Raw genomic sequence first — 114,838 nt, forward strand, 5'->3', positions numbered from 1 at the left:
GTATCTGGTTTTGTTGGAGAGATCAATATTATTGATGGGAAGACTGCGACCATGCTTACAGGAATGAACATCGACACGGACACGGGAATAAGATATGAGGATATAGTGCCTGATCTGGCAGGTCCGTTCACAGGTAAGGTCGTTGAAAACCAGTTCATGGGATCGAGAAGAATGATAACCTTCCTTTATAACGACGTGCGAATGAGATGTTTTACGGAACGGGATCATCTCAGCAAGCTTCAGGGTGAAATCAAATTCAGGGTTGCCAGTGAGCACCTGATTATCTTTAAGGATCTTGAAGAGGAAGAAGAAAATTAATTTTTTACAAAATTTTCTATGAATGGTATAGCATCTTCCAATTGTTTGACAGTGAGATCAGCTTTTGAATCTCGCTGGTAATTCTGGATAAACACAGTTTTGAATCCCATTTCCATTGATGGTATGATATCATTTTTGTAATTATCTCCTATGCTCAATATGTCTTCTGATCTTATGTTTTCTGTAGTTAACAAATCATTCATAACATTTTTGAATGAATCTGGTTTTTTAGCAGAGCAAACTATTCGGTAAAAAAGATTCTTTATCCCAAAGTTTTCAAGTAATGGAATTACGTATTTCTCTGGAGTGTTTGTAAGTAATATGTGCCTTATTTCTTGCTTTTTTAGTATCTTTACTGCTGTACTCTGCAGGTTAATTTTAATCTTACCTTCATTCATTTTTTCTCTGGTTCTGGCAAAACACATGTCCATCTCTTCCCTGGATACAGAACCATTGGCTAGATTTGCAATAATGGCCCAGCCATCATCGCCTACTTTATTTTCTTTATCCTTGATTACCTGCATTGATTTATTTGCAAAGGAATCACTGTTCTTCATTACGCTTTCAATACATTTTGCATATTCCCTGTAGGAGTCTTCAGAGTGATATATAGTTCCATCGAAGTCCCATAGTATTACTTTAATTGGTTTTTTAAACATAATTTATCATCAACTTTTCAAGCTTTTCTCTCAGTTCCGTCTGTATCTCCTTTTTTCGTAAACTACTGTCGACCCATACGACAACGGTCTTTCCCTCTGAAAATATTTTTTTATAGTCTTCAGATATAATTTTATGGCTAAATACACAGCTAGTTCTGCCGAGACCTGATATCCATGTGAGTACAACAGGTTCATCTTCAAAATGAATGGGTGCTTTAAAATCTATCTCAGCATGATTCACTACGAAACTAACATCCCGTGAAATAAATCCTCCCAAATACTCTCTGAAGAAGTTTGTTCGTCCCAGTTCATAGTATGTTAAAAACACTGCATTGTTCACGTGCCCAAGTGCGTCCAAATCGCCGTATCTCATCTGTATTTTGGTGGATTGAATATTCTCCATGACCCTGAATTTTCTTAAGCAATATAAGGTAAATGATAGGATTTATCTTGCAAAAGTGTATCTTACTATATTTGTTACAGATGGTATTCCTTAAATACCTAACATTTTACTAATAAACATTTTATACAGTCATGTAATCAATTAATAAAATAGATGGAATTTATAAATATTAAGAAATGGTCTCAGAGAGAAATTCGTAGTATGATGCTAAATTAATGTAATGGTGAAAAAGATGGATCGTGAAAATAATCAGGTTGATGATTATACAAGAATTTGGAGAAGCCTTGGAACTATATACAAGCTTATGTACAACGGAATGGAAAAGAAATTTGATGAAGTTGGGAGTAATGTTCTCGAATATAGAATATTAAGAATTCTTGCCGAATCTGGGAAGAAAACCATGGCTAATCTCGCGGACCTGAACTTTGTAACACAGGCCTGGATAACAGGAATGACTGACAAGATGGAAGAGAAGGGATATGTAAAAAGGGTTAGATCTTCAGATGATAGAAGGGTTATATATGTTGAACTAACTGAAAAGGGGAAGGAATTCATTGAGAAAATGAGAAAAGTACACGATGAATTTTTAAAGAGCTTCCTTTCATTTATACCTCCCGACGATACCTCAAAAATGGCAGATATTGTGGAGAACTTTTCCGAGGAACTGGAAAAAAGAGTTGTTACCTCTTTATAAGAAATTTTATATATCCAAGGAGAAGGAGAATTACAACGAAAATATTGATGGTGAATTTCTTCTTACTTTTCTTCTCTGGGCTTCCTGCAAAGGATTCCAGGCCACAACCAATCACCGGCATATTATTGTGATCGAATCATAGTTTAATAAAGAAAAGCCTTAAATGTTAGGTTGTAACACAAATCAAAAGTAATAAATCTCAATTTACAATAGCCAGTTAAGCTCCAGTAGTGTAGCCAGGCCAAGCATTAGAGGCTCTCAATCTCTCGACTCGGGTTCAAATCCCGACTGGAGCATATTTGAATGATTATGAATTTTTAAGGTAAGTTATCTGAAACGAATTTCTACTATCTCAAATTTTTTCCAGTTCCTTCAAATCAGATTGTTTATAAATTTCACCAAGTTCCATTGCTGATGTCATAATATTTTTATGAGTTGATCTCTTTGGAAGGTCCCAGTGCTTCTTTAAGCCTGCCATGAATAGTGACGAAATGTTTTTGTCAACGATGTAAAAATTTGTAAGGATACTTTCCTTTATCTCAGCTTCATAAAAAAGGGTTCCATAGTATTTACTAACTATCTCATTATTAAAGTCAGAAAAAAAGTTTGTTTTAACATCTATTTCAAACACTCCTGATGGTATACTTACATCTACCATATTTGACCTAACAGTACTTTCAACGTTATCTAATTTGAAAATTAGTTTATCATGGGAACCGTTTGTGAAATAGTTTGGAATGAATTTTCCCTCATTTTGGAAAACGCCACTATTCTCATTCTGAATGTTCTGTAAAGTCATATGCCATTCAGTTTTTATTAAGAATAGATCATTAATATTACCTCCAAATTCAAGAAAAAGTTTTATTATATACGGCATCTTTGGACTCTGCCTTCCAAAATAAATTATATCAACCTCCTGAACGTGAGTGTCAACGAATTCCAGAAGAATTTTTGACACATTTTCCCTAGAATCATCAATAAACTCAAGCTGAATATATGCATCCTGAGAATGGGAGAGTATACATGGATTAACCCTTGACCATTTCGTTTCATTCAGTTTGTTCAAGAGTGAAAATAGCTCGTCTTCAACTTTTATCTGTAAGAACATATCGCTTACGATCTTCATCCTTGTTCCTTCAAATTCAGAATCTTTTTCAAGATTAACCCTGTCAAGATCTGATAACTTTCTTTCCAGGTTTCTGTAGAAATAGAGTTCTTTATTTTCCCGGCTAAGAAAAAAGAAGGAGTTTTCTAACATCATTTTTCTGTTAAATAGACGCAATTCGCGTGGGAATCTTTGCCTAATTCTTATTATAGCACACATATCAAGGACTTCAGAACTCCACATGTAAGGGGCATTTGTCGTGAGGTATAAAAATTTATCATATTTTATATAGAATGGCATATCATAAAATGAGATAACTGGAAAGTTTATTCTTAAATATCTAAAAATTTATACTTGATCAAATGGGTCTCGTATTCATGAAATTGCTGGAAATTTTCTCCCCATTGTTTCTTCCTTTTTTATAACAGAAGGCCTGCAGATTTAACTAAAATTAGGCTTCTTCTCGTTTGGTACCTGATTTAACAGCTATCAAAGTAATTTTAGATAATGAGAATAATTTTTTAAAATATCTGTTAAACTACGCTAATTCTTTCCCAATATCTTTGGTTTGAACCTCTATCATATATTGAATTGGATTCCATCTCTGGACAAAGGAAAGACAAATTCCATTAAATGGGGTTAATTCTGAAAAATTGGTTTTTACTTTCCACTCTTTGTGTTTTTACCTTTTGTGCCACTAGGAGCCTTCTTCCTTGATGTACTGCTCTTTACGACCCTCTTTCCCGATGATTTACTAATACCAAGCTGCTTCATCAATTCCTCAACAGTCTTTGCCTCAGAGATTTGCTTTGCTGCGTCTGGTTCCCCAATATAAAGAAGCCAGCTCTGAATATGCCCTTCCTTCAGATGATACTCTACGCACAGTGGATCTTCTTTAGACAGTCTAGCTATTTCGCTATTAAGTTCTTTTAAATTTGAAGCCGAACCAACTTCAATTCCATAACTCTTAAAGTAAAACTTATCCATATATAATAAAGGATGAAAGGCATTTAAACATTACTACCAGCCTCAATTGTATCCAGTTGGAGATATTATAAATATTGAGATTGACTATTTGTGTTTGTGTACACGGATGATCTTCATATGGGTTGTTCAGGATGGAGTTACAGCAGGTGGATTGGTAAATTTTATCCTGAAGGTTCTCATCTAAACAAACTCCTCTCCATGTATTCGAATACGTTCGACTCTGTTGAAGTTGATTCAACTTATTATTCTACTCCTTCAGTAAAAACAGTTTCATCATGGTACGAATCTACCACAACGAACTTTAAATTCTGCCCAAAACTTGACAGAACCATAACGCATGTTAATCTTCTCCGTGATGTAGAGGATAAACTTCAACTTTTCATTAGCAAAATGAGGTTGCTCCATAATAAATTAGGACCGATTCTCATACAGCTACCACCATACCTTAATTTTGATCCTCGTCTCCTTGAGAATTTCATAAAAATATTGCCGAAGGATTTAGAATTTGCAGTTGAATTCAGGAATAATTCATGGCTGAATGATAAAACTAAGTCACTGCTTGAAAGTTATAATATTATAACAGTCTGGTCTGATTCCCCATTCACAAAGAAAGTATTATGGCACACAGGCAATTCTATCTATCTAAGACTGCTTGGAGATAGAAGTATTGATGAAACAGAATTTGGAACCGTTCAAAGGGAGAGGGATGATGATATAACAAGGTGGGCTGAGATTATAAGAAATGATGAAGGCAGAGTTGCATACATATTTGCAAATAATCATTATGAAGGATTCTCTCCGCACACAGTGGATCTGCTTAAGGAAAAACTTGGACTCGACAGGTCAACATGGCCAATAAATCATCCGGATGACAAGGATGATAGACAGACAACTCTTTTTTAGTCCTATCTAAAGATGATAGTTATGCATTAAAATATTAGATATTAAGTTTGATAGAATGGGTATTAATTATATTAGGTAATTTCCTTTTAAAAGCAAGTAATATTTTATTTTAAGACTCTAAAATTATATAGTGATTTGTCCTTATAGACATATGTCAGGTTCTAATATGGAAGGAATCACCTTAAGGGTTGCAGAGGCTAATTCTACTGACCCTGGGATGTCCAGAGTAAGACTGGATGAGGATTCAAGGTTCCAGTTAAATGTGGAAATTGGAGATGTAGTAGAAATAGAAAAGTCCAAGAGAACTGTGGGAAGAGTTTTTAGAGCACGACCTGAAGATGAGAACAAGATGATTGTGAGGATTGACAGTGTAATGAGGAATAACTGTGGTGCCTCAATCGGTGATAAAGTAAAGGTCAAAAAAGTGAAGACCGATATAGCTACAAGAGTTGTTCTCGCACCAATTATTAGAAAGGAGCAAAGATTAAAGTTTGGTGAAGGTATAGATGATTTTGTTCAGAGGGCTCTCATTAGGAGGCCAATGATAGAACAGGATAATATAAGTGTTCCAGGACTTACTTTGGCAGGACACTCAGGTCTACTGTTCAAGGTTGTAAAGACTGTACCACCAAAGGTACCCATTGAAATTGGGGAAACTACAAAGATTGAAATAAGAGAAGAACCAGCTTCTGAGGTACTTGAGGACGTTTCAAGAATAAGTTATGAAGATATTGGCGGGTTATCAGATCAGCTTGGAAAAGTCAGAGAAATAATAGAACTTCCACTCAAGCACCCTGAGCTATTTGAAAGACTGGGGATAAGACCGCCAAAAGGTGTACTGCTGTTTGGTCCGCCAGGAACTGGAAAGACATTAATTGCAAGAGCGGTTGCAAATGAATCAGGGGCTAATTTCTTTTCAATAAACGGACCAGAGATAATGAGCAAATACTATGGACAGAGTGAGCAGAAACTGCGTGAAATATTCACGAATGCAGAAGAAAAAGAACCGTCTATAATTTTCATAGATGAAATAGACTCCATAGCCCCAAAGAGGGAAGAGGTGCAGGGAGAGGTAGAAAGGAGGGTTGTCGCCCAGTTGCTGACACTTATGGATGGTCTAAAGGAAAGAGGTCACGTGATTGTGATTGGAGCCACCAACAGGATAGATGCAGTTGATCCTGCACTGAGAAGACCCGGAAGATTTGATCGGGAGATAAATATCGGTGTTCCCGATAAGAAAGGAAGGAAAGAGATTCTAACTATTCATTCAAGGGCAATGCCACTCAACATGGATGAGGATTCGAAATCAAAATTCCTGGATGAAATTGCAGATATGACCTATGGATTTGTTGGTGCTGATCTTGCCGCACTTGCAAGGGAATCTGCAATGAATGCCCTCAGGAGATATCTTCCAGATATAGATCTGGATAAGCCAATACCAACCGATATACTGGAAAGAATGGCTGTGGTTGAGGATGATTTCAGGGAAGCGCTGAAGCTAATAGAGCCCAGCAGTCTTAGGGAAGTTATGGCAGAAATCCCCGATATACACTGGGATGATATCGGGGGAATGGAAGATGTTAAAAGGGAATTAAGAGAAAGTGTTGAGCTACCGTTACTTAAGCCTGAAGTTTTCAAGAAACTCGGCATAAGGGCACCAAAGGGATTCCTTCTCTACGGACCCCCAGGGGTAGGAAAAACACTACTTGCCAAGGCTGTGGCCAATGAGAGTAATGCAAACTTTATTTCGGTTAAAGGACCAGAAGTTCTGAGCAAATGGGTAGGAGAGAGTGAAAAAGCTGTCAGGGAAATATTCAAAAAGGCAAAACAGGTAGCACCCTCAATTGTTTTTCTTGATGAAATAGATTCCATTGCTCCGAGAAGAGGTGGAGGCGGAGATTCTGGAGTTACAGAAAGAATAGTTAATCAGTTGCTTACCTCAATGGATGGTGTTGAAGTACTGCAGGGCGTCGTTGTGATCGGAGCCACAAACAGACCTGATATTCTGGATAGTGCACTTATAAGAGCGGGCAGGTTTGATAAGATGATCTATATACCTCCACCTGACAAGGAGGCAAGATTGAAGATCCTTCTTGTGCATACCAGAAATATGCCTCTTGACAAGGATATAAACCTGCAAAAGATCGCAGAGGCAACAGATGGATATGTTGGTGCTGATCTGGAAAATCTGTGCCGTGAAGCTGGAATGATGGCATACAGGAATGATCCTGAAGCATCTCTGGTCTCAAACAGTGACTTTACAAAGGCAATGAAGGTCATAAAACCCTCGGTGGATCAGGAAGTAATTAATTTCTATGAGAATCTTGCAAAGAATATTGGAAAGAGTGTTAAGGAAAGAAGAAAACAGGTAGAGGAGTCCGGACTCTACAATTAAATTTTTAAGGGTTAATGAATTATATTGCTATGACACTGAAAAGATTAAAAAAAGTTTCTGGAAAATCCATAGCCACCAGTGATGGCAGAATAGTGGGGAGAATAGTTGATTTTATAACAGATGAGGGAACTGGAAGTATAATGGAAATTCTGGCTGTTCCCGCTCCTGGAAAGATAGAAAACCTGAAGAAGGATATGGAGGGTAGATATATAATCCCCTATTCTATAGTGAGACCAGGGCAGGATTTTCTTGTTGTTGATGCTGAGAAACTAAGAAGATTAAAGTGAGGATGCGGTAGGGGCGTATCTAAGTATACCGGCAACTCCACCGAATGCCTTCTTAAGAGTACTGCCCTCGTCACTCTCGTCTCCGATTATTTCCACCGTGGCTCCAGACTCTTCAGCCATTTTATAAAGTTTTGTTATGTAATCTTCTTCATGATCCATTTCCATAGCGCCACCGCATTTTGGGCAGGTATTATCATCCGGTCGTTGCATAAATTCTTGCTCATATCCACAGTTTGGACACTTATAGAAATACTTGGTCTTCCTGACACCATCAGATAAAAGAAGGAGATCAAGAGCCTTTCTCTCCAGTGCACTCTGGATCTGTGCTTCACCATATACTGCAAGTCCTTCATCCCCTTTTCTCAGTTCCTTCATAAATCGGTTTACCAGATCTTTTTCTCTTGTTATCTGAAGATCTTTCATTGATTCCGATGCTTTTTCCACAAGCTCCCTCAACCCTGATTCATCGGTGTATCCCACGTCGAAAAGGTCAACTACCTTTCTTGTTATATCCTTGAACATGTAATCATTTTCAAAGAAAAAGTTCTTTGTTGATCCTGGCCCACCAATGAAAATACCCTTCATATCCCTTATTATGGGCATGAAGGTATTATTGACAATGTCTCCGATCTTCTTGAAATATTCATTTGCTGCAATCTCTATTAATCTCTCATAACGTCGTGATGATTGTCCACCCTGATGATGCTTACTTGGAACAAGAGATTGCTCATTAGTTACAACCTGTATATTGGTTCCATTAAGGAATCCAATGGTTGCCTCCTTTCTATCGATCACAATCAAACCGTATACCTCCTTAGCCTTCAGCTGTGCCATTAATGGCTCAGTGTAAAATTGAGAATCGCACTTGTAAATGAATGTCTGTATTGGCTCCGGCGGTTCCACTATCTGACTGTACATTTCAGTCTGATCACCTCGCTTCTGAACGTGACCCACAAAGAAAACAAGTCCCGTGTCAGGTGGCTGCTTGAAATACTTTAATTTTGACATTATTGATTCTATAGCGCCAAGAACATTCTTCCTCGTTGATTTTGATTTAATATTGCTTGAAGTTGAGTATTCCTCCCTCAGGTACTGTACTACATCGTATATCATCTTGTCAGGTGGAATGTATAACGATATGAGTTCTGTACCTCGTCCCTTTAGACCATCGAGTTCCTCTAATGCTTTCTTAAATTCATATCTTCTTAACTGCTTCTCGTCCGATGGCATGTATGAGAAAATTTATAATACTATATAACTTTGATGAATGAATTTCATGGAATCGTTTGTTGTTTCTGTTGGAGGGTCGATGATTAACCCTTCATCAGTTGATGTTGAATACATCAAAGAATTTTCAAAAATAATAAAAAGTGTGGATGCGCCCAAGATTGGTATTGTTGTTGGTGGAGGTCAGACAGCAAGGACCTACGTTAATTCTATGAAGAATTTTACTGATAATGATTTCTTTCTTGATGAGATAGGTATAATGGCCACACGGCTTAACGCAAAGATCGTTAAATCATCCATAGGAAAGTTAGAACTCAATATTCCAGAGGATGTGAATGAGGCAGTGAAACAACTGCTCATTGAGGATCGAATAGTTATGGGTGGCACTGTACCTGGACATACCACTGATACTGTATCTGTGCTTTTAGCTGAGGCTGTGGGGATTAAAAAAGTATACAATCTGACTTCGGTTGACATGGTTTATGAAGATGACCCGAAGAAAAATCCAAAGGCTAAGGCAATTGAGACAATGAATTATAAAGAGGCATTCTCCATCTCTCTCAAAAGTTACACAGGGGCTGGTAGTAACCAGTTCATGGATTCCGTGGCACTTCTAATTGCAATGAGATCTGGGATAGAAATAAATCTAATGCACGGAAAGGATCTAAATAATTTCAAAAATGCATTAAAGGGTGAAAAATTTATAGGAACAAAAATAAGGGCTGATTAACCTATCAGCCTGTCAGCAAATGTTTTTTCTGCGTCTACTACTGTGTAGCCATCTGCAGTTGATATTCTCTGTTCTGCTGGAACAATTTGGAGATAGTTTGGAACATTTTTGCTGATCCTTACAGGGAATGATTCTATGGCAGTGTTCTGGTAGAATATACCTGTGGGAATTCTGTCCCCCCATTCCTGGGCTCGTGCCATTGATCTTGCAAAAATCTGATCTGCATCCTTTATATTCTCTTTTGTTACAACAGGGTTCCAGTCCTTTTCATCTTCCATTTTGTAAACTCTCTCCTTGTACCATTCCATGGAATTTACGTTATTGTATGTTGGGCATGGTTGAAGAATATCAATCACTGCAGAACCTGGATGGCTCATGGCCTTCTTTATGATTTCCTTCAGCTGTTTCATGTCAAATGAGAATCCTCTAGCAACAAAACTGTAACCAGCACTCAGTGCAAGTGAGATTGGGTTCAATCTTGTGAATATGTTGGGTCTTGCTAGACTCTTTGTCTTTTCTCCAAGTGGCATTGTTGGGGCTGCCTGTCCCTTTGTCAGTCCGTACACCTCATTGTCATATATCATGATTGTGAGTCCAGTATTTCTTCTTCCTTCTGCAACCAAATGACCTGCTCCAATACCCATTAGATCACCGTCACCACCTGTGACAAGTACCTTCAGGTTAGGATTGGACAGTTTAACTCCCGTGGCAAATGGAATTGCTCTTCCATGAAGTGTATGGACTCCACCAACATTGATGTAATGTGGAGTCTTTCCAGAACATCCAATTCCCGATACCATAACTACCCCTAAGGGGTCCAAGTTCAATTCTGCCATTGACTGCTGTATGGATGTGAGTATTCCGAAGTCACCACATCCAGGGCACCAGTCCACGGTGACATCTGTTTTAAAATTATGCGCCATGTTTCAACACCTTCTCAACTTTTGTCTCTTTATTATTAATTATCTCTCTCGAAGCAGACAGTATTTCATCTTCTGTCATATGCCTCCCATTATATTTCAAAATCCTGTTTTCGATCTTTATTCCTGTCTTAGCCATCACTACCTCTGCCAGCTGACCGAGGAAATTGCTTTCGACATCTATGACAATCTTGGCCTTTGAAAGTATGTCCTTCACGAAATTTGCTGGGAATGGAATGAACATTTTTACGTAAAGCAGGTTTGCCTTAATTCCTTCTTCAGCAAGTAGATCTATAACATCCAGTATGGGTCCTTTCTGACTTCCCCATGTAACAAATGTCACGTCTGCATTCTTATCTCCATACAGTACTGCCTTATCTTCCATTGGAATTTCTGAATCAGCTGTTTGAAGTTTTGTGAAACGCTTAACCATCATCTTGTCTCTCACTTCAGAATCTTCAGTTACATGGCCAAGCTCATCATGCTCATCTCCTGTCATCCAGAATATATCCTTTCCGAATGCACCCAGATTTGAGATTCCATTCTTTGTATCCAGATTGTATCTCTTGAAGTCCAACCCGTGTACGTCGAATTTCATTGCATTTACAGGAACCTTCTTTCCGTCTATATGTGTGATGAAGTCTGATGTGTTTGCCAGATTCTTGTCTATGAGATGGATTACTGGCATCTGATATCTCTGTGCATAATTCAATGCATTCATTGAATCGTATATGCATTCTTCAACGTCACCTGATGCAAGGACTATTCTCGGGAATTCACCATGACCTGTGTTCATGGCAAAAAGAAGATCCGACTGACCATTTCTGGTAGGAAGACCGGTACTTGGACCGCCTCTCTGATATAAAGTCACTACAAGAGGGACTTCATCTGTCCCTGCGAATGAGAACCCCTCAGCCATAAGTGAAAAACCTGGTCCACTGGTTGCTGTTGATGTTCTGGTTCCAGTAAGGGCAGCTCCTATGGCCATGGTTATTGCCGCAATCTCATCTTCTGTTTGAACTACTACAATTCCGCCTTCCTTTAGTTTAGCTGCTTCTGTATCTATCCACTTTATGTAGTTGTGCTCTTCCATTATGGTGCTTTCATCACTGGCCGGGGTTATTGGGTAATAGGTTTGCAATCTGAGGCCTCCCATCATCTTTCCTATGGCTGCCCCATCATTACCGGTTAGCATGAATCTCTTTGGGTGTTCCAGATCTGGCAGAGTTTCGCCTGCAAGCTTGTTTTCACTGCAATAGTCATATGCTGCCTTTACTACAGCTATGTTTTCCTCTATTATGCTGTCCTTTCCTGCGAAGACAATTTTAATGCTATCGTTCATGTGTTTTATATTAACTCCAGAAATAGCAAGTGTCAGGGCAGCTCCAAGTGTGTTGAAGTATCTGGATGGAACCCCACCTGATATGGCTTTCTGAACAACTGAATTAAACGGCACTGGAATTGGAATTGCTCCTCTTGACTTCATCCATGATATCGCACCTGCAATTGTGTTGGGGAAATTGTCATCTGTTAGTGTTTCCTGGATTTTCTTTGCTGTATCTCTCATTATCATCCTTGCCTGAGAGAGTTCTGCTTTTTCTATTGCATTGTCATAGATAATTTTCGTTCCCTGTCCTACGTCTTCAAGATGCTCAAAAATGCTATCTGGATCAAGAGCAACCAGAAAATCTACAGGATATTTCAGTGATCGTGGCCTTTCGGCCTTTATTCTGACGTGGGTATAACTGTGCCTTCCCTTGATGTTTGAGTGGTATTCTCTCACACCAAAAACATAATAACCTGACTGTGCGAAGGCCCTGCTTATCATATTGGAGGATGTATCTATACCGCCACCCTGAGGGCCACCAACTGTTATGTTGATGTCAACTTTTGTCATCTGTATAGGTATTGATTCTTAATTAAAATAGTTAATTAGAGTAGTTATGAAATATGGTTTTCAGGATTTTTTTTATTGTTAAGGATATAATTGTATCATTCATAAATTAATTATTCATTGATATGATAGGGGTTTTCATGCTTATTGTTACAGGCATGCCCGGATCAGGGAAGGATGAATTTATAAAAGTTGCCAAAAGTATGGGATGGAAAGATTATCATATGGGTGATGTGGTAAGAAAATATGCAAAGATGAATAACATAGGCAACACAGATAAGGAAATTGGAACCTTTGCAAACTCTGAACGAGAACTTCATGGGAAAGATATCTGGGCTGTCCGTCTTTCGGAAGACATTAAAGATGATAGGAAGGTCATTGTTGATGGACTAAGAAACATGGAGGAATTTGATTATTTCAAAACAAGATTTCCAGATCTTGTTTTAATTGGAATTCATACTGATAGAGAGGAAAGACTTAAAAGAATACAGAAAAGAGGAAGACCCGATGATGCCAAGGTTCTTGATCAACTCGTAAGCAGAGATGATAGAGAGTTGTCTTGGGGTATTGGAAATGCAATTTCTCTTGCAGAGTACATGATTGTGAACGATTCAACACTTGAGGAATTTAAAGAGAATGCCAGAAAGCTTCTGCTTAGGATTGAAAATGAAAGATTTAAGTGATTAAAGTCTTCTTGCATAATCAGAGATTGCACCAAAAAATATTTTTCCCACTGGGACGCTGTTCTCTCTTTTTCCCTTAGTTGAAAGCTGGTAACTGTAAAACATTCTTTCTGGATGTGGCATCAGACCAAGCACGTTATCATAATGTCCCGATATTCCGGCAATATTATCGGGCGAACCATTCGGATTCCATGGATAGCCTGAAATTTTCCCTTCAGGATCTACGTAGGTGAATATTGCCCTGCCATTTACAACGTATTCCTTTTCAACGGATTCTGATGTGAATCTTATCCTTCCTTCCTTATGAGCGACTGGAATTTCAAATACCTGATCCCTTGGGATTTTCCCATCAAAAATCTTATTTCGTCCCGAATACTTCACCAGTACTGTTCTGCATTCAAACTTCCCACTTTCGTTAACGTCCAGGGCAAGTTCTCTCTTATCCATATCTGAAGAGGTTAGACCCATTTCTGATAACACCTGGAATCCATTACATGTGCCCAGTACGGGCTTACCCTGTTCTATCATTCCTTCTATTTTTTTACCAGCGGCTGTCTTCAATCTGATTGCAAAAATAATACCAGCCCTTACATAGTCTCCTGCTGAAAAACCACCTGGTATGAACAAAATCTGAAAATCTTCCAGATCAACTTTATTTTTTTCTATTTCGTGAATATGCACGTAACTGGGGTCAAGATTTGATTCCCTCAGCGACCGGAGGGCTTCTGTGTCATTGTTTGTCCCCTCCATCCTCAAAACTGCTGCTTTGGGGAGATTACTGTCCAAGTGCCTACTGGCCTCCCCTTCTTTCTTTTGCCTTCATTCTTAAACCGGTGTATCCACACTTTCTGCATTTTATTGCTTTAACTGAGTTTCTTGCGTCACATCTCATGCAAATTTTCTTATTTAGTCTTCTTTCTATTGATTCTGCAAACGGCATTTTTATAACCTGATGTTACCCCTATTGAATTCAAGTTATAAACTCTTTGTGAACAGTGTGTTAGTTTTATTTGTTCCTTGAACTATGAATGGAAAGGGTAATTTGGTCCACTTAATTCAGTGAACCAAATTCCAGATATTTTTTAAAATCTATATGATTCTGGGAACAATTATTTCTATCATCAGCATTAGCAAGATCAGTGTTGTAGTGAGTGAAAGAACGGCAGCTATATTCTTTTCGTCGCGGAAGTATTTAAAACGTTCATGTTTGGATGCTATCATCAGGGTATCCCTGAGGAATTGCGCTCCATCAAATATTGCAAGTGGCAGGGCATTTGTGATAGCGAGAAGTATATTCACCCAGAAAAGCCAGTATATTGTATTTGTTGAAAACCAAAATACTTCATACCCCAGTGGAACAGAATACAGGTGGGCAAAACTTGATGGCACGGGGGAAAGCCCGTCAAAGGGTAATGCTATTGATTCTATAGCTCCTTCGGGTCCTGAGGTGTATACAGAGGAGCCAAACACTAGAGATTTGTAATAGCTCATAGAAACGAGTCCAAGTCCACCATAGGTTATTCCAACACCTATGAAACTTTCATTTTTCATGGCCGCTGTTAATAAGGACGGATCCTCCGTTTTATAGAATGAATAAGTTGATCTTGTTTTAAAGGACACTGTACTTTTTATTCCTTCATGGGATGCAGCAGTAAAATTTTCTAGTCCTACAGTTATTTCAGTTCCAGGACTTATTTTGTTCAGTATGTTACCAAGTACAGTTTCATTATAAACGGTCCTGTTATTTACAGAAATTATATAATCACCTAGACTTATATTTTTATAGGCAGGGTATCCTTTATAAGTTGATACTACCTGAATTCCAGCAGGTATGGAGTAATTGAAGATTTTATGACCATTATAAAATGAAGCATTCAGAAGAGTACCAGGTGTTACTGAGCAGGAAGTTGTAAGATTAACCAGGCTATTGCCTTTCATATTTCCAACTGAAAGGAGCTCGCTTCCCGTGATATTGTGTGGTGTTACAGTGTTTCCAGGATATGCAGCATCAACATATGCCCCCGGGTATGTTTGAACTGCTGCATGGGACATAGCCAGAGAAAGAAAAAGGAAGCAGATTATAGCAATGACAAAGTTTACCGCTATTCCCGCACCAACTATTCTTCTTCTGATGACTGGAGTTGTTTCCGTTATCTCTTTTTCATCAGGTTCAACAAAAGCACCGATTGGAACCACAAAAAGCATAAGTCCAACTGAATTTACCTTAATTCCATGCTTTCTTGCAACAATTCCGTGAAACATTTCATGAATTACTAGAGATATTGCAAAAGCTATCAGCCCATAAACAATGGGGATTTCCGGATCTATCCCCGGAAGCGCAAGATATTCACTAACAGGTATATTTTCCTTCACCCTTGTTGTTAGTGATAGTACTGTACCAAGGACAAGCAGGACTATGCCCATTGCAAATAATATATAAACGAGTGGAATTGAAAGCCGTGAAAATAGTTTTGATTTTGAGCTTCCGGCTATCCTGTCCAGTATTCCTCTATTTTTTTTGACCTTAATCAGTAATAATATCCCTCCCATTGTTTGAAAATGTTTACTCTTGTTTATTGTTGGGCGAAGGGCGATCATTGCTATGATCCATATCAACACTATAAGCAACCCTATCTCTAGATACGACATTTTTAGACTTCCGTACCCATGATGACAATCATTTCTAAATTACTTTTCCAAAAAGCATAGTAAAGTTTTGGAAAAACTCTGAACTAAAATTATAACTAAACACATAGTCTTCATTAATGAATATCCGAATTATTTTAATATGTCGTTGCCATGAATCATTATGAAGGTTACGTTGACCCATATTAAGGCAGATATAGGTAGTCTGCCAGGGCATACAACAGTCCACGAAGATGTATTGAACGAAGTTAAGAGATTTTTAAAGGAGCAGTCTAAGGGAATTATATGGGATCATTTTGTGGGTTATGTTGGGGATGACATACAGATAACCATGGTTCATGATAATGGAGTTAATGCCTCAGAAGTTCACAAACTTGCATGGGACGCATTCAAGTCAGGAACTGAGGTTGCCAAAAAGCTTGGTCTTTACGGTGCAGGACAGGATCTCCTAAAAGATTCTTTTTCTGGAAATATCAAAGGAATGGGTCCCGGAATCGCCGAAATGGATATAACTCCGAGGCGAAGTGAACCATTTATAGTATATATGATGGATAAAACGGAACCTGGAGCATTCAATTACCCAATATTCAAGATGTTTGCTGACCCATTCAATACTCCTGGTCTCGTAATAGATCAAAGTATGCATGATGGTTTTAAATTTGAGGTTTGGGATATTCAGGAAGCAAAAGCTATAATGCTTAATGCACCAGAAGAGATGTATGATATAATATCCCTTATTGGAACTAAGGGCAGATACGTTATAAAAAGAGTTTACACTAAGAAAGAACACGGGAAATTGCCAGATGAAAATGTTGCAGTTATTACCACTGACAAATTGTCCTTTATAGCAGGAGAATATGTTGGAAAAGATGATCCCGCGGCAATTGTAAGAATTCAATCAGGATTACCGGCATCTGGTGAGGCGATGGAAGCATTTTCACACCCATATCTTGTTTCAGGCTGGATGAGAGGATCATTTAACGGTCCCTTAATGCCAGTAGCAATGAAAAACTCCAAAATGACCAGATTTGATGGCCCACCAAGAGTAGTTGCCCTCGGTTTTGTTTATAAGGATAAGAAATTAACTGGTCCAGTTGACATGTTTGACGACCCAGCCTACGATAATGCCAGGAAACTTGCCAATGATATTACTGATTATATCAGGAGAATGGGACCATTTGAACCACACAGGCTCCCAGAAGAAGACATGGAGTACACTACGCTACCAAAGGTAATGGAAAAACTCAAAGGAAGATTTGTACATGTTGATGCAGTTGAAAAGGGTGTGAGTAAGAATTCAACTGGCAGGGATTCGGATTAGTTAAGATGGAAACAGAAAAACACCCTTCCTGGGATCAGTATTTCATGAAAATGGCTTATATGGCTGCCTCAAGGGCAAATTGCGTTAGGAGGCAGGTAGGGGCTATTATTGTACGGGATAAATCAATCCTTGCTACCGGATATAATGGACCTCCAAGTGGTGCACAGCATTGCGATGTGGTTGGTTGCATAAGAATAGATATGGATATTCCATCGGGTGAAAGGCACGAATTATGCCGTGGTTTGCATGCAGAGCAGAATGCAATAATTCAAGCTGCTGTTAATGGTGTCAGCATCAGGGGTGGGGTTATATATACCACAACTTTTCCCTGCGTGGTGTGTGCCAAAATGATAGTAAATGCGAAACTTAAGGAAATAATATATACAGAGGGTTATCCAGATGAGCTTTCAGAACTTATGCTACTTGAAAGCGATGTTAAGAAAAGAAAACTTGTGATAGAATAGTTTTTTAATCTGGAGTGTATGGGTGGGTAAATAAATGAGTTCTATAATTTCCGGTCTAATTGAATACGTTATTAATTTAGTTATATATGTAATTCAGGTATCAAATTATCCAGGTATATTCTTCCTTATGTTTCTGGAAGGTCTGTTACTACCAGTGCCATCAGAGGTTGTAATGGCCTTTTCTGGTTATTTAGCCCTGAGCAATCAACTACCTGTATATCTTAGCATCCCTTCATATCTGCTGGTGCTTATAGCTGGGACACTGGGAAATGCCGTTGGAGCCAGTGCCGCTTACGCCATCGGACTTTATGGAGGAAGACCTGCCATAATGCGCTTTGGCAAATATATCAGACTGGACGAAAAATCCCTTGATAGAACAGAAAAATGGTTCAATAAATATGGAGAAATATCGGTTTTTATAACAAGACTTATTCCTATTTTCAGGACATTTATATCAATACCAGCTGGTCTGGCGGAAATGAAGTTTACGAAATTTCTTTCGTTTACCCTCTTAGGAACGGTGATATGGGACTCCGTTCTAATATATGTTGGATATCTGCTTGGCAATAGCTGGAAAAATATACTGGGACTATTTAATGATTATACTTATATTGCTATTGTTCTTGCCTTTGTAGTTTTATTCTATGTTTACAGAGTTCTATCAAGGGGAAGTCAGAAAACACCCGTGAAAACTAACGAATGAAGTTTTATTCTTCATTTTTTAATTACTACCTATAAGGCAAATGATATTATTCGATTCAAAAAACTTAAATATAAGTAAGTAATACATAGTTGTCAACTAATGGTTGACAAGAGGTAATTAAGATGGTAGTAAGAAGAAGAAAAGATGATGACTGGGATGACGACTTCTTCGGAGATTTCTTCGAAGACTTTGGATTTGACTTTGATAAGGTAAATGATAGGATGAGAAGAATAATGGAAAGGATGATTAAGAATTCTGATGAACACATGATTGGACCCTATGTATATGGATTCAGCTATAAGGTTGGTCCAGATGGAAAACCATCCTTCCAGGAGTTTGGAAACATTCCTAACAGACCTTCTCTGAGCGACAAAGTCGGTGAGACTGAGGTCAGAGAACCACTCACGGATATCAACTATGACAAGGACAAGGTTTACCTGACATTTGAGCTTCCTGGCATATCCAAAGAAAATATAGATCTTAAAGTATCCGAGAATGAGGTAACAATAAATGTTGCTGAAGGTTCAAGGAAGTACTTCAAGAATGTCGCCCTGGAAGAGCCAGTAAAACCTGAGAGCGCTGTGGCAAAATTCACCAGCGGAATACTGGATCTGACTCTGGAGCTTGTGAGAAAGGGAAACGAGAAAGGAAAATCAGTGAAGATAGAGTAAGATGAATGACATTGATACCCTCCTGTCCATAATGGAAAATTCAACCAGGAGGGCCATTTTAAAAAAACTCCTTATGGAAGAGTCATACGGCTTGGAAATAAGTAAGAGTTTGGGAATTTCACAACAGGCGATCAATAAACAACTGGAGATACTTGAACACGCAAATCTGATCCTTTCCATGGGAGTAACTCCCAGCTCCATTGGTCCACCTCGAAAAGTCTACAGGCCAACAGGATTTTCTACACTCGTCATAGACTATACACCAACTTTCATTCAGGTATCAAAATTTGACCTGGCAGAAAAGAATGAGCCAAGTATTCAGAATGAAGTTTCCATAGAAAGAATAAAAGAAATAAATGAAAAAATGGATGCCCTCATGAAAGAGAGGCAGAGTCTTGTTGAAGAAAAAAATAATATAATTCAAATATTGCGTAAGAATGTTGTAGAAAGAGTAAAGGAAGGATTTATCAGACAAATATTGGTAGAATATCTGGAAACGCTGAATGAAGACGAGGTTTCTAGAACCACCGGCATCCCGGTTGAGATTGTCGGGAAAATTGTTGATGACTTTCTCGGATAATTATTTATTTTTTTATCATTCTAGTGAAGTATCTTGTTAAGGATTTATGCACTTTCTGTGGTAAGATGATATCAATATCAAAGAAATTTTTGAAGTATTCTAAATTTTCCATATTATCTGTTACGATACATGCTCTGGACCCCGTTTCAAGGAATTCTGACATCTTTTGAGCAGCCCTGAAATAAAATTCTGATCTCTCCTTTGATATGTGAGAATTTCTTCCATATGGGAAATCCGTTACTATTCCACCATATTTTTTATCAGATTGAAACTCCAGAAAATCCGTTTTAATTATACTGAATTCTCTGATTCCAAAATACTTGAGGTTCATCCTGGCTCCGATTACCATTTCGTTGAGAATGTCAATGCCCTCTACCCTATATCCCTTTAGACCTGCCTCCATAAGAATTCCGCCTCCTCCACAGAAAGGGTCCAGAAGTGTTGAACCATGTGGAAAATAACCCATGTTAATCAGGAAAGATGCGAAGGCTGGATCCATGGAAACGGGTGAGAAAAATGGTCTAAGAGGAGCCTTTCTTTTTGCCTTTTCGAGATTATTTCTTGAGTATTTCTGCGTGCATATGTACCATTTATCCAGATGGTAGGCCAGAACTACAAAATCGGGATTTGAAAAGGATACACGTCCTATTCCTCCCAGCAGTTGCCCTATTTCCTTTTCCTCTGATGTGCCGTGGCACTTATGTGGGTCTATGACTCTTACATAGAACCTCCCTTCGGGTAGTAAAACTTTGGAAATATCTGAAAACTGTTCTGCTATACCTAATACTTGACCAGCTCTCTTTACAAATGCAAGTCCATTCAGATCATGAATACCCTCTGCAATGAATATTCCCTGACCCATTTCTCTTACTGGGATAGAAGATGCTCTTTCAAACGTACATAAAAGCTCTTCCCTGGCGAAATTATACCGTCCTATCTCTGTTTCTATAATTAAAAAATTTTTTGATTCCAAACTGGAACAACTGACTTAATTATCACTTGGTTTGTTCTTATTCAGTTCTGGTACCCCAATTTGCGAATCATCGTTTTTCTTTAGTTCTTTGTTCAATTCATTTGAAAGGTTTTCAAAAACCTTGCTTAATCGCTTAATCGATCTTTTAACCGCGGCCTGCGGCTTTCCAGATTTCACCTTAACATACACTCTAGGATTATCTATTACAGGGTGCTTTATGTAATATCTTGATTCTGTAACCTGTTCATCTTTTTGAATTTCCTCAACAAGAGGTCTTAGTAGTGTATTGTCATAGTTCATTATCTCAAATGTTATTGAATCTTTCTGCTTCTCAACAATACTTATTTTGCTTTCCATCGACATGATATTAAAAACGCCGTATTAAAAATTAGCATTTGCTTATTACTATAAGTAGATTAATTTTTTGGTTTATTCTTTATTTCCCAGTATGAATCCTCAACAGCAGTATTTATTTTGTCTATGTAACCATTAAGTTTCATAATTTCCTCAAACTGGATGATAAAGGTTATTGTGTTTGTTGTTCCATTTTTCTGTGTGAAATAGGTGTTTATTTCATCAATATTTAGATCATTCACAATTTTATCCTTTTGTTCCATGAATTTAGTTATAACTTCCCTTGCATTTACGTCGGCAGGAATTGTTGTGTTGAATTCATATTTTACCTTCCTTCCTTCATTTAGCTTCGTGAATATTGAACTGCCAAAAAGAATGGTGTTCGGAATAAGTATACTTCTGGAATTAGTCAATTTTACTCTGGTATAGAGGGTCTTTACATCCTCTACTCTTCCAGTTAATGTTTCTGGAAACATCCATGAAAATATTGAAATGGATTCATCTGGTTTTAGGAATCCCCCCGCTGTAACCAGCAATCCAGAAAGTAAACTTGAAACGACAGATTGTACTGCGAAACCAATAACAACACCTCCGATTGCTCCTCCGACAAGTGCCCCTTCGAGGTTTACTCCGGCGTATACTAGGAATGCAGTTATGGCCAATGCATAAATCACTATACGCAGGATGATATATATTCCGTTGAGATTCCTCTCCCCGTTACTTCTTAATGTCAGTTGATTAAGTAATCTCTTTGTTATTCTAAGCAAAACGAAAGATACTATGATTATTATCAGTGCTACGAAGGCATCTTTTACATATACGTCATCTTTGGCTGGTATGTTGAAAATGCTAGCTATTTGGAGATAATAATATTCAAATGCGTAAACTACAATCACTGCAATAACTATTGAAACAATAGATTTTGATAGTGATCTTCTTTCCTGTGTATTCACGTAACATTGAATTGGACTTTATACAAAGTCTTTTTTGATCTTTTTCAATTTCTAACCATTTTTCACATTTCCCTATTGTCCCAGGAATTTCATAGCAAATCTAAGCAAAAATGGTATCTTTCTCTTCATAACTACTGGGTCAGATTTTTCCCCCAATTCATTTTTTATAGATTCTATTATCTTCCCATAACTGTCAACTTGATCAATTAGGCTCAGTTTTTCTGCCTCCTTTGCAGCGTAAATTCCGCTGTTACCAACCTCAGAAGCCTGTTCATCACTTAGATGCCTCCTTTCCTTTACAATTGTCATGAAGAAGTCATAGATTTCAGACAGGATCACATTCTGTCTTAGAAGATCTTCTTCGGTAGATTTTTGAAATGGGTTCATAGATGCTTTTTCTCTTCCCTTGCTTAGCACATTTACCTTCACACCTATTTTATCAAGTAGTTCACTCACATCAGGAGACATGGAAATCACTCCAACCGAACCAATGAGTCCTGTGTGAATGGAGTATATTTTTCTTGTTGCACATGCAATCATATATGCCCCTGAAGCTGCAGTACCCGTAACCACGGAAAAAACGGGTTTATTTTCATTGAGGTGGCTCACTGCTTCATAAATAAGCTCTGATGCGCTTGCGCTTCCACCTCCTGAGTTGATGTCGAGAATCACCCCTTTTACATTTTTATTTCTAAGTGAAGCATCCAGCTGCGATTTTATACCAGCAAAGGTATTTTCTCCAATTGTTCCACGTAAATTAATGGTTATTATCATCCACCAATGATCGGTATTTCACTATTAATATTCTCTTGATCAAAAATTTAATAAAATATTCATAATGGACAGAAAATAATAATTTCGCCTTTCCTCAAAGAAAATCCGAAATTTTCTTAAACAATTGATGTAAGTAATTCTAAAAATTATAATACAAAGAAATTATTTCTAACCGTAGAACAGATTAATATAATAGGTGATTAAATGAAAATTCCTGATAGAGTGGTAATTCTTGGAGACAAGGAATCAGCTGTAATGGCTGCAAATAAGCTTGCAAATCGTACAAACAAGAAAGAAATCGAAATGATAGTGATTGGAAAACGTGTCAATGTTGAATTCAGTGATTCCAATATATTCGTTCCCTTCTCTCTGGTGGATCACCATTTATTGAAGAGAAGCATGAATTCAATGCTGCATACTAATATTGAGTATATTGAAGATGAGATTGTTTCATTAAATATTAAGGATAAAAGTTTGAATACCAGGGGAGGAAAGGTTGTCAGATATGATTATCTCCTCATAACAAACCCTGTAGAAGGAGATCACACCACAATTACCGGATTCTCAGAAGATGCAAGAACTCTTGACACCATTCAGGATTCACTAAGATTGAAAGAAGATCTCCAGAACATTAAAAGCGGAGAGATTGTAGTATATCAGGATGGGACGCATTCCCGAAGCCCTCTTGTTGGGGCTAATCTCTGTGTATTGCTCGAGAATCACTTTAAAAGGAATGGAACTGATAAGAACATGAAGATAACTTATCTCAATTCATCCAAAACAATAATAGAAAACAAAAATTTTCATGAAAAAATAGATCAGGTCCTGCAGGAAAATGGAATTAAAACTGTGTACGGATTTAAACTGGATCAGTTGAATGTGAAGAATAAGGAACTTCAAACAAGTGATGGCACTGCAGTAAAATATGATATTCCAGTTATATTTGCACCCTCCAGAATGAAAAATTATCTGGTTGGTGCTGGTTTTCCCAAGTCAGATAGTTCCCCAATAGAGATTAACTTCAAAAATCTTAATGTTAAAAACTTCCCTGAAGTCTACATTTCATCCATAGAACCCAAGTACATATCAAACTACTGGAATATAGTCCATGTTGAGCTTGATTATATCACGGCTAAAATTGCACACTTGATCAGTGGGTATCCTGACCCTGAAGACTATAAGGGTGCAACTTACATTGACTACCTAATAACCGATGAAGAGAGGGCTACAAACATAGTAATTGATAACAACGGAGAATATAGTGAAGGAAAACAGAGCAAAACAGATTACTTGCTGAAGTTATACTCGTACAATTCATTCTTTGGTAGTTATTCACAGGGATTTTTGTGAGGTGTTAAACATGGAAAATGAAAAAAATGAAAAAGATCAGGTTGAAATTGCACTGTCAGAATTAATGGGTGATGACCAAACATTGCTTGGGGTTCTTAATCTTGTTAAGATGTTCAAAGACTCTGGCAATCTGGAAGTCCTGGAGAAGTTGCTCACAGAAAATATGCCGGGTAATACAAAGGCATACACATCTCTCATAGATAAGAGAGAGCTTCATATGGGTGGAATTTCTCTTGCAAACGCCCTCGTTGCACTAATGGCATCTGTTTCAGGTAAGACTTCACAGTCAGTGCTTAATGTCTTATTATATAACAGTGAAGATATATGGGATTCCATGATAGATGGGGCAAAGCAACCTGAGAACTTCTCTCTGTTAAGATTGATGGGCATGCTTAAGGATCCAGAGGTCGCAGCAGGACTGAGTGCAGTAATGAATGCTTTGAAGACTCTTGGTTCACTTTTGAAAAAGGTAGACACTGAATGACCCTGTCCATATCTTTTCACTATGATAGGGAGGTTGGATTCAAAAGTGATTCCGCCGAGATGGAAACAGTCTATCTCAGGGACCCTATAATAAATAACCCCATGATCTATTCACCAACCGAAACAATGCTATTCGCAATGTCTGGTTGCTCTTCGTATGATGTGGTTTTGATAATTTCTAGAATGAGGAAGGAGATTAAAAAATACGGAATGCAGGTAGAGGCAGAGAGGGAGGAAGAGGAACCTAAGGTCCTTAAGAGTGCCAATTTCACATATACCATAGATGCAGAGGTAACAGAAGAGCAGGCTCTAAGGGCCATAAACTTGTCACTGGAAAAGTACTGCAGCGTTACCATATTGGCAAGGAGAGGCGGTGTCCATGTTACCTACTCCCTGATCCTGAACGGAAAGAAAGTATGTGAAAAACAGGAACCTAAACTGGACTAAAGATTTTTAATTCCGTGTCCAGTAAGTATTAGGAGAGAACCTTTTCCTAAATTGAATTTCTTTAACGCAGCATAGGTTATGGCTGAACTGTATTCACAGTCTATTCCAATAGTAAGGAGGTATTGTTTCGCATCGATAATTTCATTTTCAGAAATCACCTCGCACCTTCCGTAAGTTTTTATTATAGAACTCAGGTGTGAATACCTGAGAGGTACAACCCCTGTTAAAGCATCAGCAATTGAGGGTTCTGGTTCTCTGTCGATATTGTTCAACTTATTATACATCCCACTGGCTTTTTCTGGCTGAATAGCCCAAAGTGTTGGGATGGAATCAATCAGTCCATTCTGAAGCAAGTGTGAAAAACCCTCAAATATACCAAGGTATAATGTTCCGGTTGAGAAAGGGATCAGAATATTATCAGGCATATGTTCCATTTGTTCATATATTTCGTAGGCAATAACTCTGAACCCGTCGTAAAATTCTGGCCAGTACTGATGACCAAGGTATTTGAGACCACTATTTTTTGCACTATTTTCTACGTCTTTTCTCGTTCCGTTTATTCTCTCAGTCTTGGATCCATATCGTTCAATCTGTTTCATCTTATTTTGGTTAGCGGAAGCCGAAGCGAATACTGTTGCTTTAAGCCCTAACATTTTAGAAAACATTGCGAAAGATGCGCCTGCATTTCCAGAGGAATCCTCACTTACTTCATCTCCCTCGTTAAGGAACTTTTTGAAGTTCAAGAATGAAAAGAGAGTGTTCATACCTCTGTCCTTATAAGAAAGTGTTGGATTATAAAATTCTAACTTAGCCTTAAAATTATTGGTTTCAAGTATTGGCGTTTTTAAATTTAGCGGAATAAGTGGAGTCTCAAAATAATCATAGTTTGAAACCGTATTCTTTTCATATGGACCGGATACTTTTATGATGAAAGGTGATCCACAGGTAGTACATACTAGTTCAAAATTTTCTCTTGTAGCACCACACTTACTGCAAAAAACTTTTGTTAAAACCATAGGTCTATATGGTGAGTAATTTTAAAAATTTATATAAAAATTAGAGGGAAGAGTAATAGTCTTCGTTATATGGTTCTGGCTTCAGGCCCTTCCTTGTTCTGATCTTTGAAACAACTTCCTTCTGTATCTCTGGAGGTACTTTTTGATAACCTGAGTTCTCTGAACTCCATAGAACCTTACCACCAGTAGCACTTCTAATAGCAGATGCAAACCCAAACATGCCCGAAACTGGTACTCTAGCAACGATTACAATATCATCGCCCTCGATATTCATTTCGTCAACTACTCCCCTTCTCTGCTGAATTTCGTTAGTAACTGACCCCATGATATCCTGTGGTACATTTATGTAGACTTTCTGAATAGGCTCCATCAATACTCTCCTGGCCTGACAGATTGCCCCATAAAGTGAGTTTCTACCAGCAGGAATTACCTGTGCAGGACCTCTGTGAATACTATCCTCGTGTAACTTTGCATCGACTAGAGATGCTTTTATATGAGTCATTCCTTCATTCGCCAGTGGCCCTCTTTCCACAACCTCTTTAAACGATTCCAGAAGCAGTTCCATGGTTTCATCTAGATACTGAATTCCCTTTGTCACATCAAACATTACATTTTCTCCCATTACTGCGGTTATTCCTCTTGCAGTATCCCTATCAATTCCTGCATTCTGTAACTGTTCAATTGTGGCCCTCTTATCCTTGAACTTTGAACCCTGTGGTAAAACACCATCTTTGATTAACTGAACCACACTTTCCTCCAGTGGCTCTACCTTGAAGTAGAATTTATTATGCTTATTTGGTGATTTTCCCTCGAATGGCCCCCCTGTTCTTTCTACAGTTTCCCTATACACAACTATTGGGTCAGAGGTTGTAACTTCAATCTTGTAATCGTTCTTGATTCTATAAAGCGTTACTTCAAGATGAAGTTCACCCATTCCTGAAATAAGATGTTCACCTGTTTCCTGGTTTATGTTTACCTGAATAGAAGGATCAGCTTTGGAGACAGTTTTTAGTACATCAATTAATTTCGGCAGATCTGAGGTGTGTTTCGCTTCAATTGCGAGTGTGACCACCGGATCTGTGTAATGAGTCATGGGTTCAAAAGGTTCCATATCTGCAACGGCTGATACTGTTGAACCGGCAATTGCACTCTTGAGCCCTATAACGGCTGCGATGTTTCCTGCTGGAATTGAGTCAACCTGAATTCTATCTGGACCAACCATCATTGCAATGGTTTGAATTTTGAACTTGCCTGAAGCACTGCTTATGTATAGTTCCTGCCCTTTAGTCAAAGTACCACTGAATACTCTCCCAACTGCAATTTCACCAGCATGTGGATCGACAATAATTTTTGTAATCATCATTGCAAGTGGACCCTTTGTATCGCAAACCATCATTGATTTGCCTACCTGCGACTCGAGATCTCCGTGCCATACGTTGGGTATCCTGTATTCAGAAGCCTGTTTAGGATCTGGCAAATGATGAACCACCATATTTAAAATGATTTTATGCAATGGTGCTTTTTTGGCCAGTTCTTTCTGCTTGCCCTCCCTCACCATTGATACAATATCATTAAAATTGACATTAAAGACCTTCATTGCAGGCACTGAAATAGCCCAGTTATTATATGCTGATCCAAATGATACCTTTCCGTTTTGAACGCTTAATTCCCATTCCTTTTTGAACTTATCTGGTGCATATTTAGCAATTAGTTTATTAACATCATTAATTATTTTAATAAATTTCTTCTGCATTTCCTCAGAATTTAGCTTTAATTCGTTGATTAACCTATCGACTTTGTTGATGAACATGGTTGGTTTAACATATTCCCTTAGTGCTTGCCTTATTACAGTTTCAGTCTGTGGCATTACACCCTCCACAGAATCAACAACTATAATGCAACCATCTACAGCTCTCATTGCCCTTGTTACATCTCCACCAAAGTCTACATGTCCAGGAGTATCAATCAGATTAATCAAATAATCCTTACCGTCTACCTGATGAACCATTGAAGCGTTAGCTGCGTTAATTGTTATTCCTCTGGCCTGTTCCTGTTCATCATAATCCAGCATTAACTGCTTTCCGGCAAGATCCTCACTCATCATCCCTGCTCCAGCAATTAAATTATCACTGAGCGTTGTTTTACCATGATCAATGTGTGCAGCAATATCTATATTTCTTATACTTTCAGCCTTATTAACTAATGTTGCAGCCTTTGCAATATTATCTTCCTTTCGACCCATAAAAACACCTTTAAAATATTAGAAAAAATTAATTTTTCATTTGAATTTCTATCTGGACCCCGTCTGGTATTGAGATTTTCATCACCTGCTTAAGTGTCCTTTCGTCTCCATCAATATCGATGAGTCTCTTATGTACCCTCATTTCCCATCTGTCCCAGGTCGGTGAACCTTCTCCATCTGGGCTCTTTCTTACTGGAACGGTTAATCTTTTGGTAGGTAATGGAACAGGACCGTGAATATCAACCCCTGTTCTTTGCGCAATACCTTTGATCTCCCTGCAGACTTCGTCCACTATCCTATGATCAGTTCCACTCAGTGAAATCCTAGCTCTATATGATACCATGATGTTCACTTTACTTAGTTTCTACTTCCTGGCAGAGACCTGCGGCAACAGTTTGCCCCATATCCCTAATAGCAAACCTACCGAGTTGTGGGAATTCTGCAACCTTCTCTATTACCAATGGTTTATCTGGAACCACTTTAACAACCGCTATATCTCCAGTTTTGATGAACTGAGGATTGTTTTCTTTTGTTGTACCGTCCTTAGGGTTGATTGTCTTTACGAGCTCTTCAAACCTGCACGCAACCTGAGTTGTATGAACGTGAAATACTGGCTTGTAACCAACTGCAATAACGCTTGGATGGTTCAGAACTACTATCTGAGCCGTGAATGATTTGGCTACGGTTGGTGGTGCATTAACTGGTCCACAAACATCTCCTCTCTTGACATCATTTTTGGCTATTCCCCTTACATTGAACCCTACATTGTCTCCTGGTTCTGCCTGGGGCAATGACTCATGATGCATTTCCACAGATTTTACTTCCCCCTGCTTATTGGCCGGCATGAATATAACCTTGTCTCCAGGTTTTATAATTCCTGTTTCAACTCTTCCAACAGGAACTGTTCCTATTCCAGTTATGGAATAAACGTCCTGAACTGGTAGCCTGAGAGGCTTGTTTGTTGGTTTCTCGGGTACCTTTAATGATTCTAATGCTTCCAGTAATGTTGGTCCACTGTACCATTTCATGTTTTCTGATTTTTTCGTTATGTTATCTCCCTTATAACCACTAATTGGGATTATTGGAAAATTCCTGTAACCAACAGACGCCATGAACTTCTCTATTTCTCCCTTTACTTCTGTGAATCTCTTTTCACTGTAAGGTGGTTGTACTGAGTCCATCTTATTTGCAAGTACTATGATCTGTTGTACTCCAAGTGTCTTTGCAAGGAATGCGTGCTCTCTTGTCTGTGCCATGATCCCTTCTCCTTCCCTTGCAGATATTACAAGCATAGCTGCATCTGCCTGGCTTGTTCCAGTAATCATATTTTTTACAAAGTCCCTATGCCCTGGTGCATCAATGATAGTGAAGTAGTACTTATCTGTCTCAAACTTCCTGTGAGATAGATCAATTGTAACTCCTCTTTCCCTTTCTTCTTTGTACCTATCCATTACCCAAGCAAACTCGAACGTAGCTTTTCCTTTTTCATCGGCCTGTTTCTTGTAATCATCGATTATGTGCTGTGGAATTTCACCGTGCTCGAACAGCAGTCTCCCTACTAAAGTCGACTTTCCATGATCAACATGCCCTATCGTTACCAAATTTATGTGTGGTTTTTGTCCTGCCATTTATTCACCTTTTACTTATTTGAGTTATCCCGTTAGAGGATTTTATTTATTAAACTCTTCGTACGGTAATTTATAATAGTTATAATAGGTTTTCCAATTGCTTTCACTTTTAGTAAAACTAGCACGTTTACATATAGTATGGGCGGAGAGGATGTTCAATACCAATTGCACTTTAGGATAGATAGTTTTCAAAATGCTCCTTAAATGGTTTCTTTCTAATAATCGAAACATTTAATTTCACTGTTATTATTTCGTAAAGTTTAAAGTGCACCTTTAGAGGGATTGAATGGCTGGAGAAAGATCAAATAAAAGAACGAAGGATAAGTGGAAAGAAAAGAAATGGTACAGAATTATGGCTCCGAGTCAGCTTGGAGGAAAAGAAATAGCTATGACAGTGGGTACTGGACCCGATAGTATAAAAGGAAGAGTGGTGGAAATTCCTATATCAGACTTTTCTGGGAATTTCAAAAAGTCAAACGCAAAGCTCGAATTTAAGGTCTTAGATTGTGTTGGTACTAAGTGCAGTACAATTTTTGTTGGTCATTCTGTTAACGACGATTATATAAGAAGAATGGTAAGGAGAAGAAAAGAGAGAATTGATATTGTAAAGGATGTAAAAACTACCGATGGTTACGAATTTGTTCTTAAGGTGGTCGCTGTAACAGAAAATAAGTTGACATCAGCTAAAAGTGTTGAGCTGAGAAATGCTATTACTCAAATTGTTTCTGAAAAAGTTAAGAATATGGATTACTTTGAATTTGCTAGATTTATAATAGAAGATGAATCAGTATCAGAAATATTAAACGGAGTCAAAGATATATACCCGCTCAAAAAGCTGGAATTTAGAAAGTCAGAGCTCACAAGCACTGGAGAGAAATATAACTTTTCAGTTCCTGAAGATGCCCCGGCAGAGGAAGTCCCAGCTCAATAATCTAAAAACTATTTTAAGCGCCGGGGTGGCTTAGTAGGTGGAGCGCCGGACTCATAAGAATTTTTCTGAGAAATCCGGAGGTCTCGGGTTCGATCCCCGATCCCGGCATACATTTAAATGTGGAATGCTTAGTTCAAAAATCTCAAATGATTCTGCTAAAAGGTTGAACTAATAACTTGGATCTGAAAATTAAGGTTTGTTTCATATTGAGCGGCATAAAAGACTCATATATGCTATCATAATTTTGTCCTGGTTAATCTTGAAAGGTTAGATTCCAATATTTCATGAGCGGTTTCTTTGGCATCAGAATGAGGTATTTTGTTAAGATTATCTAACACTTTTGTGATATCTTCAACTGGTCTGTTCTGGCTCATTTTCCATTTTGCAAATATTTCTGTAACTTTTATTCTAAAACCGACAATTTCCTCTATCATTTTTTGATAATAATCTTCTTTTTCTTTTTGTAATGCCGCCCACTCTGGATCTAATTCAAGACTCAGTTCTTTTAACAAGAGTTCTGTTTGACTTCTCTCCAGTAATTCTAGTATCCCATTAATTTTCACAGTAGCGTAATCCCAGGTTGGAACAGAAGACTCTATTGTATACCATCTGGGTGATATATAATGATGAGTTCCCAGAAATAGTACGGTCACCTTCTTATTTTCTGAAGTTTTCCACTGATCATTATTTCTGGAAAGATGGCCATAAAGAATAAAAGAATCTCCCTCTGGTTTTATGATAAACGGTATTTGTGAGTTAAATATCTCGTCATTGACTGATGTAAGAAGTAACCCAAAACTGTTCTTCCTGATAAATTGATAGACCTTTTCTTGATCTGTCACCTTAAATTCGTTTGGTATATACACAGTAGATCATGGTAATTGGATATATTATCTTATAAAGATTGTTTTTGGATTAAATATGCTTTTCAAGAAATAGATTTGCTGAACCGTTCTCTGTAATTTTTAATGGTTCTGTAAAAAAATATTAGGAGGACTGTGGCAATAAAGCCAGGAAATGTGACATATATCCAGAAAAGTATATGACTTGAAATAACTGGTAAGAATGCCCCACCAAGAAGTGGACCGAAAGCACGCCCTGCTGAACAGAATGCATTGTATATTCCTATATTGGTTCCAATTTTCTCCTTTCTGGAAATACTTGCGACTATGGAGTAGCCATTAGGGAATGATAGATTCTCTCCCATTGTGAATACTGCTGTTGATACTAGCATCTGAATAAGGTTAGAGTCTAGTCCATAGGATGCAAAACCCAATGTATAAATCAATCCCCCCAGAATTAATGCTTGAAATTCCCCCATTTTTCTGGAAATTTTGTAGAAAAATGGCTGTGTAAAGGCTACTAGTAAACCATTAAGCATATAGACTAACCCTATTTCGTAATACTGCCCAGAGAATATTCCATCGGAGTAGAGTGAGAGAGATATTGTTTCCTGAGCCTGGACCATAAATATCAGTAGTGCTGAAACAGAAATGACAATGAGTGCCAGATTACTGGTGTTGAACTTTAGGTGTTTTTCCTCTATATTTAAGGGAATATTTCTTACCTTTAAGGAGATTAAAAACGAGATCAAGGCAGTTACAGTAAAAAAATAGAAGATACCGGGAAATCCGAAATATGACAGTATAAATCCGCCCATGGCAGGACCAAACCCCCAGCCCAGATTGTTACCCACTCTCATTATGGAAAATCCCTTCAGCTGAACATTGCTCGATCTGGAAACAAGAGCGTTTGAGGATGGAGATTGAAATCCGTTAAGTACCATTATGGCCCCAAAACTGAGTGGAAAAAGAATGGTTGAACCATTAATGAATTTGCTTACTGCGAGAATAAGACTCATTAAAAAGACTGCTGATAGGAATATGGTGAAAACCTTCTTATGACCAATTCGATCTCCAAGCCTTCCTCCACCATACTGGGCAAAGGAAGAAACAATTCCTCCTGACATGAATACAAGTGCAGCAAAAAACGTTGAAAGCCCAAGAAATTTAGTCATATAAATGGAACTGTAAATCCAAATGGATGAATATCCAAGACCCCTTATTGCTGAGGAAACTGTCACAATTTTTACATTGTCCATTGAGAGGGAGTCATCGAATGTATCTATTTAGAAATATTCTCTAATTTTTAAGACATTGCTTTCTTAAATTATAATTGTAGTTGATATGAATAATTGATTTGAAAGATAAATTTATTTTATTGATGAGAAAACTGTGATTGTTTCAGTCCTTTCTACTCCGGCTACGGACCTGAGTTTGTCCAGAACGAATTCACCGATTTCCTCGATACTTTTTCCTCTTACTTTTATGATTAGGTCCCACTGACCGGCCACTATACTAACTTCATAGACCTGTGGGAAATGCCCAATGATGCGTGCCATTTCTCTCTGTTTTACATTTGCCTTGGGATCAAAGGATACAAACACATAAGCCATTGCACCAAGTCCCAGCTGAGAATAATCAGGAATTGCTGTAAATCCTTTTATTACGCCATTTGAGATCATATTCTGCATTCTTTCATAGATAGTGATTCTAGGAATGTCCAGATTCCTTGAAATGTCAGCAATTTTGTCCCTGCCTTTCTCCATAAGATACTCAAGTATTCTACTATCCTTGTCATCCATTAGCACTGTATTGTTATTTACTATTTAAGATTTTTAAAACGTCTGATAAAGTTATGAATTATTTTCAAATGGATACAAAATGTCTAAATTATACAACAAAATGTTATATGATGATAGATAATTACTATATCATGCAAGAAATTGTAACTACTGAATTGAGAGAACATCTCAAAGGTGAGAGATTAAAAATAGCCCTTGAAGTAAACACGTTAATAAGGAGAAAAATGTCAGATATTTTGGTTAAACATGGATTCCTTGAGATTCCACCTGTGATATTTTCCTCTGTAACGGACCCACTGAACCACCCAGTATATGATCCTACCTTTGAGTACGAGGGATCACGGTATTCACTTACAAAAAGTATGATCTTCCATAAACAGATGATTGTGCAGGAAATACCAAAAATATATACGTTTTCACCAAATGTAAGGCTTGAAACAGCAGATAAGGCAAAAAGCGGCAGGCATCTTCTGGAATTTACTCAACTTGATCTGGAAATGCTAAACGCATCAAGGGAAGATGCAATGAAACTTGGAGAGGAGCTCATAAAGGGGGCCATTGAAGAGGTCGTCAAGAAGCTTCCTGATAAGCTTGCTATTCTAAACAGAAAGCTGCGTGTTCCAGAGACTCCTTTCAAGACTTACAGGTATACCGAAGCAAAGGAAAAATACGGTGATGACTTTGAACAGAAACTATCAGAACTGGAAGTTGATCCATTCTGGATAATAGATATTCCACTTAAGGAAAGAGAGTTTTATGACAGGGAGAAGGATGATGAAAAAGGGATTCTGAGAGATATGGACCTTATGTATCCTGAGGGGTTCAACGAAGCTATTTCAGGAGGAGAAAGGGAATATGAGATTGAGAGAATAAAGGAAAGGGTTCTGGCCAAGGGACAGACATTTGAGCAGTTCAAGTGGTTCCTTGATTATGCTGAGGAAGGTTTGCAACTTTCATCGGGTTTTGGCATAGGTATTGAGAGACTTGTCAGGTACATATGTGGATTTAAACGAATTGAGGATGTGCACCCATTCCCTAAAACACCGGGTAAATTCTCAATTTAAAATCACCTGAATTTAGGCCTTATCATTTATTTTAAAGATGAAAAATTACGACTGGAGCGAATAGGTTATTGTTTTTCCTGATTTCATTGCCTTTTCCAGATTGATTCCTGCTTCGCTATCAACCTTTATTCGAATTATTCCCTTGCTGGAAGTTCTTCCCTGTATTGCCATTACATCATCAACATATATGTTTACGAGGCTGTTTTTCTCATTGCAATGCAGGTAGATTATCCTGTTCTTCACCTCCACAGCAACAGATCTTCTTGCCCTATCTTCCTCTGAAACCACATCTATTGATACCCCAAGACTTTTTTCAAGCTCGCTTATATTTGCGCCTTTTCTACCGAGCAGTTTGGGGCGCAGAGACTCAGGAATGGTAACCTTATATTTTCTCTTTCCTTTCGGAGATACAACAACCTGATCATATCCCAGATATTCCGAAATCGTTGACCTGACCAGTTCAGTTTTAGCCTCATTGATCTGTGATGTACCTTCATTTTCTTCAATTGGAACCACAACTATTTGCTCTCCAAAGGAATAGATTTCATAAAGTTCCTCTCTGGTCAGGGTGTCCTTTACCTGAATCACAGGTCTAGAGAGATCTTCCTGTACCATTCCGTAGGGCACCTTTACTGTGTGCGAAATGGACAGGTATTTTGATATCTTCCCATTCTTCACGAACAGTATTGTATCTATCACCTGAGGTATAAGCCCAAGTTCTATACGACCAATGAATCTATGCAGTGCATCTACTGGCTTTGTTGCATGAACAACGCCTATCATTCCCACTCCAGCCATTCGAAGATCTGAAAATACCTTGAAATCTGATGTGACCCTCATCTCATCGAAAACAGTATAATCGTTTCTGACAAGAAGTAAAATATTTCCCGTCTGCTCCATAGAACCTTCAAGGGACGTGTACTGGGTGATCTCCTTATTCACCTGAAGATCTCTTGGTTTTTCCATAGTTTTTACTATCATTCCCTGATCGTTAAGATGATCCGCCAGTGCCTGTACAAATGTACTTTTACCTGCCCCAGGGCTACCGGCAACCAGAATTCCGGCTGAACCAGAGGTTATATGATTCATAATTTCCTCTGGAATTTCATAGTAGGCAAGTTCTTTCTTGATGACTGGTCTTACAGCAGTTATTTCAGCGGTACTGGAAAATGGAGGTCTTGCTATTACGATTCTGTAGACGTTGAGCTGAAGTACTGTGGCTCCAGCCATATCCATCTCCACGAATGAGTCTTTTTCGTTTCCAGCTCTCTTTATCAGATTATTTATAAGTGCATCTACCTCAGAACTTTTTAGGAAATGATCGGTTCGTACAGTTTCAACACTACCCGGAACTCCTTTCTTTACCTTAACATAGGTATCTGCTTTAATATGAACTGAAATGGTTTCATTATCAAAAAATTCCTCGAGTTTAACAGATATCTTATCATCCGGTTCCAGATACTGGCACTGTATACCCTTGAGAACTGCTATGTTCTTCTGTACGATGTCGCCAGTTACAAGAATTCCGTTGAGATCCATGGCCTCACTTCTTATTATTTCATCAATTTCCCCGTTATGTCCGTTTATTTTCTGCCACTGTGTTGGGCGCTTACCAAAAAATTCGATAATTATGCCTTTCTTTGCGCATATTTCCTTGACCTTTTTCAATTCGTCAAGGGCTGCAAATCCTATGGATCTACTCTGATTGGCCTGGTGCTCAACTTCCGCAATAAGTGCTTCGCTGATAATGACCCTTGAATCACTCTTTATCTTTGCTATGTATTTTGTAAATCTTCCATCTACTATGACAGATGTGTCTGGGATATAATCCACATATGGTTAATCCTTAAGATTATTTATTGATTATGATATCGGATTTCATGGGGTCAGAAAATTTTTCTGCTCGTCTAATCGGGATGCTGAAGGACCAGGATGAATTAATAGGAGACTCCGCTTTTGCCCTGTCTGGCGGGATAGACAGCTCACTTCTTTTTTCAGTTCTTGGTAAGGGAAAACATGCCTATTGTGTAGGTGTAAAGGGATCGCAGGACTTTGTATACGCTGAAGGACTGTGTATAACATTAAAAGCAAACCTTACAAAAATATATGTTGAAAACAGTGATGTAATAGAATGCTACAGAATAGTGAAGGGCATTGATCCCAATATTTCATTCCTGGATCTTGGTTTTGAGACCGTCCTGGCTATCATTCTTTCAAGAATAAGTGAGGAGACACTTGTTACAGGACAGGGGGCCGATGAAATTTTTTATGGATACAAAAAATTTTCAGATGGAAGGGAAGAAAATAATAAAAGTAGCCTTGATAAATTATATAAGATAACACTTCCCAGAGAAAACAAAATTGCTGAATATTTCGGTAAGAAACTAATAACTCCCTATCTGGAAAATGGGATTCCAGAATATTTCAGTACCATGGACAGAAAGGTTCATCTTGGTGACGGGAATAATAAACTGATAATAAGAGAAGCAGGAAGGATATCAGGACTCCCGGAATCCATATACACCAGGGGAAAGAAAGCTGCTCAGTATGGAACAGGCATAAGGAAAGTTCAGGAAAGACTTGGACTTAGATGAAGGTGATAGGAACTGTATAAGTTAAGTGGAAGAAACAGTATTATCCTTCTTCTAGGCCTCAGGGCTCTGTACTCCATGAACTGGTACAATGTATCACCAATGTTATTCAATATAACCTCCACATATGGTGTAAGTTCAGCACTTTCCGGTCTCATTCTTTCTGCGTTTCTTATAGGTACCGGACTTTTTCAAATTCCATCAGGACTTGTAGCGTCTAAAATTGGGTCAAAAAACACCGCATTGACAGGTATGGCAATTATGTCTGTAGCCGCCACTACATCACTTATTTCTCCAGACTTCACCGTTTTCCTTGTAACGAGATTTGTTGTTGGTCTTGGATCTGCATTCTTTTTTTCATCAGGAATTGCAGTTCTCAATGATATAGATGAAAGAAATGTAAGCAGAAATATTGCCGCATTTAACACCGCTTTTTCTGTGGGAGGTGGGTTCGGTGTTGTGGGATTTGCGTACTTTCTCCAGTATACCTCCTGGCAGAACCTACTGGCAGCCGGAGGTGTGGTAACACTAATTCTCACAGTTGTCTCATTCATCCTTATTCCGGACCTGAGTACAAAGAGTGGTAAAAGGAATGAATTTGGAAAGAATGTGTATAGAAGGCTCACATCACGCCCATTACTGCTTCTCTCTATGTCTCTGGCTGGCTACTGGGGTTTGAATTTTACTTTCGAAGAATACCTGCAACCCTTCGCTCAGAATCTTGGTTTCAGCGGGCCTGTATCCGGTTTCATAGGATCACTGTCTCTATTTGCAGGTCTCCTGGGAATGGTTTTATTTGCCTACTTTTCAAGCAAGAGGGCATCAGTTATACTTCCATCACTTGTCATATTCATTTCTGCAGTTCTGGCGCTCCAGTTCTTTGGACTTTCATACTACCTGTTCCTGACGGCAGTACTTGGTGGAAGCATAAGCGTCATAATTTTTTCACTTGAATATTCATACGTTGTGAAATTAGAAACCGAAAAACAGTTTGTAGCCCTTGGCATATCAATAATGAATGCACTTCAAATTGCAACCGGATCTGTTATTACATTCCTGTTCGGTTATCTGTTCTCTGTGAACGCAGATCTTTCCTGGATAATCCTCGGTATAATCGCGCTAATATTCCTTCCACTGGGAGTTTCTGTCATGAAGCAGAGAAGCTAATTATTGTGCTCCCTCATGTTAACTTTCTTCCACAGTGGGATAAATGAAAGGAAGAATATGGTGCCTATTATGGTAAAGGGATACCATATCAATCCCAGATCAGCTGAGAATACTGTAAGAAAGAATGTTCCGAGTACAGGTGCAATTGGTGTAACCATTCCGGTAAGCACCTGAAATGATGTGAAATACTGTCCCCTTTTATTAACCGGTGCGATCCTGCTTATGACAGTGTTGATTGACGGGGAAACAATATTTTCACCCATAGTTATTAATATGGTATCCAAAACAAGGAAAATGAATCCCCTGAAGAATGGCAAAAGTGAAAATGAAAAGAGATACACAATATAACCAAGGTTGATCCTGGTGATATCCTCCATCTTACTCAGAAGCCTGTTTACTGGAAGCTGTCCGAGAGTTACAACAACCCCATTAACAGAATAGAGTAATCCTATATCAAAATCAGACATGTTGTCAAATCCCTTCCAGAAGAACGTGAGCGTTGTTCCCCACTGACCAAGAATCAGGTAAAATAATGAAATAAGAATTGCAACAATGAAAAATGGCCTATCCTTGAAAGCCTTGAAGATGTCTGGCTTCATGTTAACCGTATCATCCTTTTCACTCTCCCCTTTTTTCTGCTGCTTTTTCAGGAATTTTGCATAAATAAACAGTTCTGAGAATGAGAAAACTGTGGTGAGGAGAAATATATAGCCATAACCTATGCCTGCAATAAATCCTCCAATGGCTGGACCCAGTGAAAACCCCAGGTTCTGAAGGATTCTAACAATGCTGAATGCAGAGTTTCTTTCAGCCACTGATGAATTATCCGAAACTATCACATTGTCTGCAGCCCCTATTATGTTCATAAGTGGCTCACTAAGGATCAGCACCATGTAAATGAGATAGAGGTTGCTATTTTCGAAAATCAGTAAGGTTAGAGAAAGAAGGAGTAGACCAAGGAAAATATTTGATACGATAATTACAGATCTGGCACCTCTCTTATCTATGAGACCACCAGCGACCAGTGTTAATGGCAGTGAGGATATAGCCATAAGAAATACTACAAGACCGATTATGATATATGGTACATGCCTGATCTCAAGAAGATAGAGGGGTAGAAAAATCCACATTTGAGATCTGGCAAATACTCTTATAAACTGATTTGAGGCTACAACGGCAATACCGTTCCTCCGGAAAATGCTTATAGTATCGTTACCTGATTGTTTCAATGAATTCTATGCCCCATATCAGTGAGGCATATAAGCCTGATTTCAAAGGTAAAAGAATATAATTACTGAACTCAATTTTATTTACTTATCTGATCTCTCTTATGGTGTTTGGAGGTAAATATGCACATGATGGATCTGATTCGAGAAAATTTCCTGTTTCTATATATGCCCTGGCCCTTGATCCTCCACACACACCATTGAACTCACAGGATGAGCACTTTCCCAAGAGACGACCAGAATCGCTGATATCCTTTAGAACATGGCTTGTTCTTATGATGTCTATTAGGTTCTGCTCCCTCACATTGCCAATGGACAGGTTAAATAAACCTGAAACTGAAACATCACCGGTAGAAGAAATAAAGAGTGTCCTGATTCTTCGTCTGGGATTATACTGTTCAGGTATTTCAAGATCAAATATATCAAGGCCGGTGAGCTTTCTTGTTTCTACTGCCAGTGCATTCAGTAGTGTACCACCTTCCATATACCCCTTTCTAATGGTCTCTATTTCTATCCTGCTAATTTGTGGAGCCTCAACAGTTCTTATGGAGAACCCCGCCACCTTTAGCATGTACAGATATTTGAGCACATCTTCCATTTCCTGTGCAGAGATAGGTTCCTCCCCTATTCCTCGCCCAGTCTTAATGAGAAAGAACAGTTCCCATATGTTTATACCAAGTTCTCTTAATGTGTGAAATATAAAGGGAAGGTCCATTATATTTCTCTCCATTATAGTGGTATTTATCTGCGTCCTGATCCCTTCTGATTTAATTAAGTTGGCCAGTTCTACAGTTTTCCTGAATGAACCTTTCCTGTTTCTTATGTGATCGTGCGTTGATGGAGTCCCATCCAGAGAAAGAGATATGGAACCTACCCCATACTCTTCCATCTTGAATATCTGATCTACAGTCAAGAAGTCTCCAGCAGCTGGACTCACGGAAAAACCCAATCTCAACCTTGCAGCGTCCATAAGTATACTTGAGAAATCTGGATGAAGCAATGGATTACCGCCTGTAAAGATAACGTGTGGTATTCGCTCCATTGATGATGTAAGGTTTTCAAGTAACTTCCTGATTTCATAACCTTTCATCTCATCCGGACTGACTTCGCTAATGGAGGAGGCCCTGCAGTGTATGCAGGAATAATCGCACGCTTTGGTTAACTCAATAAATAATAGATCCGGTGAATATTCTCGTTCCATAATCTCTCTATGAGCCGTATAAATAAATAGTAATACCCCAACATGTTAAGTTAGATTATTTCCAATAGAGAATATAGAATAGACACAACTCTTTGCATACAGCCATCACATTGTTTACTGAGTCTGTTTAATAGATAATAATTTAAATGTCATACACATGTCTTACCATGGATTTGCTGGTGGTTTTCATCACTGGATTTGGTTCAGGTTCCATTATTTCATTTATTCTCTTCTACTTATATTTAAAAAGAAAGTCTGGCGTTTCAGTGGATCGTGACTTAATTAAATCAATTTCTGTAGATGTACTGAAAGAGGCCAGTGAACAGAATATGAAATTAACTGAAAATTTGCTGAAGAGTGTTTCATATAATACTGCGACCATATTTGATGAGAAGAGATCCGAAATAGACTCACTGGTAGTTCCACTAAGAGATGAGCTTGCAAACTACAGAGAACAGATAGAAAAGATAGAGAATATCAGGAGAGAAGATTACGGAAATATTAGAAATTTTCTCGATACGATTGGGGAAACAACAGCAAGGATAAAACAGGAGACCCTTGCTCTTAATCAGATGCTTAAAAATTCTCAATCCAGAGGCAGATGGGGGGAAATAACACTCAGGAAAGTAGTGGAGAATGCTGGACTCACAGAGCATATAGACTTTGAAGAGCAGGTACAGGGCACCGGTGGTGAAAGACCAGACATGATAATTCATCTACCGGGATCTAAGGAAGTTGTTGTGGATTCAAAGGCTCCATATAAGAAATTTATAGAATCGTTTGAAGAAACCGTTCCTGAAAAGAAAGAGGAAATTATGAAGGAGTTTGCAACTGACCTGAAAAAACAGATAAAGAATCTGAATTCTAAACAGTATTTTGAGAAGGTAACTGGCTCATTCCAGTTCACTGTCATGTTCCTGCCCCATGAAAGTATGCTTAATGCAGCCGTTGGAACAGACCCTGAAATTCTTGACTATGCACTCTTGAACAATATAGTTATGGCAACTCCTCTTACATTCTTCGCACTCCTAAAAGTAATTCAAATGTCATGGAAAGAAGATTCGATGCTAAAAAATTCTGGAGAATTAATCAAAATCTCTGGTAATATATATGAAAGAATGGAAGGAATGTATGAACGTATTAATAGAGTTGGAAAAAATATAAATTCTCTTGTAAAAGACTATAATTCACTCATTTCATTTAGTGAAAGCAGGGTCCTCCCATCTCTAAAGAGAATGAATCAGATAGGGGAGCTTGGGAAAACTGAAACTGTGACAGGAACTGAACTTGAGGAATTAACTAGGGAGCCAATGGAAGAAAAGTGGAACAAATTTGAAAGAACCGACTGAAATATACATTTTATTTTTTAAATGAAACAATATTTTTTCCTTCTCACGTTCTTCTATCACTCTTGGACTGGTAATTTATTTTCTACATTTGTTTGAATCAGATTAAAGATATATGCTATTTTGATTCTTGTTTTACATTGAACATAGAAAATTAGCTTCTCTGTTTATGGATTATTCCCTGTAAATTCCTGTGTTATGTGAATGATCTTAAGAATTCAGAAAATAGATCCAGTTGGTTATTAAATTGTCAGGGAGAACTTTTGATTCTGTATATATTGTAATGCCAAAATTTTGGCTACTTTACTGAAGTTAAAGCTCGGAATTCATTAGGAGATATACTGGGGCATGATCCGAACCTTTCACATTGTCCATGATGTCTGCTGAAATGATCTTTTCCTTAAGCGCTGCAGAAAGGATGAAGTAATCTATCCTCCAGCCTATATTCTTTTCCCTTGCTCTTCCCATATAAGACCACCATGAGTATTTTACATCAGTTTGATGAATTGCCCTGAAACTGTCAATAAAACCATCGTCCAGAAAATTGTCCATCCATGTTCTTTCTTCAATTGTGAACCCTGCATTTTTCTGGTTTTCCTTTGGCCTTGCTATATCTATCTCACTGTGCGCAACGTTAAAGTCCCCACATATTATGACAGGTTTTCTCTTCTCCAGATTCTTTATCCACCTTTGAAATTCCGTGTTAAAATCTAGCTTATACTGAAGTCTTTCGAGGTTCCTTCGTGAATTTGGAAAATATGAATTTACAAGGAAGAAGTCTTTGAATTCCAGTGTGAGGATTCGCCCTTCCTTGTCATATACCTCGTTTCCCATACCTTTCATCACATTTAGTGGCTCAACCTTCGTTAATGTGACCGTGCCACTGTATCCCTTTTTTTCAGCTTCATTGATATATAGCTTATAGCCTGCTGAAAGTAATTCCACAGGAAGGGAATTACCCATAATTTTTGTTTCCTGCATACAGAGAACATCCGGTTTAACCGATTCTATAAAGTCCATTAACCCATGATCCATTGAGGCTCTCAGTCCATTGACATTCCATGAATATAATTTAGCTGTCATACAATCAATTTCCATTTACAAATTATGCTACAATATGTAATAACAGTATAACTTTTTAACCATCTTAGTCCTTCCCCAGAATCTGGTGTAAGGGTTAAATGGATCTGCTTATTTTTTCTCTGCCATTTCTTGTTCTTCTGTTCTGGACCGGATCGAATTCACTAATTAAGAAGGGTCTCAGAGATCTTGGACCAGATAGAATATCTGTTTTTGTAGTGGGAATGGGTTTACTTCCAATTTTTGTTTTCGTTTTTCTGGATGGTGGATGGCTCTTCAGTCCGGATATTATTATATTGGGCATATTTTCGGGTCTGTTTCTGGGAACAGGATACCTGCTTTTCTATCGTGGCCTGGGAGTTGAATCTCTGTCAAGCACTGGTGTCACCCTTAATGTGCAGCAGATCATTGTTATTTTTATAGGAATTTTTTTCCTGCAGGAAGCAGTTAATTATTTTGAGTATGCAGGCATTTTACTAATAATTCTTGGAGCAGTACTTGTGACAGTTCAGAATGCTCCAGCTAAAAGAAAATTTCTCATCATAGCTGGAATCGCAAATGTATTCTGGGGAATATACTATCTACCTCTCTCAGAGTCCATACTTTTAGTTCATTACAGTGCCCTTCCCCTATTTATGGGTCGTATAATTGGCTTTATTTTTGTTTTGATTGTTAGTTTGAGTCTCAACCATCCAGCACAGAAGCTTCCAATGAAAAGGTCATCTGTTTATATTGGACTCATGGCAGGTATTCTTGATGGGCTAGGTAATGTGTTTTATTCATATTCTATTCAACTTGGGGTATTCATTGTATCCGGAGCTATTGTTGCAATGATCCCTGCCACACTTGCCATTATAGGTTTTCTTTATTTCAGGGATAGAATGACCACATTGAAACTGTCAGGTATTATTCTTTCAGTCACAGGAGCCTTGTTAATTTCCTTACTCTGAATTTAACAGGAAAAATTTATTTTCGATGTTATGCATATGCCAGTATGGAAAGAACAGTGATTGATTATAAGAAGAATGATCACAAAATAACGGTGAAAACCATTGATAAACACATTAAAATAATGTCCGATGGAGTGGTAATTGTAGAAACGGATGATGCTTTGATGCTAAGTGAGCAGGGGCATGGAGATACGGTATACATACCGGTAAGAGATGCAAAACTCAAATATTTTAAGGAATCCTCAACAAAGTCGACATGTCCTTACAAGGGAACTGCAGATTATTATTCTCTAAATATAAATGGAAAGGAAAAGAAAGATGCAGTGTGGAGATATATTAAGCCGTCACTTGACTTCATTCCCATAAAAGATTATATGGCATTTGATCCCAATTCAATTGAAAGGATAGAATTGTGAAAAATATCCGATTTAGTTCACAATATTCTTCTGCTTCCTGATCTCATCAACAAGCCTTTCCAGAAGTTTTTTTATCAGATCTATGGCCATTTCATCTGTTAAATGACCATTTTCATCAAATTTTGTATGTGCAAAGCTTATGAATACCTCTGGCCTGTTTATGACCCTTGCATCCATAAAACCCATTACCTGCCTTAAATGATACTGTGCCCTTGAGCCACCGAGCATGCTTGGGGATGCACTCATGATTGCTCCGATCTTCCCCGTGAAGGGATTTTCCATTGGGGGTCTTGAAATATAGTCAAGTGTGTTCTTTAAGAACCCTGGAATTGAAAAGTCATATTCCGGGGTTGCAATGAGGAAACCATCTGCTTTTTTGATCTGGTTTCTAAATATTCTAACAGGTTCTGGCTGATTTTCATCCAGATCCTGATTATAAAGTGGGATTTCCTTAATACTCACAATTTCTAATTCAGAACCCTCTGGCATTAATCTCTGACATTCCTTTAAAAGTTTCATGTTATAGGAATCTTTTCTGAAGCTACCACCGAATGCTGTTATTTTCACTTTTTTGCTACCTGTGACCATAAGCCCTGAAAGTATCGACCCTATACAACGTTTTTTAATTTTTTAACTGAGTAAACCGGAAAAAAACAAATTATCAAAAGTACTTTATATGTTTTAATATTTACTTATTGATTATCATGGTAAAGTACAAGTGGGTTGCTCTTTCAAACACAACCCTTGGTGTGCTCATGGCAAGCATTAACGGTACAATTATTCTAATTTCATTACCTGCAATACTTGGTCCAAAAGGAATAGATGTAAACCCATTTGCCCCTGGAACTTTTATCTATCTTATTTGGCTTATAATGGGGTATAATATTATAACTGCTGTAATACTCCTTACCATAGGCAGGTTTTCAGATATTTATGGACGAACGAGGTTATTTAACTGGGGTTTTGTGATTTTTACAGTTGGCTCGATCCTGCTGTTCCTTACTCCAGGTAAGGGTAATACAGGCGCCATAGAACTTATAGTTTTCAGACTGGTTCAGGGTTTAGGCGCGGCCTTCCTGTTTGCAAACAGCACTGCCATTCTCACGGATGCTTTCCCTGTAAAGGAGAGAGGAAAGGCACTGGGACTCAATCAGGTTGCAGCCCTTGGAGGATCGTTTATAGGACTTATATTGGGAGGAATACTCTCCGTATTTGATTGGAGATATGTTTTTCTGGTTAGCGTGCCGGTTGGTATTTTTGGAAGTATATGGTCTCTCCTGAAACTCAAAGATAATTCCATAAGAGATATGACACAGAGAATTGATTATTTAGGCAATATAGTATTTGGAAGTGGATTGACCATATTTCTTCTGGCCCTAACCTATGGGCTTCTACCCTATGGAACCAGTGTAATGGGTTGGGGAAATCCATGGGTCATAGCAGGGATGATATCTGGATCAATTCTTCTCATTGCTTTTCCATTTGTTGAGATTAAGGTTAGCCAGCCTATGTTCAAGATGTCACTTTTCAGGATAAGAGCATTTGCTTTTGGTAATTTTGCGTCCTTCCTTGGTGCCCTTGGAAGAGGTGGTCTCATGTTCATGCTTATAATTCTTCTACAGGGAGTATGGCTACCTCTTCACAATTTCTCTTATTCATCAACTCCTTTCTGGGCTGGTATTTACATGATACCCATGACACTTGGATTCCTAACAATGGGACCTATTGGTGGTGCCCTGTCTGACCGGTATGGAGCAAGGGGTATAGCAACAATAGGGATGACCATAGTTGCAGCTGCATTCGTGATCCTCACCTTCTTTTCCTACAACTTTACATATCTCCCATTTGGAGCCACAATCTACATGCTTGGTTTCGGAAGTGGGATGTTTGCTGCACCTAACACTGCAGCCATTATGAATTCTGTTTCCGCAGAAAATAGAGGAATTTCATCCGGAATGGTGGCCACAGTTAGAAATGTTGCCCAAACTGCCAGCATGGGTATATTCTTCACAATTGTCATACTTGCACTATCTACTAACTTACCCCACTATTTCAACATCGCCCTTACCTCTGCCAATGCATCTGGATTAGCCACATATTTGGATAAAATACCGCCTACTTCCGCCATTTTTTCTGCATTTCTGGGTTACAATCCAATGCAGACCATTTTAAGCCAGATTCCTTCCTCCTATCTGAGTTCATTGAATTTAAGCAGCACTACAATTGCAACATTAGAAAGTAACACATGGTTCCCTCTGGCTCTGGCCCCAGCAGTAATGCACTCTCTCAGAGATTCGTTCTACATAGGTGCAATTCTTTCAGTGGTTGCAGCAATTTTATCTTTATTAAGGGGAAAGAAATATTACCACCCAGGTGGTCAGATCCATAATGATCCGAATGGTGAAGATGCCAACAAACTGAGACCAGAAATTAACAAGGGAGAAATGAAAGGAAAAGAGGTATCAAAAAATGAGTGAAAAAAGAGAACCAATAGAAGTATGGAGAGCCATGGTTGAAACCTGGAAGGTGTGGAAAAAAGGTGTTGAAAAGAATTTAGAAAGAATAAATCTTGGAAGCACAGAATATTCAATACTTAGATACTTGACAGAAGAGGGAAATATGCCCATGGTTCAGATGGCCAACAATATCATGGTTACACAGGGGTGGATAACAGGTCTTATCGATTCCATGGAGAAGCGTAATCTTGTAGAAAGGACAAGAAGTAAGGATGACAGGAGGGTTATAGAACTGAATATAACAAAAGAGGGAAGTAAAGTTTTTGAAAGAGCGAAAAAAGTTCACCTGGAATACATTGCCAACTGTATCAAACATATGGATGATGAAACTGTAAGCTCCACGGTTAAATTATTAAAAGATCTGAGATCAAATATAGAAGATGCAGAAATGCCAGAGATTAAAAATGAGTGAGTACACAAACTCATTAAAAGTATATTAATTATTTTAAGTACCTTTGACAACGTTTATCTTTTACTGTTTGATTATATAAGTGGTTTAAATGGGATTCTTATCTCTTCGAAGGAACAGGACTAAAAGTGCAGTTGTTAACCTTGAATCTGAAAACGATAGGATAGAACCCTACATGGTTAAGGTCCTTGAAAAAGATCATGAAAAGAGAACCATGAATTATGAAAAGAACAGTTCTCTGGCATACGAATATGTTTCCAGCAGCCTTATTCTCGCGGAAGTTTATGCGAAAATAGGAAAAATGGATGACGCCAGAAAACTATTGGATTCTTCAAAAAACGAAATAGATAAAATTGAAAGCGTTGAGAAAAGAAGTACAATGGAAACCCTTTACGGAAAGGTTGAAAAGAGGATTCATTAAATCTAAAGGATGTTATATAGAAAGTTATTTTTAATCTGTATATTAGGGAATTTTTATATGAAGTGAACCCTGTATATCTCATATTTTTAATCCAAGTTAAACATGGATAAATCTGTCATTTTTTGCTAAGGTTGTTTTAGAAAGTCCCTGATTTCAATTTTTTCTAATAAAGGCGAATTATTAAGTAAAATGATTCATATATTACATGTATAAAAAAGAGTGAAGAAATGGTATCAAAGAGAGTGGTAAATCAGAAAAAAAGAGAAAATAAGATGAGATATGGAAAGGGGCACAACAGATTTCTTGATAATGATGTTCCAAAATATGAATTCTCTGAAGGTAAAATGGAACCGAGAGCGGCTTATCAGCTGATTCATGATGAATTAAATCTTGATGGAAATCCTGATCTAAACCTTGCCACCTTTGTTACCACGTGGATGGAACCAGAAGCTGATCAGTTAATAATGGAAAACCTGCACAAGAACTTCATAGATCACTTCGAATATCCACAGGTAAAGGAAATAGAAGAGAGAATTGTTAACATAATGGCAAATATTTATAATGTTCCAGATAAGGATGACTTTATTGGGACTTCAACCATAGGATCATCTGAGGCAATTATGCTTGGATTGCTTGCCCACAAGTGGAACTGGAGGCAAAAAAGATTAAAGGAAAACAAACCTGCAGATAAACCGAATATAGTATTTGGTGGTGATACCCATGTTTCCTGGGATAAATTCGCAAGGTATTTTGATGTTGAACCACGAATTGTGCCTATTGCCAGAGATCATTTTACCATAGAGCCTGAAGATGTTAAGAAAATGATAGATGAAAATACAATTGCAGTGGGAGTTGTTCTGGGCACCACCTTTACAGGAGAATTTGATCCGGTATTTGAAATAAATCAGATGCTGGTGGATCTGAAGAAGACTAAGGGACTGGATATACCCATACATGTTGATGCTGCTAGTGCAGGATTTATAACACCTTTTTATGAACCAGATTTTAAATGGGATTTTAGACTTGAGCAGGTTAAATCCATTAATACTTCAGGTCACAAATTTGGTCTTGTGTATCCAGGACTTGGATGGCTTATTTTCAGGAATGAACACCTTCTGCCTGAGGAACTAAAATTTTATGTAAATTATCTGGGAGATGAGATGCCAACCTATACTCTCAATTTTTCAGAAGGGAGTTCAATGGTAGTTGCGCAGTATTATAACATCCTGAGACTTGGAAAGAAGGGTTATGGTGAAATCGTAAGCAAAATGATGAATAATGCCAATTACCTGGCTAAAAAACTTACCGAGAGTGGCGAATTTGAAGTGATTAACGGGGCCAAACATATTCCTGTTGTTACATTTAAGCTCAAAAATGTGGAGAGTTCAAAGGCGTTTGATCTCTCCTACCGGATCAGGGAGAGAGGATGGATTGTCCCTGCCTATTCACTTCCCCCAAATGCACAGGATACAACCATAATGAGAGTTGTTGTAAGAGAGAATTTTACTGCTGATATGGTTGATATATTTGTAGAGGATATTCTTAATGCAAAAAAATCTATAACAAATATGGTCTCAGGTGGAAAACAAACTGACCCAAGAAAGGGTCACCCTGTATCATAACCGTAGAATAAATTTTTAAATCTACTTTTAACTTTTGAGTTTTCTCACATAGTAATCATTAAACAGGTAGATGAAGCAAAAAATGACTGCAGTCATTACAGTTGCTATTATGCCACCATCAACTAAGGATGAATCCACTGATCTGTTAAACAGTAAAAGAGCGGCTGGAGCAAATGCAATAAAGTAACATGCCCACATGACAGTTATTATTTTTATGCTCTTTTTTCTATTGAATGAATTTGACATCTACAACTTAGTATTGAAGAGATTTACTTATAGATTTCCAGAAACCGCATGTACAATTTTATTTGACAATATGTTTTAATAAACATAGAATATGCTTTATTATGTCAATAAACGTTGGCGACATAGCCCCTGATTTTGAAGGGACAACAGACAGTGGTGAAAAGATTAAATTTTCTGAGGTTGCGGGAAATGGTAATGTAGTTTTATATTTTTATCCAAAGGATGAAACACCTGGGTGCACTGCAGAGGCCTGTGCCTTTAGGGATGAATGGGATGAATTCGAGAAAATGAATGCTAAGGTGATTGGAATTAGTTCAGATTCTCCTGAGTCCCATAAGAAGTTTAAGGAGCACAGGAAATTACCCTTCATGCTGATCAGTGATCCAGGTCAGAAAATCAGGGAAATATATGGGGCAAAGGGAAGGTTCATTCCACCAAGAATATCCTTCGTTATAGTTGATGGTAAGATAGTAAATATTTATAATTCACAGATGAACGCCACTAACCACGTAAAAATTGCAAAGGAAGTTCTCTCAAAAATTGGGAAGGACGAAACGAATCAGTGATTCTGAAGGTATCGATCAAACCACTCCTTCTTTCTGTTAAGTCTATCCACCATGTTATCAGGCTTTCCTGTTCTGGCATGTTCGTGGCTATCTCCCTGGTATCGAATCAGTTCAGAATCTACTCCATTCATTTTCAAGCCAACAAACATCTGTTCTGACTGCTCTATTGGACATCGATTATCATTCTCTCCATGTATAAACATGGTCGGTGTCTTTGCTCTCTTAATTTGTGAAATAGGAGAGTTCTCTAGTAATTTCTTCATTGATTTTGGCTTCCATGGATCTTCTACTTTCATATACATTGCATTGAACCAGAATCCGATATCGCTGGTTCCACACATGCTCATGAGGTTTGAAACACATCTTTCACTAATAGCTACCCTGAAAAAGTCAGAGTGTGTTATCATCCAGTTTGTCATATATCCTCCATAAGATCCACCGGTTATGCCAAACTGCCCAGTAAGTTCATATTTCTTTTTAGCCGCCTCGATAAAGTTGAAAATGTCTTCTGCAGGTCCATTTCCCCAGTCTCCAACACAGGCTGCAGCAAATTCAGAACCATAGCTCGAGCTTCCCCTTGGGTTGCAAAAAAGTATATTATATCCGTTTCTTAGAAAATACTGAAATTCGATCATATATGATTCTCCATATGCATCATGGGGACCGCCATGAACGAAAACAAGGTTCGGGCTGTTTTTTCCTCCTATCATACACCATCCCTCTACCTCTCCGACCTTCATTTCTTCAGCAGCCTCACCAGACATTTTACTGTTAGGATCGTACTCCTTTCCATCGAATACAAGAATTGATGGCTTTTTCTGTGAACTGTAGATATATGCGATCCTTTTGTCCTTTATATCAAAACACTGAACCACAAACTTTCCTTTTACAATTTCCCTTACCTTTGAATTCTCAATGGAGTAAATCGATGATGTTCCTCCTGTTTCACATGGGGCATATACGGTTCCACTATCAAATATAATGTTTTCATCTGCCCCCTGAAAATGATCTGATATGGATGAACCATTTCCTGTGTGCTTTCCAAGGAGTAAAGGTTTATGCCCTGGCAAATACAGATATTTTGTTGCCCATGGCGTTCTTCCCTCGCTGTGTCCAATGTATATGACATTTCCGTTATCGTCAAAGGTTATACTTGATACCTGATCCTCATTAATTTTACTAAGGTGGCCATCACTTAGATCTACCTCGTACATGTTTGTCAGTCCCTCATCTTCATTCATGTATGAAATCATGGCAACAACCCTGTTATTGTTAGAAATAACATCCATTACATCAAAATCACCTGACACAATCTTAGTTAGTTTTTCATTGAATAGATAGAGACTTTTCCTCTGTCTTATGTAGCCTCTGGTGTCAAATCTATAGTTCATTCTTCTCGCAACAACAGGAAGATCATTGTTTGATTCTTCCGAGCCGATAATCAGGAATCCTCCACTGTGCTGGACAACCTTATGGATTTTTGCAAGACTAAATAAAATTAGTGGTTCTGTGTTGCTCTTAATCCGGACGAAATGATTGATTTTTTCCTCTGATTTAAGATAATGCAGGTTGCCATCAATGATCATTGGATAACTTTCCTTTCCACCAAACGTTATTCTCTCCACAACTTCATTCTCAAATTTAAAGATTGAAGTTTTATATTCGTTTCCCTCTATCCACTTTTCCGTAAAATATACGAAATTCTGATAAATCACGGGCTCTGATAGAAACTTTACACTATAGGCTTCCTTTGAATCCATTGTCTAATAACAAAAACTGCCTAAAGAAACTTGCTAAAAGCACTGCATCGTTTGCTTCGAGATAAAATTAGAAGTGAAACATGGATTTATGCTTTCTTGATAGTTATATTATAAAATATAAAGATTAACAGTTATTTGAGTTAAATAGTCCTGTATTTGAATGAATTCGTTTGCTTCTGTTGATTATGCTGAACTGAAGATAGAAATTGTTACTAATGTGTGGCAACTAATAGCTCAGTCATATTTCCATTAAGAAAACTTTTGAGAGCCTCTTCCACTGTTAAACCTTCTCCTTTGAAAAGCTTTATTCTACCAGTCGTATAAGAAAATGCATGAGCACCAATACCTGATACTATAACAGATGAGACACCACGATCTACAATGGATTTTAGCATGAGTATTCCTCTTGCGGAATTTGCAGTTAAGGCAGGGTTAGGGTATGATTCTAACTGTTGACTATTCTCAGTATCATAAATTCTTATCTCTTCGGCTTCTCCTGGACCACTAACCATTCCCTTTTCTACGGCAATTGCCAATTTCATTTGCTCATATTGCCTGTAAACTCATATATTTTTGCAAAATAGGTCTAAATTTGTTATTCATAGTTAAATGATAATTTTTTAATCATACAGCTGTAGTCTTTGAGTGAATATAATCTATTAATCCATCTATGATTCTTTCCTTTATCATCGTGGGATTTTTCCATGTGAATAAAGATGGTTCAAGATAACACGAAAGGGCACATTTATTGCAGCTTTCGAATTCCGCCCAGCTGTAGTTGTTCCAAACTTTTACAATATCAATATCCCAGACCTTAGATTTGCCTTTGTATTCATTCAGAACATAGCATGGCATGACGAGATTTCCAAGGGGATCTATATTCATTGTTAGCCAGGGTTTGCACTTCCATTCAATCCCATTGAACCATGAGTTTGTAACTGCTTGGAAATATTCTTTAGAGTTTACAATCCAGTAACCTTTTTCTTTCATGCCTAAAAGGACTTCTATAGCCTGCTTCAACTTTCCCATTTCAGGGGATTCCTTTTCAGCTGTTGAATAATTATAAGCGATCTGGAAATTAATCGGTACTCCGAGTTTATTTGCCATAAGCACGAGGTCTTTCGCTTGAAAATAATTTTCTTCGGTGATAGTTGAACTAAGTGCAATAGATATGTGACCCTTTGCAGCCCTAATTCCTTCCATGGCCTTATTGAATGATCCGCTGATTCCCCTCATTTTGTCGTGCAATTCACCAATTCCATCTATGGAAACGAACATATAGTCAACGTAATTTTCAATGCTTTTCAGTTTAGTCTTCAGTAGCCATCCATTCGTGACTATGGATGTGTGAAAACGCTTATGGGATTCTGCTAGAATATCCTGTATATCGTTCCTCAACAGAGGCTCACCACCCTCAAACCCTAGAAATGAAACCCCTCCTTTTTTTAATGCTTCCATCATTCTTACTTCATCCTCAACTGAAAGAAGCTCTTCATCTTTCCTTCTCCAGAACGGACACATCTTGCACTCGAGATTACATTTGTAGAGTAGTTTATGGCCTGCTATCAATGGTGCTTTACTGCCATTGAAGCCTTTGAGTTTCCGTTCTATTGTCCTCCATAGAACGGGTTTTATCATTGCCATAATTATAGAGCCTTATACAATACTTAAAACTGTTGTCATAAGGATTTTAATTTTTATATAGATGCATTTTTTACATTAATGTGTTTCAATTCTAAACACGACCTTAACGGGATTGGTATGACATAGTTTGTCTCAATGACCTTTTACCCTGTAATGAATGACAGGTTTTAATAAAGTGTTTGAAAGCCAAAAAATACAGTTGTTTGCTTAAGATTTTTACTAACATGGTACCGTGCATCTAGACTCTTCTATGAAAAAAGTTCTATGACATTCATGTAATTGCATCCACTTTATTTATCTTTCCTTCCGTACCAGTTCTCTTTCGCCTGTCATTCTGAACCATTCTAAGGTCATTCATCCGATCTTCCATTCTTGGGATCTAATGTGGCTTTGATGCTCTTGATCTCATGGATACCATCTTCCTCTCAGTAAGTGCATCTGTCCTGTCAATGAATTCTGTACCATTTTTGAGCATTGTGTATATGGTCTCAATGAGTATGCGTACTATTGCAACTATTGCACGGTTCTTCCCAAGTCTCTTAACAATGCTTAGATTTTTTCTCTTCAACCTATCTGAATATTTTATAATACTGTGTGCAGCAGTGACCATTATGAACCTTAGCATTGATGGTCCATGTTTTGTTATATGCCCTCTTATATCTGATGATCCCGATTGATTCTGTCTTGGTACCAATCCAGCATAGGATGCAAGCTTCTCCTTTGAACTGAATCTGGATATATTATCGATCTCTGACATGATTGCTGCAGATGAATATATTCCCATACCTGGAATTGTCATGAGGAGATTCACGCTTCTGTCATTTATTACAGATCTGGATATCTCATCCTCCACTGTGGATTCTTTTCGCATCAAATATGTTATCTGATCCAGCAGATCACCAAGGATGTATCTCTGGGCAGTGGATAGATGATCAATAGATCTGATGATAAGTTTCATTCCCTTCTTTCCGAATATATCCGTTGCATCAATGCTGATTCCTGCAGAAGTAAGAATTGCATGAACCCTGTTCTTGATCATGGTTATGCTTTCTCCAAAAGATCTACTGTACCTTACAAGTGATCTAAGATCATCTGAATATTTCGATGGAAGATACACCTCAGACAGGGCACCAAGTCTCAGAAGCTTTGCAAGCTTGTATGAATCTTCCTTATCATTCTTTTTTCCTGTATTGAATATGAGTGATATCATTGAAGGATCTGCAAGGTGAATGGAGAATCCCACATCTCTCAATTTCCCTACAACATATTTTCCAGATGTGGACACTTCCAGATCTATTTCAGGATTCTTTAACAGATATCTATCACTGAATTCTGATCACCTCCTAAGTGATTGGTGACTGTTTAAGAAGGGAGATAACTCGACAGTCTTCTATTCACCTTTGTTTCACTGTAATATGAGGAGGCGAAGGGCAGCAAATCTATACGGCGACCTTCATGGGTCAAGTCAATGATCTGCTGCCTCTCCGACTCTCATGTTATCATCGTCATGACAACGTGGTCAAAAGAACTTTTTTCATGACATCTCTATATATGTCAGAGAACATTAAAGGATATATGTTTGAAAATATGACTCTATCGTTGCGCCCATTATGAGAAGAATAATTATTGATACTATGGAAATAAACAGTAGACGATAAGTAGAGTAAACGGATTTCTTCCAATCTATGAAGCTGTAACCGTGAATATAAAAATCGATGAAAGAGACAACATAATATAATATGAGGAAACCTAGAGTAAGAGCAAGAACATAGCTAAAAGTTTCAGGAAAAAATTCAGGTAAGACTGCCTTTGAAAATGTAATCATAGATGATTTAATTGCTGGTCCAAGGATTGTGCCTTCAAGGTATGAAGATGACATGACAGTGAGAACGCTAGGAACAGAAAAAAACAGGCCACCCAAAGCTAACTGCATCGATAGAGATAAATTGTTTGAGAATATTATATTGAAAAGCTGATAGAAGTCTAAATTAGGAGCAGAAGAATATAATATTGCTCTTCCAGGACTTGATGAGTTTCCAATAGATGAAACCGATGTAAGAAAAGTCGAGAATGTGATAGTGATCAATGGTAGATAATATATAATCGAAGAAGTAGAAATCAACTTTAGGCTCAAGCTTCTTTTATTTTCTTCTTTTAATACTAAAAAGCCAAATCGAAAGTCTGTGAACTTGTAGTTATATTTCGGATGTTTAAAAATGGATAAACTATCAATAAGATTGGCTAAAGGGAAAGACTTGATTGCTGCTCGCAAAGTAGTAAATAGAAAAATATTAGATGAACCTTCCTTAGCATTTTTCACACTTAACCCGAAAATTCTGTTACCAATCGATGTTTTCAGATAAATTTCGGACACAAAGTAAAAAATTGCAAAAATAGTGTAGACTATATATGTTATTAACAAGTCTCTAACTGAAAGATAAGTTAAATATTTTAACCCTAAAGAATACAAGATAGGGAGGATAAAAAAAGTAGGCGGTATCTTTAGCAGGGATAGCACTGTAGAAGTTACACATATTAGAATTATCACATCCAACAGGTATGATAAATATCGTTCAAATAAAGATGCCTGTGGAATTCCTTGAAATTGCTTCTTTGGCATTTTCACCTTTCACCAGTATTTAATTCTTGAAGATACTTTACCCTTGTGCTAATATCTGGATGCGATGAATTCCAAAATTTTGAAATTTTCTTAGGAATGAGTCCTAAATCAGACAACCTCAAAAGTGCACTTATAAGCCACTTGGGATCTACTGTTTTAGCAGCTGAAATGTCAGCTTCCTTTTCAAAGTGTCTTTGGAGAAAAGGCAAAAAAAAGATCAAACCGACATAGATAAGAATAAACCCTGTAATTGCAAATATCAGTGATAAATTACCCTGTGTGGGGTAATATTGAGCGAATAGAAAAAGATTTATTATTATGAGTATCATCGATTCCACATATATAAACGTCTTCTGCAGATGCTTGTGTGCCGCATGGGAAATTTCATGTGCCAACACAGCAATATTTTCCTCAAAAGTAAGGTTTTCTTTCAGATAATTTGATATGAAGATAGTGTAAGTCCTAAAACCGGACTGAAAAGCATTTGGAATCTTTTGTTTTTCCCAATCGATGACCCTAACATCAGATATTCTAACCCCAAGCTTCTCAGATAGCCTCTTTACCTCCTCGACCATTTTCAAATCTGTTAACGGATAGCTTTTACGTTTAATGATCAGTAAGAATGGATTTGACAGGGTAAGAGCCATAAAAAATAGTATAACTAAATCAACATATACTATCGTGATTGGTCCATTTACAACAATCCTTATGTAAAGAAGCAACCAGATTGGTATCACGAAAATTATATAAAAAATGGCATCTTTTAAAAAATACAGGTATCCTACCTCTACATCTTTGTATTTCTTTTCGGTAAGAAACATTGCCATTGCGGAAATTAGGATTCCAATAAAAATAATAGCAAGTATAGAAACATAAGTTAAGATACCCTCTCTTATAAAAGTTGCCTGTAGAGCCATCACAAGCACGAAGAATATGCTCAAGGTAGATATGAAGGCTTTCCGCCTGAAATATCTAGTAGAATAAGTAGTTTCAGACATTAACTTATGGATACGAAATATATATATATAATTATGTGCATAGCATGTTGATAATCATGTATGCAACACCGGAAGTATCATTCGTGATTGGGGTTCAGGGTTTTCAGAGGCCTGTAAACCATGCGTTAAATAAAAAGCAAATGAAAAATGTAGTTAGGGCGATTTTAATGTCAGGGCTAGTTTTTTCATTAATAGGTTTACCGGTCTTAGATATGGCAGTAGTTCCCGCGATCCAATCACTTGAAAATGTATTGCCAGGCTCTATGGGATTGGAAGTGACTCATTCGGGTTACTTCCTTGAGTATTACTTTACACATTGGAGTTATCCAAGTAAATCAGCCTGGATATATTTTCTAGTGGGTCTTGGGCTAAGTTATGGAATATCAGCCGCGATAGCGGGATTATTGGTTGCAGCCGGTTGGATAACTGTTGCAGTTGCAGAATCAGTTTTAGTTTCAACTGGAACTGGTATTGTTATTGCTGGAGCAATAGCAGCGTTTTGAAATATACCAACCTAAATTCTTTCCTTATTTTTCCAATAAGAGTGTATGAATTTTTGATAAACAATAAATTTTGTTCTTATTTGACATCATCAAAATATAGCTAATTTTTTCTTGATTCATTGTGGGGTATCTCACCTTTCGTGAAATTTTGTCCTGGTGTTAATCATCAGCTAGCTGAGTATAGTTTAGGGAAATGCTAACCAAACTTATCAATTAGTTTATGGCTACTATAGATAAGAAAGTTTTACCGTGATCAAATGAGAGGAAAAGAATAGTGATATCCTTGAAGGATCTGCAAGATGAATGGAAAAACCCATATCTCTCAATTTTCCTGCAACATATTTTCCAGATGTGGATACTTCAAGTGATATTTCTGGATCCTTTGAAAGATATCTTTCTCTGAAATCAATCCATGAAGATTCATCATTCTTAATTTCATACTGTTCATTCACATTACCATTATCTTCCATTTCAGTTATGTATACGCTACGTTTATGAACATCCATTCCTATCAGTATTCTGATCACCTCCATGTGATTGGTGAGAGTTTAAAGTCGGAGCAAACTCGACAGTCTTCTATTCACCCTTGTTGCAGGGTATTATGTCGAGACGAAGGGCAGCAAATCTCATGGTACGACCGCGCAGGTCAGACAGTCTATCTGCTGCCTCTCCGACTCTCACGCTAACATCATCAAGTAAACGTGGCCAAAAGAACTTTTTTCATGACATCTTATATGACAGCCATGTAAAGAAGACGTGCCCCCTAAAAAACTAAAACCGTAGTAGAATTAACAACGGTTCAAAAAAATTAAATGCCAAAAAATTAACGTTAAAAAGGTGAGAGGGTGATATAGACATAGATTACTGTTCCTATGACAAGAAGATATGGATAAAAAATCAAGAATTGTTATATGAACTCAAAATTATATACAATACTATTTAAAATTACTTCATAAGTAAATTTCAACCACAACCAGATTTAAGTTCGTATCATCACAGTCAATATAACATTGGAAAATAAGAAAAAGGAAACTATTACCTGATCTATTAAATTTTAAATAGAACATGGGAGAGGTTGGTGAAGTATCTTGAAAATGACGTCGAAAAGAACCATATAAATCTCAAAATGCTATAAAGTCTATTCAAGACCATTTACAAGAGAGTAATTGCCATATACCTTATGCAGAAGAAGAATAATCAGATTAACATTTCTAGCAATTTTTAGCTTGATTTTATTTTCTTTGCTGGAAGGACTCCTTTTAAAATTGTACTGTCTGTTGAAAAAGATCCAATAGCATTTGAAACGCTTAGGTTGAGAAGTTTTTATCGACAATTCAAAAACGACGAAGTACCAGAAGATTACTACAAATTTTTAAGGGGAGAAATTTCAAGAAAGGCATTATACAGAAGACACCAAGATCAATATAACCGTGCTAAGACTGAGACGTTGCGGATGACTTTAGGAAATGGTAAAATTCGCCAAGAGAGATTAAATGAACGTATAGAGACTGCTCTGGGGAGCGCAAATAACTGGGTATTAATTGGTGGCCCCCCTTGTCAGGCTTACTCGCTGATAGGCAGAGTGAAGATTAAGAATGAAAATGCTAAGAAAAATAAGGATTTTGAAAAGGATCGTAGACATTTTTTGTATAGGGAGTACCTGAAGATAATCTCAGATCATAGGCCACCGATTTTCGTCATGGAAAACGTACCCGGATTAATTTCTTCTAAAGTAAACGGTAACAGCACATTTAAGATGATTTTGAATGATCTCCATAGTCCCATAAAGGCAATCGCTGAAATAAATAGAGAAGACAAAGTTTTCAAAGACTCTCTTACTTACAATATATATTCCCTTGTTAAAACGAAAAAAGAGAGTGCAGAATTACAAGATTCGGATTATGTAATTAGAACTGAGAATTATGGGCTCCCCCAAGCTAGACATAGAGTTATACTCTTGGGAGTTCGTTCAGATATTGACAAGATGCCGTCACAGTTAAAGGTATCAAATAACAGGACAACTATTTGGGATGCCATATCAGATCTCCCCAAAATAAGAAGCAGACTTTCTAAGGAAGAAGACTCCACTGAAAATTGGAGGTCAGCGATTCAGGATATAAAAAGAACTACTTGGTATTCGGAATTGAAGAATAATGCTCTTAAAGAAGAAATCTTATCAAACTTAGAGAAAATTGATGAAATAGATAGTACTGGAAACGAATATATACCAGTGGAACTGAAGGGTATGTACTATGATGAGTGGTTTTATGATAAAAAGCTTAGAGGAATATGTAATCACACTTCGAGGAGCCATATGCGGGAAGACCTGCATCGTTATATTTTTGCCTCTAGCTTCGTAAACGTGTTTAATAAGTCTCCAAAAATCATTGATTTCCCAGAAAGACTTCGTCCAAATCATAAAAACTTAAATAAAGCTGTATGCGATGGGCTTTTTTCAGATAGGTTTCGAGTTCAGGTACGAAATAAAAGTTCAACAACGATAACCTCGCATATATCTAAAGATGGGCATTATTATATACATCCTGATCCAGCACAATGCAGAAGTCTTACAGTTAGAGAAGCTGCTCGACTTCAGACATTTCCTGACAATTACTTTTTTGCAGGAAATAGAACGATGCAATACCATCAGGTAGGTAATGCAGTGCCTCCATTATTAGCCCGTTTAATTGCAGATGTTGTTTATAATATGTTAGGTCAATAAGTAGAGGATTGGATAATGCTGTGTCGAAAAAATATTTTAACAGAATTTAGTCCGACCTTTTAGGTATCATCATGGCATATGTTTCACCCATGTGGTAATCTAGATTATCAAATCCCAACCAAAATGCTATTTCATATTCAACAAGGCTTTTCTTCATGCCTTTTGAGTATTCAGAGATTTAAGTGTCTCGTTCTAATTGTGTATGATTTAGACTATTTCCCAACTACAGAATTTTTTTAAGCCGCTATATGTAATTACCTCAGAAAGTTGTAATGAAGTTATATCCATAAACAACAATATACTTTATGAGGTAGAGTAGACAAAAATCCAGTTATTTCAGAGCTACTGATAATTATCTCATTTACACCTATAGACAGAATTGCCTTGCGATTTGATGGGTCAGTGGATACTATATCTGAGAGTAAACTGAGAAATGTAAAACATAAATCAGGAGTGATAAAGAATTAAAAACTAGGCCAAAAATTACTACAACCCTCTTTAAAAAATACTTTAATACGGATCTTTAAAGTCCTTCAGTATAAAATTAAAAAAAGACACGGTTTTTTATTATATATATCCCCAAATATAGAATGGGTCTGCCCGTATTCCATTATGGACATAATCAAGTCCCTTATTATACCATGAAATAGTATTTAAAGAAAATATACATTTATTAATATATTAATAGAAATTGCAAAATAAAAGGCATAGGGGATCCCAGTTCGAATTGGGGACCTTTTATGGCTGTATGTATCATATTTGTCCTTTCTATGAACTCATTAATAGTCAACATCTGCACGGATATGGATTTCTGTATTATTCTTACTACCAGCTTCTCTTTATCGGTTACTGGCCCCAGGAGGGAAGAATAATGAATTATTCGTTACGTTTTCTGTCTTCAATGCGTTCCATTTCATTCCGTGCGGAAGAATTGACAAATTCTGAAACAGATCTGAAGCCTAATTCTGAATACTTTTCTATAAAATTCTTAATGTTAAAAAACAGTTCTTCTGGAATTTTCACATCTTTATACGTTTTCGCCATGAATGTCTCATATTATAAGAGTATAAAAAAGAAATTAGACATATATGGCGAAATATTTATAAGCAAAAGAGTATTTAGACATATATGTCTAACAAGAGGTGCAGAATATGAAAGTCTGGAAAGACATTAAAATTCCCGCGTCATTATTCGATGAGATCCAGAAATTTGTAGCAAAGAATGAGGCATATAATTCTGTCTCAGACTTCGCGCGGATTGCATCCATGAAAGAGCTTGAAAGGTTGGAAGGCGATAAAAAATGAAATCGCCAATACTGGCAGGTATCACAATAGAGCCGAGGGAGTCCAAATGACCCAAGTATCCATTGTACAATTGAAGTCCAAAGCCCTCAAACTCCCAGAACCTGTAAAATCGCTGATTCTGTCAGAACCCGACACTATGGATAGTAATGAGTTAATATCTAAGCTGGGGACATGGGACAAACTCTTAGCAATGGAGGCTGTCCAGAAATGAAAAATTTTACTGATAGTAATAAAGGCAGTTCCATTATTACTAATAAGAATAATGAGAACGAGGGTAAAAACATTTCTACCTCTGAAAGGATTGAAATTGCCAGAGAGGCAATAAACTTTTTAACGGCTTATCCAAGAATAAGGGCCATACTTGTATCGCCACATGATAAAATTCCATTTGAACACGCCTGGCAGAGTTCCCGTAATTATCCGGTGTCATCCGAAAAGGTACATAACTATCTTCTAAAAGGAGGCAACTGGGGGTTGATGCACCCGGCAGGCATGTCTATTGGAATTGACGAGGACAATGAAAAAATAAGAAATGCGGCACTATCTCTGGGGGACACTGCAAGATTTAATACTGGAACACCAGGGCATTTTTGTGATCTATTTTTAATCAAGGATGAACCGGTAGGCAATATTCCGTTAATAGATGGGGCTTATATAAGGGGGAAAGGTGGCCAGAATCTTGGGCCGGGTTCTATACACCCGAATGGCAACATATACGGAAGTATATATTTACATTTAGTCCCCCCTGTCGTTGTAACCAAATCTGAATTGTTAGAGGTATTCAAACCTTATATCAAAGGCAAAGAAAAGCTGTCAAAAAACGATTCAAAACCGGAATATAAACAGCCGTTAAACCCCGATTCCCTTACAATGAAAGACCTGATTAATGTTTCCGGTTTTAAGCAAAGTGGATCAAAATATCAGGGGCCACATCCAATACATGGAAGCACAACTGGAAATAATTTTGTTGTTGATTTCGAGTTAAACGAATGGCATTGTTTCCGGCATGGCACAGGCGGAGGGCCTCTTCAGTGGATAGCCGTTTCCACGGGGGTTTTTGGATGCGAGGAATCGGTTCCTGGAAAGATAAAGGGAGATTTGTTTTGGCAAGTGATAGCTGCAGCCCATAACAGATACGCGTTAAGCTATGAAAAACTTGCAAAAGCCTTAGGGAGTGCATAAAATGGCAAGCAAAGATAACAAAGATACAGCAGAGGATGCCAAAAGGAAATTCAAAGAAGCTGAAATGAGGGAAAATCCTATTGCGAGGGCCTTAAAGCTTCTTGCGGGCACGGATACGGATCACGCTTCCGAGGAAAACGGAAAGGGCTTCAACAAAACCGACACGGAACTGGGGCATGCACTAGCCAAAAAAGAGACCTTGACCTATGAAGAATTGAAAACCGCGAAAACTATTCTAAGGAAATACAAGGCACAACTGGGTGCGAACCTCTATCTTGAGGTTATCAACTTCACTCCAAGCAACAAAAGTGATGCAGAAAAACAGGAAAACATGAGTGCCATTTATAAAACACGCTTTAATCTTGATGGCTTCCATTATGCCGAGTTTTCAGACAATGGGCAGTTCAGGTTTCTGAAGTATAGGGATGGTTCCTTCGAGGTTGTGGATAGTGTCGAGGTTCCGGATCCTGAAGTTCCTGAAAATAAGTACACTGTAATGCCGGCTCCGCAGATAGCTCAAACAAAGAAAGATAGAATACTTCAGGAAGAGGAAACGGAATCCGTCAAATTTCCTGGGAAACCTCAAGAATACGATTCGGACTACGGACTCTTCAATGAGATAAGAGGATTCATTCACACTTACATAGAACTAAGGCCGGATGACGAGATTGTTCTCTCACTATACACGATGAAAGCTGTCCTCTTTGATGCCCTCAAGGATTCCTCCTTCCCGTTCGTGCACATGATTGCCCCATACGGCAAAGGGAAATCCCGCCTGCTGACTGTCCTGTGTGAGTTAACCCCATACGGCTTTTATGCTATAGATATTAAGTCAGCACCTTTGAAGCGTGTTTCCGAACTCTACAAAGTAATATTGTTTGTTGATGAGAAGGGGCAGATGGACCAGGAAACTTCAGCAATGATCAATGCGAAGTATAATCGCAATTCGATCGTGCTCAATGCAAGCACCGAGATACAGTCAGGGTTCAGCTCCATTATTGGTTACTCTATCTACGGCCCTATGTTACTTGCCGGAAGAGAGCCGTTCAAGGACGATGCGATAGAATCAAAAAGCTTGCAGATCAACATGGATTATCCATTGAACCGTGAGGACATCCCACGAAAAATCAAAGGAAAGGTATATGATGGATACATAGCAAAGGCCCGGGAACTCAGAAGCAAGTTGCTGCAATTCCGTATAAACTGGCACGACAAAATAAATAATGTGCAGCCAAGTGAATTCCTGAAGAAATATGAAGACAAGACTGAACCCCGGCTTTTTGAAGTCATATCATTTTTTGAAGATCTAATCGAGATAATTCCGGAAATCAAACCCGAAATCACGAAGGTTCTGGAAGACCAGATCATAAGAAATGTTGAGGTTGCGATGGGGACTCCCAACGGCATTATAGCTGAAACACTCCTCAACAAGATTGATTCAGGCGAGGATCAGTGCGAATATACAATAAATGGGAAAGCACATACGGGGATATATCTCACCTCGATCTATGAGGATATTGGAGAGAACTATAAACAGAGAGCTGGGAGAATCCTTGCTGGACTGGGCATCAAGACAGACAGGCCAAGGGTAGAATTGACACGCAAAACACAGGACCGGACGGAAACGTACAAGAAGAAAATATCCGTTGTCAGGATTCCGGATGACAAAAAGCTCAATGAATTGAAATCCAGATATGACCCAGAATACATGAAAGCAATTTTAGCCAGTATTTTAAAGGCTCAGCAAGCAATCGTGGACGAACATGACAAACAGGACGAACAACTGGGAACCCGACATAAAAAAAATGAAGAGAAAGAGGATAATGAAAAAAAAGACGGGGGCTTCTATAATAATCGTCCTAATAGTCCTAATCGTCCAGCACTGGATGGTAAACCCGCAATTTCCGATGCCCAGAGTGATTTTTATACTAGCAAGGAAATGAGAAGAGACCCAGAACCCGTTTATATTCCTCCTGAAAAATCCAATGCCGAGATAACTAAGGATCTTATCGAAAAAATAAAGGAGAGATTAGCCACTGAGAAATTTATACTGGATGGCAATACTGCCGCTTCGTTTGACAAGAAAGACTTCCAGCTATATGTTCATCCAACTGAACTTTCTATGGATCGATTTATTCATTTAAAGGGGATTATGAAAGGTTTCGGCTTTGAGTATTCTTCTATCCAGGAGCCGTATGGAATTAGGTTCATTCGCAAGCTAGGGGATGTATGATCAATGATTAATACCGTGTTTTAGAAAAAAACAAAAGGCTTGAAATTCAATGTTTTTCAGGGAGCAAGAATGGCATTCCCTGAAGATATTGGGGATGAAGAAGCTGGGGAACTTTAACGATAAATCTTTTACAAACCACGTGTAATATTACCTTTAAGACATTTTAACCACATTATTTCTTTTATATAAAGCTGTCTTATAAAATTAAATCCCTGTAAAATTGCCTTTTTTCGCATTTTCCTTATAATTTTTAATAGGTCTTATCTTCTGTATGATAAAACGTAATCATGCGTCAAAACTATTTATCCTAACAATGATGGGTTTTTCCCAATTTCATAAAGACATATATAATTACTACAAACAGTATTTATATCTCCAGGACAAGCATTTTACTGAGGAAATAGCATATTAAATAATTATTCGTCCAACAGCATATAATTGACATAACCATCATTGAAATTTTGAAGTCCTAGTAAAACCAGCATAGTATCAGTAATCAGATAGAACGTTGAGACATACTATATCATCGGTATTTGAATTATGCGTGATGGAAGATAAATTGGTTTAGATCACAATATAATTAACTTCATAGTAGTAACACCTTGCCATTTAGCTATAATTTGTCCACTGAAATTAACCACGTAATAATAAAATCAAGGATATTCATGTTCTATGGCGTAGAAACTTTTATATTTGCTCTTGCGCTGATACTTTTGAATTCTATGGCAGTTGATTGTTTTAGCAAAATTACAAAAAATGACCTGGTTAAACTGGTGGATAATGCTGCAGACCTGATACGGACATCTGTGGATTATAAATATATTCTTGTCCTTTTATTTATCAAAAGATTGAGCGACAGATGGAATGAAGAAATTGATGATGCTATCTCAGAAATTATGGAGGAAACAGGCATTGACGAATCAGAGGCTAGAAAACGTGCAGTCAGCAATGAATTCCATAGTTTTATGGTTCCTGAGAATGTTCTCTGGAACAATATAAGGAAAGATAGGGATAAACTCACAGAAAATATGTCAAGAGCCATAAATGAAATAGCAAAGCAAAACAAAGAGCTTGATGGAGTAGTAAACAGAATAGATTTCATAGATTTTACCAAGACCCGGGAAAACAGGCTCCTTCTTGAGCAACTATTTGCCTTATTCGATAAATACAACTTTTCAAATAAATGCATAGAGGGCGATGCAATGGGAGATGCCTATGAGCATATACTTATGAGATTCGCACCTGAAAAAGCTAAGGAAGGAGAGGTTTATACGCCCAGGGAAGTGGTAAGGCTTATGGTTGACATATTAGACCCACAACCAGGCATGAGCGTTTACGATCCAGCATGCGGATCAGGCGGAATGCTCATAGAGGCCTATGAACATGTTAAATCAAGAATGGGAGTGGATAAGGCAAATAGAGTAGGTCTTTATGGAGAGGAGAGAAGCCCAACCACATATGCTCTTGCTAAAATGAACACAATCCTTCACGATATATCAGAATCACACCTGGAAGTTGGAGACAGCCTCCTTTATCCTAAATTCAAGACAGCTTCCGGCTTGCGCCATTTCGATTTTGTTCTTGCGAATCCCCCATGGTCACAGAAAGGTTATGGCGAGGACACGTTGAAGCAGGCAGAATTCAAGGATAGATATGCCTATGGCTTCGTTCCACAGAGGTATGGAGACTGGGCATGGATTGAACACATGCTTTACACAGCAAAATCCAAAGTAGCAGTGATTATGGATCAGGGGGCACTCTTTAGAAGCAATTCAGAAAAAATTATCAGGCAAAAAATTGTTGATGAAAAACTTCTTGATTCGGTTATTCTTTTGCCTGAAAAGATTTTCTACAATACAGGTGCAGCAGGAGTTATACTTATTTTTAATAAGGAAAAGAAGGAAGAATACAAGGATAAGGTATTATTCATAGATGCATCTAAGGAATACGGGAAGCATCCAGATATGAGGAAATTGAATATTATTACCAATGATAATATTGACCACATAGTTTCAGCATACAGAAAATTCGAATCAATTGATGGATTTTCAAAAGTTGTCAGTGTAGACGAGATAAAAGCAAAGGATTATAATTTAAATGTCACCACTTTTGTGAGCCCTATTAGCAATGAGAGTTCAATAGACATAACAGGCACTATTGAGAAATTGGATGGTATTAATGCTGATTTAAGTGAAGTTGAGGAAAAGCTTAATGGTTATCTAAAGGAGCTGGGTTATATTGACTAAAGTAGGATATAAGATGACAGAGATTGGGGAGATACCTGAAGAGTGGGAAGCTAAACCGTTAAGCAAAGTAGCTACATATATTAATGGAATGGCTTTTAAACCCAGCGAATGGAGAAATAGCGGAATACCAATAGTTAGAATTGAAAATCTAAATAGCATTAATGCTTCGTTTAATTATTATCAGGGAAAATTTGATAGTAGATATCTTTTAGGCAACGGAGAAATTTTACTTTCATGGTCGGCCAGTCTTGGTGTTTATATCTGGAACCGCGGTAAAGCATTGCTTAATCAACATATATTCAAGGTAATACCAGTCGAAAATGTTTCTAAACAGTTTTTATTCTGGGTTTTACATAAAGCAGTGGAAAACCTTAGTCAAACCACCCATGGTTCTACCATGAAACATTTTAAAAAAGGACAATTAGAAAAAACATTAATCTGGTTACCGCCGCTTCCTGAGCAGCAAAAAATAGCAGAAATACTCGCCACAGCAGATGATGAAATCCAGAAAGTGGATGAACAGATAACTCTGACCGAACAGTTCAAGAAGGGTCTGATGCAGAGACTTCTTACCAGGGGTATTGGACATACAAGGTTCAAAACGACTGAGATTGGGGAGATACCTGAAGAGTGGGATGTCAAAAAAATAAGAGAACTTAGACAAAATATATATTATGGGATTACAGCTAAGGCAACTAAAGAAAATACAAATCTAAGAATGTTAAGAACAACAGACATTAAAAATTTTAAATTTGATTTAAATAATTTACCTTTTTGTCAAATAACAGAGAAAAGGTCAGATTTATCAAAATATTTTTTAAAAAGAAATGATATTATCATAGCAAGAGCCGGAACTGTTGGCGTATCTATTTTAGTTGAAGAAAACTTAAACAATGTTCTTTTCGGTTCCTATCTTATAAAAATAATATTTAAACAGGAAACAATAGACATGCCATTTATCCATTATTATTTTCAATCTCAATTATACTGGAACAATATATCCAATGCCCAGGGAAGTACAATAAAAAACATAAATCTTCCATTTCTCAATTCCCTTGAAATTCCGTTACCACCGATTCCAGAGCAGCAGAAAATAGCAGAAATACTCTCCACAGTAGATAACAAACTGGAACTGCTGGGAACCAAAAGAGACAAACTTAATGTTCTGAAAAAGGGCTTGATGAATGATCTCCTTACAGGTAAGGTCAGGGTGAAAGTATGAGTTTTGATGAAGCTTCAAGTGAAAGGTGGATTATAGAAAAACTCCAGGAATTGGGATGGACATATAGTACTGCTGAAGAATTAGAGGATATGGAAGATAATAAGTTCTTTCTCAGGGAAACACTCCTAAACAGCCTGAGGAGGATGAATCCAATACCCGATTCACTCATTTCAGATGCAGTTTCAAAGCTTGAAGAGCTTACACCATCTAAGGATGGAAATTCTAAATTCTTGAACTTCTTGAAGAATGGTATAAATGTTATTGACGAAAACCGGCAGATCCATACAGTTAAATTGCTTGACGGGTTAAATAAATATAATAACAGCTTTATTGTAACAAACCAGCTCAGCATACATGGCAAGTCAAATAAACGCCCTGATATTTTGCTGTTTGTTAATGGTATTCCTATTGTAATAATGGAAAACAAAAATCCATACAATGCAGGCAGCATAGACGAGGCATATAACCAGATAAAGGGATACGAAGAAAGTATTGATGGATTGTTCACATACCTGCAAATTGCTGTAATTAACAATGGCATAAAAGGGGAACTCTTCCCATTGTTCTTCAATGAAAAGGGCAAGGATACACGGGCAAAGTGGAAAGCATCATACCCGATGGAAAACCAACAGGGAAGTGAGTTTGAAATCCTGCTACAGGGAGTTTTTGATACAGATAACTTTGTAAAAATTCTGTTAAATTATACGCATATCAGAAAGAAAGCCGACAGAAATGAGAAGATCATAGCCAGATATATGCAGTTCAGGGCCACCGAGAAAATACTTAATAGAATTTATGGCAATATGGACAAAACTTTAAAGAACCCGGAGAAAACCGGTTTGATATGGCACTGGCAGGGTTCCGGCAAGACTCTTATAATGGCATATACAGCATACCAGTTAAGAAAATCCTTACCAGATGCAACTATACTCATAGTTGTGGACAGGAAAGACCTGGATAATCAGGCACTATCAAGCTTCTCGGATATACAGGGCCTGGAACTTACAAGGGACATTAAGAACACAACAGAGCTTGGAGACCTTATTGCCTACAACAATGGCAATGCCCAGCCTGGAATATTCATTGTAACCATTCAGAAATTCAGCCCTGAAAATTTCAGATCTATCGTTAAGAACTCTACTCTGAATAACAATGTGATATGCCTGGTTGATGAGAGCCACAGGACACAGTACGGATTAATGGCAGGAACTTTTAGAAATGCGTTTCCCGATGCATTTGTATTCGGATTCACTGGAACTCCGATAAGGAAGAAATCTGGCGGAAATGTAAGAAACACCTTTGAGGAATTCTGCCCTCCCGGCGAGATTTACCTTGACAGGTATACAATGAAGGATGCCCAGGATGATGGTTTCACTGTTCCAATTGCCTATGAATACAATGCAGCTATTCCAGCGGTTAAAGATCGCATAATTAATGAAGCACTTGAACATGATGAGGAAACGGAAGGCCTTACAGAATCCGAAAAGGATCTTCTGAACAGAAAGATAAAGGTTATCAAGGAATTATATAAAACAGATGCCAATGTTGATACAATAGCAAGGGATGTTGCAAACCATTTTAAAAATGAAGTGGAAAACACTAATTCCGGATTGAAAGCCATGCTTGTTGCCGTGGACAGGGAAGCATGTGTAATGTACAAGAGAAAGCTGGATAAATTGCTTGCACCGGAAACATCAGAGATTGTAATGACATTTGGACATAATGAATCATCCAGTCTAATAAGCGAATACAGGGATGAACTCCAGAAGAGAACAGGCAAGGATGCCAAGCAGGCATGCAAAGAATTCACTGAAAATTATAATACCTCTGAAAATCCGAAAATACTCATAGTTACCGATATGCTGCTTACCGGTTTTGACTCACCGAAGCTGTGGGTTATGTACCTTGCCAAACCACTCTTTGAAGAACGCCTTCTCCAGGCAATAGGGCGTACTGACAGGCCATTTAGGGATAAGGATTATGGCTATATTATTGATTACGTGTACCTCCTGGGGACACTGAACAAAACACTGAAGAAATATGAAGGAGGATCATCGAAGCCAGGTATCGGGGGCATAGTCATATCAAGGGAGGAAATTGAAAAGAATTTTGTTGAATTGCTGGATCAAACCTATGCCATATTCGTAGATTACGATTTCTCTGACAATAGCCACGACAACCTTAACAAACTGATAAAGATTCTTTCAGATCCGGAAATATCGGATAGATTTGAGAAGAATTTTAGAAAATTAACGGCAATGCTTAACCTACCCAGGGCAAAGACATACCTCATATCACATATGGATAAATACAGGCAACTTGCAAGGGCATATGGCATATATGTCAATAACCTGAAGCTTGGTACAGTTGATGGTGAAAAGGTGCAGGAGGCATATGAAAGGGTAAAGAAGATAATCAGCGAGAACTTCTTCCTGGATGTGGAAAACCGTGGCAATTTTACCATAGACAGGGATTACCTTAACAGGCTTGGAAAAACAAGGGATTATGGTTCTGCATTGAGGGCATTGAATACCTGGCACACGGAACTCTCTAATAGAAAATACGGGTATCCCGGCCTTCTGGAGAGGATAGTAAACGCATACCAGAAACTTCTAAATGCTAAAGCAGTGAATGATGAAATACTTCAACAGATAAAATCAATCAAGGACACAATGGATTCAATTAAAGAATCAGAATCAACTGAAGGTGAAACAAAAGCCGCCTTCAGGGAAGCAATAAAAAATTCTATAGGCGATGTTAATGATGATCTATTCAATGCATTCTGTGAGGATCTGGCTGTCCGGCCAGGAATAAAAGCACTTCTGAAAGGGGAAAAAATTGTGCGGAAAATCGATAGGACGAAGATCAAAAGATCAATAAGATATGCGTACATAAAAGTTTTCGGTACCGGTGATTTCGAAAAAGAGGATACATCTATAGACATTATATATAAAAACCTGGGTGAAACATTTGAATTCTGAAGTAATTATAATGGGCAAAAAACTTACGGTCATACAAAACGAAAGGAAAAGGCCTAAACAATCAGAAAACATACTTTACATTCCCGTTTCCTTTGATGAACATGCACTCAGGGTATATCTGAGAATGAGGTTGAGACGCATCATAAAGTCAGAATTTTCGAAACTATCCAGTAGCGGCAAATTCTACCTTGTTGGTGAAATAGATTTTGAGCTTGTTAAGAATTTTCGGGATAAATCCATAATATCAATGCTAAAAGGTTCTACTATTCTGGTTAGGGAAGATACCATTAAATTATCAAGGGTTGATATAAGGGAAATTCTGGTCCATGAACTTGCCCATATATTTTCCAGCCACCACGATGAGAAATTTTTGATGGCTATGCGCTATATAGGTGGTAAGCAGAGAAGATTGCCAATTCAGCTTTAATCCTTTGAAACATTAATATAACCTCACAATTTACGATCTCATAGCAGAAAGCACACAGTCTTTATCCGTGAGAGTGTGTGAGATAAATAGTGAAACACCCATAGAAACCCATTTACCTGAAAAGGAACTTGTTATGAAAAGTAGTGTGATAGTCATACGTATTTATGTCAAAAACATAGCATGAAAATAGAGCAAACAAAGGCAAAAACATAGATGAATGGGATAAGTGGTATAAATTCTACCCTTAGGATGGTTTTTCGTGTCATTATAATTGTGAGGGGAGCTTTACTATAGCCTTGCTTCCTGGAAAGTCCCTCACGTATTCCCATCCCCGTTCAATGTATGTTTCCACGTCCTTGAAGGGTATCACTTTTTGTGAATTGCCGTTGTTCAGGATGTCTGCCTTCTTGGTTTTGAATATTTCCCCAAGCCTTTTCTGATATTCGGCAGAGTCAAGATTCCGCAGCTCCTCTTTCTGGTCTTCATCCAGAGTAATGCCTAATGCACCGCTAAGCGTATCTATTGCAGCATCCCTTAGTATTTTCTGATAGTCTTCTTCTTTTATGCCCTTCTCCTCGGTCTCAAAGAACTTGGAGCACTTCAGGTATGCGGATCTCATTTCTTCAATCATATCCGGCGGAAGCCTCTTATTGGTAGAATAACGGGCCTCAATATCACCGGTATGACCCATTAGAAACATTCTCCATGGATGGGAAATAATTCCCTTATTTTCAGCATTATCGAGAGCGGTGGCAAAATAAGCCCTCAAAACGTAAGGTCTCCACGAAAAACCGGATTCAGTGATAGCTTTTCTGATATCCCTTGTTGCGAGTAGCGTTCTTATGTATTCATGGCTAATACGTCCCTGTGAGTCTAATTTGAATAGAGGAGTGTCTGCTTTCAGGTCATCTCCTTCCCTTATCCTTACTTCAAGGTATTCTTTCAGGTATTTCGTTCCTTCTTCCCCCAGAAATGAAAAATAGGTATGCCTTGCTTTGCTCAGTGTGTACCTCACATTAACCATAGTGGGGATTTTTTCAAATTCCACTTTACCATTTTCTATCTTCATTTCCGGAAAGTCTGATAGTTTCAAACCATCTTTGCCTTCTGCATTTCCAAGGGTTTCGGGCCTCAAACCACTGAATGCTAACAATGAAATTGCCACTTTTGCCCTTCCTGAACCTTTCCTCAGCATTCTTGCAAGTTCGGACTTTTCCGGTATCCTCTCCCCTTCCACTCTCGGAGATCTGTTCTCATAGGCAATGTTGACATTAAGCTTGAAGTCCAGTCCATTGAATCCTAACCAAGAACGTAAAACCTTTTTGTATCGGGAAATATATGAACCTGCCTTTCCTTCACTTTCCATTTTCCTGACAAAATCCATAAAGTCATTTCTTAATTTTCCGGACTTCGCATCCTGAATAATAGTATCTGGAGTAGCCCCTGTAAGCTCACAATAATAGCCAAGCCCTCTGAGGTAAACAGTTGCCGTAAGATATGATTTAGCATTGAGGTTCCCAAACCACCGGCTTATTTCCTCATTCTCTAACAAATGCTTGTATTTCGCTACGAAAGTCATAAACGAATATACACTAGAAATATATAAGGTATTCGATTATGAACATCTATGGGTCTGCCCGGATTTGAACCGGGGTTTCCAACTCCCGAAGCTGGAAGGATACCAGGCTACCCCACAAACCCTTCGTAATTTTTCATATATTTCAATGTTCTATTTAATTTGATCTTATTATGTAACGGGAACACCTTGCGCTGCCCCTTTAATTATTCTTTTGTTGCTAACTTGAAAATCTATTTCAATTAATAGTACAAGTACCAATAGTAAAGGCAGACCTGTGTTTGGATCTGTGGCAGGGAGTATGTATATACCCATATCCTGAAATAAGAGCCATGTAAGTCCTACAAAAACAGTTACGAGTATCAGTCCAGTTCTAATATGTAACAAAATGAATAGACCTGAAGCAATCATAAGGAGAAACATGAATATGTTGAGGTAGTTTTCCCTGAATAGCAGATATACATAAGTGTGATTCAATATGGCATAAACAATGGGGTTTTCGCCCTGCTGATTAATGTTCATGTAGATATCGTATGCAAGCTGACCCTTAGTCCAGAATGTGTTACCAGGGATTAGCTGCAGTATTCCTCCTATAAGAAAGATTGCTGATACTGTATATATAAAATATTTTTGAAGATTCTTAATGTTGCCAAGTTTAGGTAATATATATGGTACTGCTAGAATGATATAAATGAGAGCTGATCCAGGAAAACCTGTTAAAAGAGATACTCCACTTTCAGGTATTCCCCCAAGACCCTCACCAAATATCCAAATAACTAAGGCCCAAATGATTGAAATGAAACTGATATATTTCAGTGCTTTGGTACTCCTATTCAATAAATAAGCTACTCCAATAAATATCTGTAAGGATCCACTCAAAGCATCAAACTGAAATGGATGAAGTAGCCAGATGTTATACCCTATCATCAGGAATTTTTCAACCCCTACGTTGTTGATTGCCTGAATTGATGGCTCTATAACCACCGAAAGGAAACCGTATGGCATCTCTGGTTGAAACTGAAGAATGCCATCAACTATCCACAGGATTCCCAGAACCAGTCTGATTGTGTTTGGAATTTTGCTTCTTTCCTCTTTTCTGAACATTATGGTTATTATTATTGCAGCTAAAATTCCTAGTGTAGAATAAATCAATGAATATATGTAGAATTTACTTATTTCATTTTCTGGAATGTAATAAAATCTAAGATCGAAAAAGAAGATTGTAACAACTGGTATTATGAAAGCGAGAAAAAGGAATAACACCAATAGTCCGTTTATACTTTTACCGAACTTACTCCCATTCATGTTTCCTAATAGAACACGTATTTATTATATAGTTACATTATATATCAGGTTGAGACCATATTGAATAATGAGCAATAATGATCTAATGTTGAATTAAAGGATGTGATTTAATGGGATGGCAGGAAGCAGAAGTAAGAGAGTTGAAAGTAGGTAGGTACATGATGGTTGATGAAACCCCATGTAAAATAATGGAAATTAATCTTTCAAAACCGGGAAAACATGGAGAAGCAAAGGCAAGAATAGTTGCCATTGGAATATTTGATAACCAGAAAAAAAGCGTTGTCTTTCCAGTGAAGCACAAGGTAAAGGTACCAATCATTGAAAAGAAGAACGCACAGGTTTTAAGTGTGGCAAATAATGAGGCCCAGCTAATGGATAGTGAAACATACGAAACGTTTGTTCTTCCACTGGAACCGGATCAGATTGATAAAGTGAAGCCTGGAACTGAGGTATCATATTGGGAAGCAATGGGAACCAGAAGGATCATGCTGCAGAACTAAGGGCGCTGGCATCACTTAAAAGAATTGCTGATGCTACATTTGACTATGAAGATGCCCACTATGTAATTTTTGGTGTTCCCTTCGATTATACCTCATCTTTCAGGAGGGGTTCGTCAAGGGGACCCACTGAAGTTAGAAGGGCTTATGATAACCTTGAGTCCTTTGACGTTAATTATGAGGTAGATTTTTCTGAACTCCCCATCTGTGATATAGGTGATATTCAGGTTAACGAAGATGCATCAGAAACTGTTGATCTTGTGGAAGAGGTAACTTCAATAATAACAAAAGACGGAAAGATTCCTGTTATGATAGGAGGCGAGCATTCCATCACTGGAGGATCTATAAGAAATTTCAAAGATGCGAGCATGGTAATAATTGATGCCCATTCAGACTTCAGGGATTCTTATATGGGAAATAAACACAATCATGCCTGTGTTACACATAGAGCGCTGGATGTTCTTGGAGAGGGCAGAATATTTTCTTTTGGAACAAGATCTACCTCAAGGGAAGAATTTGAGGACCCAGATTATCATAAAGTTAGATTCGTATCAGCAGACGAGATTAGAAAGGAAGGAATTGATAGATCTCTTTCAAAAATTGAGGGGAAACTCAGGGATCAAGTCTACTTTTCAATTGACATGGACGGAATCGATCCGTCCTTTGCACCAGGTGTGGGAACTCCAGAACCCTTTGGCTTAAATGATGTTGACGTAAGATATCTAATAAGAAAACTTGCCAGAAAAATATACGGATTCGATGTTCTTGAATTTACACCTGATTTTGATAATGGAAATACATCAATGCTGGCAGCCAAATTAATTCAAGATTTTATAGGAAGTAGAGAGACAAAGAAACAGTTCTTTTAGAAATTTCCAAACTTATAATTTATAAGAATTTAGGATGCTAAAGAAAAGTGGTTATAAAATTTATTTTAAGAGCATTATAGTGGATTTAGATTTTGCCTCTGGAAATATTTTTTCACGTGGGGTCTGGTGAAATAATACAGGAAAATAATGCCCATAATTGTTCCAATTGGAATAGCTATTAGCATTAGGACAGAAAAGATCATTATGAGAATTCTTGCCCATTCCTTTCCAGAAAACAATGAAATTGATGCAATTAGGAAAAGTACACCAACTATTATTATAAGCACTCCAATAATAGGAAAACCAACAGTAAATATTGATCCTATTAAAAGTTCAGGTAAGGAACCCAGTATACCAAGAATTGCAAGAATGGTTATTCCTGTTGGTCTGTTATCAATCATTGGTGTTGAGGAGAATTTGGAACTTCCGCAATTTGAGCAGACTGTGCTAGAAAACGTGTTTGCGGTTCCACAGTTCTGACAATATTTTATTTTTTCATTGAAAGAACTACCAGTTTACTGATTCAGGTCTACACCAGACGATGATGGAGCAGCATCAAATTGATATCCACATTGTGTACAGATCTTCGCATTATCATCCATTACTGAACTGCAGTTAGGGCATACTTTCATGAAAGTCACATACAGACTGAATTAATAAAACTTTTCTTTCTGGAATATATAATTCTGTATATTTGGAATTTAGAAAATTAAATACCGATTTTTCCTGCTATATCCTTTCCCTTGGTTATTTCTATCCTACATGGGGTTGGAAGTTTTATTGATGCCTTGTGAAGAGCTTCCTTCATCTGTTTTGCACCCTCTGGAGTTACCCTTGCAACCATTATTATATCATTTGCATGAACTCTCGCAGCAGTACCAACAGGCTTTCCAAAAGCATTCCTCATTCCACTTGAAATCCTATCAGCTCCAGCTCCAGTAGCCATTTTATGCTCTCTTATAACGTGATGAGGATACGGCCTGATCTGGAAGAAATAGTTATCCAGTCCCAGAGACTCACTAACTTTTCTGTTTATTGATATTCTGGCTGCTTCAAGAGCGCTGTGCCTTATCTGGCAGCTCTCCTCTGCTATCATTCTAAATTCGATTGGGAAATCCCTTTTTTGATTCCCATGAGTGAATGTTGTTATTTTTGGGTAAGGTACTCCTCCCATAAAGTCTCTTCTTGTATAGGCAGGACCTGATATTTTTGTATACATTCTTGCTGGCTTTGTTACCATTATAATCAATCTGTAAATACTAAGATGTATAAAAATTGATTGAATCCTTCTCTGTTTTTTCATTGCGAACAGTATTGTAAGGTGTGACTTTTACGATTTTCTGGAAAATGGCTATTAATTAATAAGATATTCCGGAATGAATGCACCGTACCTCTTTCAACATAGAAACACCATATATATTTTCTATTTCAACAATACTTTTCTCTATGGCGTGGTTCTGGTTGAGTTTTACTTTTCCTTTGAGATTGGTATCCCTGCATTATAATTATTTTCAAATAGGGGCAATTGGGACTTCCTCATCACTTCCCTTCATTTTAATTTCATATCTTTACAGAAAATCCAGGAGGAGACATCTTAACCTGGCCCTTAAGATACCCTATGTTGTTATTATAGTGGCTTCCATTATGTTATTAACACATGTAAATTCTACATACTCATATATTCTTATAATTATATTTACTGGATTCTTTCAAAGCATGTGGTGGATTTCTGCAGAAATAGAAACAGGTTTGCTGGACCGGGACGGGATGGCTGAGAGATATTCGGCCGCATGGTCTATTCCAACAGGTGTATTTCCCCTTTTCTCTGGAATTATGCTGCAGTATATCGGTTATTATTCAGTGTATCTACTTGTTCTAGCTGTATCTATTACAGGTCTTATTTTACAGCCAACTGACAGAAAGGAACGAATAAAGCGTAAAGTAAAAATGAAACTCAATTACAGGATGGTTCTTCCTATGTCCTTTTCAGGGATAGGGATGGGTTTTGTAACATTTGTTATTGTACCAATAATAAGAACCGGAAACTATTCCTATTTACTGATAGGTATACTTCTGACAATATACTGGGTGATGTTTGCAGTTGGGTCTATTGTCGCAAACTTTTCCAGTGTTTCAAAGCAGAGAAATTTTACCATAATTTCTAGCCTACTTTCGGCTTTCCCCTTAATTTTAATATTTGGGTTCACCGTTCCATTGCTAATTGCTGCCCTGGCAGTCTCAGGATTCGGAAGCAGCGTGGGTTTCTCAAAAATACTCAGTTATATAAACAAAACAGAAAGCCCGAGAAATGGGGTTTTCTATTATGAAAGTTTCTTTTCCTTTGGTTTTATTACAGGAACATTTCTTGGTGGATTTCTTGCCTATTTTGCCAGCTTAAAAGTATCCCTCATTGTGTTCATTCCTGCAATAGTATTTGCTATTCTGATGGTTATAACCCATGATTCAGATCCTGTAATTCCTGTTTCTTCCAACCTTGAATGACTGGAATTCAGTTTCTTTTCCTGTCCATATGCTCTTGCATTTCTTACATTCCAGATCTCCAGTATCTTTGATATAGAATTCTACTGAATCGCAGTGTGGACAAACACCTCTAATGAAAAGCTTATCCTTCAGTTCTCTTGAATCCGTGAGTCTGTTTCTTGCATCATTTGACCCATGCTGAGATGGAGATTGGAAACCGGATCTTGCGTCTTTGCCGGTCTCACCAGTGCTATCCATTCTGTCGGATCTTGTTGAAGAAGGTGCTTTAGAGTTGAAGAAGAGACTGGATATGAATCCAAGAAATGCGAATACAAGTATTAAGACTGGATAAATTATACCGGTTACAGGTTTTACAACGAGTTCAATGGCATTTGAACCAAAAGTCAGAGTCAATAGCGTGAATGTAATTATAAGACCATATCTTTTGACGAATATGAAAAGTATCACGAATATTAAAAAGAAAAAGATGATGTCATAACCTGTAAACCCATAGAAAATATAAAAGAACACAGAAGAAAGTGCTGCTGGTATAAGAGTGTAAAAATAATTATAAACATTTTTTTCTATGCTTCCAGATAAGAGTGCCGTGGCGACTGGTTTATCTGTATCCTTATGGATCAGAGGTATCATTATTATGGATAGAACACCTATTACCAAAGAAAACATTATTACAGTTTGTTCATAATATGCCGCAAGACCAAAAATTCCAATTAATTTGTCCAGACCCGGCACTGATGGTGTCACTGATGAAAGAAGTGAAAGTAATAGGAAGAGAAAAAGAAATCCCTGGGCAATGGGTACCTTTGAAAAATTTCCAACCTTTGATGGCTCTGGATCACTCTTTTTCAGGAAATAAACAGTGCTAAAAACAGCAATTACCATAAAAAATACCGTGCTTATCAGGAAGGTTACTCTTGCGTTATAGATAAGGAAGAAAAGTGAGTTGACCGCATAGGATGAAAAATGAGGTTCCCTCTTAATAATATAATCAATGTAAATATAGAAAGTTGTAAGAATTGTTAAAAAGGCAATTAGGGAAGCCAGAAGAATTTCAGTAATATTTATTTCCTTCTTGATTTCCATTTTCAAGAATTACGCTTTTGATAATAAATATATCCGCAGAAGATATACAAAAACTAATGGAAGATACTATTGTAGGGACAGATTAACTCTCGTTCCTACTTTTCCCTTTATCAGATTTGTTTTGAGTTTAATTTGCCCCACTTCACTGGAATTTTTAACCAGTGTTCCCATTTCCATCTGATCTGGTAGCCCCATTATTTTAACTACCCTTACTTCTGGTATATCTGGAACCTTTCCCTTAATTGAAGCCATAAGAGTTTCATTTTTCATGAACTCTTCCTTTGATATGGTACTATAGGTTGGTTCAATCCCGCTTTTTAAAATCTCATTTGTCTCTGTTTCAAGCTCCTTTACAATTTCCTCGGAAATCTCTGGAATCTCCAGATCTATCCATGCCCAATCCTCATAGGTTTGATTTAACCTGTGTGGTGCAGAGTATTTTTTGTAAGCAAGTCCAGCAAGAACCCTCAGAGCGGTTCGAAATTTCATGTGATTATATCTTATTGGCCAGTCTACAATCTGCTTGATCGTTTTGCCTTTGCTGTCGCTGGGGTATGTGTCATGTGAAATAAGATGTACTCCATCTCCATCGTCCCATACATCTATAATTTCAAATTCCTTTCCGTCAATAACTATCTTTCCCTTGTCATTTGGCTGTCCATATGAGGTTGGGAATAGTATGCTATCATCAACAATTATATCAGTGAATTCGTTGAACACAACCTTTCCCTCACCCTCAACTCTGTATGCATCATCAAGATATCTGTGTACAGTTGGCATGTTAATGGAGATTGCATATTGCATATATTCTTTCTCATTGTAAGAGTACCTTTTTCACAACAATAGGACTTAAATTATTGCAATCAATATATATGTGATAAGTCTTACCAATCGCTTGAGAGACGAAAATCTTCAATTTATATACAGATTGAAAAGGGAAGGTATAAAGTATGACCTTTCTACCATGAGAGAGTTTGATTTACATTTTGGAAGTCCACACAAAGAGTTCAAAAGTGTTCATATTACGGGTTCCAATGGAAAAGGTTCAGTTTCAAATATGATATTCAATGTTCTTAGACTGAAGGGGAAAACTGGACTTTACACTTCTCCTCACCTTGTTGATTTTAACGAAAGAATATTTCTGCAGGACAGAAGAATAAGTGATGAAGAGATAGAACATTACATTGATCTTTACAGGGATTATATAAATAATGGACGTATCAATAAGAGGAACCCAACATTTTTCGAGGTGACTACTGAAATGGCCTTTCAGTTTTATAGGGATCAGAAGGCAGAGTATGCGTCTATAGAGGTTGGCCTTGGAGGTAGACTTGATGCTACCAATATCTTAACCCCGATTGTTTCCGTGATAACAAGGATCAGTTACGAGCATACTGACAGACTTGGAACAACTCTGGAAGAGATTGCTAGAGAAAAGGGTGGAATTATAAAACAGGGGATTCCTGTAGTTACTGGAGAGGATAAACCTGAGCCACTGAAGGCAATTAAAAGGATAGCAGAGCTCAGGAGTAGTATATATTTGAATAGTTATGAGTATACTAAAGTTTCCGGTATCAAGGTAAATGATACAGGATCGAGAATATGGATCACAACACCCACCGAAGAATATAAAATAGACCTGAAGCTTATAGGCAACTTCCAGGTAGACAATGCAAGGACCACTATCACAGCGCTGGAGAGTATTGATGAAAACATAAGCAGGAAAGAAGTCGAAAAGGGACTCTCAAATGCCAGATGGCCTGGTAGAATGGACGTGGTTAGAACTAATCCTCTGGTAATTCTTGATTCAAGCCACAATCCATCCGCGGCCCAGACACTGTCCAGATCAATTAGAGAGATATACCAAAAAAAGCCACTGCTTGTTGTTGGAATGCTATCTGATAAGGATCACTTTTCTTACCTTCATAATATTTCTACTTGCGCAGATGATATTATCCTTACAACGCCCGAAGAACCTGAACGGAAGGTGGACCCTGAAATATTGAAGCCAATGGCAGAAAAAACCTTCAGAAATGTTATGGTTATTCCAGACCCCATCGAAGCCTACAAAGAGGCCATAAAAGAGTCTGATTTTGTGGTTGTAACTGGATCTATGTATCTTGTAGGCGCAATTAGCAGGTATCTTGGCGAGGACATGTCACCTTTCCGCAAATGAATCAGCATGTGATCACATATGTTACCAGTTTCGTATTAAAAATGCTTTTATGGTAGTCTCAATTATGAGGAGTTACGGTGTATTGATGAATCCATTTGATAAATATGAAACTCAAAATATCGCCCTGAAGGGCGATTTATCCATACTTTCTGTCATTCATCAACCTGAGGAGTTTCCACATCGGGAACCCCAGATCAATACAATGGTAGCCTCTCTCAGTGGTCTGATCAGGGGCTTTTCTGCTAATAATTTACTGATTTATGGAAAAACGGGAACCGGAAAAACATCCGTTACGAAGTATGTTACTGAAATGCTGGAAGAGAAGGTGGGTGATAAAGTGATAACATGTTATGTGAACTGCCAGACCTATGATTCTCCATATTCCATACTGGTTAACCTTTCAAAATGTATTCCTGGGGATTCGAATATTCCACCTTCCGGATGGACTCTCGATAGAATATATGATGAACTCGTAGTCAAAATTAAGGGAAGCGAAAAGATTCTTATTCTTATTCTGGATGAAATAGACAAGCTGGTTGAAAAGAATGGTGGTGACTCCCTTTATGTTATCCTCAAGCTAATGGGTGAAGATACTGGTGCTGGTGGAACTATTATAGGCATCACCAATGACTCCTCCTTTTATGAAAGACTTGACCCAAGGGTGAAAAGCAGAATGAGCAGAGAATCTGTAATGTTTTCACCGTATAATGCAGAGGAACTGAAAGATATTCTTTATCCAAGAGTTACAAAAGTCCTGAATCCCGAAAGCTATGATGAGGCTGCAATTTCACTTTGCGCTGCCATTGGTGCAAGAGAACATGGGGATGCGAGGAAAGCCATAGACCTGATGAGAATTTCCATCGAGATGGCAATCAGGGAGAGCTCTGACAGGGTTAGTGTTAGCCACGTTTATAAGGCGAGGGATACGCTGGAGATTGATGTAATTAGAGAAACAGTTAAAACACAGCCAACGCATTCAAAGATAGTTTTACTTTCAGTTATTCTGTCAGGGGAAAGGCACCCTAATTCAGCAACAACTGGGGAAGTGTCCAGTCTTTATGCAGATCTCTGCAGGGATATAGGTATTCAGCCACTAACCTCCAGAAGAGTCAGTGACTATATATCAGAACTGGAAGATTTTGGGATGATCAATACAACAGTAAAGAGCCTTGGCAGGTACGGAAGAACAAGATATATAAAAATTACTGGTAGGGAGAATGATATTAAGAGATTTATTCTAGAAGATACAGAGCTTGAGCCACTAAAAGATATTAAGGGAACCAGACAGTTCAGGCTTGACGAAAATATATAAAAAACCGGTTGGGTTCAGACCTCTATGGTCTGATCAATTGACATTATTCTTACCTTGCTTGTTGAATTACGTTCAACTTCTTTCCTGAATTCATCTGGGTTCTGTTCTATGGCTGGAAATGTACTGTAATGCATTGGAATTGCTATCTGTGGCTTGATCATTTCAACTGCTTTCGCAGCTTCTTTAGGTGCCATTGTATAATGCCCACCTATGGGTAACATTGCAATTTCTGGATGGTACATCTTTCCTATTAATTCCATATCCATAAAAACCCCAGTATCTCCAGCATGATAAAGTGTTCTACCTTCCATTTCTATAATCATTCCACCTGGATTTCCTGCATACTTTCCGTCATATGAGGATGAATGATATGCCGGCACTGCAGTAATTTTAACCCCATCTACTGTTACAGAGCCACTGTAATTTATGTCATGGACTTCCAGAGATTCTTCTTTTTCCTTCAATAGCCAGGCTAATTCAACCATTGTAACTACAGGTGCACTGTTCTTTTTTGCTATGAAGAGAGCATCTCCAACATGGTCCCCATGCCCATGGGTTACAATTACTATATCTGCTTTTACATCCTCCTTCTTCCTTGTAGCCTTTGGATTTCCCTCTAGAAATGGATCAATAATTATTTTTTTTGATCCTTCTATCTCAAAACAGGCATGACTATTCCATCTTATTTTCAGTTTTTCAGTCATGGTTGTAAATATCATATTTTCTTAAAAGCTTTCACTCTTACTGTTACGTTTTTAATATAGTCTATAATAACTATGGCATTTGATTACTATTTATACCATTTTGATAGGTCTTACACTGGGAGTTTCAATGGCTGCTCCTCCTGGCCCCGTTATGACCGTAATAATGAAAAAATCCCTTAGTAGCATAAAGTCAGGCTTTCTGGTCGGGATGGGTGCCATGACGGCAGATTTAATCCTCCTCTTCCTAGTTTTATTATTGAAAAATTATGTTGATCTAACAGCGTACGAACCAATAATTTTTATTTTAGGAGGATTGTACTTTGTATATCTTGCACTTAAAATTCTCAATGAGGTAATAAACACCAATCGCATGAAAGAGTCTGAGTCTAACACAGATTTCAGCTATTTTAAAGGATTATTCACAGGAATTCTAAACCCCATGCAAATAGGATGGTGGCTGACCGCTGGCCTGAGTATTATTGAAGCAGATGGTATTTCACCATTTTACTTCTTCTATCTTGGTATAATAGTTTATGTTTATCTTCTATGCTTTGTAATCTACAAAACCCATGCAAAATATCAGGAAAAAGTTAGTTTTGTTGTAAATATATTCAGTATATTTGTGTTGCTAGGATTCGGCTCGTATTTTATATTCTCTTTCCTTGTCATGGATGGGCTTCATTTCTAGGCTAGAATTTATTATCTCCACGGATATTTAGACAAACCTTTTATATATTTTTTAAATGGAGCTATGATAAAAGATGGCACTCAATATTCAAGACTTAAGGTTCGGTGAAGAACTCCTTAAAACCGGATTCGCAAAAATGACTAAGGGAGGAGTGATCATGGATGTTACTAACGCCGAACAGGCCAGAATTGCTGAAACTGCCGGAGCAGTTGCGGTTATGGCTCTGGAAAAAGTACCTGCTGATATAAGGGCAGAGGGTGGAGTAGCAAGGATGGCAGATCCAGCAAAGATAAGAGAAATAATTGATGCAGTTTCAATTCCAGTTATGGCAAAAGTAAGAATAGGGCATATAACAGAAGCACTGACCCTTGAAGCCCTTGGGGCAGATATGCTTGATGAAAGTGAAGTCTTAACTCCATCTGATCCATTCTTTCACCTGAATAAAAAGCAACTTAAGATCCCAACAGTCTGCGGTGCCAGAAACATTTCTGAGGCAATAAGGAGAATATTTGAAGGTGCGGCAATGGTGAGAACTAAAGGAGAAGCCGGTACAGGGAATGTAGTGGAAGCTGTAAGACATATTAGGATGGTAAATGAAGGGGTTTCTCTAATTAAGGGAATGAACAACAATGATATGATAAAGGTAGCTGAAACAGCTGCAGATAGCTACCTGAGATTGAGGAAAGATGTTATGCCAAACCTGTTCCTAAAAGAGACAAAGATTGATACAGAAGACATATTTTACGGTATGAGCATGAAACAAATTCAGGAAGAAATCCTTGGTGTTGTGAAAGATATCAAGAAGCTTGGTAGGTTACCTGTCGTAAATTTTGCAGCTGGAGGTGTTGCCACACCAGCGGATGGGGCACTTATGATGAAACTAGGGGTGGATGGAGTGTTTGTTGGTAGTGGTATATTCAAATCTCCTGATCCAATAAGAATGGCCAGGGCTATCGTTGAAGCGGTTGAGAACTATGATGATTACAGGATGATAAGTAATGTTTCAACTGGTTTATCCTCTATGGAAGGAAAAGACATAAATGATATTCCTAAGGAACAGAGGTTGGCTGAAAGGGGAATCTAGTTAATGCTAGAAGCCTTTAATTTTTACTATGTTCTAGAAGTATTAATCGTACTGGTTATTTTATTTTTTCTTTCACAGATTTTCAAACTATTTGATGTCAAAGGAGCCATAGGGGCAGTCATTATTGGAGCAATTGTTTCCTTTGCAGGAAACCTGAACTGGCTGATTCTATTAATCCTGTTTGCATTCTTTTCTCATTTGGCCACTAAATATAAATTTGAAGAAAAAATGAAGTTGAAACAGCAGGAGGGTACTCGCGGTGAGAGAAAAATTTCCAATGTTGCCTATGGAGGGGCAATCGGAGTGATGATTGCTCTCTCAAACCTCTTTATACCGTTTAATTTTCCATTTTTTATAATGTTTGCCGCAGCATTTGCTGCCATTACATCCGATACATTTGGATCAGAAATTGGGGTTCTTGATGATAGAACATATTTAATAACAACATTCAGGAGATGTGAGACTGGAATAAATGGTGGCATTTCTATTATAGGAACTTTTGCAGCCTTTCTGGGTTCATTTTTAATTGCCCTATCCTACGTAATTCTAACCCGAAGTCTGAACTGGGAGGAGCCATTTTTCCTTATACTTGTTGCAGGATTTCTTGGAAGCAATATAGATTCACTTCTGGGAGCAATATTTGAAAATAAAAATAAGATGTCCAAGGGTCAGGTTAATCTGGTAGCTTCCATAGTGGCTGTTCTCTTTGTAGTACCGTTTCTACTGTGAATTAATAGTAAAAAATTTGCTGATTTCTAGAATATCTAAATTTACTAAGCATTTTCATTTTGACTGTTGTTTTTCATAAAATAGTTAGTAAGATATATGGATCTCTCTTTTGAAAGTATCCCATTTACATCACCCAATCTCTCTCTCCTTGCAATAGACATGTATTCCTTAATATTTGAAAGAATGAAGTCGTTCGCCTTATCAAGAAATATCTCTTCAGGAAAAATTACATCACAATTTTTTCCTTCCCTTGAGGCACCATTAACAAATACAGGATACTTCATAACAGTATGGCTTAGACCCATTACAGGTATGTAACTCTCAGATATTTCAAACTTTGCACCATCGCGGGCAATACAAACATCAGATAATAAAGTAAGTTCAACGCCCAGATCTATACAGGTACCATTTACAAGTGTGAATACAGGTTTATTTATCATTGCGATAAATGAAGCTACTGTGCTTACCATATCCAGATACTTTACTGATTGATTTGATTCAAATTTTCTTAATCCCGTTAGGAAATTATCATTGGAGCCTGTTATTGCAACAGCCTTTACCTTATCGTCTGTAATTGCGAGAGATATCGCCTTTAGAAATTCTTCAAAAAATAACAGGGAAACTCTCCCCTGGTCGTCTGATAGGATAGTGATCACACCTATCCCATCTTCCTGCCAGAAGCTTATTTCCTTGAATCCGGCTACTCTGGGTGCGTTACTCATTATAGTATGCCAACCTGTAAAGCCTTATGCCTATTCCTACTATGAACAGCAGTCCACCTAGTCCCATACCGAATCCAGCTTCCTGAACAAGGTTCGTTGGATCGACCTGAATCATCAGCCACAGTATCTCAGCTGCAATAATAAATAGAATTGCAACAAGTACGTTTACTGTTTTCTGACTTATCTGAATACCTTTTACTGGCTTTGGCTGTTCCATTGAAAGGTGAGCGAAGTTTGATGATTTCATAGTTCCAAATGCTGCAAATGCAGTAGCGGCTCCATATGCACCAACATTTAAAGTGTTTGAAAGAGTAACTCCGTGCATCATGTTGCCCAGTTCAAGTGAAAGCTCAAATATGCCCAGAGACAATAGAATTACGAATATGATGAAGGAACCAGTTAGCTTGGCTAAGGATGGTTTGAAGGCTCCCTTCTTATATAGGTGACCAAACGCGAGGAAAAATCCCATTACTATAATGAACGGTGGCAGTAAGACTAACGCCACTATATCATTGCTTATTGGGATGCCTGGAGCCAGTACTCCCCAGAGAGAGAGGATGATCAGATATATGATTGCAAGAACCCCAAATGCTGTAAATACAGGCCTTGATAGTGGATGCAAATTATTAGAACGGTCTAAAAATGGTACTATAAGGAAATAAATTAATGGAATTCCACCAAAGACTGCTGAAGCCATCAGAGGTGAGTACGCACCGAATAGATTGAAGAACTTAAAATCTATTGCTTTATATACGAACAATAGGAACCATGGTGGATATGGCGGAACATAAGGTGCTAGAGGCGAAGTAGAGGCTACCTGGGGGAAAGGATCGAACAGAGCAGGAACTCCCATGTGTATTGCCCTTAAAGCATCAATTGCTGATGGTAGAAATAGTAGAATTCCAAATGTAAATGCCCCCAGTTGCATCATGAACATAAGATTATAAGGGTACCATTTTTTATACTCTGGTTTATCCTTATCCACCGCGGGAGCCTTATAATTTGCGAGTCTCTGAGATGGCATCATTCCGTTTGCCTCAGCCAAATAGAAATGGAAACCAAATAGAGCACCAATTAGTGCTGCAAGGATTATATGCAATCCAAGCATTCTAATAAACAGAGAAGTGTTAGTTCCATTTCCAAATACTATTTCTTCAGATATTTTTCCCAAAACTGGTACTGAGAGTGCTATTCCCCTACCAACGTCAGTTGCATCAGCTGATAATACATCTCCTGTCATTGAATAACCAAAATATCCCACTCCAATTGTTAAAGCAAGTAATATAACTCCTGTTACCCACTGAAGTTCTCTCGGTCTCTTGTATGCACCGTTAAAGTAATTCCTGAACATGTGTAGATATACAAGAACTACCATAGCATATGCGCCGTAAAGATGCGTTGTTAAGAAAAGTTCACCATAAGGAACATCTCTCAAAACATATTCCGTACATGCATAAGCGTTAGCAGGATTATAATACAACAGCAAAATAAGCCCAGTTACTACCTGATAAATGAATGCCATAGATATTAGAGCACCAGTCCAGTACCAAAACCCGCCTTTTTTTCGCATGTAATCAGGTACTGTTGCAAGCGGAAGTTCTTCAATTTTTAATGGGTCTTCTCCCAGTACATTCTTTATACTAAAATTCTTTCTTATATCATTCATACTCATTGATTCACCTTTAGCTAGATGCGAGTTTGTTTACAGTTGTCTTACTTAAATTGCTTATTGCATGTCCTCCTGTGAGATCCGACGGATGCCCGAAAACTACTGGTCCAGTTAATTTTTTAGCGTATAGAGTGTCAGTGAGATCGTCGTACTTCAAAGTCACAAAGGGTAGTGGCCTTTGAGTTGGATGTGTTATTATTCCAGCTCCACGGAATGGATCGTATGTACTTCCGTGACAGTTACAATGAATAACACCATAAGTTGGTTTTGTTACATTATAGGTCTTTAATGAACTAATAACATTTGCTGGTAAAGTCCCTTCCTGTCCAGGTGGATAATAATGTATAATTGGCGGTATACATCCCAAATGCTGACAAATTGCACTGTATGAAACAATAGAATTGTCTGGTCCTACACCTCCTGTGAATGTATAAACTTCGCCTGTAGCATCTATGGTAACAGATGTAGGTGGAACCTCTCTATCAAAACGGATCACAAAATTAGGCTCATCCGATAGTGGATAATAATAAATCCAAACGCTAGGTGATTCTACCTCAAATTGACTTGCTTTAAGTGGGACTGGTGCACTGTTCGGTGTACTCGGATCGTTCCAGTATAGCAACGTTTCTGGAAAATTAGTCAAACCTACGGCAGGTGTAATCAGGTTTTGAACCACTCCTTTGCCAAGTCCTCCTACTGCAGCAACGGCAGAAAGACCAACCATGGCTTTAAGAAATCCCCTTCGTGATGGATCAACTTCTCCTGTCATGAGTGGTTATTGAATTAATGGTTAAAATGGTTTTCCCTCGTGTTATAAGTAGTATTTATATTGAAATGGGGTTTACAAAACTCTTGAATTTAAAACAAATAGACCAAATAATATTTTAAAAAAAGTATTATAGCTTATCACAATTTGACGCAATGGATTTTGATGAGTACGCGAAAATGCAGAAAAGGACATCACCCAACGGAACAAATATAGTGATGGTCGCTCTGGGTCTCACAGGCGAATCTGGAGAATTTGCTGACCTGGTTAAAAAACACATGTTTCAGGGACATGAACTTGATAAGGATAAAATGATCGAGGAGCTAGGAGATGTTTTATGGTATATTTTTGAGGGTGCAAGGGTATTAGGTATAGACGCCTCTGAGATAGCAGAGAGAAATGTAATAAAACTAAGTAAACGTTATCCAGATGGATTTGACCCAGAAAGAAGTAAAAATAGAAACGATGATGGCAATTAAATAATTGCTTAATTTACTACTTAATTACACTTTTATATAAGTTGATAATTCCAATTATTAAAAATGAAGATTACTGCTGATATTCTAAAATCAATTAGGTCAAAATTAACAGTTAAGTCTATTATTATTTTATCAGTTATTAGCATTCTAATATTTCCAGCCATTCTTATAGAGAACGCATCAATTCCAACAAGCGACAGCCACCTTTACTTTCTCAGCAATGGATATGATATTCATACAGTGAGTGTTAATCATAACTCAAAAAATGCTAGCAATATTGGTGCAATGTATCAGAGTACTTACTCTCTAATAAACAATAAGCTTGAACCCGTTTCTAATACAAGTGTAAGATTAAATGTTTCTGTAGTAGACTCAAATTTATTGGATCATTTTTTCCTTCAACTTAATATATATTTTAATGTAATTACCAAAAAGAACGGAAGTTTTACATTAAATAATACTGATTTATTATTCCTACTACCAGTTGATTATAATAGAACTCAGAATTCTATTAGAAGCTATCACATAGAAAATTACACAGTACTGGAGGGTGAAAACAGATTAGTTACCAACCAAAAGGATGATAAATTTGGATTTAATAGTTTTGATGTAGTTGTTAATAATAGAACAGGAGAGCGTGGAGTTATAAATATGGCTTTTTTGCCCTTTTATAATTTGGGCTATTATGGCATCGCTCCCATCTTCCTCATGAGTGGAAACTCAAGTGGAAGCTATAATCTTTCATATCATCTCTATAATCCTCAAGATCAAAATTCTGTTGGTCCACTCGTTTATTTGGGTAACTATTCATTTAATAAGATTTACACAATAAATTCAAATGAGGGCAGAATTCTTTCCATGAATGAAGCGTTTAACGTAACTTTTTTTGTAAATGGAATTGCTCTTGGTACCGTTTACCATAATACCGTTTTGCCAATTTCTATTACCTCTGGTATTTCTATTTTAGGATTACTAGGAAATACTGGCGCAGAAATTATGTTACTTGTCACTGTTTTTATGGTATTAACATTGTTTGTGCCCATGTTTAATCTTCCTGTTTACATGTATTATCTATCATTGCCAAGAAAGAGATGGTATACAATAACAAATGAATTTATCTCTTCTATCTTGACCATGTCCATCTTTGAGGGTTTTGCTTTTACTGCCACATACCTGATTTCAGAATTAATGTTACACTATTCACTATCTATTCTTGCATTTATTTATATTTACCTTTTCAGTGTGGCTGCATTTACTGTTTTTTCCTCTCTATATCTTCTGATTGGCGTTTTTTTCATTGGTAAAACAATGCCCCGCATTTCATTAACAATATTTTTGATTTTAGGATATCCTTTAATAGATTCCTTATCACAATCCATACTCGAAATTCAGGCAATTTTCTCAGATAATGTCCTATTCAAACCTCTGCTTGATAACATAAGGACATATAACCTAATAAGTGGCATATTACCCGTTCTAAATGTAGAGGAACTCAACAGTTATTTTCTGAGAAGTCCGGTTAGCGGAGTTATAATGCTAAACCATCTTTCAATATTCGATCTTTCCCCTTTAATATTCCTCTCTTCTATTATAGGTATTTCTTTGACTCTGTTCTACCTTTCAATAAAAAGATATTACAAATATTGAAATGAAACGGAATTTCTTTACGGGAAGTAATGGCTAACTGTCCTTTTATAGAGCGATTGAGAATAAGTGTGATTATAGAGTTAGAACCATATATCCAATCAAAAGCACCGCGATTAAGAGAATAAGAATTCCAGAAGTGATTATTGCAGTTGATGATGGCTCAAAATCTCCTGATTCTATACTTTTTTTGTTCTTTATGAAACTCCTTAGAGCCATTACCTGCATAAAACCGCCAGATATGACAAGAATTATACCAATAGATGCAGAAAATGGGGCTGAAACATTCGATGAATTTGGAACCAGCTCCTTAATAATTATACCAAACTTCGCTACCACGAAGCCCAGTGCCATAACTGCTATTCCAGTTCTTACCCATGCTAAATATGTTCTTTCATTCGCCATATGATCTGTTACTGTGGACATGTTATATTTCTGATTGTTCTTCGTAAATTAATATGCTTTTAACCTATTTAAAATAGGTATTTTTCAAAACCAGATGTTTGCTAATTTGTGCTACCTTATAGAGTGTTGTAGAGAGTATTACACTAAAAGCTTTGATTCTCCAGGTTTCATTTATAGAATTGAACTTTTAACTTGATGGTATACCATTCCTCAACAATACGGTTATAATAATGGTTATTTTATCTAGCCATGTGAAAAATGAAGTGTTAGAGTGGAGAAGGTCGTTCGTAAATATAAATGACTCTATAAATCTGGCTGCATGCAGTCAGGGTGCCCTTCTTAAATCAGTAAAAAAAGCATTCAGTAAATATCAAGCAGATCAGATTGAATTTGGGAATCCGTGGGACATATGGCAACAGAAAGTTGAAGAATTAAGATCTTTAATCGGAAAACTAATTAATGCATCAAAAAATGAAATTGCAATTTTACCATCTGTGTCGGCCTCATTTTCTTCTCTTCTTAGTTCCATAGATTTTTGTAAAAATGACCAGATAATTACTACTGACCTTGAGTATCCAACTACCAACTTTATCTCTCTAGCCCAAAAGTATAGAGGTGTTGAAACTGTAACGGTTAGAAACAAAAACGGGATTGTTTCTTCCAGTGATTATGAAAGTAACATCACTGATAAAACTCGCCTGGGCACTGTTATTCACGTTTCATCTCGCAATGGGACAAAATTCGATCTAAAAGAATTTACTGATATACTTCATCAACATGGATCATATGCCTATGTTGATGCCTATCAATCTCTAGGAGTTCTGCCTGTTAACGTTAAGAATTTGAATATTGACTTTCTTTCTTCGGGAACATTAAAATGGCTTCTAGGGGCTTCAGGAACAGCATTTCTATATGCAAGAGAAGAGGTTGCAGAAAAACTTCACCCTACTGATATAGGATGGTTTTCACAACAAGATCCTTTTCAATTTGGAACTGAAAAACTTCAATATGCAGATGGAGCTCTCAGATTTCAATCCGGAACCTGGTCTGTTCCTTCAATATACGCATCAATTGAGGGGATTAAAAAAATACTTGAAATAGGTCAAAATAAAATCACCAGAAGAATTGAGACTCTTACATCAATAGTATTTGATGAATTAACAAAGAATGGATTCACTGTTAATACACCAGAATCTCCTGAGAATAGAGGTGGGATTATTGCCTTTGAGGTTTCAAATCCTATGAAAATTGAGAAACTTTTGAGAGATAAATATAAAATATTCACTTCTGCAAGAGGTATAAATTTACGAATCTCACCACATTTCTATAACACTGAGGAAGAAGTGCTTAAGACCATGGATGCTCTGGTTGAAATTAGAAATAAATCTCTATGAAATTACGCTTAATATTATAATTATTGTTTAATAATCTTTATAAATAGTGTATAATAGGGATGATTAATGAATCTTATTCCCATCCGCGATTATGTTAACGGTTGTTCATCTTATATAATAGGTGATGAAATCTCGGGTAAAGCTATGGTTATAGATCCTTTACGGTCTATTGGCCATAAGAATTATGTAATATCAGCTGCAAAAGAAAGGTTATATATTGAAGTGGTTGTTGATACTCATGTTCATGCAGATCATTATTCTGCAGCAAGAGAACTGGCAGAGGAAATAGGAATTCATGTATCTATGAGTGAAAATGCACCCAATGATTTCCAATTTAACAAACTATGGGATGGACAGGTTATCTCACTTGGAAACCTGGAGATTGTGGTAATGCATGCTCTGGGGCATACACCTGATAATCTTGCCCTGAAGATTATTGATCGGTCTCGATCCAGCGAAGTTGTATCTGTTTTTACTGGAGATTCACTGTTTGTTGGGGATGTGGGCAGACCTGATCTTGTATATGAAAGCGAGGAGATGATAAAAAATGCCATAAATGATCAGTATAATACCATATTTAAGAAATTACTAGTTCTACCTGACTATGTGGAAATATTCCCAGCTCACTCAGGTTCCTCTTCATGTGGCGGTCTATTCTTAAGCCCAAAGTTCAATTCAACAATTGGATATGAAAGGAGATTTAACCAGTTTTTAAGAGTTAAGTCATTTGAAGAATTTTCTGATATGGTTATAAAAACACTGAAACCTCCTCCAGTCAATGCAAAGAGTATTAGAGAATGGAATCTGGGAAGAAGCATAGAACTCTATAGAGGTAATTCACAATGATTGATGCTGAAACAATAAAAAATGAGCTCATGAATCCTGGGACTGTACTTGTTGATGTAGACCCTATGCCATATCTTGAAATAGGCTATCCAGAAGGGGCTATAAGTCATCCCATATCACTGGAACCATGGGAGGAAAATCTAGCGCGATTAATGGGAAAAAATCATAATGCAATTGCGGTATACTCTTCATTTAAAGCAATAGGAGAGTACGCAAGCCGACTTGCCTCAGAATATGGGATTCCAGTTAAATTTACGTTTTGCGATGGACTGGAGAAGTGGTCATCACTGGGACTCCCAACCTCTAGAATTAAATCTATAGATGTAGGTACCCTTAAGAAAGAAATAGCTCAATTTACAGTTATAGATGTAAGAGAGAAGGAGGAACTGAAATCAGGTTTTATAGATGGTTCCATTAACATTCCACTAAGTGAAGTTGATACAGCTTTATTCAAGCTTAATCTAAATAATAAATACGCAGTTATCTGTGCTCACGGAAACAGGAGCAGGGAGGCTTCAAAAATACTATCAGAATATGGTTTTGATACCTGCACTGTAAGTGGAGGCATGTCCCAGTGGATTCTTAAGCGGTTTTCAACGAAGTATTAACACATATGAGTGTACTAAACAGGCATACCAAAAGTCAAATATAGTTTTACTACCTAAAGATAAACATGACAGAGATAGTTGGAGGAATAATACTAGAAAAAAAATTACCGGAAACATTACCAAAAGTAACTGTTAGCTGGATCTGGTTTGACCAGATAAACGGGACAGTTGAATGGACTTTTAAAAATAATACAAATTCTAACCAATCATTTTTACTGTTCAGAAATTCCTACTATTTTGGAAATGCATTCTGGCCAGTTTATATTAATAACGATGGCTTTAATGAAAAATTTGCAACCATTGCAATCCCACTTTCAGATTCAGGTGCGAGTAACAACTCTGCTCCCCTATGTGTTGCAGAGTTTCAGGATAAAAAAAGAATAGTGTGTTTTCTTTTCACCCTTGCCCCGAATCAACAGTGGTCAATGATAGAGGGTGGATTCTCAGAAGCATTTTCTCCCTCAGGTTACTCAGCTATAATTGCAAATGTCTCAGGGGCTAAGGATTACTGTATTAAATATGACGAAAAACAGGTTAAGGACTGGGACTCACAGACAGGAACCAACTATACTGGATATTCTCCAAATCCAAGCACATTTAACACTGTAACTGCGAAAGTTCAATCAAATTATGTATCACTATTTAATGATATAATAACTCCGGGTGAATGTCCGACTAAATAATCAGAATAAAAGGATTTTTATAGAGCTTTAATTTCGATCCTCAAAAGTCATCATTCTGCCGTCACCATAGGTCCTGAAATAATATTTGTAAACGCTTTTATCTGATCTTGCCTCGCATTCTCTACCTTTACTGTAGTTCCCAACCAGTTGAATATAATCAATATGACTCCAACCGGTTCTTTTCTTTACCTCATTAACCATGTTTTCAAATATATCTGCGCATATATTGCAACAGAAGAACATATTCTCTCCCTCGATTTCCCTGTAGTATTCTCCCCATGTAGCATCACATAATGCGCATCCTTTTTCATTGTTTGTTTTTATACATCTCACCTCTTTCTATTCTGGCCTCCATATATTCTCCAAAAACTCTTGCTGAATTCAGGTAGGCCGACTGTATATCCTCGAGATTTTCTTTCTCCGCATATTTTTCTATAATGTCCAGTGCAACGTAGGAATGAGAAACATCTGCCTCATATCCTTCCCTTAGAAAATTTTTAACTTCCTGCTTTACTCCCATATCTTTTAAAATCTCTGGATTGAAATATGGGTATTTTGCTCCGTATCTGTTAAGATCCCTGTTTGCAACCAGTTCAAGTGAGTGCATTGCTGCCATGATTTCGATCCATGTTTTTTTCTCTGCTATTTTTTCCCATGTTCTAATGGCTCTCATTGTGGTTTCTAGTGGTGTGGAATTTAAAATTTCCTCTCTTCTAAGACCCAAAGAAATTCCCATCCTTATCAGGAGTTCATGGTGTGAGGGTTCCCTGTTCCCGAAACCCTGCATTTCTGTCATAATGTTTTCCATTTCATAGTCATGTATATCATCAAAATCACTTTTAGCGATTACATATGCACAGGATTTGATCCACTGTTTTAGAAAGTGATGATGCTCAACAGCATAACCCTTCAGTAGATTCTCATCATATTTCTGCATGCCCAGGATAAATGGATGTGGATTTTCCCCTCTAAAATTTAAAACAAAGTTATCTATAATCCATCTTTTTATCCCCTTACTCTCCAGGGAATAGAATCTTGAAATCTTCTTTTCAAGTTCATCACCACCTAACCTATCTTTTGAAATGTTTCTATTTAACCATGACACGTGCTCATAATTGCTTTCTGATGCCTCTGAGATCATGTGTTCAGAAAGTCCCTTATAGTCCCCCTTATCAAATGAATTGTAGCATACTGGACAGTTTACCATGAATATCACAGTCTATTTTATTATTAATTAGTTTTGCTCGTATTAAATACTTATTATAAATTAGTTTCATCGATTGTAATATTACATATTCTCAATTAAAAAGATTACTTTAGCTTATACATCCATGGTTCATCGCTACGCTATGGGTAGAACAGAGGATGTTTAAATTCATAGAATATCCTTATATAGACTGCTAAAATAGATAAATGGTGCTGTTATGAAAATACGGAATCTTGGAAAAACTGGATTGAGGGTAACTGAACTCTGTCTTGGAACGATGACCTTTGGAAATCAGAGCGACAGGAAAACTTCTTTTCAGATTCTCGATAAGGCCTATGAAGCTGGGATTAATTTTATTGATACAGCGGACGCTTATCCTCTGGGAAAGGACTTTAAAGACGCAGGTAAGACCGAATCAATTATTGGTGAGTGGATAAAGGGAAAAAGAGATGAACTTGTAATAGCCTCTAAATGCTTCATGCCAACAGGTCCAGGACCTAATGACATGGGAATGAGCAGAAAGCATATAATCAGTGCGATTGACAAAACTCTTGAGCGACTGGGCACAGATTATCTTGACCTGTATCAGATTCATAATTTTGATCCCATGACTCCCATCGAAGAGATGATGGGAGCCTTTGATGATCTTGTTCATCAGGGAAAAATTAGATATGTGGGTGTCTCAAACTGGAGATCCTGGCAGGTTGCAAAGGCAAACGGTATTGCCGAAAAAAGGAATTTCGCAAAGGTGGTTAGTATTCAGCCGAGATATAATCTGTTATTCAGAATGATTGAAGACGATATAGTTCCAATGGCTCTTGATGAGGGGGCAGGGATAATAAGTTTCAACCCACTGGCTGGCGGAATGCTCACAGGACGTTACAGGAAAGGATCTAAGCCAGAGAGTGGCACAAGGTTTGCCCTTGGAAACAATGCTGGTGATTTATATCAGGAACGGTACTGGCAAAACGCTACATTTGATGCTGTGGAAGAGTACCTTAAATGGTGCAGAGAACAGGATCTGGATCCGGTTAGCACCGCTGTGCACTGGGTAACCCAACAACCCGGTATTACCTCAGCAATTATAGGGGCTAGCAAGGCTGAACAGCTGGATGGTAGCCTGAAATCTACTCAGGCGGAAGACCTAACTCAGGAGCAGTTAAAATGGCTGGATCATCTGTGGTACATGCTCCCCAGAAGGAAGGAAATCAGGTAAAAAGATATTGCATAGCGCATTTTCCTCTTTTACCCATTGGCAGAAAATATAAAAATGGAGTTTATACTCTCTGTAACTACATATTTCAGAACTCACATTTTTTAATTTAAATTATACTCATCACTTTATTTGAGGATAGCACTCTGCTTTTCTCTTCTCAAAGTGCCTCTCTGCATGTAGATTATTACAAAGGATAGAACAGAAAAAATGTCAAGATAAACAAAGTAAATATTGTCTAATGGGGAGAATAGGGAAGTAAGAATCCTGAAACTACCATATCCTATGTAAATAAGAAATATGAATCTGATTAGATATCCACTGGTTATGGAAATTGTGAAGTTGGAAAATTTCATTTTTAATATTCCTGCTCCAAGGGCAAAAAGAACCTTTCCATAAGGGATAAATGTTGAAATAAAAATTGAAAATGTTCCATGTGTCGCTATCCAGTCATCTGCCTTGTTGATGTCTTTTTCCCTAATCTTGATCTTTGATAGCGCTTTCAGTAGAAGTTCCCTTCCTGCAAATCTCCCACTGAGATATTCAATCAGGGAGACAAAGAGCATTGCCAGAACAGAAACAAAAAGCGTAGCATAAACATTGAAAAGGCCAACAAATGCAAGATATCCATAGAATGGTACAAGAATATCATCTGGTAGTGGACCAAAGGCTATTATAATAAACATACCGAGATAACCAAGTTTATAGATAGGCTCAAATGCACCGAAACTCACATTCTTTAAGTTTATATCAATGCTGATATAATGGAAATATCCATTTGCAATATCCAGAGAGCTAAGAATTATGAAAACAATTAGCAAAGTTTCAGCATAGAGGTAATACCTGTTCAGATTTGATCTCAGAAACCTGTACAAATTGAGGAATGTTTCACTGACCGTATTTACCCACGCAACGGATTATATCATGTTTATATTTAAAGAAAATAGATGATATATGTGTCTCAAATGTAATTTAGTTATCCCAATTCCCTCCTCCTTTTCAGCTGGAAATAGGCTGATCCGGACTGTAGTGAATTTTACCCCTTTCTTTATACATGAACTTGTATGAAAGAGCCCCCAGTATTCCTCCCAGAACTGGTGCTATCCAGTATATCCACTGATAATACTGGCCCTTTAACAATATCCCTGAAAGTACTGCAGGTCCAAATGATCTTGCGGGGTTGATAGAACCTCCACTGATGGTTGCCAGCATGAATATCATGATTGAAACATATATTCCAATTACAATTGCTATAATTGCCGTATTATTAGTTCTGGATGTTACTCCCATTATGGTCCACAGGAAAAAGAATGTCATTATGAATTCCCCTGCAAAGGCGACCCATGGTCCTCTGATACCCGGTATTGTTGCTCCAAACTGAACGCTGTTTGCAACGTTATAGCCGAATAATAATCCGACTGTTGCAGATGCCATTACAGCCCCTATCAACTGAGCAATTATATACTGAAATACATATTTTCCTGGAAAGCGTCCAGCAAAGAACATGGCTATGGTGACTGCAGGATTTACATGGCCTCCTGAAATATTTGCAACTGCCATAATACCTACTGAAATCCCTAATCCAAATGTGATTGCAAGATAGAACAGCGTAGATGGATTTAGTGTTTGATTGAAAGCCGCAATGAAAGCCACGACACTACCTGGCCCAAAAAGCACGAAGATGTATGTACCAACCAGTTCAGCTAACGATTTCCTTATGATGTCTGCCATGTTTAGGAACTCATATATAAGTAATATAATAATACATTTAATTTAATTTTTGATTAATATACTTAGAGTGAAAGGACTCTATTCTGAGAGTAGTTTTATGGAAATCACAGTCTTTTTTCCAAGACGTTTATTAGTATAAGATAAAGTTAAAGCTGAATGCAGGCTCAACACTAATCGCTATATATAAATTCGCATTGCGCAATGAAATATCACATTGCAGAATCGAAGGACCTTATTCTTATGGATTGCCGGCGGTTTTTCATGTGGCATGTTGGGGATATAGAACGCAGGTACACACTGAATAAGGAAAGGTTGCCCGATGACATGATAGAAGATATGAGGCATTCCTATGCTAAGGCGTTAAAGTTTATCAAGACTGAAAAAAACGACATGAAAGAAGAAGTTTCCGTCAGTCTTCTGGCAAACATAGCGAGTGATATGAAAAGGATGGCCTAATGTTATTCGAGATGTTTTATAAGGTCAAGCTGTAAGACAAAGAGAAGAATGAACTCGTGGTTCTCGAGATGAACCACCTTCAGGAAAGGCTGAAAAAGATATTCAGTGATAAGAAAGCGGATATCCTTAATAACGGCAATAAGCATAAGACTATACCTGAGGGGAAACTGGAGACGTATCTCAATAAGAGATGGAAGCTCGTGCAGAGATGTCCCAGTGGAGACGAGGCAGTTATAAAGCTCCCGTCTTAAATATGAATTGATATGTGTTCAGTAGTAATTAGAACCTTTAACCACTACAACTCTTCTATTTTCTTTTTTACGGCATTTAAAGTTATATAACTAATGACTTTAGTGCTCTTTAATACTTTTGTATCACGAGAGTAAAAAATTTTAGAATCACTGTCTTCGCAGAAGGCCGCAAGTGCCATCTTATCTCCTGTTCCTATGAATCCGTCAAGTTCATAAATTTTCTGGTAATGGGCAAAAAAATTTTTTGAAACATCCTCCATCCTTATAATTGATATAAAACCCTTGCTAATGAAGCCCTGTACTTCTTCAATACGCTTCTGTATCCTTTTATCATCCAGTTGGACATGGTTCCCATCTCTCTCTACTAAGAGTCTTTTGAAAACTTCTCCAAGGGTATAAACAAAAATCTTTATCTTCACATCTCCTAAGTTTGAAGGGTGAAATAATTTCCTTACTCCTTCTTTTTGGTCTTTGTCAATGTTATCTAACAGAAAATAATCAATGAGTATGTTAGCATCTATAGATTTTATTTGATTCGCCATAATAAGCGCTGCGCTTCAGATTAATCTCAGATTTTTTATTTCATTGAATGTGTTTTTGACATAATCAATCGAAGCCTTTTTCTCCATAAGTCTTTCGGATTTAATGTTAGATACTGCGTTAATAACATCCTCCTCAGAGGCATCTGGATTAGAAGTTCTTATAGAATGTAATGTTGCTGCAATCTCCAAAAAAAAGTCGTCTTTTTCTTTGAGAGCAATAAGGATAGCAGAAATTCCTTCAGGGATCACGATTTCCCCCCTTGCCCACTCTCTTTCTCCCATTTCAAAATAGTCATGAGACAGCGCTGAAGAATAGGGTCCATAAACGTATAGGTCAAAATCATAATCCAATGGTATTCCAAGGACTCTGCCAAAATATACGAGTTTTTGTGCTTTTATGCGGTTAGATATATCCCCCTTAGTTATCTCTTTTCGGCTTAAGCCATTCCATTTTAGAAAGCCGGCTAAAGTCTTTACTTTACTCTCATCCACTGTCTTCCCTTAATGAGTAAATAATGGAATATAAGGTTTTCATTGGGTGCCCTTCTAGGTTAGTGATTAACTAACCACTCACGCAACCATATATATTATAGTCACCTAGATGTTGCTGCTTCCTCAAGCAAAAATAAAATGAAGAGGATATACTCCTTCATTGCGTACTCGGGTAGACCTTATATGTTTCCTGAGTGGGGTTGATTCGAATAAGTGGCAATGAAATATTATTCAAATATCGGTATATCCGGGAATGACTCACATTAGTATATAAACTCTAATCATGAAAATGCCAATGAAAATAGAATCTAAACTGTATTGGTAATGGGACCGTTGAGATTTGAACTCAAGTCACTAACACCCCAAGCTAGTAGGATACCAAGCTACCCCACGGTCCCAAAAAAGTACATGCCTTATGAAAAAGGCATTATTTCGTCTATAAGTTCAATGTGCGATAGAACCATTCTTCTGCAACAGTATCTTTCAAGCCCTAGTTTGTCCATTATTGCAGAAATTTCATCTGGAGTTGGTTCTCTGTTCCTTGCCCTTATCTGGTTTAATTCAGCCTCGAACCTTCTGTAATCGGAACCTATAACTCTTCCACAGCTGAAACATCTTACAGGTATTATCATTCAGATCACCTGTAAGACTTCTGTCTTTTGGCTCTGGCCCCTCTTCCCATGGGCTTCTTTGGCAGTTTTCTTCTAATATCATTAACCATTATTGTTCTGTCATATTGTCTGTATATTTCCTCAACTGTGTTGTCCTTCAGGAACTTTACAATTCCTTTAGCCATAGCTGTTCTTGCAGCATCTACCTGTCCTGTTAAGCCTCCTCCACTTACTGAAATATCGACATCGATTGAACCAGACCTTTCACCTATAAGAGCTATTGGTTCCATCAGTTTTTCTCTAAGCAGCGCCACTGGGTATAGTTCTACTGGATAGTCATTTATCCTGAATTTTCCAGTTCCACTCTTTGTATATGCCCTCGCCGTAGCTGTTTTTCTTTTTCCAGTTGTTATAACTATTTCTTCACTCAATTACCTTTACCTCCTTTCCCATTATTTTTGCTACTTCTGTAAGGGTCACAAAACCGCTTACCCTGTTGTTCTGAGCCTTTTCGAATTTCTCGAATTGCTTATCCTTCAGTTCGGGTGGTACTCCATCGTATACAATGCATCTTTTCAGTGCCTCTTTTCCCTTAGCCTTATCTTTTGGAAGCATATCACCAATGGACCTCTTGAGAATAGCCTTTGGATTTCTTGGATAATAAGGTCCCTTCCTGACACTTCCTATATCCCTTCTGCTCCTGAACTTCCCCAGTACTGCATCTCTTCCCCCCGTCACAGCTACCTTTGCTGCATTCACTATTGTAACTGATTCTCCTTCCAGCAGCTTTTTTGCCAGAATGGTTGAAAGCCTGCCATAAACTGCGTTATCCGCATCTACGTATATCATTATCTTACCTCATTATTTTTAAATTCTTGGGTTCAGGATTTTCCTTTGCCAGATCAGCCAGGAAAACAAATTCAGACCCAGAGTCCTTGATCTTCTTCATTGCTTTCTCACTGACATCAAGAGCTGAGATCTTTAATTTCTTCTCCATATACCCGCTTCCAAGAACCTTGCCTGGCACAACGACTATGTCTCCATCCTTGCACATTTTAGATATCTTGCCCACGTTTAGATCTGCATAATTTTGCCTTGTCTCAGAGAGCCTCTTTGCAATGTCTCTCCATAAAGGTGACTGGTTTTCCCTTGACAATTTAAGAAGGGTTTCAACCGTTTCCATAATTTTAGGACTTGTTTTTCTTTCTGCTTGTATACTCATTTTGACCATCGGAATATAAACCTGAATGCCCAAGAATTAATAAAGATTTTCACGAAGAACCATCTTTTTCGTTTCTCATATCTCTTGATGCGATTTCTATTTTTCTCATTATACCCATTATTCTATAGAATTCACTCCTTGCCATATCTGATCTAGATATGAGACGCCTGAACATCACCATTGTATTAGGTATCTTGTGAGCGGGGAAATTAACCTTGCCCATTATTTTATTGATATTTTCCAGCAAAATTTCAATCTCCTCCCTTGATGCTCTGTCTTTCTCAGGGTAGTCAACTTCCTCGTTTAACATTGACTCATAAAGGATAAGCGTAAGTGCGTGGGATAGATTATAAACTGGATAATCGGGATTTCCAGGTATGGTAATGAAAAAGTCACAAAGCTCCAGTTCAGAATTTTTCAGGCCGTCCCCCTCCCTTCCAATTACAATTCCTGTCTTCTTCTCGTTCCTGTAATGATCTGACCAGAATACAGATGGTTTCATTGGTATTCTTCTGTAATCTCTCATATTCTCGGATGAAACTGCAGATGTCCCAACAAGAACATCAAAGTTTTCCCTTACTTCCTTTAAATCAGAATAATATTCCGCGCTTCCAAGAATGTCGGATGCTTCTTTTGCCCTTGCAAAGGCATCGTCGTCAAAAAATGATGTTCCAACAACTATAAGATTTTTGAAAAAAGTGTTTTTCATAGATCTGGCAGCAGCGCCAATATTACCCTGAACCTCTGGTTCCACCAGTACGATGGAAACCTGATCCCTGTTCAGTATCATTGTGCACTGACGTTTTTCTCGTTTTCTTTGTCTGCTGTTTCTTCCTTAGCTGGTATTTCCTGTTTATCGTCTTCCTTTACTTCTTCCTTCACTGGTTCATACTTTTCCGTTATGTAAAGAACCAGATCCTTAAGATATTTTCTTGTGGCTTCTACTACCCTGTACTTTGCATCAAACCACTCTATGTTGAATTTCATGTCTTCTGGAACTGTGATTTCCAGATCGTTTTCTCTTTCTTCGATCACAAACTTATCTGATCCTCTTGAGAAGTTGAGATCTATTATTCCTTTAAGTATGTCCTTCTTCCCATCCAGTTTCTCAACCAGTGAATATTTGTAGAAAACATCCTTTCCTGCCCATGGGTGATTGTAATCAACAACAACTCTTCCGGGGCTTACTGAAAGTATCCTACCTCTCTTGTTATTTATTCTTACTTCTGCTCCCGGCACAGGATCTATATTATTTCTCTTGAATTCTGACATGGTATGCACTTTTAGATTCTTTGAATCCCTCATGCCATAGGCGTTCTCTGCCTTTATCTCCACTTCATGCTCTTCTCCTATCTTTGAACTTAGAAGACTGTCATTTATTTCCTTAAACAAATCTTCAGATCCAACTACAAGAACTCCCTCTCCATACTTTTGATCCGGATCATAAATATTATTTTCTTTTGCTAGTGCTTCATCGCTCGTTGCAACAAGTTGTTTATCTGACCCGACTCTCATTTCAAATTTAATTTTTACAAAGTCTCCATTTTCCATGGTATCACCGGAATAAGTTATACGTAATTTCAGATATTATTTAAAGGTATTCTGTAAAAATTAAGCTTTTGAAATAATTTCATGCATAGACAAAACCAATATCGGAATCAATGAACACATCATCTCCGTCTTTGACGTCATTCAATACTATTGTACTGTATATGCATGTTTTTCCTGCTTTTTCAATTTTTTGAATTACTGATCTTATTGGATTGCCTGTTATTATGAAGGCTTCATAAAAGCTGTAATCAAATTTATCATCAGAAATTTTTTCACAGTTTCCCATGTAAATACTTCCTTTCCCGCTGTTAATTTTTCCGGATATGTTCTTTCCCAGTGCATATCCCCTGGCAACAAGTGTTCCTGCTGTGAGAACGCTGACCTGTGCAGTGCCTGCAAATAGGTGATCAGGGTGACCAGATGTTACAACTATTCTTTCTCCTTTAAGGATCATTCCATCCCCTACCAGTGCATTTAGAACATCCTTTACAGAGATATCCTCCTTGAAGTTTTCAATGACATATGGAAACACACCCCGATAGAGATTGGTTCTGGATGCCACTAATCTTGACGGTGTTACTGATAATATTCTAGAGGATGGTCTCATTGATGATACCATTCTGGCCGTGTTTCCACCCCTTGTGCATGCCACAATGTGATGTGCATTTATCTGATCAGAAAGAATCTTCGTGGACTTTGCTACTGAAAAGGTAACCCTGCTTCCAGTGAATTCACTTGGTTCTTCAAAATTATGGTAGAATGATTCCACATAAAGTGAAGTGTCACTCAACACTTTCACAGCTTCAAGTGGGAAAGAACCTATTGCGGTCTCCTCGGAAAGCATGAGAGCGTCAGTATTATCAAGTATGGCATTTGTTACATCTGATATTTCTGCCCTGGTTGGTGATTCACTGGAAACCATGCTTTCGAGCATCTGTGTTGCCACTATTATGGGAATACCGTTTGAATGGGCTTTTTGCATTATGTACTTCTGGCTTACTGTTACCTCATGGACAGGCATCTCTACACCAAGGTCACCCCTTGCCACCATTATGGCATCTGTTGCCTTTACTATACCTTCAATATTATCCATGGCCTGTTTTGTTTCAATTTTTGCCACAAGGTGGATATTTCCGCCCATCTTCCCAATCATGTCGTGAACCATGTCTATTTCATTGCGATTCTGGACGAATGAAAGCGCAATGTATTCAACGTTTTTCTCCACTGACATTTTCAGATATTCTCTGTCCCTTTCCTGTAAAATACCCATGGGAATGTACCTTCCAGGAATGTTCATCCTTCCATTATTTTTCAATATGCCGTCAACAGATGAACTCAATTTACATATTCTATTACCCTCCTGAATGACAGTCGTTCGTATCTTTCCGTCCATGAACAGAACTTCATCACCTTTCTTCAGTGATTTAACAACATCGTCAACAGCTATGTGGATATCAGCTTTTTCCTCCTGCTGCCCCAGAGTGTATTCCTTCCCTGACAAAATTGCTAATGTGTCACCGTTCAGCAGAGCCCTCAATTCAGGGCCCTTTAGATCAACCATTATACTCACATACATTTTTCTTTCTCTGGCCATTTTATCCCTGAAATTTACCAGATTCTGAAGTTCCTCCTTAGTACTGTGAGCTGTGTTGAGTCTGAAACATGTCACCCCGTATTCTATCATACGTTCCATAATATTTTCTTCAGAACATGCAGGACCATATGTAGCAACAATCTTGGTCTTTGGTCTCTTTAAAATGTCCATCTTTTGAGAGTTCATGGATTTAAAAGTGTATTATGGTATAATAAGAAAACTAATGATTCATTATGAAAAACTATTTAGAAATACACGAATAAACATTGATAAGAATAAATAACCTTAGTTTTATTATGATCTGAATGACGGAAAAATATCCAATCGAAGCAGTTATCGAGCTTGAACGGGATGACTGCAAGATTACTCAGGCAATAATGAAAATGAAGGGGGTTAAATCGGTAACAAGACTCAAGATAGAAGTCGATGAAACCCTGCATCTTGTTGAGAAGGATACATTCACCGATGAAGATATGAAAATAATCAACTCTCTTTCCAAAAAGGTTGCAAAAACTGGCCCCGGAAAGTTGTGGATATATGGAAAAAGCTGTTCTGCATGCAGGGCACTCGCCCTGAGTGAGGCGGTAATGGTTTCAAGCAAATCTGTGGATTCAAGAAAAATACTCTTCAGAATCCTAGTTGAGAACAGGGTTTCATTAAAAAAGTTAATGAAACAGCTTGAAGCAGATCAGTTAAACCCAAAAATAGTTGAAGAACCTGACGAGCAGAGAAATGAGATGTCTGAAAGAGAATTGAGTGTGCTTAAGATGTGCTATGATCTTGGCTATTTTGAGAATGACAGGGCCTCATCACTAACGGAGATTGCTAAGGTGCTGGGTGTTTCTACATCATCCCTATCAGAAACCTTGAGAAGAGCCATGAAAAAAACAGTGAGAGATTACCTCACGAGAAAAAATCCATGATGATTTTCTAATAGTTTACAGGTACATATCAGTAGTTAACTGTATTTTTAAAGTAATGATATTTCTAGTATGAAAAAAATTTGCCAATGCTCTGTCATACGTTCTAATGAAGAAGTTCATAGATTCAGAGCCTTAATTTTCATTGCCTTTTCATACAGTGTGGAAAATTCCCTGAAGTTGAGTTGCTGCTCCTTATCACTCATTGCCTCTTCTGGTCTTGGATGAGTTTCAACCATCAGTCCATCTGCTCCGGCTGCTACTGCTGCCAGGGCAAGTGGCTCAACGTATTCTCTTCTTCCTGCTGGATGGCTTGGATCAACCACTATGGGGAATTTCACCTTTTTCCTGAGTACTGGAATAGCTGAAATATCCAGGGTGAATCTTGTAGAATTCTCGAATGTCCTGATTCCCCTCTCAACGAGAATTATATCTTCATTTCCACCAGCACTTAGATATCTTGAAGCCTGATAAAATTCTTCAACTGTGTTTCCAAATCCTCTTTTCAGAAGCACTGGTTTTGGCTGTTTTGCCACATCCTTCAAAAGAGAAAAATTCTGACAGTTTCTGCTCCCTATCTGGAGTATATCTGCATAATCACTGACAAGTTCCAGTTCATCGTTTCCCATTACCTCAGTGACCACAAGCATATTGTATTTATCTGCTGCATCCCTCATGAGTTTCAATCCTGTTTCAGCAAGTCCCTGGAATGAATCTGGAGAAGTTCTGGGCTTGAACGCCCCTCCTCGCAGTATCTTAACACCAAGTGTGGACAGGAATTTAGCCGTTTCCATCATCTGGTCTCTACTTTCCACGGCACATGGACCTGCAATAAATCTCAGGCTTCCCTTTGGAAAGAGTTCTCTAACATTATTCATTTCTTTCATCATCGTAATCACTTCCTTCTTTTTTAATTTCTATAACAAATTTTGGTTCTTTTAAAACTGATGAACCTATAAGATATCCATCGAATGGCATTTTGAGCAATCTCCTATAGTTACTCCTATCAAGTCCGCTTTCAAGAACCTTCACTTCGTGCCCTGCCATTAGTTCAACTACCTGATCTTCGTTTCCTTCCATCTTCAGTGTTCTAAGATTTCTTCTGTTATAACCACATATTACATTTTTCCCCTGAGGTATCCTATCAAAAATCTCTCTGTCATGGAATTCAGCAAGTACATCCATGTGCATGCTTTCCGCATATCCTGTCAGTTCCTCCATCCTTGAAGCAGGAAGAAAGTCGGCAATTAGTAATATGGCATCGAAACCACAATTGTATGAGGTTTCTATCATTTCTTCTCTATCTATGAAATCCTTCATCAGAATAGGCTTTTCGAATTTCTGAAGGCTTAACCCATCAGTAAAGTTGCCTGCGAAATGATCAGGCTCGGTAAGAACGCTGAACGCATCGGCGTAATCCTTAACGTAATCCCCGAATTTTTCAGGACTGGAGAATGACGGGCCGTAAAAACCTGAAGGTGATTCTCTCTTATATTCGATTATCAGTTTTTTTCCCTTTGCCCCAAGCACATTCTTCATCGAGATCGGCTTCCTTGATCTCATATCCTCACTTACGTGATTACGCTTTTCGTTTTTTCTATAAATCTGTTCAACTACATTCAATTCAATCCCTCAAGAAATTCTCAAATAGTTTCCTTCCATACTCAGAATAGAAACTTTCAGGATGGAACTGTACCCCAAATCTTTTCATATCTGGAGTATGAAATCCCATGATACTACCATCCGATTGAGAGATGCAGTCAGGTATTATTTCTGGAGATTGACGCACTGTGAGTGAATGATACCTGATTGCCTTGAATTTCTCAGGTATGCCACTGTATAGAGGGGAATCACCGTGAATCATTGTGTCAACCTCTCCGTGAAATTGGCGATTCATTCTTTCAATGACTGAACCTTTATTATATGCTATAACCTGATGCCCAAAGCAAATACCAAGAACCTTTGAATTCTTTAACCCTGTGAGGAATGTGTCAAGATCTCCTCTGTCTTCATGAATCGAAGGGCTTCCGGGTCCCGGAGAAATAACAATACGATCATATTCATCTGCTCTTATTTTACGAAGTTCATCATTCTTCACCACCTTCACACTGGTACCAAGTTCCCCTAAAAGCTGTTCTATATTATACACAAATGAATCGTAGTTATCAATTAACAATATCTTCATTTAACTTACCCCCAACTGCTGAATATGATTTCATTCTTATCTCATCTACTTCTCTTTCCGGATCTGAATCCTTTACTATTCCTGCCCCTGATCTGACGAAATATCCATTTCCATTCCCATATATTGTTCGTATTGTCAATGCCATGTCCATTTTTTCTGGCTCAATCAAGCCTACACAACCTGCATATGGACCCCTTGGTGATGTTTCAAGATCATTGATGATCCTTATGGCCCTGTCCTTTGGCGCTCCACTAACTGTGCCTGCTGGAAAAACTGCATTTATTATTTCGCTATTTTCAATATCCCTTCTCAGCTTAGATCTAACCTGGCTAACTATATGCATTACTGATGAAAATTGCCTTATTTCCATTGATCTTTCCACGTGAACTGTACCGTAATCTGAAATTTTCCCAAGATCATTTCTGGCAAGGTCCACAAGCATTCTGTGTTCCAGAAGTTCTTTTTGGTCTGATAGTAGATCCTTTGCAATCTCCTCATTTTCTGATTCATCGATGGAAATCCTTCGGGTACCAGCAATAGGTTCTATCATGAGATCTGTCCTATCTCTGGTTATAAGATTTTCCGGAGAACTTCCAAATATTTCATATTCATTGAATTTGAAATAATATACATATAATGATCTATCAGTTCTCAGGAATGTTCTAACCATATCCAAAGGATCAAGTGAAAATGGCCCGAAATCCCTTGATACGACAACCTGAAGTGCTTCGCCATTTCTTATCCTTTCTCTTGCTGCTATTATTTTTTCTTCCATTTCATGATCCTTCACATTTTCCTTCATAGGTGAGTGGACTGCTGTTGCAGACCTTGTGTACCTGCCTTTTAACGTTCCCTCAGGATTCAGCATTAATACTGGCGGGAACAGACCTTCCTTTGCCTTCGATTTAAATATACTGTTTACAAGAGAGAACGAAAGAATGATGGGTGTTTCTGTTTGTATTTTACTAAAAATTGATGTGTCACTGGCTTCAATCACATCTGTACCGGTGATCAGGGTTTCCTCTCCTGTTATTCTCTGATCATCAGTGAACTTACAGAAATACGCGAAGTTTCTGTTATTCTTTTTAAGATCCTCCACTATTTCTAAGATTTCACTTTCCATATCCAGCCTCCCTGAAAAAGTTCCTGATCTTAGAAGCATCTTTTTTGCCAGGATATGCTTCGAGCCCACTGCTTGCGTCTATAAATCCTGGATGGTAATCCATAATTTTTCTTAAGTTTTCTATATTTATTTTTCCCGCAACACCGACCTTCTTATTTAAGAAGGATTCTATATCACTCATCTTATCTACTATGCCACTCCTGCTTTCAAGAAGTACAAGATCTGCATTATGTGATCTTTCCCTCATTGTGTCTGATTCTATTACCTCTCGATCGACATCAATAACTGAGATTATCTTTCTTCCATCCTCTCTTACTTTTTCCATATCCTGAGCGGAGTTTGGAAAGTGCAGTTGAGCATAATCTTCTCCTGAGTCATATTTCAATGATGCTTCCAGATCTGTATAAACTGAGGCAACGTTCATTCCATATTCCTTTAGTTCCTTCACCAGTTCCATTGATCCCTTTCTGGGTGATAGATCCGAAAGAACAACTCCTATTATGGTAGCCCCGGAGTCACTGGCAATTTTTGCGTCTTCAATGTTTGTGACCCCACATATTTTAAAAAACAGATGATATCGCCTCCTTTACCTTCCCACCTGTTATCTCATTGAGCTTTTCTATGGCATAACCATTCTTTATGCTCCTGTATGCCATTCTATATCCTTCATTCATGTCCCTTGAAATGCCATTCAGTATTAGACACGGGGCTGCATTGAGAGCTATGAATTTTGCTGCTGACTCGTTTTTGCCGTTCAGACCAGCAAGTGTTTTCACAAAAATCTCATTTTTGTTCTCACCTGTGACCTCGTCTTCATCTATTTTTCCCTCTGTTATTTCACTGGCTTCTATCTCCTTCCTCTTTATGTTATTATCAACAAATGATAGAGTTGACTTTCCCTTGAATGAAATTTCATCCATTCCGTCGTTACCCATTACTATTATGCCCTTCCTGTTTTGCATTTTGATGACGTTTGAAAAAATATCAATTATCTGTGGTTCCGTGCAGCCTATTACTATTCTTCCAGGATTCAGGGGATTGGTCAGTGGCCCCATGAGATTAAAAATTGTTCTGTGACCTAACTTTTTTCGAACTGGAGAGAATTTTTTGAATGCATCATTATAAAATGAGGCGAGAAGAAACACGAAATTTTTTGATGCTAAATCTGCCCTTATTTCATTTTCATTTCTTGTAAAATTATACCCTGCCCTTTCCATGAAATCTGCTCCTCCAGACTTTCCAGTTATGCTTCTGTTTCCATGTTTTCCCATGACTATTCCAAGTGAACTGCATACTATGGATGCTGCAGTGCTTACATTTATGGTTCCCTTCATGTCTCCCCCAGTTCCAACAATATCAGTGCAACCTGAATATTCACCAACGGATGCAAGTTTTCTAAGTCCCTTAGAGAATCCAGATATCTCATTCAAATTTTCACCCCTAACATGGATTGCAGAAAGAAATGCAGCCCTTTCTGAATCATTTATTTCTTCTCTGCAGAGATAGGCAGGTAACTCTTCCATCTCGCTTTCATCTATTTGACTTCCTTCTATTATCTTCATTACGGTTTCAGATACCATTGAGACCCTCCTCCAGCATATTTACTTTTGAGTCAAAACCAGCCATGTCCCCTGTTTCCATAAATGGAACAAGACTTGAACCAACTGCTATACCGTCTGCACCAGATTTGCCAAGTTCACTGATCTCCTCTAAGCTGTTAATTCCGAATCCAAATATCAGCTCACGTCCAGGGCACAGTTCTTTAATTCTTTTTACCATAAGATCAATACTAACAGGAACTCTTATTCCAGTTGACGGCTGTAAACCGTGATAGATCCAGTCATTTGTCCTGGATGCAATGTCCCTGATTACCATATCAGGAGTGGAAGAGGTAAAAAATGGAATAAGTGAAAGACCAGAATAGTCCATTTTTTCGATTAGACTGTTCCTTTCCGGAAAGTAATCAGTCAGCAGATCAGGGATTATGGCTCCACTGAATCCCATTGATTTCAGATTTCCAAGAAATTCCCTTTCCTTCCCTATGAAGTGATTGTAGTAAACAAGAGTGTAAACTTTTATTCCCTTTGATGTGGCAGTTTCTACTGTTTTTCTTAACATATCCTCAGAATAGTTTGCCTTAGCCCTGCTATGGGTCTTTCTGATCACTGGGCCGTCATAATAAGGGTGGTCTGTTGGTATCCCCAGTTCCAGATAGTCATATCTGTGCTTGAGGGAACGGTCGAAGAATTTCTGAAATGTTTCCCTATCGGGATATGGAAATGTAAAATACAGTGCCAGTTTCATCCTAATCCCTTATTATGGAAAGATCGAGCAACCCATGTCCGCTGAGATTAAATACCACAGTTTTTCCTTGATTTTCAGGGTTCCTGCAGTAATCAATAACAGTTGCAATTGCGTGCGATGATTCTGGTGCTGGTACTATACCCTGGGTTCTTGCAAACAATTCCATTGCCTGCATGCTTCTCTCTTCTGTAACCTCATCTGTCTTGATTCTCCCATTTTTTATCAGAAGTGATAAAGCAGGAGCTGCGCCGTGATATCTCAACCCTCCTGCATAGATGGATGGTGGAACAAAATCAGCTCCAAGTGACAGCATTTTTAATTCTGGCATTATACCTGCTGTGTCTATGAGATCATATTTGTAATCACCCTTACTGAACTTCGGAACCTCACTTGCAGCAGTTGCAATCATTTCTGTATCGCTTCCAACAAATGGAAATGTGAAGCCTGAAAAGTTACTTCCTCCACCAACACAGCCAATGAGTGTATCAACCTTTTCTCCTATTGCCTCCAGCTGCTTTTTTGTTTCCTGCCCGATCACACTCTGATGTGTTATTACGGAATTTTCCACACTCCCCATCATATATTTCAGATCATGATCCAGAGCATACTGCACAGCCTCACTGATTGCAATACCCAGAGTTCCGGGATGTTCTGGATTTTCAGAAAGAACCTTCCTTCCGTATTCTGTCAGATTACTTGGACTTGCATATGTATTTCCACCATAGAGTTTTATGATCTTCTTTCTCAACGGTTTCTGATCATAACTCACCCTTACCATGAAGATAGTAGATCTGATTCTGTTCAGGGTGGCTGCAAGGGCAGTGGCTGTTCCCCACTGACCTGCACCTGTTTCTGTCACAACTTCCTCCACACCCTCCTTTCCTGCATAATAGGCCTGTGGGAGTGCGGTATTTATCTTGTGAGAACCTGTGGCAGTAGCTCCTTCATTTTTGAAGAATATTTTCCCCCTGAAATTAAGCAACTTTTCCATGTTTAATGCCCTAACAAGAGGTGTGGGTCTTCCAATCTGTAAATACTGCTCTATAACCTCATCCGGTATATTCTCATATCTGCTTGACGTGAATTCCTGCCTGAGTATCTCCTTTGGCAGTATCCTGTTTAGAAGGTCTATTGATGATTTCTCAGTATCGTGATCTCTTGGCGGTGAAAGTGGTTCTGGAAGATCAGGGGCTATATTATACCATTTTCTTGGTATTATTTCCTCCTTTGCTATTTCGTACATAATACAGTAATGTAATGTTCATATTTATACATTAATGCTTATAATTCGATATAATTAATATTATTCTGTGATATAAAATTTAAAAACCTTACTAATTTCTAATTCCGATTAATCCTTTATACCTCTGTGTATGTACACAGAACCAGCTCCTAATCTGAAAGTCTCCACATTCCTGTATCCAGATTTCTTCATCATCTGTGAGAACTGAATTGGTGTGACAAAATTTTTAACTGAATTTGCAAGGTATGTATATGCCTCTGTGTGGGACACCCTGTTCATTACTGGTGGCACTAACCTGTAAAAATATATTCTAAAAGCAGGTGCGATAAAGCTTTTTCCAGGATCGAATATATCCATGTTGCAGAATATACCTCCAGGCTTCAGTGTTCTGTAGGATTCGTCCA

At 37.8% G+C, this 114,838-nt stretch carries 125 protein-coding genes and 4 tRNA genes (2 of these 129 only partly in view); 58 read left to right on the forward strand and 71 right to left on the reverse strand.

Annotated elements, in window-relative coordinates:
• Window positions 1-318: the end of an ABC transporter ATP-binding protein gene (locus CSP5_RS06445; protein WP_021788915.1), read on the forward strand. The gene continues 687 nt to the left of window position 1, outside the view; 318 of the gene's 1,005 nt are visible here — the last part of the coding sequence; its start codon lies off the left edge, out of view; the stop codon is at window positions 316-318.
• On the opposite strand, the gene CSP5_RS06450 is transcribed toward CSP5_RS06445, so the two are convergent.
• Window positions 315-977 carry an HAD family hydrolase gene (locus CSP5_RS06450; RefSeq protein WP_021788914.1) on the reverse strand — a complete coding sequence of 221 codons (663 nt, stop codon included), beginning with the start codon at window positions 975-977 and terminating at the stop codon, window positions 315-317. The genes CSP5_RS06445 and CSP5_RS06450 overlap by 4 nt on opposite strands.
• Window positions 970-1,380 carry an acyl-CoA thioesterase gene (locus CSP5_RS06455; protein ID WP_148689945.1) on the reverse strand — a complete coding sequence of 137 codons (411 nt, stop codon included), beginning with the start codon at window positions 1,378-1,380 and terminating at the stop codon, window positions 970-972. The genes CSP5_RS06450 and CSP5_RS06455 overlap by 8 nt, the downstream gene beginning before the upstream one ends.
• A gap of 232 nt (window positions 1,381-1,612) precedes the next feature.
• On the opposite strand from CSP5_RS06455, the gene CSP5_RS06460 reads away from it, so the two are divergent.
• Window positions 1,613-2,074 carry a MarR family winged helix-turn-helix transcriptional regulator gene (locus CSP5_RS06460; RefSeq protein WP_021788912.1) on the forward strand — a complete coding sequence of 154 codons (462 nt, stop codon included), beginning with the start codon at window positions 1,613-1,615 and terminating at the stop codon, window positions 2,072-2,074.
• Here the strand turns inward: CSP5_RS06460 and CSP5_RS09995 are convergent.
• Window positions 2,061-2,195 (reverse strand): hypothetical protein, encoded by a 135-nt coding sequence (locus CSP5_RS09995; RefSeq protein ID WP_277868660.1) that lies wholly within the window; start codon window positions 2,193-2,195, stop codon window positions 2,061-2,063. The genes CSP5_RS06460 and CSP5_RS09995 overlap by 14 nt on opposite strands.
• A gap of 100 nt (window positions 2,196-2,295) precedes the next feature.
• On the opposite strand from CSP5_RS09995, the gene CSP5_RS06465 reads away from it, so the two are divergent.
• Window positions 2,296-2,370 (forward strand) — tRNA-Glu (locus tag CSP5_RS06465).
• Window positions 2,371-2,426: 56 nt separating this feature from the next.
• Here CSP5_RS06465 and CSP5_RS06470 read toward each other — a convergent pair.
• Window positions 2,427-3,422, reverse strand: coding sequence for a hypothetical protein (locus tag CSP5_RS06470; protein ID WP_148689946.1), 996 nt, complete (start codon window positions 3,420-3,422; stop codon window positions 2,427-2,429).
• 417 nt (window positions 3,423-3,839) lie between these two features.
• The gene (locus CSP5_RS06475) at window positions 3,840-4,166 is read right to left on the reverse strand and encodes a hypothetical protein (protein ID WP_077076459.1); all 327 of its coding nucleotides are present in this window, start codon (window positions 4,164-4,166) and stop codon (window positions 3,840-3,842) included.
• Window positions 4,167-4,262: 96 nt separating this feature from the next.
• On the opposite strand from CSP5_RS06475, the gene CSP5_RS06480 reads away from it, so the two are divergent.
• From CSP5_RS06480 to CSP5_RS06490, 3 genes are all read left to right on the forward strand, one after another.
• Entirely contained in the window at window positions 4,263-5,069 is an 807-nt protein-coding gene (locus tag CSP5_RS06480) for a DUF72 domain-containing protein (protein WP_021788909.1), read from the forward strand.
• 151 nt (window positions 5,070-5,220) lie between these two features.
• Window positions 5,221-7,464 (forward strand): VCP-like ATPase, encoded by a 2,244-nt coding sequence (gene vat, locus CSP5_RS06485; RefSeq protein WP_021788908.1) that lies wholly within the window; start codon window positions 5,221-5,223, stop codon window positions 7,462-7,464.
• 29 nt (window positions 7,465-7,493) lie between these two features.
• A complete protein-coding gene (locus CSP5_RS06490; RefSeq protein WP_171970460.1) occupies window positions 7,494-7,751 on the forward strand; it encodes a PRC-barrel domain-containing protein in 258 nt (85 codons plus the stop codon).
• Here the strand turns inward: CSP5_RS06490 and prf1 are convergent.
• Window positions 7,743-8,981, reverse strand: coding sequence for a peptide chain release factor aRF-1 (prf1, locus tag CSP5_RS06495; protein ID WP_021788906.1), 1,239 nt, complete (start codon window positions 8,979-8,981; stop codon window positions 7,743-7,745). The two genes, CSP5_RS06490 and prf1, sit on opposite strands and share 9 nt — an antisense overlap.
• Window positions 8,982-9,027: 46 nt before the next feature.
• Here prf1 and pyrH point away from each other — a divergent pair, with 46 nt between their 5' ends.
• Window positions 9,028-9,708 carry a UMP kinase gene (pyrH, locus tag CSP5_RS06500; protein WP_206744750.1) on the forward strand — a complete coding sequence of 227 codons (681 nt, stop codon included), beginning with the start codon at window positions 9,028-9,030 and terminating at the stop codon, window positions 9,706-9,708.
• Here pyrH and CSP5_RS06505 read toward each other — a convergent pair.
• The gene (locus tag CSP5_RS06505) at window positions 9,705-10,631 is read right to left on the reverse strand and encodes a 2-oxoacid:ferredoxin oxidoreductase subunit beta (RefSeq protein WP_148689948.1); all 927 of its coding nucleotides are present in this window, start codon (window positions 10,629-10,631) and stop codon (window positions 9,705-9,707) included. The genes pyrH and CSP5_RS06505 overlap by 4 nt on opposite strands.
• A complete protein-coding gene (locus CSP5_RS06510) occupies window positions 10,621-12,525 on the reverse strand; it encodes a 2-oxoacid:ferredoxin oxidoreductase subunit alpha (protein ID WP_021788903.1) in 1,905 nt (634 codons plus the stop codon). The genes CSP5_RS06505 and CSP5_RS06510 overlap by 11 nt, the downstream gene beginning before the upstream one ends.
• A 137-nt stretch (window positions 12,526-12,662) precedes the next feature.
• Here CSP5_RS06510 and CSP5_RS06515 point away from each other — a divergent pair, with 137 nt between their 5' ends.
• Window positions 12,663-13,205, forward strand: a complete 543-nt coding sequence (locus CSP5_RS06515) for an AAA family ATPase (protein ID WP_083705326.1) — start codon at window positions 12,663-12,665, stop codon at window positions 13,203-13,205.
• Here CSP5_RS06515 and purQ read toward each other — a convergent pair whose 3' ends face one another.
• The 3 genes from purQ to CSP5_RS06530 form a co-directional block, all read right to left on the reverse strand.
• Window positions 13,206-13,991, reverse strand: coding sequence for a phosphoribosylformylglycinamidine synthase subunit PurQ (gene purQ / locus CSP5_RS06520; protein WP_197685800.1), 786 nt, complete (start codon window positions 13,989-13,991; stop codon window positions 13,206-13,208).
• A 4-nt stretch (window positions 13,992-13,995) separates the two neighbouring features.
• Entirely contained in the window at window positions 13,996-14,145 is a 150-nt protein-coding gene (locus tag CSP5_RS06525) for a 50S ribosomal protein L40e (protein WP_021788900.1), read from the reverse strand.
• Window positions 14,146-14,294: 149 nt separating this feature from the next.
• Window positions 14,295-15,854: a site-2 protease family protein gene (locus CSP5_RS06530; RefSeq protein WP_077076463.1), complete on the reverse strand. Its 1,560-nt coding sequence runs from the start codon at window positions 15,852-15,854 to the stop codon at window positions 14,295-14,297.
• A 160-nt stretch (window positions 15,855-16,014) separates the two neighbouring features.
• On the opposite strand from CSP5_RS06530, the gene fbp reads away from it, so the two are divergent.
• From fbp to CSP5_RS06555, 5 genes are all read left to right on the forward strand, one after another.
• The gene (fbp, locus tag CSP5_RS06535) at window positions 16,015-17,172 is read left to right on the forward strand and encodes a fructose-1,6-bisphosphate aldolase/phosphatase (protein ID WP_077076464.1); all 1,158 of its coding nucleotides are present in this window, start codon (window positions 16,015-16,017) and stop codon (window positions 17,170-17,172) included.
• Between the two features lie 5 nt (window positions 17,173-17,177).
• Complete coding sequence (locus CSP5_RS06540) at window positions 17,178-17,636, forward strand: deoxycytidylate deaminase (RefSeq protein WP_021788897.1); 459 nt, start codon at window positions 17,178-17,180, stop codon at window positions 17,634-17,636.
• 34 nt (window positions 17,637-17,670) lie between these two features.
• A complete protein-coding gene (locus CSP5_RS06545) occupies window positions 17,671-18,339 on the forward strand; it encodes a DedA family protein (protein WP_077076465.1) in 669 nt (222 codons plus the stop codon).
• A 122-nt stretch (window positions 18,340-18,461) separates the two neighbouring features.
• Complete coding sequence (gene hsp20 / locus CSP5_RS06550) at window positions 18,462-19,010, forward strand: archaeal heat shock protein Hsp20 (RefSeq protein WP_077076466.1); 549 nt, start codon at window positions 18,462-18,464, stop codon at window positions 19,008-19,010.
• Between the two features lies 1 nt (window position 19,011).
• Complete coding sequence (locus CSP5_RS06555; RefSeq protein ID WP_077076467.1) at window positions 19,012-19,590, forward strand: ArsR/SmtB family transcription factor; 579 nt, start codon at window positions 19,012-19,014, stop codon at window positions 19,588-19,590.
• Window positions 19,591-19,594: 4 nt separating this feature from the next.
• On the opposite strand, the gene CSP5_RS06560 is transcribed toward CSP5_RS06555, so the two are convergent.
• From CSP5_RS06560 to CSP5_RS06575, 4 genes are all read right to left on the reverse strand, one after another.
• A complete protein-coding gene (locus CSP5_RS06560; RefSeq protein ID WP_148689949.1) occupies window positions 19,595-20,563 on the reverse strand; it encodes a methyltransferase in 969 nt (322 codons plus the stop codon).
• 15 nt (window positions 20,564-20,578) lie between these two features.
• Complete coding sequence (locus CSP5_RS06565) at window positions 20,579-20,920, reverse strand: DNA-directed RNA polymerase subunit L (protein ID WP_077076469.1); 342 nt, start codon at window positions 20,918-20,920, stop codon at window positions 20,579-20,581.
• 59 nt (window positions 20,921-20,979) lie between these two features.
• Entirely contained in the window at window positions 20,980-21,870 is an 891-nt protein-coding gene (locus tag CSP5_RS06570) for a mechanosensitive ion channel domain-containing protein (protein ID WP_021788891.1), read from the reverse strand.
• A gap of 72 nt (window positions 21,871-21,942) precedes the next feature.
• A complete protein-coding gene (locus CSP5_RS06575; RefSeq protein WP_148689951.1) occupies window positions 21,943-22,644 on the reverse strand; it encodes a S49 family peptidase in 702 nt (233 codons plus the stop codon).
• Between the two features lie 204 nt (window positions 22,645-22,848).
• On the opposite strand from CSP5_RS06575, the gene CSP5_RS06580 reads away from it, so the two are divergent.
• The 3 genes from CSP5_RS06580 to CSP5_RS06590 are packed head-to-tail and all read left to right on the forward strand — an operon-like array spanning window position 22,849 to window position 24,924.
• Window positions 22,849-23,994: an NAD(P)/FAD-dependent oxidoreductase gene (locus CSP5_RS06580; protein WP_077076472.1), complete on the forward strand. Its 1,146-nt coding sequence runs from the start codon at window positions 22,849-22,851 to the stop codon at window positions 23,992-23,994.
• A gap of 10 nt (window positions 23,995-24,004) precedes the next feature.
• On the forward strand, window positions 24,005-24,478 hold the full coding sequence (locus CSP5_RS06585) for a DUF1641 domain-containing protein (protein WP_021788888.1): 474 nt from the start codon (window positions 24,005-24,007) through the stop codon (window positions 24,476-24,478).
• Complete coding sequence (locus tag CSP5_RS06590) at window positions 24,475-24,924, forward strand: OsmC family protein (protein ID WP_021788887.1); 450 nt, start codon at window positions 24,475-24,477, stop codon at window positions 24,922-24,924. The genes CSP5_RS06585 and CSP5_RS06590 overlap by 4 nt, the downstream gene beginning before the upstream one ends.
• Here CSP5_RS06590 and CSP5_RS06595 read toward each other — a convergent pair.
• From CSP5_RS06595 to tuf, 4 genes are read right to left on the reverse strand one after another with little or no spacing between them, the layout of a single operon-like run.
• Entirely contained in the window at window positions 24,921-25,940 is a 1,020-nt protein-coding gene (locus CSP5_RS06595) for a pyridoxal-phosphate dependent enzyme (protein ID WP_021788886.1), read from the reverse strand. The genes CSP5_RS06590 and CSP5_RS06595 overlap by 4 nt on opposite strands.
• 40 nt (window positions 25,941-25,980) lie before the next feature.
• Window positions 25,981-28,182 (reverse strand): elongation factor EF-2, encoded by a 2,202-nt coding sequence (locus CSP5_RS06600; RefSeq protein WP_148689952.1) that lies wholly within the window; start codon window positions 28,180-28,182, stop codon window positions 25,981-25,983.
• 28 nt (window positions 28,183-28,210) lie between these two features.
• On the reverse strand, window positions 28,211-28,525 hold the full coding sequence (rpsJ, locus tag CSP5_RS06605; RefSeq protein ID WP_021788884.1) for a 30S ribosomal protein S10: 315 nt from the start codon (window positions 28,523-28,525) through the stop codon (window positions 28,211-28,213).
• Window positions 28,526-28,535: 10 nt separating this feature from the next.
• On the reverse strand, window positions 28,536-29,810 hold the full coding sequence (tuf, locus tag CSP5_RS06610) for a translation elongation factor EF-1 subunit alpha (protein ID WP_021788883.1): 1,275 nt from the start codon (window positions 29,808-29,810) through the stop codon (window positions 28,536-28,538).
• Window positions 29,811-30,096: 286 nt separating this feature from the next.
• Here tuf and CSP5_RS06615 point away from each other — a divergent pair, with 286 nt between their 5' ends.
• A complete protein-coding gene (locus tag CSP5_RS06615) occupies window positions 30,097-30,741 on the forward strand; it encodes a 30S ribosomal protein S3ae (RefSeq protein ID WP_021788882.1) in 645 nt (214 codons plus the stop codon).
• Between the two features lie 19 nt (window positions 30,742-30,760).
• A tRNA-Met gene (locus CSP5_RS06620) sits at window positions 30,761-30,849 on the forward strand.
• Between the two features lie 128 nt (window positions 30,850-30,977).
• On the opposite strand, the gene CSP5_RS06625 is transcribed toward CSP5_RS06620, so the two are convergent.
• The 3 genes from CSP5_RS06625 to CSP5_RS06635 form a co-directional block, all read right to left on the reverse strand.
• Window positions 30,978-31,607, reverse strand: coding sequence for an FMN-binding negative transcriptional regulator (locus tag CSP5_RS06625; protein WP_077076476.1), 630 nt, complete (start codon window positions 31,605-31,607; stop codon window positions 30,978-30,980).
• 62 nt (window positions 31,608-31,669) lie between these two features.
• Complete coding sequence (locus CSP5_RS06630) at window positions 31,670-32,842, reverse strand: MFS transporter (protein WP_077076477.1); 1,173 nt, start codon at window positions 32,840-32,842, stop codon at window positions 31,670-31,672.
• A gap of 111 nt (window positions 32,843-32,953) precedes the next feature.
• Window positions 32,954-33,385: an Lrp/AsnC family transcriptional regulator gene (locus CSP5_RS06635; RefSeq protein WP_077076478.1), complete on the reverse strand. Its 432-nt coding sequence runs from the start codon at window positions 33,383-33,385 to the stop codon at window positions 32,954-32,956.
• Between the two features lie 131 nt (window positions 33,386-33,516).
• Between CSP5_RS06635 and CSP5_RS06640 the strand changes: the two genes are divergently transcribed.
• Complete coding sequence (locus CSP5_RS06640; RefSeq protein WP_077076866.1) at window positions 33,517-34,449, forward strand: asparagine synthetase A; 933 nt, start codon at window positions 33,517-33,519, stop codon at window positions 34,447-34,449.
• Window positions 34,450-34,494: 45 nt separating this feature from the next.
• Here CSP5_RS06640 and CSP5_RS06645 read toward each other — a convergent pair whose 3' ends face one another.
• Window positions 34,495-36,282, reverse strand: coding sequence for a PINc/VapC family ATPase (locus CSP5_RS06645; RefSeq protein ID WP_021788877.1), 1,788 nt, complete (start codon window positions 36,280-36,282; stop codon window positions 34,495-34,497).
• A 32-nt stretch (window positions 36,283-36,314) separates the two neighbouring features.
• Here CSP5_RS06645 and CSP5_RS06650 point away from each other — a divergent pair, with 32 nt between their 5' ends.
• Both CSP5_RS06650 and CSP5_RS06655 read left to right on the forward strand, forming a co-directional pair.
• Complete coding sequence (locus CSP5_RS06650; protein ID WP_148689953.1) at window positions 36,315-37,043, forward strand: asparagine synthase C-terminal domain-containing protein; 729 nt, start codon at window positions 36,315-36,317, stop codon at window positions 37,041-37,043.
• A 66-nt stretch (window positions 37,044-37,109) separates the two neighbouring features.
• Window positions 37,110-38,207 (forward strand): MFS transporter, encoded by a 1,098-nt coding sequence (locus tag CSP5_RS06655; protein WP_338417460.1) that lies wholly within the window; start codon window positions 37,110-37,112, stop codon window positions 38,205-38,207.
• Here the strand turns inward: CSP5_RS06655 and CSP5_RS06660 are convergent.
• Entirely contained in the window at window positions 38,204-39,436 is a 1,233-nt protein-coding gene (locus CSP5_RS06660) for an MFS transporter (RefSeq protein ID WP_148689954.1), read from the reverse strand. The genes CSP5_RS06655 and CSP5_RS06660 overlap by 4 nt on opposite strands.
• 85 nt (window positions 39,437-39,521) lie before the next feature.
• Complete coding sequence (locus CSP5_RS06665) at window positions 39,522-40,634, reverse strand: radical SAM protein (protein ID WP_148689955.1); 1,113 nt, start codon at window positions 40,632-40,634, stop codon at window positions 39,522-39,524.
• 167 nt (window positions 40,635-40,801) lie between these two features.
• On the opposite strand from CSP5_RS06665, the gene CSP5_RS06670 reads away from it, so the two are divergent.
• Window positions 40,802-41,983, forward strand: coding sequence for a DNA recombination protein RmuC (locus CSP5_RS06670; RefSeq protein WP_172399429.1), 1,182 nt, complete (start codon window positions 40,802-40,804; stop codon window positions 41,981-41,983).
• Window positions 41,984-42,292: 309 nt separating this feature from the next.
• On the opposite strand, the gene xth is transcribed toward CSP5_RS06670, so the two are convergent.
• Complete coding sequence (gene xth, locus CSP5_RS06675; protein ID WP_241869801.1) at window positions 42,293-43,078, reverse strand: exodeoxyribonuclease III; 786 nt, start codon at window positions 43,076-43,078, stop codon at window positions 42,293-42,295.
• Window positions 43,079-43,161: 83 nt separating this feature from the next.
• Between xth and CSP5_RS06680 the strand changes: the two genes are divergently transcribed.
• A complete protein-coding gene (locus tag CSP5_RS06680; protein ID WP_148689957.1) occupies window positions 43,162-44,010 on the forward strand; it encodes an EamA family transporter in 849 nt (282 codons plus the stop codon).
• 44 nt (window positions 44,011-44,054) lie between these two features.
• On the forward strand, window positions 44,055-44,426 hold the full coding sequence (locus tag CSP5_RS06685) for a DUF427 domain-containing protein (RefSeq protein ID WP_148689958.1): 372 nt from the start codon (window positions 44,055-44,057) through the stop codon (window positions 44,424-44,426).
• Between the two features lie 12 nt (window positions 44,427-44,438).
• Here CSP5_RS06685 and CSP5_RS06690 read toward each other — a convergent pair whose 3' ends face one another.
• Window positions 44,439-45,014 (reverse strand): NADPH-dependent FMN reductase, encoded by a 576-nt coding sequence (locus CSP5_RS06690; RefSeq protein ID WP_077076487.1) that lies wholly within the window; start codon window positions 45,012-45,014, stop codon window positions 44,439-44,441.
• 116 nt (window positions 45,015-45,130) lie between these two features.
• Here CSP5_RS06690 and CSP5_RS06695 point away from each other — a divergent pair, with 116 nt between their 5' ends.
• The 4 genes from CSP5_RS06695 to CSP5_RS06710 all read left to right on the forward strand — a co-directional run bounded on the left by CSP5_RS06695 (window position 45,131) and on the right by CSP5_RS06710 (window position 49,394).
• The gene (locus tag CSP5_RS06695; protein WP_148689959.1) at window positions 45,131-46,903 is read left to right on the forward strand and encodes an MFS transporter; all 1,773 of its coding nucleotides are present in this window, start codon (window positions 45,131-45,133) and stop codon (window positions 46,901-46,903) included.
• A complete protein-coding gene (locus tag CSP5_RS06700) occupies window positions 46,896-47,354 on the forward strand; it encodes a MarR family winged helix-turn-helix transcriptional regulator (protein ID WP_077076489.1) in 459 nt (152 codons plus the stop codon). Before CSP5_RS06695 ends, CSP5_RS06700 begins: the two co-directional genes overlap by 8 nt.
• A gap of 88 nt (window positions 47,355-47,442) precedes the next feature.
• Window positions 47,443-47,772, forward strand: coding sequence for a hypothetical protein (locus CSP5_RS06705; protein ID WP_148689960.1), 330 nt, complete (start codon window positions 47,443-47,445; stop codon window positions 47,770-47,772).
• Between the two features lie 227 nt (window positions 47,773-47,999).
• Window positions 48,000-49,394 carry a glutamate decarboxylase gene (locus CSP5_RS06710; protein WP_148689961.1) on the forward strand — a complete coding sequence of 465 codons (1,395 nt, stop codon included), beginning with the start codon at window positions 48,000-48,002 and terminating at the stop codon, window positions 49,392-49,394.
• Window positions 49,395-49,421: 27 nt separating this feature from the next.
• Here CSP5_RS06710 and CSP5_RS06715 read toward each other — a convergent pair whose 3' ends face one another.
• Window positions 49,422-49,640 (reverse strand): hypothetical protein, encoded by a 219-nt coding sequence (locus CSP5_RS06715; protein ID WP_077076491.1) that lies wholly within the window; start codon window positions 49,638-49,640, stop codon window positions 49,422-49,424.
• A 101-nt stretch (window positions 49,641-49,741) separates the two neighbouring features.
• Here CSP5_RS06715 and CSP5_RS06720 point away from each other — a divergent pair, with 101 nt between their 5' ends.
• Window positions 49,742-50,206, forward strand: a complete 465-nt coding sequence (locus CSP5_RS06720) for a peroxiredoxin (protein WP_021788862.1) — start codon at window positions 49,742-49,744, stop codon at window positions 50,204-50,206.
• Here the strand turns inward: CSP5_RS06720 and CSP5_RS06725 are convergent.
• From CSP5_RS06725 to CSP5_RS06750, 6 genes are all read right to left on the reverse strand, one after another.
• Window positions 50,200-51,966, reverse strand: coding sequence for an alpha/beta hydrolase family protein (locus tag CSP5_RS06725; RefSeq protein ID WP_021788861.1), 1,767 nt, complete (start codon window positions 51,964-51,966; stop codon window positions 50,200-50,202). The two genes, CSP5_RS06720 and CSP5_RS06725, sit on opposite strands and share 7 nt — an antisense overlap.
• Before the next feature lie 212 nt (window positions 51,967-52,178).
• Window positions 52,179-52,508 carry a NifB/NifX family molybdenum-iron cluster-binding protein gene (locus CSP5_RS06730; RefSeq protein WP_021788860.1) on the reverse strand — a complete coding sequence of 110 codons (330 nt, stop codon included), beginning with the start codon at window positions 52,506-52,508 and terminating at the stop codon, window positions 52,179-52,181.
• An 82-nt stretch (window positions 52,509-52,590) separates the two neighbouring features.
• Entirely contained in the window at window positions 52,591-53,610 is a 1,020-nt protein-coding gene (locus tag CSP5_RS06735; RefSeq protein WP_077076495.1) for a PTO1314 family radical SAM protein, read from the reverse strand.
• Between the two features lie 379 nt (window positions 53,611-53,989).
• On the reverse strand, window positions 53,990-54,895 hold the full coding sequence (locus tag CSP5_RS06740; RefSeq protein WP_021788857.1) for an IS110 family RNA-guided transposase: 906 nt from the start codon (window positions 54,893-54,895) through the stop codon (window positions 53,990-53,992).
• Window positions 54,896-55,174: 279 nt separating this feature from the next.
• Entirely contained in the window at window positions 55,175-55,696 is a 522-nt protein-coding gene (locus tag CSP5_RS06745; RefSeq protein ID WP_172399430.1) for a stage II sporulation protein M, read from the reverse strand.
• Window positions 55,697-56,232: 536 nt separating this feature from the next.
• On the reverse strand, window positions 56,233-57,228 hold the full coding sequence (locus CSP5_RS06750) for a M48 family metallopeptidase (RefSeq protein WP_021788855.1): 996 nt from the start codon (window positions 57,226-57,228) through the stop codon (window positions 56,233-56,235).
• 56 nt (window positions 57,229-57,284) lie between these two features.
• On the opposite strand from CSP5_RS06750, the gene CSP5_RS06755 reads away from it, so the two are divergent.
• Window positions 57,285-57,731, forward strand: coding sequence for a hypothetical protein (locus CSP5_RS06755; protein WP_148689964.1), 447 nt, complete (start codon window positions 57,285-57,287; stop codon window positions 57,729-57,731).
• A 227-nt stretch (window positions 57,732-57,958) separates the two neighbouring features.
• Here the strand turns inward: CSP5_RS06755 and CSP5_RS06760 are convergent, their stop codons facing one another.
• A complete protein-coding gene (locus CSP5_RS06760; protein ID WP_148689965.1) occupies window positions 57,959-58,258 on the reverse strand; it encodes a hypothetical protein in 300 nt (99 codons plus the stop codon).
• A 926-nt stretch (window positions 58,259-59,184) separates the two neighbouring features.
• Here CSP5_RS06760 and CSP5_RS06765 point away from each other — a divergent pair.
• A complete protein-coding gene (locus CSP5_RS06765; RefSeq protein WP_148689966.1) occupies window positions 59,185-60,453 on the forward strand; it encodes a DNA cytosine methyltransferase in 1,269 nt (422 codons plus the stop codon).
• Window positions 60,454-61,329: 876 nt separating this feature from the next.
• Here the strand turns inward: CSP5_RS06765 and CSP5_RS09795 are convergent.
• The gene (locus tag CSP5_RS09795; RefSeq protein ID WP_172399431.1) at window positions 61,330-61,497 is read right to left on the reverse strand and encodes a hypothetical protein; all 168 of its coding nucleotides are present in this window, start codon (window positions 61,495-61,497) and stop codon (window positions 61,330-61,332) included.
• A gap of 107 nt (window positions 61,498-61,604) precedes the next feature.
• Here CSP5_RS09795 and CSP5_RS09800 point away from each other — a divergent pair, with 107 nt between their 5' ends.
• The 8 genes from CSP5_RS09800 to CSP5_RS06795 all read left to right on the forward strand — a co-directional run bounded on the left by CSP5_RS09800 (window position 61,605) and on the right by CSP5_RS06795 (window position 72,048).
• Window positions 61,605-61,757: a hypothetical protein gene (locus CSP5_RS09800; RefSeq protein WP_021787779.1), complete on the forward strand. Its 153-nt coding sequence runs from the start codon at window positions 61,605-61,607 to the stop codon at window positions 61,755-61,757.
• 46 nt (window positions 61,758-61,803) lie between these two features.
• Window positions 61,804-61,968 (forward strand): hypothetical protein, encoded by a 165-nt coding sequence (locus CSP5_RS09805; protein WP_172399432.1) that lies wholly within the window; start codon window positions 61,804-61,806, stop codon window positions 61,966-61,968.
• The gene (locus CSP5_RS06770) at window positions 61,929-62,939 is read left to right on the forward strand and encodes a bifunctional DNA primase/polymerase (RefSeq protein ID WP_148689967.1); all 1,011 of its coding nucleotides are present in this window, start codon (window positions 61,929-61,931) and stop codon (window positions 62,937-62,939) included. Before CSP5_RS09805 ends, CSP5_RS06770 begins: the two co-directional genes overlap by 40 nt.
• 1 nt (window position 62,940) lies before the next feature.
• Window positions 62,941-65,172 carry a hypothetical protein gene (locus CSP5_RS06775; RefSeq protein ID WP_148689968.1) on the forward strand — a complete coding sequence of 744 codons (2,232 nt, stop codon included), beginning with the start codon at window positions 62,941-62,943 and terminating at the stop codon, window positions 65,170-65,172.
• A gap of 620 nt (window positions 65,173-65,792) precedes the next feature.
• Window positions 65,793-67,418, forward strand: coding sequence for a type I restriction-modification system subunit M (locus CSP5_RS06780; protein ID WP_241869802.1), 1,626 nt, complete (start codon window positions 65,793-65,795; stop codon window positions 67,416-67,418).
• Entirely contained in the window at window positions 67,411-68,640 is a 1,230-nt protein-coding gene (locus tag CSP5_RS06785) for a restriction endonuclease subunit S (RefSeq protein WP_148689969.1), read from the forward strand. The genes CSP5_RS06780 and CSP5_RS06785 overlap by 8 nt, the downstream gene beginning before the upstream one ends.
• Window positions 68,637-71,621: a type I restriction endonuclease subunit R gene (locus CSP5_RS06790; RefSeq protein WP_148689970.1), complete on the forward strand. Its 2,985-nt coding sequence runs from the start codon at window positions 68,637-68,639 to the stop codon at window positions 71,619-71,621. Before CSP5_RS06785 ends, CSP5_RS06790 begins: the two co-directional genes overlap by 4 nt.
• Window positions 71,611-72,048 (forward strand): Wss1p-related putative metallopeptidase, encoded by a 438-nt coding sequence (locus CSP5_RS06795; RefSeq protein WP_148689971.1) that lies wholly within the window; start codon window positions 71,611-71,613, stop codon window positions 72,046-72,048. Before CSP5_RS06790 ends, CSP5_RS06795 begins: the two co-directional genes overlap by 11 nt.
• Before the next feature lie 265 nt (window positions 72,049-72,313).
• Here CSP5_RS06795 and CSP5_RS06800 read toward each other — a convergent pair whose 3' ends face one another.
• The 3 genes from CSP5_RS06800 to CSP5_RS06810 form a co-directional block, all read right to left on the reverse strand.
• Window positions 72,314-73,627, reverse strand: a complete 1,314-nt coding sequence (locus CSP5_RS06800) for a site-specific integrase (protein ID WP_148689972.1) — start codon at window positions 73,625-73,627, stop codon at window positions 72,314-72,316.
• A 49-nt stretch (window positions 73,628-73,676) separates the two neighbouring features.
• Window positions 73,677-73,749 (reverse strand) — tRNA-Pro (locus CSP5_RS06805).
• 46 nt (window positions 73,750-73,795) lie between these two features.
• On the reverse strand, window positions 73,796-74,929 hold the full coding sequence (locus CSP5_RS06810) for a hypothetical protein (RefSeq protein WP_148689973.1): 1,134 nt from the start codon (window positions 74,927-74,929) through the stop codon (window positions 73,796-73,798).
• A 110-nt stretch (window positions 74,930-75,039) separates the two neighbouring features.
• On the opposite strand from CSP5_RS06810, the gene CSP5_RS06815 reads away from it, so the two are divergent.
• From CSP5_RS06815 to CSP5_RS06825, 3 genes are all read left to right on the forward strand, one after another.
• Window positions 75,040-75,429 carry a translation initiation factor IF-5A gene (locus tag CSP5_RS06815; RefSeq protein WP_021788850.1) on the forward strand — a complete coding sequence of 130 codons (390 nt, stop codon included), beginning with the start codon at window positions 75,040-75,042 and terminating at the stop codon, window positions 75,427-75,429.
• The gene (gene speB, locus CSP5_RS06820) at window positions 75,387-76,295 is read left to right on the forward strand and encodes an agmatinase (RefSeq protein WP_148689974.1); all 909 of its coding nucleotides are present in this window, start codon (window positions 75,387-75,389) and stop codon (window positions 76,293-76,295) included. Before CSP5_RS06815 ends, speB begins: the two co-directional genes overlap by 43 nt.
• Window positions 76,296-76,442: 147 nt before the next feature.
• Window positions 76,443-76,775, forward strand: a complete 333-nt coding sequence (locus CSP5_RS06825; RefSeq protein ID WP_148689975.1) for a hypothetical protein — start codon at window positions 76,443-76,445, stop codon at window positions 76,773-76,775.
• Between the two features lie 35 nt (window positions 76,776-76,810).
• Here the strand turns inward: CSP5_RS06825 and CSP5_RS10065 are convergent, their stop codons facing one another.
• Together CSP5_RS10065 and CSP5_RS06835 are read right to left on the reverse strand one after the other, a co-directional pair.
• Entirely contained in the window at window positions 76,811-76,927 is a 117-nt protein-coding gene (locus CSP5_RS10065) for a zinc-ribbon domain-containing protein (protein ID WP_148689976.1), read from the reverse strand.
• Window positions 76,928-77,004: 77 nt separating this feature from the next.
• Window positions 77,005-77,535 (reverse strand): 50S ribosomal protein L16, encoded by a 531-nt coding sequence (locus tag CSP5_RS06835; protein WP_021788847.1) that lies wholly within the window; start codon window positions 77,533-77,535, stop codon window positions 77,005-77,007.
• A 140-nt stretch (window positions 77,536-77,675) separates the two neighbouring features.
• Here CSP5_RS06835 and CSP5_RS06840 point away from each other — a divergent pair, with 140 nt between their 5' ends.
• Window positions 77,676-78,797 carry an MFS transporter gene (locus CSP5_RS06840; RefSeq protein ID WP_148689977.1) on the forward strand — a complete coding sequence of 374 codons (1,122 nt, stop codon included), beginning with the start codon at window positions 77,676-77,678 and terminating at the stop codon, window positions 78,795-78,797.
• Here the strand turns inward: CSP5_RS06840 and CSP5_RS06845 are convergent.
• Window positions 78,759-79,880, reverse strand: a complete 1,122-nt coding sequence (locus CSP5_RS06845; RefSeq protein WP_148689978.1) for a transposase — start codon at window positions 79,878-79,880, stop codon at window positions 78,759-78,761. The two genes, CSP5_RS06840 and CSP5_RS06845, sit on opposite strands and share 39 nt — an antisense overlap.
• Window positions 79,881-79,946: 66 nt before the next feature.
• On the reverse strand, window positions 79,947-80,660 hold the full coding sequence (locus CSP5_RS06850; protein WP_172399433.1) for an alanyl-tRNA editing protein: 714 nt from the start codon (window positions 80,658-80,660) through the stop codon (window positions 79,947-79,949).
• Window positions 80,661-80,775: 115 nt separating this feature from the next.
• Here CSP5_RS06850 and CSP5_RS06855 point away from each other — a divergent pair, with 115 nt between their 5' ends.
• A complete protein-coding gene (locus CSP5_RS06855; protein ID WP_241869803.1) occupies window positions 80,776-82,056 on the forward strand; it encodes a bifunctional folylpolyglutamate synthase/dihydrofolate synthase in 1,281 nt (426 codons plus the stop codon).
• 85 nt (window positions 82,057-82,141) lie between these two features.
• The gene (locus CSP5_RS06860) at window positions 82,142-83,368 is read left to right on the forward strand and encodes a Cdc6/Cdc18 family protein (RefSeq protein WP_241869804.1); all 1,227 of its coding nucleotides are present in this window, start codon (window positions 82,142-82,144) and stop codon (window positions 83,366-83,368) included.
• 14 nt (window positions 83,369-83,382) lie between these two features.
• Here the strand turns inward: CSP5_RS06860 and CSP5_RS06865 are convergent, their stop codons facing one another.
• The gene (locus tag CSP5_RS06865) at window positions 83,383-84,072 is read right to left on the reverse strand and encodes a metal-dependent hydrolase (RefSeq protein WP_148689980.1); all 690 of its coding nucleotides are present in this window, start codon (window positions 84,070-84,072) and stop codon (window positions 83,383-83,385) included.
• 79 nt (window positions 84,073-84,151) lie between these two features.
• Between CSP5_RS06865 and CSP5_RS06870 the strand changes: the two genes are divergently transcribed.
• From CSP5_RS06870 to CSP5_RS06880, 3 genes are all read left to right on the forward strand, one after another.
• Window positions 84,152-84,760: a LysE family translocator gene (locus CSP5_RS06870; protein WP_148689981.1), complete on the forward strand. Its 609-nt coding sequence runs from the start codon at window positions 84,152-84,154 to the stop codon at window positions 84,758-84,760.
• Window positions 84,761-84,833: 73 nt separating this feature from the next.
• A complete protein-coding gene (pdxS, locus tag CSP5_RS06875; protein WP_021788839.1) occupies window positions 84,834-85,844 on the forward strand; it encodes a pyridoxal 5'-phosphate synthase lyase subunit PdxS in 1,011 nt (336 codons plus the stop codon).
• Between the two features lie 3 nt (window positions 85,845-85,847).
• Window positions 85,848-86,573, forward strand: coding sequence for a DUF92 domain-containing protein (locus CSP5_RS06880; protein ID WP_021788838.1), 726 nt, complete (start codon window positions 85,848-85,850; stop codon window positions 86,571-86,573).
• Window positions 86,574-86,617: 44 nt separating this feature from the next.
• On the opposite strand, the gene CSP5_RS06885 is transcribed toward CSP5_RS06880, so the two are convergent.
• From CSP5_RS06885 to CSP5_RS06895, 3 genes are read right to left on the reverse strand one after another with little or no spacing between them, the layout of a single operon-like run.
• Window positions 86,618-87,295, reverse strand: coding sequence for an enoyl-CoA hydratase/isomerase family protein (locus CSP5_RS06885; protein WP_021788837.1), 678 nt, complete (start codon window positions 87,293-87,295; stop codon window positions 86,618-86,620).
• Window positions 87,288-88,967, reverse strand: a complete 1,680-nt coding sequence (locus CSP5_RS06890; protein WP_021788836.1) for a cytochrome b — start codon at window positions 88,965-88,967, stop codon at window positions 87,288-87,290. Before CSP5_RS06890 ends, CSP5_RS06885 begins: the two co-directional genes overlap by 8 nt.
• A 10-nt stretch (window positions 88,968-88,977) precedes the next feature.
• Window positions 88,978-89,733 carry a Rieske 2Fe-2S domain-containing protein gene (locus tag CSP5_RS06895; RefSeq protein ID WP_021788835.1) on the reverse strand — a complete coding sequence of 252 codons (756 nt, stop codon included), beginning with the start codon at window positions 89,731-89,733 and terminating at the stop codon, window positions 88,978-88,980.
• Between the two features lie 152 nt (window positions 89,734-89,885).
• Between CSP5_RS06895 and CSP5_RS06900 the strand changes: the two genes are divergently transcribed.
• Both CSP5_RS06900 and CSP5_RS06905 read left to right on the forward strand, forming a co-directional pair.
• Window positions 89,886-90,209 (forward strand): nucleoside triphosphate pyrophosphohydrolase family protein, encoded by a 324-nt coding sequence (locus tag CSP5_RS06900; protein ID WP_021788834.1) that lies wholly within the window; start codon window positions 89,886-89,888, stop codon window positions 90,207-90,209.
• A 63-nt stretch (window positions 90,210-90,272) separates the two neighbouring features.
• Window positions 90,273-91,856 (forward strand): hypothetical protein, encoded by a 1,584-nt coding sequence (locus CSP5_RS06905; protein ID WP_148689982.1) that lies wholly within the window; start codon window positions 90,273-90,275, stop codon window positions 91,854-91,856.
• Window positions 91,857-91,928: 72 nt separating this feature from the next.
• Here the strand turns inward: CSP5_RS06905 and CSP5_RS06910 are convergent, their stop codons facing one another.
• Window positions 91,929-92,279, reverse strand: coding sequence for a YidH family protein (locus CSP5_RS06910; protein ID WP_021788832.1), 351 nt, complete (start codon window positions 92,277-92,279; stop codon window positions 91,929-91,931).
• Between the two features lie 230 nt (window positions 92,280-92,509).
• Between CSP5_RS06910 and CSP5_RS06915 the strand changes: the two genes are divergently transcribed.
• The 4 genes from CSP5_RS06915 (at window position 92,510) to CSP5_RS06930 (ending at window position 95,789) form a co-directional block, all read left to right on the forward strand.
• Window positions 92,510-93,652, forward strand: a complete 1,143-nt coding sequence (locus tag CSP5_RS06915) for an aminotransferase class V-fold PLP-dependent enzyme (protein WP_241810746.1) — start codon at window positions 92,510-92,512, stop codon at window positions 93,650-93,652.
• A gap of 66 nt (window positions 93,653-93,718) precedes the next feature.
• On the forward strand, window positions 93,719-94,498 hold the full coding sequence (locus tag CSP5_RS06920; protein WP_021788830.1) for an MBL fold metallo-hydrolase: 780 nt from the start codon (window positions 93,719-93,721) through the stop codon (window positions 94,496-94,498).
• Window positions 94,495-95,106 carry a rhodanese-like domain-containing protein gene (locus CSP5_RS06925; RefSeq protein WP_021788829.1) on the forward strand — a complete coding sequence of 204 codons (612 nt, stop codon included), beginning with the start codon at window positions 94,495-94,497 and terminating at the stop codon, window positions 95,104-95,106. The genes CSP5_RS06920 and CSP5_RS06925 overlap by 4 nt, the downstream gene beginning before the upstream one ends.
• 65 nt (window positions 95,107-95,171) lie before the next feature.
• Window positions 95,172-95,789 (forward strand): hypothetical protein, encoded by a 618-nt coding sequence (locus CSP5_RS06930; RefSeq protein ID WP_021788828.1) that lies wholly within the window; start codon window positions 95,172-95,174, stop codon window positions 95,787-95,789.
• Between the two features lie 27 nt (window positions 95,790-95,816).
• Here CSP5_RS06930 and CSP5_RS06935 read toward each other — a convergent pair whose 3' ends face one another.
• Both CSP5_RS06935 and CSP5_RS06940 read right to left on the reverse strand, forming a co-directional pair.
• Complete coding sequence (locus CSP5_RS06935; RefSeq protein ID WP_021788827.1) at window positions 95,817-96,122, reverse strand: TA0938 family protein; 306 nt, start codon at window positions 96,120-96,122, stop codon at window positions 95,817-95,819.
• On the reverse strand, window positions 96,097-96,996 hold the full coding sequence (locus CSP5_RS06940) for a thiaminase II/PqqC family protein (RefSeq protein WP_148689983.1): 900 nt from the start codon (window positions 96,994-96,996) through the stop codon (window positions 96,097-96,099). Before CSP5_RS06940 ends, CSP5_RS06935 begins: the two co-directional genes overlap by 26 nt.
• 217 nt (window positions 96,997-97,213) lie before the next feature.
• Between CSP5_RS06940 and CSP5_RS06945 the strand changes: the two genes are divergently transcribed.
• The gene (locus CSP5_RS06945; protein ID WP_077076512.1) at window positions 97,214-98,212 is read left to right on the forward strand and encodes an aldo/keto reductase; all 999 of its coding nucleotides are present in this window, start codon (window positions 97,214-97,216) and stop codon (window positions 98,210-98,212) included.
• Window positions 98,213-98,337: 125 nt separating this feature from the next.
• Here CSP5_RS06945 and CSP5_RS06950 read toward each other — a convergent pair whose 3' ends face one another.
• Together CSP5_RS06950 and CSP5_RS06955 are read right to left on the reverse strand one after the other, a co-directional pair.
• Window positions 98,338-99,084 (reverse strand): DedA family protein, encoded by a 747-nt coding sequence (locus tag CSP5_RS06950; RefSeq protein ID WP_021788824.1) that lies wholly within the window; start codon window positions 99,082-99,084, stop codon window positions 98,338-98,340.
• Window positions 99,085-99,208: 124 nt separating this feature from the next.
• Window positions 99,209-99,940, reverse strand: a complete 732-nt coding sequence (locus tag CSP5_RS06955; protein ID WP_021788823.1) for an MIP/aquaporin family protein — start codon at window positions 99,938-99,940, stop codon at window positions 99,209-99,211.
• Window positions 99,941-100,201: 261 nt separating this feature from the next.
• Between CSP5_RS06955 and CSP5_RS06960 the strand changes: the two genes are divergently transcribed.
• Together CSP5_RS06960 and CSP5_RS06965 are read left to right on the forward strand one after the other, a co-directional pair.
• Window positions 100,202-100,396, forward strand: a complete 195-nt coding sequence (locus CSP5_RS06960; protein ID WP_021788822.1) for a hypothetical protein — start codon at window positions 100,202-100,204, stop codon at window positions 100,394-100,396.
• Between the two features lie 68 nt (window positions 100,397-100,464).
• On the forward strand, window positions 100,465-100,647 hold the full coding sequence (locus tag CSP5_RS06965; protein ID WP_021788821.1) for a hypothetical protein: 183 nt from the start codon (window positions 100,465-100,467) through the stop codon (window positions 100,645-100,647).
• A gap of 44 nt (window positions 100,648-100,691) precedes the next feature.
• On the opposite strand, the gene CSP5_RS06970 is transcribed toward CSP5_RS06965, so the two are convergent.
• The 10 genes from CSP5_RS06970 to pyk form a co-directional block, all read right to left on the reverse strand.
• Window positions 100,692-101,189: a hypothetical protein gene (locus CSP5_RS06970; protein ID WP_021788820.1), complete on the reverse strand. Its 498-nt coding sequence runs from the start codon at window positions 101,187-101,189 to the stop codon at window positions 100,692-100,694.
• Window positions 101,190-101,204: 15 nt separating this feature from the next.
• Entirely contained in the window at window positions 101,205-101,681 is a 477-nt protein-coding gene (locus CSP5_RS06975) for a hypothetical protein (protein WP_021788819.1), read from the reverse strand.
• 325 nt (window positions 101,682-102,006) lie between these two features.
• Window positions 102,007-102,079 (reverse strand) — tRNA-Pro (locus CSP5_RS06980).
• 15 nt (window positions 102,080-102,094) lie between these two features.
• Window positions 102,095-102,313: a DNA-directed RNA polymerase subunit N gene (locus tag CSP5_RS06985; protein WP_021790073.1), complete on the reverse strand. Its 219-nt coding sequence runs from the start codon at window positions 102,311-102,313 to the stop codon at window positions 102,095-102,097.
• A 5-nt stretch (window positions 102,314-102,318) separates the two neighbouring features.
• Window positions 102,319-102,723 (reverse strand): 30S ribosomal protein S9, encoded by a 405-nt coding sequence (locus CSP5_RS06990; protein WP_021790074.1) that lies wholly within the window; start codon window positions 102,721-102,723, stop codon window positions 102,319-102,321.
• Window positions 102,716-103,141: a 50S ribosomal protein L13 gene (locus CSP5_RS06995; protein WP_021790075.1), complete on the reverse strand. Its 426-nt coding sequence runs from the start codon at window positions 103,139-103,141 to the stop codon at window positions 102,716-102,718. The genes CSP5_RS06990 and CSP5_RS06995 overlap by 8 nt, the downstream gene beginning before the upstream one ends.
• A gap of 4 nt (window positions 103,142-103,145) precedes the next feature.
• Window positions 103,146-103,514: a 50S ribosomal protein L18e gene (locus CSP5_RS07000; RefSeq protein WP_077076874.1), complete on the reverse strand. Its 369-nt coding sequence runs from the start codon at window positions 103,512-103,514 to the stop codon at window positions 103,146-103,148.
• 49 nt (window positions 103,515-103,563) lie between these two features.
• Window positions 103,564-104,304 (reverse strand): RNA methyltransferase, encoded by a 741-nt coding sequence (locus CSP5_RS07005; RefSeq protein WP_021790077.1) that lies wholly within the window; start codon window positions 104,302-104,304, stop codon window positions 103,564-103,566.
• Window positions 104,301-105,065 carry an FKBP-type peptidyl-prolyl cis-trans isomerase gene (locus CSP5_RS07010; RefSeq protein WP_021790078.1) on the reverse strand — a complete coding sequence of 255 codons (765 nt, stop codon included), beginning with the start codon at window positions 105,063-105,065 and terminating at the stop codon, window positions 104,301-104,303. Before CSP5_RS07010 ends, CSP5_RS07005 begins: the two co-directional genes overlap by 4 nt.
• A 79-nt stretch (window positions 105,066-105,144) precedes the next feature.
• On the reverse strand, window positions 105,145-106,830 hold the full coding sequence (gene pyk / locus CSP5_RS07015; RefSeq protein ID WP_077076513.1) for a pyruvate kinase: 1,686 nt from the start codon (window positions 106,828-106,830) through the stop codon (window positions 105,145-105,147).
• Between the two features lie 134 nt (window positions 106,831-106,964).
• Between pyk and CSP5_RS07020 the strand changes: the two genes are divergently transcribed.
• The gene (locus CSP5_RS07020) at window positions 106,965-107,582 is read left to right on the forward strand and encodes a helix-turn-helix domain-containing protein (protein WP_021790080.1); all 618 of its coding nucleotides are present in this window, start codon (window positions 106,965-106,967) and stop codon (window positions 107,580-107,582) included.
• A gap of 116 nt (window positions 107,583-107,698) precedes the next feature.
• Here CSP5_RS07020 and aroF read toward each other — a convergent pair whose 3' ends face one another.
• The 9 genes from aroF to CSP5_RS07065 form a co-directional block, all read right to left on the reverse strand.
• Entirely contained in the window at window positions 107,699-108,469 is a 771-nt protein-coding gene (aroF, locus tag CSP5_RS07025) for a 3-deoxy-7-phosphoheptulonate synthase (protein WP_145983982.1), read from the reverse strand.
• Complete coding sequence (locus tag CSP5_RS07030; protein WP_021790082.1) at window positions 108,450-109,202, reverse strand: beta/alpha barrel domain-containing protein; 753 nt, start codon at window positions 109,200-109,202, stop codon at window positions 108,450-108,452. The genes aroF and CSP5_RS07030 overlap by 20 nt, the downstream gene beginning before the upstream one ends.
• A gap of 1 nt (window position 109,203) precedes the next feature.
• Window positions 109,204-109,764 carry an anthranilate synthase component II gene (locus CSP5_RS07035; protein ID WP_021790083.1) on the reverse strand — a complete coding sequence of 187 codons (561 nt, stop codon included), beginning with the start codon at window positions 109,762-109,764 and terminating at the stop codon, window positions 109,204-109,206.
• The gene (locus CSP5_RS07040; RefSeq protein WP_172399434.1) at window positions 109,745-110,887 is read right to left on the reverse strand and encodes an anthranilate synthase component I family protein; all 1,143 of its coding nucleotides are present in this window, start codon (window positions 110,885-110,887) and stop codon (window positions 109,745-109,747) included. Before CSP5_RS07040 ends, CSP5_RS07035 begins: the two co-directional genes overlap by 20 nt.
• Window positions 110,877-111,458, reverse strand: a complete 582-nt coding sequence (locus tag CSP5_RS07045; protein ID WP_148689985.1) for a phosphoribosylanthranilate isomerase — start codon at window positions 111,456-111,458, stop codon at window positions 110,877-110,879. The genes CSP5_RS07040 and CSP5_RS07045 overlap by 11 nt, the downstream gene beginning before the upstream one ends.
• Window positions 111,448-112,467 (reverse strand): anthranilate phosphoribosyltransferase, encoded by a 1,020-nt coding sequence (gene trpD / locus CSP5_RS07050; RefSeq protein ID WP_148689986.1) that lies wholly within the window; start codon window positions 112,465-112,467, stop codon window positions 111,448-111,450. Before trpD ends, CSP5_RS07045 begins: the two co-directional genes overlap by 11 nt.
• Window positions 112,457-113,191, reverse strand: coding sequence for a tryptophan synthase subunit alpha (locus tag CSP5_RS07055; RefSeq protein WP_021790087.1), 735 nt, complete (start codon window positions 113,189-113,191; stop codon window positions 112,457-112,459). Before CSP5_RS07055 ends, trpD begins: the two co-directional genes overlap by 11 nt.
• Window position 113,192: 1 nt before the next feature.
• The gene (locus CSP5_RS07060) at window positions 113,193-114,434 is read right to left on the reverse strand and encodes a TrpB-like pyridoxal phosphate-dependent enzyme (protein WP_021790088.1); all 1,242 of its coding nucleotides are present in this window, start codon (window positions 114,432-114,434) and stop codon (window positions 113,193-113,195) included.
• Between the two features lie 108 nt (window positions 114,435-114,542).
• Window positions 114,543-114,838, reverse strand: partial view of a ubiquinone/menaquinone biosynthesis methyltransferase gene (locus tag CSP5_RS07065; RefSeq protein ID WP_021790089.1) — the end only. 358 nt of this gene lie beyond the right edge of the window; 296 of the gene's 654 nt are visible here — the last part of the coding sequence; the start codon falls outside the window, past its right edge; it ends in the stop codon at window positions 114,543-114,545.

Source organism: Cuniculiplasma divulgatum (genome assembly GCF_900083515.1).
GTDB classification, from domain to species: Archaea; Thermoplasmatota; Thermoplasmata; order Thermoplasmatales; family Thermoplasmataceae; genus Cuniculiplasma; species Cuniculiplasma divulgatum.

Excerpts from the sequence above, each read along its gene's own strand:
- CSP5_RS09805 (WP_172399432.1), top strand. The coding sequence starts at position 61,804 with ATGACCCAAGTATCCATTGTACAATTGAAGTCCAAAGCCCTCAAACTC.
- CSP5_RS06555 (WP_077076467.1), top strand. The coding sequence starts at position 19,012 with ATGAATGACATTGATACCCTCCTGTCCATAATGGAAAATTCAACCAGG.
- CSP5_RS06800 (WP_148689972.1), bottom strand. The coding sequence starts at position 73,627 with ATGACTTTCGTAGCGAAATACAAGCATTTGTTAGAGAATGAGGAAATA.
- CSP5_RS06945 (WP_077076512.1), top strand. The coding sequence starts at position 97,214 with ATGAAAATACGGAATCTTGGAAAAACTGGATTGAGGGTAACTGAACTC.
- CSP5_RS06475 (WP_077076459.1), bottom strand. The coding sequence starts at position 4,166 with ATGGATAAGTTTTACTTTAAGAGTTATGGAATTGAAGTTGGTTCGGCT.
- CSP5_RS06825 (WP_148689975.1), top strand. The coding sequence starts at position 76,443 with ATGCCCATAATTGTTCCAATTGGAATAGCTATTAGCATTAGGACAGAA.
- CSP5_RS06505 (WP_148689948.1), bottom strand. The coding sequence starts at position 10,631 with ATGGCGCATAATTTTAAAACAGATGTCACCGTGGACTGGTGCCCTGGA.
- CSP5_RS06460 (WP_021788912.1), top strand. The coding sequence starts at position 1,613 with ATGGATCGTGAAAATAATCAGGTTGATGATTATACAAGAATTTGGAGA.
- CSP5_RS06515 (WP_083705326.1), top strand. The coding sequence starts at position 12,663 with ATGCTTATTGTTACAGGCATGCCCGGATCAGGGAAGGATGAATTTATA.
- CSP5_RS06705 (WP_148689960.1), top strand. The coding sequence starts at position 47,443 with ATGGGATTCTTATCTCTTCGAAGGAACAGGACTAAAAGTGCAGTTGTT.
- prf1 (WP_021788906.1), bottom strand. The coding sequence starts at position 8,981 with ATGCCATCGGACGAGAAGCAGTTAAGAAGATATGAATTTAAGAAAGCA.
- CSP5_RS06965 (WP_021788821.1), top strand. The coding sequence starts at position 100,465 with ATGAACCACCTTCAGGAAAGGCTGAAAAAGATATTCAGTGATAAGAAA.
- CSP5_RS06955 (WP_021788823.1), bottom strand. The coding sequence starts at position 99,940 with ATGGCAGACATCATAAGGAAATCGTTAGCTGAACTGGTTGGTACATAC.
- CSP5_RS06585 (WP_021788888.1), top strand. The coding sequence starts at position 24,005 with ATGGAAAATGAAAAAAATGAAAAAGATCAGGTTGAAATTGCACTGTCA.
- CSP5_RS09795 (WP_172399431.1), bottom strand. The coding sequence starts at position 61,497 with ATGGCGAAAACGTATAAAGATGTGAAAATTCCAGAAGAACTGTTTTTT.
- CSP5_RS06850 (WP_172399433.1), bottom strand. The coding sequence starts at position 80,660 with ATGCCAACTGTACACAGATATCTTGATGATGCATACAGAGTTGAGGGT.
- CSP5_RS06910 (WP_021788832.1), bottom strand. The coding sequence starts at position 92,279 with ATGTCCACAGTAACAGATCATATGGCGAATGAAAGAACATATTTAGCA.
- CSP5_RS06455 (WP_148689945.1), bottom strand. The coding sequence starts at position 1,380 with ATGGAGAATATTCAATCCACCAAAATACAGATGAGATACGGCGATTTG.
- CSP5_RS07035 (WP_021790083.1), bottom strand. The coding sequence starts at position 109,764 with ATGAAGATATTGTTAATTGATAACTACGATTCATTTGTGTATAATATA.
- CSP5_RS06890 (WP_021788836.1), bottom strand. The coding sequence starts at position 88,967 with ATGAGTATGAATGATATAAGAAAGAATTTTAGTATAAAGAATGTACTG.
- CSP5_RS06905 (WP_148689982.1), top strand. The coding sequence starts at position 90,273 with ATGAAGATTACTGCTGATATTCTAAAATCAATTAGGTCAAAATTAACA.
- CSP5_RS07005 (WP_021790077.1), bottom strand. The coding sequence starts at position 104,304 with ATGATACTGAACAGGGATCAGGTTTCCATCGTACTGGTGGAACCAGAG.
- CSP5_RS06835 (WP_021788847.1), bottom strand. The coding sequence starts at position 77,535 with ATGGTAACAAAGCCAGCAAGAATGTATACAAAAATATCAGGTCCTGCC.
- CSP5_RS09995 (WP_277868660.1), bottom strand. The coding sequence starts at position 2,195 with ATGCCGGTGATTGGTTGTGGCCTGGAATCCTTTGCAGGAAGCCCAGAG.
- CSP5_RS06615 (WP_021788882.1), top strand. The coding sequence starts at position 30,097 with ATGGCTGGAGAAAGATCAAATAAAAGAACGAAGGATAAGTGGAAAGAA.
- CSP5_RS06640 (WP_077076866.1), top strand. The coding sequence starts at position 33,517 with ATGCAAGAAATTGTAACTACTGAATTGAGAGAACATCTCAAAGGTGAG.
- CSP5_RS06815 (WP_021788850.1), top strand. The coding sequence starts at position 75,040 with ATGGGATGGCAGGAAGCAGAAGTAAGAGAGTTGAAAGTAGGTAGGTAC.
- CSP5_RS06765 (WP_148689966.1), top strand. The coding sequence starts at position 59,185 with ATGACTTTAGGAAATGGTAAAATTCGCCAAGAGAGATTAAATGAACGT.
- CSP5_RS06790 (WP_148689970.1), top strand. The coding sequence starts at position 68,637 with ATGAGTTTTGATGAAGCTTCAAGTGAAAGGTGGATTATAGAAAAACTC.
- CSP5_RS06665 (WP_148689955.1), bottom strand. The coding sequence starts at position 40,634 with ATGGAACGAGAATATTCACCGGATCTATTATTTATTGAGTTAACCAAA.
- CSP5_RS06565 (WP_077076469.1), bottom strand. The coding sequence starts at position 20,920 with ATGGAAAGCAAAATAAGTATTGTTGAGAAGCAGAAAGATTCAATAACA.
- CSP5_RS06670 (WP_172399429.1), top strand. The coding sequence starts at position 40,802 with ATGGATTTGCTGGTGGTTTTCATCACTGGATTTGGTTCAGGTTCCATT.
- CSP5_RS07040 (WP_172399434.1), bottom strand. The coding sequence starts at position 110,887 with ATGGAAAGTGAAATCTTAGAAATAGTGGAGGATCTTAAAAAGAATAAC.
- CSP5_RS06630 (WP_077076477.1), bottom strand. The coding sequence starts at position 32,842 with ATGGACAATGTAAAAATTGTGACAGTTTCCTCAGCAATAAGGGGTCTT.
- CSP5_RS06580 (WP_077076472.1), top strand. The coding sequence starts at position 22,849 with ATGAAAATTCCTGATAGAGTGGTAATTCTTGGAGACAAGGAATCAGCT.
- xth (WP_241869801.1), bottom strand. The coding sequence starts at position 43,078 with ATGGAAATTGATTGTATGACAGCTAAATTATATTCATGGAATGTCAAT.
- CSP5_RS06775 (WP_148689968.1), top strand. The coding sequence starts at position 62,941 with ATGGCAAGCAAAGATAACAAAGATACAGCAGAGGATGCCAAAAGGAAA.
- pdxS (WP_021788839.1), top strand. The coding sequence starts at position 84,834 with ATGGCACTCAATATTCAAGACTTAAGGTTCGGTGAAGAACTCCTTAAA.
- hsp20 (WP_077076466.1), top strand. The coding sequence starts at position 18,462 with ATGGTAGTAAGAAGAAGAAAAGATGATGACTGGGATGACGACTTCTTC.
- CSP5_RS06635 (WP_077076478.1), bottom strand. The coding sequence starts at position 33,385 with ATGGATGACAAGGATAGTAGAATACTTGAGTATCTTATGGAGAAAGGC.
- CSP5_RS06490 (WP_171970460.1), top strand. The coding sequence starts at position 7,494 with ATGACACTGAAAAGATTAAAAAAAGTTTCTGGAAAATCCATAGCCACC.
- fbp (WP_077076464.1), top strand. The coding sequence starts at position 16,015 with ATGAAGGTTACGTTGACCCATATTAAGGCAGATATAGGTAGTCTGCCA.
- CSP5_RS06600 (WP_148689952.1), bottom strand. The coding sequence starts at position 28,182 with ATGGGTCGAAAGGAAGATAATATTGCAAAGGCTGCAACATTAGTTAAT.
- CSP5_RS06575 (WP_148689951.1), bottom strand. The coding sequence starts at position 22,644 with ATGATAATAACCATTAATTTACGTGGAACAATTGGAGAAAATACCTTT.
- CSP5_RS06925 (WP_021788829.1), top strand. The coding sequence starts at position 94,495 with ATGATTGATGCTGAAACAATAAAAAATGAGCTCATGAATCCTGGGACT.
- CSP5_RS07020 (WP_021790080.1), top strand. The coding sequence starts at position 106,965 with ATGACGGAAAAATATCCAATCGAAGCAGTTATCGAGCTTGAACGGGAT.
- CSP5_RS06880 (WP_021788838.1), top strand. The coding sequence starts at position 85,848 with ATGCTAGAAGCCTTTAATTTTTACTATGTTCTAGAAGTATTAATCGTA.
- CSP5_RS06960 (WP_021788822.1), top strand. The coding sequence starts at position 100,202 with ATGTGGCATGTTGGGGATATAGAACGCAGGTACACACTGAATAAGGAA.
- CSP5_RS06510 (WP_021788903.1), bottom strand. The coding sequence starts at position 12,525 with ATGACAAAAGTTGACATCAACATAACAGTTGGTGGCCCTCAGGGTGGC.
- CSP5_RS07010 (WP_021790078.1), bottom strand. The coding sequence starts at position 105,065 with ATGGAAAATGGAGACTTTGTAAAAATTAAATTTGAAATGAGAGTCGGG.
- aroF (WP_145983982.1), bottom strand. The coding sequence starts at position 108,469 with ATGATGAAAGAAATGAATAATGTTAGAGAACTCTTTCCAAAGGGAAGC.
- CSP5_RS06860 (WP_241869804.1), top strand. The coding sequence starts at position 82,142 with ATGAATCCATTTGATAAATATGAAACTCAAAATATCGCCCTGAAGGGC.
- CSP5_RS06650 (WP_148689953.1), top strand. The coding sequence starts at position 36,315 with ATGATATCGGATTTCATGGGGTCAGAAAATTTTTCTGCTCGTCTAATC.
- CSP5_RS06770 (WP_148689967.1), top strand. The coding sequence starts at position 61,929 with ATGGGACAAACTCTTAGCAATGGAGGCTGTCCAGAAATGAAAAATTTT.
- CSP5_RS06995 (WP_021790075.1), bottom strand. The coding sequence starts at position 103,141 with ATGATATACGTAGATGCGGATAACGCAGTTTATGGCAGGCTTTCAACC.
- CSP5_RS06940 (WP_148689983.1), bottom strand. The coding sequence starts at position 96,996 with ATGGTAAACTGTCCAGTATGCTACAATTCATTTGATAAGGGGGACTAT.
- pyk (WP_077076513.1), bottom strand. The coding sequence starts at position 106,830 with ATGGACATTTTAAAGAGACCAAAGACCAAGATTGTTGCTACATATGGT.
- CSP5_RS07055 (WP_021790087.1), bottom strand. The coding sequence starts at position 113,191 with ATGAAACTGGCACTGTATTTTACATTTCCATATCCCGATAGGGAAACA.
- CSP5_RS06730 (WP_021788860.1), bottom strand. The coding sequence starts at position 52,508 with ATGAAATTGGCAATTGCCGTAGAAAAGGGAATGGTTAGTGGTCCAGGA.
- CSP5_RS06720 (WP_021788862.1), top strand. The coding sequence starts at position 49,742 with ATGTCAATAAACGTTGGCGACATAGCCCCTGATTTTGAAGGGACAACA.
- vat (WP_021788908.1), top strand. The coding sequence starts at position 5,221 with ATGTCAGGTTCTAATATGGAAGGAATCACCTTAAGGGTTGCAGAGGCT.
- CSP5_RS09800 (WP_021787779.1), top strand. The coding sequence starts at position 61,605 with ATGAAAGTCTGGAAAGACATTAAAATTCCCGCGTCATTATTCGATGAG.
- CSP5_RS06530 (WP_077076463.1), bottom strand. The coding sequence starts at position 15,854 with ATGTCGTATCTAGAGATAGGGTTGCTTATAGTGTTGATATGGATCATA.
- rpsJ (WP_021788884.1), bottom strand. The coding sequence starts at position 28,525 with ATGGTATCATATAGAGCTAGGATTTCACTGAGTGGAACTGATCATAGG.
- CSP5_RS06690 (WP_077076487.1), bottom strand. The coding sequence starts at position 45,014 with ATGGTCACAGGTAGCAAAAAAGTGAAAATAACAGCATTCGGTGGTAGC.
- trpD (WP_148689986.1), bottom strand. The coding sequence starts at position 112,467 with ATGGTATCTGAAACCGTAATGAAGATAATAGAAGGAAGTCAAATAGAT.
- CSP5_RS06970 (WP_021788820.1), bottom strand. The coding sequence starts at position 101,189 with ATGGCGAATCAAATAAAATCTATAGATGCTAACATACTCATTGATTAT.
- CSP5_RS06595 (WP_021788886.1), bottom strand. The coding sequence starts at position 25,940 with ATGGTTTTAACAAAAGTTTTTTGCAGTAAGTGTGGTGCTACAAGAGAA.
- CSP5_RS06750 (WP_021788855.1), bottom strand. The coding sequence starts at position 57,228 with ATGTCTGAAACTACTTATTCTACTAGATATTTCAGGCGGAAAGCCTTC.
- CSP5_RS06525 (WP_021788900.1), bottom strand. The coding sequence starts at position 14,145 with ATGCCGTTTGCAGAATCAATAGAAAGAAGACTAAATAAGAAAATTTGC.
- CSP5_RS06715 (WP_077076491.1), bottom strand. The coding sequence starts at position 49,640 with ATGTCAAATTCATTCAATAGAAAAAAGAGCATAAAAATAATAACTGTC.
- CSP5_RS06685 (WP_148689958.1), top strand. The coding sequence starts at position 44,055 with ATGGAAAGAACAGTGATTGATTATAAGAAGAATGATCACAAAATAACG.
- CSP5_RS06900 (WP_021788834.1), top strand. The coding sequence starts at position 89,886 with ATGGATTTTGATGAGTACGCGAAAATGCAGAAAAGGACATCACCCAAC.
- CSP5_RS06590 (WP_021788887.1), top strand. The coding sequence starts at position 24,475 with ATGACCCTGTCCATATCTTTTCACTATGATAGGGAGGTTGGATTCAAA.
- CSP5_RS06930 (WP_021788828.1), top strand. The coding sequence starts at position 95,172 with ATGACAGAGATAGTTGGAGGAATAATACTAGAAAAAAAATTACCGGAA.
- CSP5_RS06755 (WP_148689964.1), top strand. The coding sequence starts at position 57,285 with ATGTATGCAACACCGGAAGTATCATTCGTGATTGGGGTTCAGGGTTTT.
- CSP5_RS07060 (WP_021790088.1), bottom strand. The coding sequence starts at position 114,434 with ATGTACGAAATAGCAAAGGAGGAAATAATACCAAGAAAATGGTATAAT.
- CSP5_RS06450 (WP_021788914.1), bottom strand. The coding sequence starts at position 977 with ATGTTTAAAAAACCAATTAAAGTAATACTATGGGACTTCGATGGAACT.
- CSP5_RS06700 (WP_077076489.1), top strand. The coding sequence starts at position 46,896 with ATGAGTGAAAAAAGAGAACCAATAGAAGTATGGAGAGCCATGGTTGAA.
- CSP5_RS06735 (WP_077076495.1), bottom strand. The coding sequence starts at position 53,610 with ATGGCAATGATAAAACCCGTTCTATGGAGGACAATAGAACGGAAACTC.
- CSP5_RS06725 (WP_021788861.1), bottom strand. The coding sequence starts at position 51,966 with ATGGATTCAAAGGAAGCCTATAGTGTAAAGTTTCTATCAGAGCCCGTG.
- CSP5_RS06845 (WP_148689978.1), bottom strand. The coding sequence starts at position 79,880 with ATGGAAATCAAGAAGGAAATAAATATTACTGAAATTCTTCTGGCTTCC.
- CSP5_RS06695 (WP_148689959.1), top strand. The coding sequence starts at position 45,131 with ATGGTAAAGTACAAGTGGGTTGCTCTTTCAAACACAACCCTTGGTGTG.
- CSP5_RS10065 (WP_148689976.1), bottom strand. The coding sequence starts at position 76,927 with ATGAAAGTATGCCCTAACTGCAGTTCAGTAATGGATGATAATGCGAAG.
- pyrH (WP_206744750.1), top strand. The coding sequence starts at position 9,028 with ATGGAATCGTTTGTTGTTTCTGTTGGAGGGTCGATGATTAACCCTTCA.
- CSP5_RS06985 (WP_021790073.1), bottom strand. The coding sequence starts at position 102,313 with ATGATAATACCTGTAAGATGTTTCAGCTGTGGAAGAGTTATAGGTTCC.
- tuf (WP_021788883.1), bottom strand. The coding sequence starts at position 29,810 with ATGGCAGGACAAAAACCACACATAAATTTGGTAACGATAGGGCATGTT.
- CSP5_RS06920 (WP_021788830.1), top strand. The coding sequence starts at position 93,719 with ATGAATCTTATTCCCATCCGCGATTATGTTAACGGTTGTTCATCTTAT.
- CSP5_RS06680 (WP_148689957.1), top strand. The coding sequence starts at position 43,162 with ATGGATCTGCTTATTTTTTCTCTGCCATTTCTTGTTCTTCTGTTCTGG.
- CSP5_RS06885 (WP_021788837.1), bottom strand. The coding sequence starts at position 87,295 with ATGAGTAACGCACCCAGAGTAGCCGGATTCAAGGAAATAAGCTTCTGG.
- CSP5_RS06710 (WP_148689961.1), top strand. The coding sequence starts at position 48,000 with ATGGTATCAAAGAGAGTGGTAAATCAGAAAAAAAGAGAAAATAAGATG.
- CSP5_RS07000 (WP_077076874.1), bottom strand. The coding sequence starts at position 103,514 with ATGAGTATACAAGCAGAAAGAAAAACAAGTCCTAAAATTATGGAAACG.
- CSP5_RS06540 (WP_021788897.1), top strand. The coding sequence starts at position 17,178 with ATGGAAACAGAAAAACACCCTTCCTGGGATCAGTATTTCATGAAAATG.
- CSP5_RS06895 (WP_021788835.1), bottom strand. The coding sequence starts at position 89,733 with ATGACAGGAGAAGTTGATCCATCACGAAGGGGATTTCTTAAAGCCATG.
- CSP5_RS06840 (WP_148689977.1), top strand. The coding sequence starts at position 77,676 with ATGCACCGTACCTCTTTCAACATAGAAACACCATATATATTTTCTATT.
- CSP5_RS06810 (WP_148689973.1), bottom strand. The coding sequence starts at position 74,929 with ATGAATGGGAGTAAGTTCGGTAAAAGTATAAACGGACTATTGGTGTTA.
- CSP5_RS06545 (WP_077076465.1), top strand. The coding sequence starts at position 17,671 with ATGAGTTCTATAATTTCCGGTCTAATTGAATACGTTATTAATTTAGTT.
- CSP5_RS06470 (WP_148689946.1), bottom strand. The coding sequence starts at position 3,422 with ATGTGGAGTTCTGAAGTCCTTGATATGTGTGCTATAATAAGAATTAGG.
- CSP5_RS06865 (WP_148689980.1), bottom strand. The coding sequence starts at position 84,072 with ATGACTGAAAAACTGAAAATAAGATGGAATAGTCATGCCTGTTTTGAG.